The 111888-nt window shown below is 72.7% G+C and carries 99 protein-coding genes and 3 tRNA genes (1 of these 102 only partly in view); 52 read left to right on the top strand and 50 right to left on the bottom strand.

Annotated features, from left to right (window positions below; all coding sequences use genetic code 11):
* On the top strand, positions 1-684 hold the 3' portion of the coding sequence (locus tag ACZ6RC_RS02710) for a TerD family protein (RefSeq protein WP_391141127.1). It extends 258 nt beyond the left edge of the window; the window shows 684 of its 942 coding nt (coding positions 259-942); its start codon lies off the left edge, out of view; its stop codon occupies positions 682-684.
* A 24-nt stretch (positions 685-708) separates the two neighbouring features.
* Here ACZ6RC_RS02710 and ACZ6RC_RS02705 read toward each other — a convergent pair whose 3' ends face one another.
* The 6 genes from ACZ6RC_RS02705 to ACZ6RC_RS02680 form a co-directional block, all read right to left on the bottom strand.
* The gene (locus ACZ6RC_RS02705; RefSeq protein WP_391141130.1) at positions 709-1446 is read right to left on the bottom strand and encodes a TerD family protein; all 738 of its coding nucleotides are present in this window, start codon (positions 1444-1446) and stop codon (positions 709-711) included.
* A gap of 95 nt (positions 1447-1541) precedes the next feature.
* On the bottom strand, positions 1542-2690 hold the full coding sequence (locus ACZ6RC_RS02700; protein ID WP_391141133.1) for a DUF475 domain-containing protein: 1149 nt from the start codon (positions 2688-2690) through the stop codon (positions 1542-1544).
* A gap of 29 nt (positions 2691-2719) precedes the next feature.
* Positions 2720-3295, bottom strand: a complete 576-nt coding sequence (locus ACZ6RC_RS02695; RefSeq protein ID WP_391141136.1) for a TerD family protein — start codon at positions 3293-3295, stop codon at positions 2720-2722.
* A 191-nt stretch (positions 3296-3486) separates the two neighbouring features.
* Positions 3487-4062, bottom strand: a complete 576-nt coding sequence (locus ACZ6RC_RS02690; protein ID WP_391141139.1) for a TerD family protein — start codon at positions 4060-4062, stop codon at positions 3487-3489.
* 112 nt (positions 4063-4174) lie between these two features.
* Entirely contained in the window at positions 4175-4633 is a 459-nt protein-coding gene (locus tag ACZ6RC_RS02685) for a peroxiredoxin (protein WP_391141141.1), read from the bottom strand.
* 145 nt (positions 4634-4778) lie between these two features.
* A complete protein-coding gene (locus tag ACZ6RC_RS02680; RefSeq protein ID WP_137989507.1) occupies positions 4779-5201 on the bottom strand; it encodes a DUF3052 domain-containing protein in 423 nt (140 codons plus the stop codon).
* A gap of 399 nt (positions 5202-5600) precedes the next feature.
* Between ACZ6RC_RS02680 and aceE the strand changes: the two genes are divergently transcribed.
* On the top strand, positions 5601-8333 hold the full coding sequence (aceE, locus tag ACZ6RC_RS02675; protein WP_391141143.1) for a pyruvate dehydrogenase (acetyl-transferring), homodimeric type: 2733 nt from the start codon (positions 5601-5603) through the stop codon (positions 8331-8333).
* A 72-nt stretch (positions 8334-8405) separates the two neighbouring features.
* Positions 8406-9245, top strand: coding sequence for a potassium channel family protein (locus tag ACZ6RC_RS02670; protein WP_469578840.1), 840 nt, complete (start codon positions 8406-8408; stop codon positions 9243-9245).
* On the opposite strand, the gene ACZ6RC_RS02665 is transcribed toward ACZ6RC_RS02670, so the two are convergent.
* Positions 9226-9624 (bottom strand): peptidase inhibitor family I36 protein, encoded by a 399-nt coding sequence (locus ACZ6RC_RS02665; protein WP_469578838.1) that lies wholly within the window; start codon positions 9622-9624, stop codon positions 9226-9228. The genes ACZ6RC_RS02670 and ACZ6RC_RS02665 overlap by 20 nt on opposite strands.
* Positions 9625-9789: 165 nt before the next feature.
* On the bottom strand, positions 9790-11283 hold the full coding sequence (locus tag ACZ6RC_RS02660; RefSeq protein WP_469579414.1) for an MFS transporter: 1494 nt from the start codon (positions 11281-11283) through the stop codon (positions 9790-9792).
* A gap of 231 nt (positions 11284-11514) precedes the next feature.
* Here ACZ6RC_RS02660 and ACZ6RC_RS02655 point away from each other — a divergent pair, with 231 nt between their 5' ends.
* From ACZ6RC_RS02655 to ACZ6RC_RS02625, 7 genes are all read left to right on the top strand, one after another.
* The gene (locus ACZ6RC_RS02655) at positions 11515-12168 is read left to right on the top strand and encodes a TetR/AcrR family transcriptional regulator (protein ID WP_469578836.1); all 654 of its coding nucleotides are present in this window, start codon (positions 11515-11517) and stop codon (positions 12166-12168) included.
* Between the two features lie 166 nt (positions 12169-12334).
* Complete coding sequence (locus ACZ6RC_RS02650; protein WP_469578834.1) at positions 12335-13546, top strand: alpha/beta hydrolase; 1212 nt, start codon at positions 12335-12337, stop codon at positions 13544-13546.
* 75 nt (positions 13547-13621) lie between these two features.
* Complete coding sequence (locus ACZ6RC_RS02645) at positions 13622-14473, top strand: DUF4429 domain-containing protein (RefSeq protein ID WP_391141155.1); 852 nt, start codon at positions 13622-13624, stop codon at positions 14471-14473.
* A gap of 124 nt (positions 14474-14597) precedes the next feature.
* The gene (locus tag ACZ6RC_RS02640; protein ID WP_469578832.1) at positions 14598-15953 is read left to right on the top strand and encodes a sensor histidine kinase; all 1356 of its coding nucleotides are present in this window, start codon (positions 14598-14600) and stop codon (positions 15951-15953) included.
* Positions 15950-16639 (top strand): response regulator, encoded by a 690-nt coding sequence (locus ACZ6RC_RS02635; RefSeq protein ID WP_391141160.1) that lies wholly within the window; start codon positions 15950-15952, stop codon positions 16637-16639. The genes ACZ6RC_RS02640 and ACZ6RC_RS02635 overlap by 4 nt, the downstream gene beginning before the upstream one ends.
* A 478-nt stretch (positions 16640-17117) precedes the next feature.
* Positions 17118-18098 (top strand): alpha/beta hydrolase, encoded by a 981-nt coding sequence (locus tag ACZ6RC_RS02630; RefSeq protein ID WP_469578831.1) that lies wholly within the window; start codon positions 17118-17120, stop codon positions 18096-18098.
* Positions 18095-19291: an acyltransferase family protein gene (locus tag ACZ6RC_RS02625; RefSeq protein ID WP_469578828.1), complete on the top strand. Its 1197-nt coding sequence runs from the start codon at positions 18095-18097 to the stop codon at positions 19289-19291. Before ACZ6RC_RS02630 ends, ACZ6RC_RS02625 begins: the two co-directional genes overlap by 4 nt.
* Before the next feature lie 63 nt (positions 19292-19354).
* Here the strand turns inward: ACZ6RC_RS02625 and ACZ6RC_RS02620 are convergent, their stop codons facing one another.
* Together ACZ6RC_RS02620 and ACZ6RC_RS02615 are read right to left on the bottom strand one after the other, a co-directional pair.
* Entirely contained in the window at positions 19355-20365 is a 1011-nt protein-coding gene (locus ACZ6RC_RS02620; RefSeq protein WP_469578826.1) for an aldo/keto reductase, read from the bottom strand.
* A 4-nt stretch (positions 20366-20369) separates the two neighbouring features.
* Entirely contained in the window at positions 20370-20783 is a 414-nt protein-coding gene (locus tag ACZ6RC_RS02615; protein WP_391141172.1) for a MerR family transcriptional regulator, read from the bottom strand.
* Between the two features lie 52 nt (positions 20784-20835).
* Here ACZ6RC_RS02615 and ACZ6RC_RS02610 point away from each other — a divergent pair, with 52 nt between their 5' ends.
* The gene (locus ACZ6RC_RS02610) at positions 20836-21651 is read left to right on the top strand and encodes a serine hydrolase domain-containing protein (protein WP_391141174.1); all 816 of its coding nucleotides are present in this window, start codon (positions 20836-20838) and stop codon (positions 21649-21651) included.
* Positions 21652-21828: 177 nt separating this feature from the next.
* Here the strand turns inward: ACZ6RC_RS02610 and ACZ6RC_RS02605 are convergent, their stop codons facing one another.
* From ACZ6RC_RS02605 to ACZ6RC_RS02585, 5 genes are all read right to left on the bottom strand, one after another.
* Entirely contained in the window at positions 21829-22566 is a 738-nt protein-coding gene (locus tag ACZ6RC_RS02605; protein ID WP_469578824.1) for a hypothetical protein, read from the bottom strand.
* Complete coding sequence (locus ACZ6RC_RS02600; RefSeq protein ID WP_453614794.1) at positions 22563-24005, bottom strand: sensor histidine kinase; 1443 nt, start codon at positions 24003-24005, stop codon at positions 22563-22565. Before ACZ6RC_RS02600 ends, ACZ6RC_RS02605 begins: the two co-directional genes overlap by 4 nt.
* Complete coding sequence (locus ACZ6RC_RS02595; protein WP_391142259.1) at positions 24002-24685, bottom strand: response regulator; 684 nt, start codon at positions 24683-24685, stop codon at positions 24002-24004. Before ACZ6RC_RS02595 ends, ACZ6RC_RS02600 begins: the two co-directional genes overlap by 4 nt.
* A 152-nt stretch (positions 24686-24837) precedes the next feature.
* Entirely contained in the window at positions 24838-26652 is a 1815-nt protein-coding gene (murJ, locus tag ACZ6RC_RS02590; protein WP_469578821.1) for a murein biosynthesis integral membrane protein MurJ, read from the bottom strand.
* Positions 26649-27821, bottom strand: a complete 1173-nt coding sequence (locus ACZ6RC_RS02585; protein WP_453614788.1) for a lipid II:glycine glycyltransferase FemX — start codon at positions 27819-27821, stop codon at positions 26649-26651. The genes murJ and ACZ6RC_RS02585 overlap by 4 nt, the downstream gene beginning before the upstream one ends.
* Before the next feature lie 202 nt (positions 27822-28023).
* Between ACZ6RC_RS02585 and ACZ6RC_RS02580 the strand changes: the two genes are divergently transcribed.
* Positions 28024-29208: a L,D-transpeptidase gene (locus ACZ6RC_RS02580; protein ID WP_469578819.1), complete on the top strand. Its 1185-nt coding sequence runs from the start codon at positions 28024-28026 to the stop codon at positions 29206-29208.
* A gap of 150 nt (positions 29209-29358) precedes the next feature.
* Here the strand turns inward: ACZ6RC_RS02580 and ACZ6RC_RS02575 are convergent, their stop codons facing one another.
* A complete protein-coding gene (locus ACZ6RC_RS02575; protein WP_469579411.1) occupies positions 29359-30015 on the bottom strand; it encodes a pirin family protein in 657 nt (218 codons plus the stop codon).
* Between the two features lie 60 nt (positions 30016-30075).
* Between ACZ6RC_RS02575 and ACZ6RC_RS02570 the strand changes: the two genes are divergently transcribed.
* The 5 genes from ACZ6RC_RS02570 to fabF all read left to right on the top strand — a co-directional run bounded on the left by ACZ6RC_RS02570 (position 30076) and on the right by fabF (position 34977).
* Entirely contained in the window at positions 30076-31257 is a 1182-nt protein-coding gene (locus tag ACZ6RC_RS02570; protein WP_391142267.1) for a PucR family transcriptional regulator, read from the top strand.
* A gap of 89 nt (positions 31258-31346) precedes the next feature.
* A complete protein-coding gene (locus ACZ6RC_RS02565; protein WP_453614781.1) occupies positions 31347-32282 on the top strand; it encodes an ACP S-malonyltransferase in 936 nt (311 codons plus the stop codon).
* Between the two features lie 16 nt (positions 32283-32298).
* Positions 32299-33330, top strand: a complete 1032-nt coding sequence (locus tag ACZ6RC_RS02560) for a ketoacyl-ACP synthase III (protein WP_391142271.1) — start codon at positions 32299-32301, stop codon at positions 33328-33330.
* A gap of 57 nt (positions 33331-33387) precedes the next feature.
* Entirely contained in the window at positions 33388-33636 is a 249-nt protein-coding gene (locus ACZ6RC_RS02555; protein ID WP_215067269.1) for an acyl carrier protein, read from the top strand.
* Positions 33637-33714: 78 nt separating this feature from the next.
* A complete protein-coding gene (gene fabF, locus ACZ6RC_RS02550; RefSeq protein ID WP_469578814.1) occupies positions 33715-34977 on the top strand; it encodes a beta-ketoacyl-ACP synthase II in 1263 nt (420 codons plus the stop codon).
* A 93-nt stretch (positions 34978-35070) separates the two neighbouring features.
* Here fabF and ACZ6RC_RS02545 read toward each other — a convergent pair whose 3' ends face one another.
* Positions 35071-35565, bottom strand: a complete 495-nt coding sequence (locus ACZ6RC_RS02545; protein ID WP_391142278.1) for a DUF3145 domain-containing protein — start codon at positions 35563-35565, stop codon at positions 35071-35073.
* Positions 35566-35836: 271 nt separating this feature from the next.
* Between ACZ6RC_RS02545 and ACZ6RC_RS02540 the strand changes: the two genes are divergently transcribed.
* Both ACZ6RC_RS02540 and ACZ6RC_RS02535 read left to right on the top strand, forming a co-directional pair.
* Positions 35837-36739 (top strand): SGNH/GDSL hydrolase family protein, encoded by a 903-nt coding sequence (locus ACZ6RC_RS02540; protein WP_469578812.1) that lies wholly within the window; start codon positions 35837-35839, stop codon positions 36737-36739.
* Positions 36740-36750: 11 nt separating this feature from the next.
* Positions 36751-37677, top strand: a complete 927-nt coding sequence (locus ACZ6RC_RS02535; protein WP_391142284.1) for an aldose epimerase family protein — start codon at positions 36751-36753, stop codon at positions 37675-37677.
* Between the two features lie 141 nt (positions 37678-37818).
* Here ACZ6RC_RS02535 and ACZ6RC_RS02530 read toward each other — a convergent pair whose 3' ends face one another.
* Entirely contained in the window at positions 37819-40281 is a 2463-nt protein-coding gene (locus ACZ6RC_RS02530) for a beta-glucosidase (RefSeq protein WP_469578809.1), read from the bottom strand.
* A gap of 163 nt (positions 40282-40444) precedes the next feature.
* On the opposite strand from ACZ6RC_RS02530, the gene ACZ6RC_RS02525 reads away from it, so the two are divergent.
* The 3 genes from ACZ6RC_RS02525 to ACZ6RC_RS02515 all read left to right on the top strand — a co-directional run bounded on the left by ACZ6RC_RS02525 (position 40445) and on the right by ACZ6RC_RS02515 (position 43243).
* Entirely contained in the window at positions 40445-41026 is a 582-nt protein-coding gene (locus ACZ6RC_RS02525; RefSeq protein ID WP_391142288.1) for a TetR/AcrR family transcriptional regulator, read from the top strand.
* Positions 41027-41181: 155 nt separating this feature from the next.
* Positions 41182-42468 carry a pyroglutamyl-peptidase I gene (locus ACZ6RC_RS02520; RefSeq protein WP_469578807.1) on the top strand — a complete coding sequence of 429 codons (1287 nt, stop codon included), beginning with the start codon at positions 41182-41184 and terminating at the stop codon, positions 42466-42468.
* Between the two features lie 40 nt (positions 42469-42508).
* Positions 42509-43243 carry a carbon-nitrogen hydrolase family protein gene (locus ACZ6RC_RS02515; RefSeq protein ID WP_453614766.1) on the top strand — a complete coding sequence of 245 codons (735 nt, stop codon included), beginning with the start codon at positions 42509-42511 and terminating at the stop codon, positions 43241-43243.
* Positions 43244-43383: 140 nt separating this feature from the next.
* On the opposite strand, the gene ACZ6RC_RS02510 is transcribed toward ACZ6RC_RS02515, so the two are convergent.
* The 3 genes from ACZ6RC_RS02510 to ACZ6RC_RS02500 form a co-directional block, all read right to left on the bottom strand.
* Positions 43384-44208: an EI24 domain-containing protein gene (locus tag ACZ6RC_RS02510; protein WP_453614764.1), complete on the bottom strand. Its 825-nt coding sequence runs from the start codon at positions 44206-44208 to the stop codon at positions 43384-43386.
* A 116-nt stretch (positions 44209-44324) separates the two neighbouring features.
* Positions 44325-44747, bottom strand: coding sequence for an organic hydroperoxide resistance protein (locus tag ACZ6RC_RS02505; protein ID WP_391142296.1), 423 nt, complete (start codon positions 44745-44747; stop codon positions 44325-44327).
* Positions 44748-44810: 63 nt separating this feature from the next.
* A complete protein-coding gene (locus ACZ6RC_RS02500; protein ID WP_469578803.1) occupies positions 44811-45830 on the bottom strand; it encodes an NADP-dependent oxidoreductase in 1020 nt (339 codons plus the stop codon).
* A 122-nt stretch (positions 45831-45952) separates the two neighbouring features.
* On the opposite strand from ACZ6RC_RS02500, the gene ACZ6RC_RS02495 reads away from it, so the two are divergent.
* Positions 45953-46384 (top strand): MarR family winged helix-turn-helix transcriptional regulator, encoded by a 432-nt coding sequence (locus ACZ6RC_RS02495; protein ID WP_469578801.1) that lies wholly within the window; start codon positions 45953-45955, stop codon positions 46382-46384.
* Between the two features lie 80 nt (positions 46385-46464).
* On the opposite strand, the gene ACZ6RC_RS02490 is transcribed toward ACZ6RC_RS02495, so the two are convergent.
* Positions 46465-47529, bottom strand: coding sequence for an SCO2400 family protein (locus ACZ6RC_RS02490; RefSeq protein WP_469578799.1), 1065 nt, complete (start codon positions 47527-47529; stop codon positions 46465-46467).
* Positions 47530-47651: 122 nt separating this feature from the next.
* On the opposite strand from ACZ6RC_RS02490, the gene ACZ6RC_RS02485 reads away from it, so the two are divergent.
* The 6 genes from ACZ6RC_RS02485 (at position 47652) to ACZ6RC_RS02460 (ending at position 55375) form a co-directional block, all read left to right on the top strand.
* A complete protein-coding gene (locus ACZ6RC_RS02485) occupies positions 47652-48224 on the top strand; it encodes a hypothetical protein (RefSeq protein ID WP_469578797.1) in 573 nt (190 codons plus the stop codon).
* A gap of 205 nt (positions 48225-48429) precedes the next feature.
* Positions 48430-49485, top strand: a complete 1056-nt coding sequence (gene mreB, locus ACZ6RC_RS02480) for a rod shape-determining protein (RefSeq protein ID WP_391142307.1) — start codon at positions 48430-48432, stop codon at positions 49483-49485.
* Positions 49486-49530: 45 nt separating this feature from the next.
* A complete protein-coding gene (locus ACZ6RC_RS02475; protein WP_469578795.1) occupies positions 49531-51063 on the top strand; it encodes a GAF domain-containing protein in 1533 nt (510 codons plus the stop codon).
* Between the two features lie 174 nt (positions 51064-51237).
* Positions 51238-52485 (top strand): MFS transporter, encoded by a 1248-nt coding sequence (locus tag ACZ6RC_RS02470; protein WP_469578793.1) that lies wholly within the window; start codon positions 51238-51240, stop codon positions 52483-52485.
* Between the two features lie 48 nt (positions 52486-52533).
* Entirely contained in the window at positions 52534-54012 is a 1479-nt protein-coding gene (locus tag ACZ6RC_RS02465; protein ID WP_469578791.1) for an acyl-CoA synthetase, read from the top strand.
* Entirely contained in the window at positions 54005-55375 is a 1371-nt protein-coding gene (locus tag ACZ6RC_RS02460; RefSeq protein WP_469578789.1) for a carboxyl transferase domain-containing protein, read from the top strand. Before ACZ6RC_RS02465 ends, ACZ6RC_RS02460 begins: the two co-directional genes overlap by 8 nt.
* A gap of 137 nt (positions 55376-55512) precedes the next feature.
* On the opposite strand, the gene ACZ6RC_RS02455 is transcribed toward ACZ6RC_RS02460, so the two are convergent.
* The 4 genes from ACZ6RC_RS02455 to ACZ6RC_RS02440 all read right to left on the bottom strand — a co-directional run bounded on the left by ACZ6RC_RS02455 (position 55513) and on the right by ACZ6RC_RS02440 (position 61507).
* Positions 55513-59178, bottom strand: a complete 3666-nt coding sequence (locus tag ACZ6RC_RS02455; protein WP_469578787.1) for a S8 family serine peptidase — start codon at positions 59176-59178, stop codon at positions 55513-55515.
* A gap of 126 nt (positions 59179-59304) precedes the next feature.
* Positions 59305-60555, bottom strand: a complete 1251-nt coding sequence (locus tag ACZ6RC_RS02450) for an MFS transporter (protein ID WP_469578785.1) — start codon at positions 60553-60555, stop codon at positions 59305-59307.
* On the bottom strand, positions 60552-60998 hold the full coding sequence (locus ACZ6RC_RS02445; protein WP_469578783.1) for a GNAT family N-acetyltransferase: 447 nt from the start codon (positions 60996-60998) through the stop codon (positions 60552-60554). The genes ACZ6RC_RS02450 and ACZ6RC_RS02445 overlap by 4 nt, the downstream gene beginning before the upstream one ends.
* A 35-nt stretch (positions 60999-61033) precedes the next feature.
* Positions 61034-61507 carry a MarR family winged helix-turn-helix transcriptional regulator gene (locus ACZ6RC_RS02440; RefSeq protein WP_469578781.1) on the bottom strand — a complete coding sequence of 158 codons (474 nt, stop codon included), beginning with the start codon at positions 61505-61507 and terminating at the stop codon, positions 61034-61036.
* Positions 61508-61609: 102 nt separating this feature from the next.
* Here ACZ6RC_RS02440 and ACZ6RC_RS02435 point away from each other — a divergent pair, with 102 nt between their 5' ends.
* Positions 61610-62026, top strand: coding sequence for an organic hydroperoxide resistance protein (locus tag ACZ6RC_RS02435; protein WP_391142332.1), 417 nt, complete (start codon positions 61610-61612; stop codon positions 62024-62026).
* A gap of 253 nt (positions 62027-62279) precedes the next feature.
* Here ACZ6RC_RS02435 and ACZ6RC_RS02430 read toward each other — a convergent pair.
* From ACZ6RC_RS02430 to ACZ6RC_RS02420, 3 genes are all read right to left on the bottom strand, one after another.
* A tRNA-Ile gene (locus tag ACZ6RC_RS02430) sits at positions 62280-62353 on the bottom strand.
* 166 nt (positions 62354-62519) lie between these two features.
* Positions 62520-62592 (bottom strand) — tRNA-Asn (locus tag ACZ6RC_RS02425).
* Between the two features lie 5 nt (positions 62593-62597).
* Positions 62598-62670: transfer RNA gene (locus ACZ6RC_RS02420), tRNA-Asn, on the bottom strand.
* A gap of 170 nt (positions 62671-62840) precedes the next feature.
* Between ACZ6RC_RS02420 and ACZ6RC_RS02415 the strand changes: the two genes are divergently transcribed.
* From ACZ6RC_RS02415 to ACZ6RC_RS02400, 4 genes are all read left to right on the top strand, one after another.
* Positions 62841-63155: a YtxH domain-containing protein gene (locus ACZ6RC_RS02415; protein WP_453614733.1), complete on the top strand. Its 315-nt coding sequence runs from the start codon at positions 62841-62843 to the stop codon at positions 63153-63155.
* Positions 63156-63238: 83 nt separating this feature from the next.
* The gene (locus ACZ6RC_RS02410; RefSeq protein WP_469578778.1) at positions 63239-64678 is read left to right on the top strand and encodes an FGGY family carbohydrate kinase; all 1440 of its coding nucleotides are present in this window, start codon (positions 63239-63241) and stop codon (positions 64676-64678) included.
* Between the two features lie 54 nt (positions 64679-64732).
* Entirely contained in the window at positions 64733-66466 is a 1734-nt protein-coding gene (locus tag ACZ6RC_RS02405) for an ABC transporter ATP-binding protein (protein WP_469578776.1), read from the top strand.
* Complete coding sequence (locus ACZ6RC_RS02400) at positions 66466-68394, top strand: ABC transporter ATP-binding protein (protein WP_469578774.1); 1929 nt, start codon at positions 66466-66468, stop codon at positions 68392-68394. The genes ACZ6RC_RS02405 and ACZ6RC_RS02400 overlap by 1 nt, the downstream gene beginning before the upstream one ends.
* Positions 68395-68444: 50 nt before the next feature.
* Here ACZ6RC_RS02400 and ACZ6RC_RS02395 read toward each other — a convergent pair whose 3' ends face one another.
* The 6 genes from ACZ6RC_RS02395 to ACZ6RC_RS02370 all read right to left on the bottom strand — a co-directional run bounded on the left by ACZ6RC_RS02395 (position 68445) and on the right by ACZ6RC_RS02370 (position 76434).
* Positions 68445-69614, bottom strand: a complete 1170-nt coding sequence (locus ACZ6RC_RS02395; RefSeq protein ID WP_391142345.1) for an RNA polymerase sigma factor — start codon at positions 69612-69614, stop codon at positions 68445-68447.
* A 105-nt stretch (positions 69615-69719) separates the two neighbouring features.
* Complete coding sequence (gene dnaG / locus ACZ6RC_RS02390; RefSeq protein WP_391142348.1) at positions 69720-71612, bottom strand: DNA primase; 1893 nt, start codon at positions 71610-71612, stop codon at positions 69720-69722.
* A gap of 70 nt (positions 71613-71682) precedes the next feature.
* Entirely contained in the window at positions 71683-72942 is a 1260-nt protein-coding gene (locus tag ACZ6RC_RS02385) for an NAD(P)/FAD-dependent oxidoreductase (protein ID WP_391142350.1), read from the bottom strand.
* 162 nt (positions 72943-73104) lie between these two features.
* Complete coding sequence (locus ACZ6RC_RS02380; RefSeq protein WP_453614721.1) at positions 73105-74397, bottom strand: deoxyguanosinetriphosphate triphosphohydrolase; 1293 nt, start codon at positions 74395-74397, stop codon at positions 73105-73107.
* A gap of 37 nt (positions 74398-74434) precedes the next feature.
* Complete coding sequence (locus ACZ6RC_RS02375) at positions 74435-75184, bottom strand: sirohydrochlorin chelatase (RefSeq protein WP_469579410.1); 750 nt, start codon at positions 75182-75184, stop codon at positions 74435-74437.
* A 557-nt stretch (positions 75185-75741) separates the two neighbouring features.
* Positions 75742-76434, bottom strand: coding sequence for a hypothetical protein (locus ACZ6RC_RS02370; protein ID WP_469578770.1), 693 nt, complete (start codon positions 76432-76434; stop codon positions 75742-75744).
* Between the two features lie 78 nt (positions 76435-76512).
* Here ACZ6RC_RS02370 and ACZ6RC_RS02365 point away from each other — a divergent pair, with 78 nt between their 5' ends.
* The 3 genes from ACZ6RC_RS02365 to ACZ6RC_RS02355 all read left to right on the top strand — a co-directional run bounded on the left by ACZ6RC_RS02365 (position 76513) and on the right by ACZ6RC_RS02355 (position 80269).
* The gene (locus tag ACZ6RC_RS02365) at positions 76513-77241 is read left to right on the top strand and encodes an aquaporin (RefSeq protein ID WP_453614718.1); all 729 of its coding nucleotides are present in this window, start codon (positions 76513-76515) and stop codon (positions 77239-77241) included.
* Between the two features lie 46 nt (positions 77242-77287).
* The gene (locus ACZ6RC_RS02360) at positions 77288-77998 is read left to right on the top strand and encodes a SanA/YdcF family protein (protein ID WP_453614716.1); all 711 of its coding nucleotides are present in this window, start codon (positions 77288-77290) and stop codon (positions 77996-77998) included.
* Positions 77999-78139: 141 nt separating this feature from the next.
* Positions 78140-80269: a molybdopterin oxidoreductase family protein gene (locus ACZ6RC_RS02355; RefSeq protein WP_469578767.1), complete on the top strand. Its 2130-nt coding sequence runs from the start codon at positions 78140-78142 to the stop codon at positions 80267-80269.
* Here ACZ6RC_RS02355 and ACZ6RC_RS02350 read toward each other — a convergent pair.
* The 5 genes from ACZ6RC_RS02350 to ACZ6RC_RS02330 form a co-directional block, all read right to left on the bottom strand.
* Positions 80223-80693, bottom strand: coding sequence for a gamma-glutamylcyclotransferase family protein (locus tag ACZ6RC_RS02350; RefSeq protein ID WP_469578765.1), 471 nt, complete (start codon positions 80691-80693; stop codon positions 80223-80225). The two genes, ACZ6RC_RS02355 and ACZ6RC_RS02350, sit on opposite strands and share 47 nt — an antisense overlap.
* The gene (gene cutA / locus ACZ6RC_RS02345) at positions 80690-81013 is read right to left on the bottom strand and encodes a divalent-cation tolerance protein CutA (RefSeq protein WP_391142367.1); all 324 of its coding nucleotides are present in this window, start codon (positions 81011-81013) and stop codon (positions 80690-80692) included. Before cutA ends, ACZ6RC_RS02350 begins: the two co-directional genes overlap by 4 nt.
* Before the next feature lie 106 nt (positions 81014-81119).
* Positions 81120-83096, bottom strand: a complete 1977-nt coding sequence (locus tag ACZ6RC_RS02340) for an ABC transporter ATP-binding protein (protein WP_469578762.1) — start codon at positions 83094-83096, stop codon at positions 81120-81122.
* Entirely contained in the window at positions 83093-84826 is a 1734-nt protein-coding gene (locus tag ACZ6RC_RS02335) for an ABC transporter ATP-binding protein (protein WP_469578760.1), read from the bottom strand. The genes ACZ6RC_RS02340 and ACZ6RC_RS02335 overlap by 4 nt, the downstream gene beginning before the upstream one ends.
* A gap of 16 nt (positions 84827-84842) precedes the next feature.
* Entirely contained in the window at positions 84843-85457 is a 615-nt protein-coding gene (locus tag ACZ6RC_RS02330) for an NADPH-dependent FMN reductase (RefSeq protein ID WP_391142384.1), read from the bottom strand.
* Positions 85458-85558: 101 nt separating this feature from the next.
* Here ACZ6RC_RS02330 and ACZ6RC_RS02325 point away from each other — a divergent pair, with 101 nt between their 5' ends.
* The 3 genes from ACZ6RC_RS02325 (at position 85559) to ACZ6RC_RS02315 (ending at position 87897) form a co-directional block, all read left to right on the top strand.
* Complete coding sequence (locus tag ACZ6RC_RS02325) at positions 85559-86317, top strand: aminotransferase class IV (RefSeq protein ID WP_469578758.1); 759 nt, start codon at positions 85559-85561, stop codon at positions 86315-86317.
* A 231-nt stretch (positions 86318-86548) separates the two neighbouring features.
* On the top strand, positions 86549-87055 hold the full coding sequence (locus tag ACZ6RC_RS02320) for a hypothetical protein (protein ID WP_391142388.1): 507 nt from the start codon (positions 86549-86551) through the stop codon (positions 87053-87055).
* Between the two features lie 212 nt (positions 87056-87267).
* Positions 87268-87897 carry a class F sortase gene (locus ACZ6RC_RS02315; RefSeq protein ID WP_391142391.1) on the top strand — a complete coding sequence of 210 codons (630 nt, stop codon included), beginning with the start codon at positions 87268-87270 and terminating at the stop codon, positions 87895-87897.
* Here the strand turns inward: ACZ6RC_RS02315 and ACZ6RC_RS02310 are convergent.
* The gene (locus tag ACZ6RC_RS02310) at positions 87892-88671 is read right to left on the bottom strand and encodes a sulfite exporter TauE/SafE family protein (RefSeq protein ID WP_391142394.1); all 780 of its coding nucleotides are present in this window, start codon (positions 88669-88671) and stop codon (positions 87892-87894) included. The two genes, ACZ6RC_RS02315 and ACZ6RC_RS02310, sit on opposite strands and share 6 nt — an antisense overlap.
* A gap of 187 nt (positions 88672-88858) precedes the next feature.
* Between ACZ6RC_RS02310 and ACZ6RC_RS02305 the strand changes: the two genes are divergently transcribed.
* The 5 genes from ACZ6RC_RS02305 to ACZ6RC_RS02285 all read left to right on the top strand — a co-directional run bounded on the left by ACZ6RC_RS02305 (position 88859) and on the right by ACZ6RC_RS02285 (position 94519).
* Positions 88859-90112, top strand: a complete 1254-nt coding sequence (locus tag ACZ6RC_RS02305; RefSeq protein ID WP_453614700.1) for an NAD(P)/FAD-dependent oxidoreductase — start codon at positions 88859-88861, stop codon at positions 90110-90112.
* 1 nt (position 90113) lies between these two features.
* On the top strand, positions 90114-92651 hold the full coding sequence (gene nirB / locus ACZ6RC_RS02300; RefSeq protein WP_469578755.1) for a nitrite reductase large subunit NirB: 2538 nt from the start codon (positions 90114-90116) through the stop codon (positions 92649-92651).
* A 5-nt stretch (positions 92652-92656) separates the two neighbouring features.
* Positions 92657-93034, top strand: coding sequence for a nitrite reductase small subunit NirD (gene nirD / locus ACZ6RC_RS02295; protein WP_391142402.1), 378 nt, complete (start codon positions 92657-92659; stop codon positions 93032-93034).
* Positions 93035-93071: 37 nt separating this feature from the next.
* On the top strand, positions 93072-93656 hold the full coding sequence (locus ACZ6RC_RS02290; protein WP_391142404.1) for a TetR/AcrR family transcriptional regulator: 585 nt from the start codon (positions 93072-93074) through the stop codon (positions 93654-93656).
* A gap of 101 nt (positions 93657-93757) precedes the next feature.
* Positions 93758-94519 carry an SDR family NAD(P)-dependent oxidoreductase gene (locus ACZ6RC_RS02285; RefSeq protein WP_469578753.1) on the top strand — a complete coding sequence of 254 codons (762 nt, stop codon included), beginning with the start codon at positions 93758-93760 and terminating at the stop codon, positions 94517-94519.
* Positions 94520-94585: 66 nt separating this feature from the next.
* Here the strand turns inward: ACZ6RC_RS02285 and ACZ6RC_RS02280 are convergent, their stop codons facing one another.
* Positions 94586-94996: a VOC family protein gene (locus ACZ6RC_RS02280; RefSeq protein ID WP_391142410.1), complete on the bottom strand. Its 411-nt coding sequence runs from the start codon at positions 94994-94996 to the stop codon at positions 94586-94588.
* Positions 94997-95323: 327 nt separating this feature from the next.
* On the opposite strand from ACZ6RC_RS02280, the gene ACZ6RC_RS02275 reads away from it, so the two are divergent.
* Positions 95324-96481: an alkaline phosphatase PhoX gene (locus tag ACZ6RC_RS02275; RefSeq protein WP_469578751.1), complete on the top strand. Its 1158-nt coding sequence runs from the start codon at positions 95324-95326 to the stop codon at positions 96479-96481.
* Here the strand turns inward: ACZ6RC_RS02275 and ACZ6RC_RS02270 are convergent.
* From ACZ6RC_RS02270 to ACZ6RC_RS02250, 5 genes are all read right to left on the bottom strand, one after another.
* Positions 96451-97473: an ArsR/SmtB family transcription factor gene (locus tag ACZ6RC_RS02270; RefSeq protein WP_391142415.1), complete on the bottom strand. Its 1023-nt coding sequence runs from the start codon at positions 97471-97473 to the stop codon at positions 96451-96453. The two genes, ACZ6RC_RS02275 and ACZ6RC_RS02270, sit on opposite strands and share 31 nt — an antisense overlap.
* Before the next feature lie 540 nt (positions 97474-98013).
* The gene (gene ppdK, locus ACZ6RC_RS02265; RefSeq protein ID WP_469578749.1) at positions 98014-100725 is read right to left on the bottom strand and encodes a pyruvate, phosphate dikinase; all 2712 of its coding nucleotides are present in this window, start codon (positions 100723-100725) and stop codon (positions 98014-98016) included.
* Between the two features lie 419 nt (positions 100726-101144).
* The gene (gene dusB, locus ACZ6RC_RS02260) at positions 101145-102281 is read right to left on the bottom strand and encodes a tRNA dihydrouridine synthase DusB (RefSeq protein WP_391142421.1); all 1137 of its coding nucleotides are present in this window, start codon (positions 102279-102281) and stop codon (positions 101145-101147) included.
* Positions 102282-102836, bottom strand: a complete 555-nt coding sequence (locus tag ACZ6RC_RS02255; protein ID WP_469578747.1) for a hypothetical protein — start codon at positions 102834-102836, stop codon at positions 102282-102284.
* A gap of 167 nt (positions 102837-103003) precedes the next feature.
* The gene (locus tag ACZ6RC_RS02250) at positions 103004-103204 is read right to left on the bottom strand and encodes a DUF6243 family protein (RefSeq protein WP_391142426.1); all 201 of its coding nucleotides are present in this window, start codon (positions 103202-103204) and stop codon (positions 103004-103006) included.
* 268 nt (positions 103205-103472) lie between these two features.
* On the opposite strand from ACZ6RC_RS02250, the gene ACZ6RC_RS02245 reads away from it, so the two are divergent.
* Together ACZ6RC_RS02245 and ACZ6RC_RS02240 are read left to right on the top strand one after the other, a co-directional pair.
* Positions 103473-104507: an aldo/keto reductase gene (locus ACZ6RC_RS02245; protein WP_469578745.1), complete on the top strand. Its 1035-nt coding sequence runs from the start codon at positions 103473-103475 to the stop codon at positions 104505-104507.
* 31 nt (positions 104508-104538) lie between these two features.
* Positions 104539-105129 (top strand): TetR/AcrR family transcriptional regulator, encoded by a 591-nt coding sequence (locus ACZ6RC_RS02240; protein WP_391142431.1) that lies wholly within the window; start codon positions 104539-104541, stop codon positions 105127-105129.
* A gap of 69 nt (positions 105130-105198) precedes the next feature.
* Here the strand turns inward: ACZ6RC_RS02240 and ACZ6RC_RS02235 are convergent, their stop codons facing one another.
* A complete protein-coding gene (locus tag ACZ6RC_RS02235) occupies positions 105199-106581 on the bottom strand; it encodes a glycine--tRNA ligase (RefSeq protein WP_469578743.1) in 1383 nt (460 codons plus the stop codon).
* Positions 106582-106768: 187 nt separating this feature from the next.
* Between ACZ6RC_RS02235 and ACZ6RC_RS02230 the strand changes: the two genes are divergently transcribed.
* The 4 genes from ACZ6RC_RS02230 to ACZ6RC_RS02215 are packed head-to-tail and all read left to right on the top strand — an operon-like array spanning position 106769 to position 109920.
* A complete protein-coding gene (locus ACZ6RC_RS02230; protein ID WP_469578741.1) occupies positions 106769-107761 on the top strand; it encodes a metal ABC transporter substrate-binding protein in 993 nt (330 codons plus the stop codon).
* A 29-nt stretch (positions 107762-107790) separates the two neighbouring features.
* Entirely contained in the window at positions 107791-108555 is a 765-nt protein-coding gene (locus tag ACZ6RC_RS02225; protein ID WP_391142438.1) for a metal ABC transporter ATP-binding protein, read from the top strand.
* 16 nt (positions 108556-108571) lie between these two features.
* Positions 108572-109462, top strand: coding sequence for a metal ABC transporter permease (locus tag ACZ6RC_RS02220; protein ID WP_469578739.1), 891 nt, complete (start codon positions 108572-108574; stop codon positions 109460-109462).
* Between the two features lie 47 nt (positions 109463-109509).
* On the top strand, positions 109510-109920 hold the full coding sequence (locus ACZ6RC_RS02215; RefSeq protein ID WP_391142441.1) for a Fur family transcriptional regulator: 411 nt from the start codon (positions 109510-109512) through the stop codon (positions 109918-109920).
* A gap of 94 nt (positions 109921-110014) precedes the next feature.
* On the opposite strand, the gene ACZ6RC_RS02210 is transcribed toward ACZ6RC_RS02215, so the two are convergent.
* Complete coding sequence (locus tag ACZ6RC_RS02210) at positions 110015-110860, bottom strand: isoprenyl transferase (protein ID WP_391143317.1); 846 nt, start codon at positions 110858-110860, stop codon at positions 110015-110017.
* Positions 110861-110879: 19 nt separating this feature from the next.
* On the bottom strand, positions 110880-111629 hold the full coding sequence (recO, locus tag ACZ6RC_RS02205; RefSeq protein WP_391142444.1) for a DNA repair protein RecO: 750 nt from the start codon (positions 111627-111629) through the stop codon (positions 110880-110882).
* Positions 111630-111888 lie beyond the last annotated feature (259 nt).

Here is a 111888-nt window from a genome sequence, read left to right as displayed (position 1 = left end):
GATCTCGGCCGGCTCGACCCGTCCGTCGACCAGGTGGTGATCGCGGCCTCCTCGGACGGCGACACCTTCCGGAGCGTCTCCGACCTGCGGATCCTGCTCTACGACGCGGGGGCGCCGGACCGGGAGCCGCTGGCACTGTTCGACGTGACGGCGGAGACGGGCGAGGAGACGGCGATCATCTGCGGCGAGCTGTACCGGCGCGGGGACGCCTGGAAGTTCCGGGCCGTGGGGCAGGGCTATCCGACCGGGCTCGTCGGCCTGGCCACCGACTTCGGGATCTCGGTGGACGAGGCCGCGGAGGAGGGCGCCTCCGGGTCCGGCGACCGTGCGAACGACGGCGGGGCCCCGCGCCCCCAGGGCGGCCGGAACACGCCCGCCGCCCCGGATCTGGACCTCGGCCCCGACCCGGACCTGGACCTCGACCTGGACGCGACCGTCGTCCACGCGCCCGTGACGGCGCCGGCACCGCCGGTCGTACCGCCGCAGCCGGCCAACCCCCCGGCCTACGGCTACCCGCAGCCCGCCTACGGCTATCCCCAGCCGTACGCCCAGCCCCAGCCGCATGCCCAGCCGTCCTCGGCGCAGCCCGGCTACGGCTATCCCCAGCCCGCCGCGGCCGCCGCGCCCGCTCCGGACCCGAACTTCCGGCTGCCTCCGATGGGCCCGCAGTTCGTACGCCCGTAAGCGGTCCGGCCGGAACCGCACCCGCTACGCCTTGGTCTTGTAGCCGCGCCCCCACTGCAGGCCCCAGCCGTACAGCCGGTCCAGTTCCGCCTGGAAGCCGTACACGAACTTCACCTCACGGCGGACGACCAGCTCGTCCTTGACCTTCTCGACGGTGAACACCGCGCAGGAGCGGGCCTGGGGGGCCCGCTCGTCGAGTTCGATCTCGATCCGCGGGCCGTTGCTGGGGTAGAGCGTCACCTTGGCGTGCGTACGGTCGAAGGCGGGCGTCTGGTCGTAGATGTAGACGAAGAACAGCAGGCGCTTGATCTCGTCCCGGTGGTCGAGGTTGACGAAGATCGTCTCGCCGGACGAGCCGCCGAACCGGTCGTCGCCGCTCAGGTTCACATACGGCGGCGCGTTCAGGGAGCCGAAGAAGTTGCCGAGCGGCTGCACCACGCCCCTGCTGCCGTCCGCCAGCTCGTACATGCAGCCGAGGTCCAGGTCGACGTTGACCATGCTCTGGGTGTGCGCCTGGACGACCTCGGGCTTGAAGAGCTTCGAGGGGTGCCGGAGCAGTTGGCCGCTCTGGCGTGAGCGGCCTTCTATGTCGGAGGTGCGCATCCGCCAGGAGAGGTTGACGCGCAGGTTGCCGGTGGCGGCGCCCTGTTTGGTCAGGGAGACCGCCGGGCGCCGTCTGGTCAGGTCGATGGTGTTGCTGGCGGCGTTGCCCGAATCGAACTGCGCGGCCCGCCCCGGAAAAAGGCCGTCCCAGAAGCCCATGCGCCCCACCCCCCACTCGAAAACCTATGACACGCCGAGGGGCGGCCGGGTGCACCGGCCGCCCCTCGGTGAAGCGTTCCTCGCGCGCGGGGGTGTCACACCCCGGACGGCACCTCTGTCTTGTCTCCGGAGGAGCCGGAGCTTCCCTCGGCCGCCGCGAGGGCCTTGTTGCGGCGGACGGAGGACCAGAAGGACCAGGCGATCAGGATGACGCCGATGGAGCCGGTGATGAGCTCGCTGATCTGGTAGCGGATGGTGACCATGAGGATCACCGCGAGCGCGCCGATGGCGTAGTGGGCGCCGTGCTCCAGGTAGACGTAGTCGTCGAGGGTGCCCTGGCGGACCAGGTAGACCGTGAGCGACCGGACGTACATGGCGCCGACGCCGAGGCCGAGCGCCATGAGGACGATGTCGTTGGTGATGGCGAAGGCGCCGATGACGCCGTCGAAGGAGAACGACGCGTCGAGGACCTCGAGGTAGAGGAACATGAAGAAGGCGGCCTTGCCGGCGAGCTGCACGGCCGAGACCTGCTTGCCGGACCGCTTGGCCTCCTCCTCGGCCTCGTGCTCGCGCTCTTCCTCCTCCTCGAGCTTGTTCTCGAAGAAGCCGGAGAGACCGCCGACGACGAGGTACGTGATGAGGCCGAAGACGCCGGAGAGCAGGACGGTCGAGGCCTTGTCGACGTGCGTACCGCCGTGCTGGTGTGCCTGGGTCGCGAAGGTCATGGCGCTGATGGCCAGGACGATCAGGGCGACGCAGACCGACAGCATGTCGACCTTGCCGAGCTTGGCGAGCGGGCGCTCCAGCCAGCCGAGCCACTTGATGTCACGGTCCTCGAAGATGAAGTCGAGGAAGATCATCAGGAGGAACATCCCACCGAAGGCCGCGATCGACGGGTGCGCGTCGGTCACCAGCTGTTCGTAGCGCTCGGCGTCGTTGAGCGCGAGATCGACGGCCTCGATGGGGCCGATCTTGGCGCTGATCGCGACGATCACCACGGGGAAGACCAGCCGCATGCCGAAGACGGCGATCAGGATGCCGATCGTGAGGAAGATCTTCTGCCAGAAGGGGCTCATCTTCTTCAGGATTCCGGCGTTGACCACCGCGTTGTCGAAGGAGAGCGAGATCTCGAGGATGCACAGGATCGCGACGACCCCGAGCGCTTCCCACCCCCCGAAGAGCACCGCTGCGACCAGTCCGAGCGCCGTGACGGCGAACGACCAGCCGAAGGTTTTCAGTACCACTGTCTACCTCATCGTGTAATTACGCGGCTTTACGAAACGTTGACCCCGAAGTCTAGAGCGATGCCCCGGAGCCCGGACGCGTACCCCTGCCCCACCGCTCGGAACTTCCATTCACCGCCGTACCGGTAGAGCTCGCCGAAGATCATCGCCGTCTCGGTGGAGGCGTCCTCGGAGAGGTCGTAGCGGGCGAGTTCCTGGCCGTCCGCCTGGTTCACGACGCGGATGAAGGCGTTGCTGACCTGGCCGAAGGTCTGGCCGCGGTTGTCGGCGTCGTGGATCGACACGGGGAAGATGATCTTGTCGCAGTGGGCCGGCACCTTGACGAGGTCGACGATCAGCGACTCGTCGTCGCCGTCACCCTCTCCGGTGAGGTTGTCCCCCGTGTGTTCGACAGAGCCTTCGGGGCTCGTGAGGTTGTTGTAGAAGACGAAGTACTCGTCGCCGAGCACGCGCCCCGACTGGCACAGCAGGGCGCTGGCGTCGAGGTCGAAGTCCGCCCCGGTGGTGGATCGCGCGTCCCAGCCGAGGCCGATCAGCACCTGGGTGAGATTCGGTGCGGCCTTCGAGAGGGAGACGTTGCCTCCCTTGGCGAGCGTGACGCCCATGATGTGTTCCTCCCCGGTGAGTACCGCTGCTACGGCTGGTGGTGCGGGTGGTGCTCGTCGTGCGCGTGTGGCTGGTCATGCGGGTGTGGCCGACGGTGCTGGTGGTGCTGGTGGTGCTAGTGGTGCTGGTGATGAGGCACGTCCGGCGCCGCACGAGAGGTGCGGCGCCGGACGGTTCAGTGTCGCGTGGCTCAGACGTTGACGCCGAAGTCCTGCGCGATGCCGCGCAGACCCGAGGCATACCCCTGGCCGACGGCGCGGAACTTCCACTCCGCGCCGTTGCGGTAGAGCTCGCCGAAGACCATGGCGGTCTCGGTCGAGGCGTCCTCGGACAGGTCGTACCGGGCGATCTCCGCGCCGCCGGCCTGGTTCACGACGCGGATGAACGCGTTGCGCACCTGACCGAAGGACTGCTGGCGGTTCTCGGCGTCGTAGATCGACACCGGGAAGACGATCTTGGCGACGTCGTCGGGCACGGTGGCGAGGTTGACCTTGACCTGCTCGTCGTCACCCTCGCCCTCGCCGGTGAGGTTGTCACCGGTGTGCTCGACGGAGCCGTCGGCGCTCTTCAGGTTGTTGAAGAACACGAAGTCCTGGTCGTTGCGGACCTTGCCCTCCGCGCTGACCAGAATGGCGCTGGCGTCGAGGTCGAAGTCCGTCCCGGTGGTGGTGCGGACGTCCCAGCCCAGACCGACGATGACGGCGGTCAGGCCAGGGGCCTCCTTGGTCAGCGAGACGTTGCCGCCCTTGCTGAGGCTGACTCCCACGAGTCCCTCCATTGGTTTCCAGGGGCAGCGCCCCCGTCGTGCGTTGGCATCGGATCAACGTCTGGATCCTAGTGACGGGTTCCCGGCCGAGACAGACGATTCGCCCTGATCCTCAGAGAGTGTCGAGCGCCTTGAGGTAGTCGTCGAGGTCGCGGGCGTCCGGAAGGGCGTTGACGACGGTCCAGCGGACGACGCCCTCCTTGTCGATGATGAAGGTGCCGCGCACGGCGCAGCCCTTCGCCTCGTCGAAGACGCCGTAGGCGCGCGAGGCCTCGCCGTGCTTCCAGAAGTCGGAGAGCAGGGGGTATTCGAGGCCCTCCTGCTCGGCGAAGACGCGCAGGGTGTGGATGGAGTCGTTGGAGACGGCGAGGAGCTGGGTGTCGTCGTTGACGAACTTCGGCAGGTTGTCGCGCAGCTCGCACAGCTCGCCGGTGCAGACCCCGGTGAAGGCGAAGGGGTAGAAGAGCAGCACCACGTTCTTCTCCCCGCGGTAGTCGGAGAGCCTCACGGTGCGGCCGTGGTTGTCCTTGAGCTCGAACTCCGGGGCCTGGGTGCCGACCTCGATCGCCATGCGTACGCGTCCCTTCCGCTGGACCTTGTGGACCTCGTGGACCTTCACTGGACCGAACAGGTGAGAACAGCTTAGGGCGGCCCTCGGGGGGCGCACGCACAGAGCCCCCGCCGACTGGGTCGGCGGGGGCTCCTGCTGCTTGGGGTCAGCGCTTGGGTGCCACCAGTCGGCTGCCCGACCAGTCCTTGGCGACGCTGATGCTCTTGGTCTGGGAGAAGCCGGCGGTCTGCGCGGCATCGCTGATGTCGCTCGGCTCGACGTAGCCGTCTCGGCCCGTCTTCGGAGTCAGGAGCCAAACGACCCCGCCGTCCTCCAGCAGGCCGATGGCATCGACCAGGGAGTCCGTCAGGTCTCCGTCCTCGTCGCGGAACCAGAGCACGACGGCGTCGGCGACGTCGTCGTAGTCCTCGTCAGCGAGGTCCGACCCGATGATGGACTCGATGCCTTCGCGGAGATCGAAGTCGACGTCGTCGTCGTAACCGATCTCCTGGACCACCTGTCCGGGCTCGAACCCCAGCCTCGCTGCCGGGTTGGTCCGCTCCTCCGCGTGGTCCGCGGTCGCGCTCACGGCTTGCCTCCTGATCATGTATCGGAAAATGCTTCGGCCACGCGCGTACGCGCGGCGCTGGCCGTAGTCCACACGGGCTGGGCGGATCGCGCAAGTACCCGGCCGTCGAGACCGCCGAAACGGTGACGTTTGGGGCCGTCTCGCCGAAACCTCCGACCCGATTCCACTCCGCTCCGTAATAGAGGACACACGCTTCGTACCGGTTTATGGTCTTCCGCGGTTTCAGTCTGCCGAACGTGCGGACGAAACGCATGCGCGGGTTGGGCGTAAGGTTGCGATTTGACCCAACCAGGCGCCCCTCGGGGGTTACCCCTCGGTAGAGATGACGTTTGACACTGACGGGGTACACGATGGACACCCCGGCCTCCTGTGGGCTCCACCGAACAGCGAAGGAACAGCGTGGCTTCCGGATCCGATCGCAATCCGATCATCATTGGCGGCCTTCCCAGCCAGGTCCCGGACTTCGATCCGGAGGAGACCCAGGAATGGCTCGATTCCCTCGATGCCGCAGTCGACGAGCGGGGCCGTGAGCGAGCCCGCTACCTCATGCTCCGTCTGATCGAGCGGGCCCGCGAGAAGCGCGTGGCCGTGCCGGAGATGCGCAGCACGGACTACGTCAACACCATCGCCACGAAGGACGAGCCGTTCTTCCCCGGCAACGAGGAGATCGAGCGCAAGGTCCTCAACGCGACCCGCTGGAACGCGGCCGTGATGGTCTCGCGCGCCCAGCGGCCGGGGATCGGCGTCGGCGGCCACATCGCCACGTTCGCCTCCTCCGCCTCGCTGTACGACGTCGGCTTCAACCACTTCTTCCGGGGCAAGGACGAGGGCGACGGCGGCGACCAGATCTTCTTCCAGGGGCACGCCTCCCCCGGTATCTACGCCCGCGCGTACCTGCTCGACCGGCTGACCGAGACGCAGCTCGACGCGTTCCGCCAGGAGAAGTCGAAGTTCCCGAACGGTCTCTCCTCCTATCCGCACCCGCGGCTGATGCCGGACTTCTGGGAGTTCCCGACCGTCTCGATGGGCCTCGGCCCGCTCGGCGCCATCTACCAGGCGCGGATGAACCGCTACATGGAGGCGCGCGGCATCGCCGACACCTCCAAGTCGCACGTGTGGGCCTTCCTCGGCGACGGCGAGATGGATGAGCCGGAGTCGCTGGGCCAGCTGTCCATCGCCGCCCGTGAGGGCCTGGACAACCTCACCTTCGTCGTGAACTGCAACCTGCAGCGGCTCGACGGCCCGGTGCGCGGCAACGGCAAGATCATCCAGGAGCTGGAGTCGCAGTTCCGCGGCGCCGGCTGGAACGTCATCAAGCTCGTCTGGGACCGCTCCTGGGACCCGCTGCTCGCCCAGGACCGCGACGGCATCCTGGTGAACCGGCTGAACTCGACGCCGGACGGACAGTTCCAGACGTACGCGACGGAGACCGGCGCCTACATCCGCGAGCACTTCTTCGGCGACGACCAGCGGCTGCGCTCGATGGTCGAGAACATGACCGACCACCAGATCCTGCACCTGGGCCGCGGCGGGCACGACCACAAGAAGATCTTCGCCGCCTTCGCGGCGGCCAAGGCCCACAAGGGCCAGCCGACCGTGGTCCTGGCACAGACCGTCAAGGGCTGGACGCTGGGTCCGAACTTCGAGGGCCGCAACGCCACGCACCAGATGAAGAAGCTGACGGTCGACGACCTGAAGCGCTTCCGCGACCGGCTGCACATCCCGATCACGGACAAGCAGCTGGAGGACGGCGCCCCGCCGTACTACCACCCCGGGCCGAAGTCCGAGGAGATCCAGTACATGCACGACCGCCGCAAGGCGCTGGGCGGCTACGTGCCGACCCGGGTCGTGCGCGCGCAGCCGCTGAACCTCCCCGAGGACAAGACCTACGCGGCGGTGAAGAAGGGCTCCGGGCAGCAGTCGATCGCCACCACGATGGCGTTCGTCCGGCTGCTCAAGGACCTGATGCGGGACAAGGAGATCGGCAAGCGGTTCGTGCTGATCGCCCCGGACGAGTACCGCACCTTCGGCATGGACTCGTTCTTCCCGAGCGCCAAGATCTACAACCCGCTGGGGCAGCAGTACGAGGCCGTGGACCGCGAGCTGCTGCTCGCGTACAAGGAGTCGCCGACGGGCCAGATGCTGCACGACGGCATCTCGGAGGCCGGCTGCACGGCCTCGCTGATCGCGGCGGGCTCGGCGTACGCCACGCACGGCGAGCCGCTGATCCCGGTCTACGTCTTCTATTCGATGTTCGGTTTCCAGCGGACCGGCGACCAGTTCTGGCAGATGGCCGACCAGCTGGCCCGCGGCTTCGTGCTGGGCGCCACCGCCGGCCGGACGACCCTGACGGGCGAGGGCCTCCAGCACGCGGACGGCCACTCGCAGCTGCTCGCCTCGACCAACCCGGGCTGTGTCGCCTACGACCCGGCCTTCGGCTTCGAGATCGCGCACATCGTCCAGGACGGCCTGAAGAGGATGTACGGCCCCGACGCCGAGGACGTCTTCTACTACCTGACCGTTTACAACGAGCCGATCCAGCACCCGTCGGAGCCCGAGAACGTGGACGCCGAGGGCATCCTCAAGGGCATCTACCGCTTCAAGGCGGGCGAGTCCGGCGAGCTGCCCGCGCAGATCATGGCCTCCGGCGTCGCGGTGCCGTGGGCGATCGAGGCGCAGCGGATCCTCGCCGAGGAGTGGAACGTCCGGGCGGACGTCTGGTCGGCGACGTCGTGGAACGAGCTGCGCCGCGAGGCCGTGGACGTCGACCGCCACAACCTTCTCCACCCGGAGGAGGAGCAGCGCGTCCCGTACGTGACGCGGAAGCTGTCCGGGTCCCAGGGGCCGTTCGTGGCCGTCTCCGACTGGATGCGCTCGGTGCCGGACCAGATCGCCCGCTGGGTGCCGGGGACGTACACCTCGCTCGGCGCGGACGGCTTCGGCTTCGCCGACACCCGTGGCGCTGCCCGTCGCTTCTTCCACATCGACGCCCAGTCGATCGTGCTCGCCGTCCTCACCGAACTGGCCCGTGAGGGCAAGGTCGACCGGTCGGTGCTGAAGCAGGCCGTGGACCGCTACCAGCTGCTCGACGTCTCCGCGGCGGACCCGGGCGCCGCGGGCGGCGACGCCTGACGCGTACCACCTGGTGAGGGGCGGTGGGGCTGGTGGTCCCGCCGCCCTTCGGCGTTCCCTACGATGCCTGGCATGAAGGAACCCACCCCACAGCTGCGCTGGGAAGCGCGCACCCGGACCGCGCTGCTGGGGCTCGCCGTCGCCTTCGGTGTCGCCTACGCCGTGCCGATCGTGACGCCCGACGCCGACCCCCGGGTGCACCGGCTATGCGGATACGTCGAGTGGGCGGTGTGGGGGGCGTTCGCCGTGGACTACGTCGTGCGGTTCGCCCTGGCACCGGCCAAGTGGCCGTTCGTCCGCCGTCACCCCCTCGATCTACTGGCGGTCCTGCTGCCGCTGGTGCAGCCGCTGCGGCTGCTGCGGGTGGTCTCGACGCTCCTCCTCGTGGGCCGGCGGGCCCGGATGGCCCCGCAGATCACGCTCACCGTGTACGTGGCGGGCGCGGTGGTCGGGCTGCTGATGTTCGGCTCGCTGGCCGTGCTGCACGTGGAGCGTACGGCGCCCGACGGCAACATCAAGACACTGGGCGACGCGGTGTGGTGGTCGTTCACCACGATGACGACGGTCGGCTACGGCGATCACGCCCCCACCACCGGCCTGGGCCGCGTCCTCGCGGTGGGTCTGATGCTGTCGGGGATCGCCCTGCTGGGTGTGGTCACCGCCAACATCGCCACCTGGTTCATCTCCCGCTTCGAGCGGGACGACGCGGCCGAGCGCCGGCAGACGGAGCTGCTCGAAGCCCTGACCCATGAGGTGAAGGAGCTGCGCGCGGAGGTCGCCCGCCTCTCGTCGCCCGCCGCTCCCGGCCGGACCCCCGGAGCGGCCGCCGTGGCCGGACAGCCGACCGGCTCGGCCACGCTGCCCGGGCAGCCTGCCGGTCCGGCGGCCGCCGCTAACGCTCCCAGATCTTGAAGGCTCTGATCTGATACGGGGTCTGGGGCGCCCAGACCCCCCGGCCCGGGTACGTCTCGAACTCCCCCGTCTCCGCGCACTCCGCCGACTGGTAGACCGTCACGGGCCGCCCCGTGCGGTTGGCGAGGGCCTGGGCCGTGCCGCCCGCGGGCAGCGGGACGCAGCTCTCGATGTCGGTGTCCGACAGCTCGTGCGCCAGCGCCCGTCCCCGGAATTCGGCCTTGGGCCAGAGGCAGAGCTGCCCCGGAGCGCAGGCGCCGAGCCGGGGCGCGGGAGCGGCGGTGGTCGCCGGGGAGCCGGTCGCCGTGGCGGCCGGCAGGGCGGTGAGCAGGCCGGCGACCGCCAGGGCGGCGGTCGTGAGAACGGTCTTCGTACGCATGTCCATGATCCCCCGTCTTTCGTCACTCTCTGTGACCAAAACTGTGGACCATGACACCCTCCGTCCGGAAGGGGGTTCTCGCCGGTTCACCCGGATAGGTGACAGCCCCGCCGGAGGGATCCGACGGGGCCGCGGGGTGGAACGGAGGGGAGCCGTTGGGGCGGATCAGATGTGGGCCGCGCCCGCACCCGCCTCCGCGTTCTCGCCGCGCTTGGTGAACATGGCCACCAGCGCCGCGACGACGGCGACGACACCGGCGACGGTGAAGGCCAGGCCCATGCCCTCCATGAAGGTGTCGTGGATGACGCCGCCGATCGTGTCGAACAGGTCCGGGGTCACCCCGGGGGCCTTGGCCAGCTCCGGCGGGACCATGCCGAACTCGGCGGCCTGCTCCAGCTTGGGGTCGGCCGGCACCGGTATCCCGGCCGCCTTCCAGTTCTCCTCGAAGGCGCTCGAGACCTTGGAGGACATGACCGCGCCGAGCACGGCCGTACCGAGTGCGCCGCCGACCTGCATCGCGGCCTGCTGCAGACCGCCGGCCACACCGGAGAGCTCCAGCGGGGCGTTGCCCACGATGACCTCGGTGGCGCCGACCATGACCGGCGCGAGGCCCAGGCCGAGGAGGGCGAACCAGAGGGACATGGCGAAGGTGCCGGTCCCCTCCGTGAGGGTGATCATGCCGAACATGGCGGCGGCCGTGCAGACCATGCCGCCGACCAGCGGGATGCGCGGGCCGAACTTGGTGATGAGCACACCGGCCAGCGGCGAGGAGACGATCATCATCGCGGTCAGCGGCAGCAGGTGCAGACCGCTGTCGACCGGGCTGAGGCCCTTGACGCCCTGGAGGTAGAAGGTCACGAAGAACAGGCCGCCCATGAAGGCGAAGGCCATCAGGACCATCAGCACCACACCGGCCGACAGCGGGACGGAGCGGAACATCGCCAGCGGGATGAGCGGCTCCTTGACCCTGGTCTCCCAGAAGGCGAAGAGCGCGAAGAGCAGGACCGCGCCGCCCAGGAAGCCCCAGGTGTTGCCGCTCGCCCAGCCCCAGGACTCACCGGCCTTGATGATGCCCCAGATGAGGGACCCCATCGCCGCCGAGAGCAGCAGGATGCCGAGGACGTCGAAGGAGCGCGGGGCGTTCGCGGCGCGGTGGTCCTTGAGGATCACCAGGCCGAAGACGAGCGCGAGGACGCCCACCGGCACGTTGATGAAGAAGACGGACTGCCAGCTGACGTGCTCCACGAGCAGACCGCCGACGATCGGGCCGCCGGCGGTGGAGGCGCCGATGACCATGCCCCAGATGCCGATCGCCATGTTCAGCTTCTCGGCGGGGAAGGTGGCGCGGAGCAGCCCGAGCGCGGCCGGCATCAGCAGGGCGCCGAAGACGCCCTGCAGGACACGGAAGCCGATCACGAGCGCGATCGAGTCGGACATGCCGATCGCACCGGAGGCGAGGGCGAAGCCGGCGATGCCGATGAGGAAGGTCTGACGGTGGCCGAAACGGTCACCGAGCTTTCCGGCCGTGATCAGTGCGACGGCGAGCGCGAGGAGGTAGCCGTTGGTGATCCACTGGACGTCGGCGAGCGTCGCGCCGAGGTCCTTCTGGATGGCGGGGTTGGCGATGGCGACGATCGTGCCGTCGAGGGCCACCATCATCACGCCGATGGCGACGGCGAACAGGGTCAGCCAGGGATGGCCTCGCAGTCCCTTCGCCGGGGCCGGCGCGGAGTCCCGGCCACCCCCCTGACCCTGCGGGGCCTTTTCCACGGTGGTCTGACTAGTCATACCGACGAGGCTAGTGTCAGCCACTGACAATTGACAAAGCGATTCACGCGCCGGTAACTGTCACGTAGCTCACAGGTACCCTGAGCTGCACGCGGCGACGAAATGTGGCGGAAAGAGGACCATGCGGTGACGGTTTCCGGGCTGCGGGAACGGAAGAAGCAGCGCACGCGCAACGCGCTGCTTCGGGTGGCCCTCGAGCTGTTCACGACGCAGGGGTACGAGCAGACCACCGTCGACGAGATCGCGGACGCGGTCGAGGTCTCCCAGCGCACCTTCTTCCGCTACTTCGCCTCCAAGGAGGAGGTCGCCTTCGCCGTCCAGCAGATGGTGGAGGAGCGTTTCGTCCGGGCGCTGGCCGAACGGCCCGCCGAGGAGGGCCCGCTCGACGCGATGCGCAACGCCGTCCTCGGCTCCTGGGACACCATCGGCGAGGCGATCATGGAGGTCGTACCCGTCGAGCTGTACCTGCGGACCTTCCAGATGATCGAGTCGACGCCGGCGCTCCTCGCCGTCCATCTGCGGCGCTCCACCGAGATGGAGGAGAGCATCGCCCGCCTGATCGCCGAGCGGGAGGGCCTGGACGTGGACGCGGACCCGCGCCCGCGCATCGCGGTGGCGGCGTTCAGCGGCGTCATGCGGGTGACCGCCCAGATGTGGGGCCGGGGGACGGACCCGACCCTGGAGGCGATCCGCGCGCTGACCGAGCGGTACCTGGACCACCTGGGGCCGGCACTGGAGCCGCACTGGCGCGCTTGAGGAGGGAGCGGGGCCGGGAGAGCGTGTCCCCGCCGCTTCCCGTACTGCCGGCGGCTGCGCCACCCGTACCGCCCCGCTCACACCGCGTCACCTAAACTCGCTCGTCCGTGTGATCCCGGTCACCGGTGGCACGGCGCCGTCCGCGCGTCTCCTAGGGTGGGCGGCGGTGACTTCCTTCGACTCCTCCCCCACCCTCTCCGTCTGGCGCATGCTCCTCGCGCTGGCCGTCGTGTTCGTCCTCCTGGCGACCACCGGCTGGACGACCCTGCGTGATCAGCAAGGCCCACGGCTCCCGCGCGACAGCGCGCTCGCCTCCTGGGCCCGCGACAGGATCGGCCTGCGGACGCTCCCCGACCCGGCCGCCCCCGCCCGTACGATCGCCGCGTTCTTCACCTCGATCGGCCCCGCCCAGAGCGCCCGGCTCGCCGACGCCCACCCTTATGTCGTCGGCAACCTCGACGGCGCTCCCGTGACCCTCCGCTACCGCGCCAACCGGCTGGCCCTCTCCCGCGCGCACAGCGCCGAGCAGGGCAGGGTCCAGGACGTCCGGCTCACCCAGGCCGGCCGCCACGAAGCCCTGCGCCGGGTGCACCGGTTCGCCTCCCTGATGCGGCCGGGCCGGCAGATCCTCGCCTTCGACCCGGCAGGCTCCGGGCGCACGGCCGAGGTCCTCGGCGATCTGAACCGGGCGCAGCGGGTCTCGGTGATCGTCCCCGGCGTCGACACCAACCTCCTCACCTTCCAGAAGAGCCACGGCAAGTACTCGGCCCCCGCCGGCATGGCCGAATCGCTCTACGCCGCCGAGCGGCGCGCCGCGCCCGGCACCCGTACCGCCGTCATCGCCTGGGCCGACTACACCGCCCCCGTCGGCGTCGGCATCGACGCGGCCATCGGCCGGCTCGCCGAGACCGGGGCCGACCGCCTCCTGGACATGGCCACCGCCCTGCCCGGCAGCTCGCGCGTCAGCCTCTTCTGCCACAGCTACGGCTCCGTCCTGTGCGGGGTCGCCGCGCCCCGGCTGCCCGAACGGGTGACGGACGTGGCGGTGGCGGGCAGCCCCGGCATGCGGGTGCAGAGCGTGGCCGAGCTGTCCACCCGGGCCCGGGTCTGGGCGATGCGGGACACCGACGACTGGATCCAGGACGTGCCGCACCTGGAGTTCGGCGGGGTCGGGCACGGCGCGGACCCGGTGGAGCCGGAATTCGGGGCGCGGCTGCTCTCGGCGGCCGGAGCCGTCGGCCACGCGGGCTATTTCGAGCCGGGCACCGACAGCCTCGACAACTTCGCCGCCATAGGCGTCGGTTCGTACGACAGTCTGACCTGTGCGAGCGCCGACAGCGCTTGCCGCAGTGGAATCTCCGGTGCCGAAGGGGCCTGACGCGCGTAGAGCGCGCGCGGACCGGCCCCCGACCGAGGGGCGACGCGCGGGCGCCCGGCGCATACGATGAGGCACATGGGTGATGTGCTGGCCGGAATTCATGCCACCTGGGAGTTCGAGAGCGACGCCGTCGTCATCCGCTTCGAACGGGGGATCCGCACACCGAAGCTGTTCCAGACGCTGCGTGAACGACGTGTCCCGCACGAGGCTTTGGCGTCTGTGACGCTCGCCCCGGGCAAGCGGGGCACCGTCGTGCTGCACGCCGTGCCGCGGCCGGGCGCCGACCCCCTGATGGAGGCGGCCGCCGGGCAGCTGAAGGCGGGGCGCGACCCCTACCGGCTGGTGCTGCCGGCCGAGCGCGAGACCCTGGCCGAGTACTACGCGGACGAGCTGCGCCCGCTCCTGGCACGGGACACCGGCCCGACCGACGGGTTCCTGGTGACGGCGCCGGAAGGGCCCCAGTCCTTCAAGGCCTTCGACGGGAGGGCCGGGTTCGACGGTCGGTCGGAGGTCACCTTCCGCTGGTTCGGTACGGGCGCCTCCTCGGAGAAGTGGAAGGCCGGCGACCAGACATTCTCCGTCCAGGACCTCAGCGGGGTGGAGTGGCGCTCGCCCGACGTCTTCGACGGGTACCTGCGGCTGCTGCCCCGGGGCACCGAGCCGCTGCACGCGCAGGTCGACCAGGACCCGGCCGCCGTCGTCTTCGGCCTCGGCTACGGCCTGGTCCACGAGTCCCTGCCGTTCGCGGCGTCGGTCCTCGCGGCGATCCGGGGCGCGGGGCGGGCGGCGGCGCCGCTGGAGACGGACCGCTTCGATCCGGCGGGGGTGGCGGAGCGGATACGGCACCTCGGGGAGCTGCACCAGGCGGGTCTGGTCACCGACGAGGAGTTCACGGCGAAGAAGGCGGAGCTGCTGGCGCAGCTGTGAGGGGTGGGACGCGGGGGTTCGCCGGGAGCGGGCGGGCCACGCGGGTCATACCTCCGTAGGGGGTGCGGGACGGCTCTGCGGTATGACGCCCTCCCGCGCCGGTGCTGCCTAGTCTGGGCAGGCCATGAGTACCGACACCCCCTCCTCCCCCGAACCCGCCGAGCCCCCCGCGTCCCCTAGGGATCCCGAAACCGGGCGCGCCGGCCGGTTCTCGGCTCGCGCCGGGCGGCTCGCCGCCCCCGCGCGGAGCCTGATGCAGGCTTTCGGCACGGCCCTCGCGACGCCGACCGCGCCCGGCGAACCGCTCCTCGCCCATGCCAGGAAACGCTGGCTTCGGCAGCTCCCGTACGGCGTGGCCTTCGCCTTCGTCGCCTCCCTGCTCCCCGTCACCATCACGGTCCTCGTGCAGGACTACGAGGTCAACGGCGCCCTCGCCGGCGCCCTCGCCACCGCGCAGACCGCGCCGCTGCTGCTCGCCGTGACCCGCCCCCTCCAGGCGTGGTGGGTGATCGGCATCGCCGATGTCGCCGGAGCGCTGGTCCTGTTCGGGGCGGACGGGGTCGTCGGGCGCCCCTGGCCGTGGACGCCGATGGTCGTCATCGGCTACCTCGCCCTGATGGTGGCCCTCGGGCTGCGCGAGTCGCGCCGGGCACTGCTCGGGGTGTGGCTGGTGACCGGCGCCGTCGGCTTCGCGTTCGAGCTGGTCTCCCAGCGGCACAGCGACGGCACCCACGTCCTCCTCTTCGTGCTGAGCGGTGTCGTCCTGCTGGTCACCGCGACGCTCCGCGAACGCGGCGACGCCGAACGCCGTACCGCGGAGGAGCGGGCACGCACCACCCTCCTGGAGGAACGCGCCCGGATCGCGCGGGAGTTGCACGACGTCGTCGCCCACCACATGTCGGTGATCACGGTCCAGGCAGACTCGGCGCCGTACCGAATCCCCGACCTGCCCGACGCGGCCCGGGAGGAGTTCACCTCGATCGCCGCGAGCGCGCGGGAGTCGCTCGCCGAGATGCGGCGCCTCCTCGTGGTGCTCCGCAACGAGGGCACGGAGGGCGAACGGGCGCCGCAGCCGGGCCTCGACCGGGTGCAGCAGCTGATCGAGGCGACGGTACGGGCGGGGCTGCCGGCCGAGCTGTCGCTGGCGGCCGACCTCGGGGACGTACCGCAGGCGGTGGACCTGTCGGCGTACCGGATCGTGCAGGAGGCGCTCGCGAACGCCGTCCGGCACGCGCCGGGGGCCCGGACCCGGGTGTCGGTCCGCACCGAGGACGGCTGGCTGAGCGTGCTCGTCGTCAACGGCCCCGGCGCCCGGCGGACCTCGCCGCTGGAAGGCGGGCCGGGGACGGGGCACGGGCTGGTCGGGATGCGTGAACGCGTACGGTTGACCGGCGGCACGCTGGACACCGGGCCGCTGCCGGACGGCGGCTTCCGGGTCGCGGCCAGGCTTCCGCTGCGTACGAAGGACGGACTTCCGTGACGCCCATCCGCGTGATCATCGTCGACGACCAGGCCATGGTGCGGGCGGGGTTCGCCGCGCTGCTGGCGGCGCAGGCGGACATCGACGTGGTGGGCGAGGCGCCGGACGGGCGGGCGGGGGTCGAGGTGGCCCGGTCGACGCGTCCGGACGTGGTGCTGATGGACGTACGGATGCCGGAGATGGACGGGCTCGCGGCGGCGCGGGAGATCCTGTCGCCGCCGGTCGGGGTCGTGCACCGGCCGAAGGTCCTGATGCTGACCACGTTCGACGTGGACGACTACGTGTACGAGGCGCTGCGCGCGGGCGCGTCGGGCTTCCTGCTGAAGGACGCGCCGCCGGCGGACCTGATCGCGGCGGTGCGGGTGGTGGCCGGCGGCGAGGCGCTGCTGGCGCCGTCGGTGACGCGCCGCCTGATCGCCGACTTCGCCGCGTCGCGGCCGGCGCCGCGGGGGGACCGGGCGGCGCTGCGGCTCAACGGGCTGACGCCGCGCGAGACGGAGGTCCTGGAGCTGATCGCGCGGGGCCTGTCGAACCAGGAGATCGCGGACCGGCTGGTACTCGCGGAACAGACGGTGAAGACGCACATCGGCCGCGTCCTGTCGAAACTTGACCTGCGCGACCGGGCCCAGGCGGTGATCTTCGCGTACGAGTCGGGGGTGGTGGCGCCGGGGGACGGGGGGCGGTGACGGGGGTGGCGGTGTGAGCGTCGGGCGGGGCTTCGCCCCGTCGGCGGGCGGGCGCGCGGGGCCGGTGGTGCCGTCCGGCACGGGCGGTGCGTCTCCGGTACGCGGCACGCGGTGAACACCCCAGTCCGCCCCCTCCCGAAACCCTGACGGGACCAGGGCTCCGCCCCCGACCCCGTCACCCGGTCGCTCCGTGGGCCGACCCTCACCGGACCGGCCACCGCCGGGAGGCCTCCCCCCTTTCAAGACCGCGGCCACGCGCCAGGGTCGGCCCGTATACAGCCCCCCTGGGACCCGCCCCCCAGCCCTCCCCCTGGGGAAACCCCCACCCCCGCCCCCCAGTCGGCCCCTCGTCCACCCCCTACCCCGGTAGCAGCTCGGAGTTGGCGCTCCGGGGTGACGTGGTGGGGGGCGTTTCCTTCCTACCTTCCTCTCGCTACGGACCAGACGCACGAGAGACAGCGAGAAGGAGGGCAGCCACATGCGCCGCTTCAAGAGGACCTTGGGGGCCGTCGCGATCGTCGGCACGGTGGTCGGGGGAACGGCGGGGTGGGTGTCCGGGAATGGGCAACGGGCCGTGACCGGAGGGCCGGTCGGGGTGGCGGCGTGGCGGGACGCGGGGCTGCCCGATCCGGAGCGGATGACGGCCGCCCGGACCGCCGCGTTCTTCGCCTCCCTGAGCCCCGCCCGGCAGCGGCAGCTCGCCGCCGCGCACCCCGCCGTCGTCGGCAATCTCGACGGCGCCCCCCTCCCCCTGCGGTACGAGGCCAACGCCCGCACCGCCGGGCCCCGTTACGCCGGACAGCAGGTCCTCGCCTACGACCCCCGGGGCCGGGGCCAGGTCGCCGTCGTGCGCGGGGACCTGGCCACGGCCCGGCATGTCGCCGTCGTCGTGCCCGGCTCGGACATCGACGCCGGGAACGTCCGGCCGCTCACCGACATGGCCGACGCCCTGCACCGTGCCACCGGCGGCGGCACCGCCGTCATCGCCTGGGCCGGCTACACCACCCCCGTCGGCGTCGGCCTGGACGCCGCCTCCGGCGATCTCGCCGAGGCGGGAGCCGAGCGGCTCACCCGGCTCGTCGACGGGCTCGACGCCGTCGGCGCCGCCGACCCCGCCGTCTTCTGCCACAGCTACGGCTCCGTCGTCTGCGGCCTCGCCGCCCCCGAACTCAAGGCCAAGGACCTCGTCGTCCTCGGCTCCCCCGGCATGCGCGCCGACAACGTCGCCGCACTGCGCACCTCCGCCCGGGTCTGGGCCGCCAAGGACCCCTCCGACTGGATCGACAAGGTCCCGAACGTCCGCTTCGCCGGGCTCGGCCACGGCGAGGACCCCACCAGCCCCGCCTTCGGCGCCCGCCGCGTCCCCGCCGAGGACGCCCACGGCCACAACGGCTACTTCACCGCCGGCACCCGCTCCCTCCGTACCTTCGCCGCCATCGCCCAGGGGGACCTCCGATGACCAGCCTCGCCCAGCGCATCGAGCACCGGACCCCCGCCCACCGCGACCGGGCCGTCGACGGCCTGCGCGCCCTCGCGCTGCTCGCCGTACCGACCGGGCACTGGCTCCTCGGCGGCTTCACCCTCTCCTCCGACGGGGCCCTGCACAACGCCAGCCCGCTCTCCGCCTTCGGCGCGTTCGCACCCGTCAGCTGGATCCTCCAGATGCTGGGGATCTTCTTCCTCGTCGGCGGCTACGCCTCCGCCCTGTCATACCGGAAGCGGCAGGGCTCCACCCGTGACTGGCTCAAGGGCCGCCTCGCCCGGCTCGGCCGGCCCGTCCTCGGCGTCACCGCCGTGTGGGCGCTGCTGCTCCCGGCGCTCCACTACGGCTTCGGCGTGCCCGGCGACACCCTGCGGACGGCGTCGACGCTGGTCGTCCAGCCGCTCTGGTTCGTCGGGGTCTACACGGTCGTCACCGCCCTCACCCCGCTCTGCCTGCGCGCGGCCAGCCGCCTGGGCGTCTGGGCCGCCGCCCCGCTGCTCGGCTCCGTCGCCGTCGTCGACGTGCTGCGCTACGGGCCGTACGCCGAGGCCGTGCCTTCCTGGCTGGGCCTCCTCACCATCCTTCCCGGCTGGCTCTTCGCCTACCAGCTCGGTGTCTCCTGGGCGGAGGGCCGGCTCACCAGGCGGCACGCGTGGGGGCTGCTCGTCGGCGGCGCGGCGCTCTTCGCCGCCCTGCTGCTCTTCTTCGGCTACCCCGCCTCCATGGTCGGCGTCCCCGGCGAGGCCCGCACCAACTCCCACCCGCCGTCGCTGCTCGTCCTCGCCCTCGCCGCCGCCCAGAGCGGCGCCGCGATCCTGCTGCGCGACCGGCTCGGGAAGCTGCTGCGGCGACCCGCGCTGTGGGCGCCGGTCGTCGTCGTCAACCTGTCGGCGATGACCATCCTGTGCTGGCACCAGACGGCGATGCTCGCCGCCGCGATCCCGGCGTCGTACGCGGGTGAGGTCCCCGGGCTCGTCGGTGCGCCGGACACCGTCGGCTGGGTCCTCGCCCGACTCGCGTGGATGCCGCTGTTCGCCGGGCTGCTGGTGCTGATCGGGCGGTTCGCCCGGGGCTTCGAGTCCCCGTGGACGCGGACCGGCCCCGCCCGCCGCACGATGGCCGGCCTCCTGGCGGCGGGGTTCGCGGTCTTCGCGCTGGGGCTGGCGTGAGGTCGCCGGGCGGGAGGCGGGCCGTGTCGTGGCGTGGTCCCGGCGCCGCGACCGGCCCGGCTCCTACTCCCGCGCCGCCGACGTGGAGCTCATGTCCGGGTAGCGGTCCCCCGACACCCGCGCCGCGATCGGCTCCAGTTCCGCCAGTTCCGCGTCCGTCAGCGTGATCCGGGTCGCCGCCGCGTTCTCCTCCAGGCGGGCGCGCTTGCGGGTGCCCGGGATCGGCACGACCGTCAGGCCGTGCACCGTGGCCCGCTGCTGCACCCACGCCAGCGCGATCTGCGCCGCCGTCGCCCCGTGCGCCGCCGCGATCTTCAGGACCGGTTCGAGGAGCGCCGCGTTCCGCTCCGCGTTCTCGCCCGTGAAGCGCGGCTGGTGCTTGCGGAAGTCTCCGGGCGACAGGTCCTTGGACGCGTCCACGAAGGCACCGGTCAGGAAGCCCCGGCCCAGCGGGGAGTACGGGACGAACGCCACCCCGAGCTCCGCCGCCGCGCCGACCGCGCCGCGCTCCACGTCCCGGGAGAACAGGGACCACTCCGACTGGAGGGCCGCGATCGGGTGCACGGCGTGCGCCTCGCGCAGCTCCGCGCCGGTGACCTCGCTCAGACCGAGGTGCCGCACCTTGCCCTCGCGCACCAGCTCCGCCATCGCGCCGACCGACTCGGCGAGGGGGACGGCCGGGTCGCGCCGGTGCATGTAGTAGAGGTCGATGGTCTCGACTCCCAGCCGGCGCAGGCTGGCCTCGGCCGACTTCCGGATGTAGGCGGGGTCGTTGTTGATGCCCCGGTAGTGCGGGTCGTCGGCGCGGCGCTCTATGGCGAACTTGGTGGCGAGGACGATCTCGTCGCGGTGAGCGGCCACGAACGGGGCGAGGAACTCCTCGTTGGCGCCCTGCCCGTAGACGTCCGCCGTGTCGATCAGGGTGACACCGGCCTCCAGCGCCGCGTCGAGGGTGTCCCGCGCGGCGGCCTCGTCCGTGTCGCCGTAGAACTCGCTGATGCCCATGGCTCCAAAGCCCTGGACGCCGGTCTCGGGTCCGTCCGTGCCCAGTCGGACCGTGGAAATCCTGCTCATCGGTTCATCCCTCCGCGTAGTGGCCGATCTTGATGTCGAGGACGGCGAGGGTGTCCTGGAGTTCCGCGATCCGGGACAGCACGTCCCGGCGGGTGGTCTCCAGCAGCTCGCGCCGCTCGACGAAGGTGTGATCGCCCTCCCGGACCAGCTCCGCGTACCGCACCATCGCGGCGACCGGCATCCCGGTCAGCCGGAGCTTGCCGACGAAGGTCAGCCAGCCCAGGTCGCGGTTGGTGAAGCGCCGCTGGCCGGTGTGCGAGCGGTCGACGTGCGGCATCAGACCGATCCGCTCGTACCAGCGGAGGGTGTGGGCGGAGAGTCCGGTCCAGGCCGCCACCTCGCTGATGGTGTAGCGGTCCTGGCCGTCCGGCCGGGGGAAAGCGGGGTCCTGCGAGGTCGTGCGGGCGATCACGCTCATGGGCCCCACGCTAGAACCTTGGAGTGCACTCCAAGCAAGTAGGCTCGGCTCCATGCAGAGCCTGGCGTTGATCGAGAACTGGCCCGTCCCCACCGCTGCCGCCGCCGTCGTCCGCGCGGACGGCACCCTCGCCGGGGCGCACGGCCCCACCGGACAGCGGTTCCCGCTCGCCTCGGTGACCAAGCCGCTCGCGGCGTACGCCGTCCTCGTCGCGTACGAGGAGGGGGCGATCGACCTCGACGAGCCCGCCGGGCCCGAGGGCGCGACCGTGCGGCACCTGCTGGCCCACACCTCCGGCCTGGCCTTCGACGAGCCCCGTGTCATGGCGGAGCCCGGTGCGCGCCGGATCTACTCCAACACCGGCTTCGAGGCGCTCGGCGACCACGTCGCCAAGGCGACGGACATCCCCTTCGCCGACTACCTGCACCAGGCGGTCCTCGAGCCGCTCGGCATGACGTCGACGTCGCTGGACGGTTCGCCCGCCAAGGACGGGGTGTCGACGGTCGACGACCTGGTGCGGTTCGCGGCGGAGGTGCAGGCGCCGCGGCTGCTCGACCCGCGCACGGTGCTGGACGCGATGACGGTGACGCACCCCGGTCTGACCGGCATCCTCCCCGGGTACGGGCATCAGCGGCCCAACGACTGGGGCCTCGGCTTCGAGATCCGCGACTCCAAGTCCCCGCACTGGACCGGGGCCTCGTCCTCGCCGCGTACGTTCGGCCACTTCGGCCAGTCGGGCACGTTCCTGTGGATCGACCCGGACGCCCGGGCCGCGTGCGTGGCGCTGACGGACCGGGCCTTCGGCCCGTGGGCGGTGGAGGCATGGCCGCCGTTCACCGACGCGGTCCTCGCGGAGCTGCGCGGCTAGGTCCTGTCTGACAATTCGCGTCGTGCCCGAAGGGCGGCCGCGCGGCGTCAGGTGCGTGCTCTCGGCGTGCCGTCCCCTGACCCGCGTACTGGACGTACTCGGGTCAGGGGCCGGTGCGGCGAGAGTGCGTGCATGGCGTCGCGCGGCAGACGGGAATTGTCAGACAGGACCTAGGGGTCAGGACGGGGACGGCTCGGGGCCGGGGGTGCCGAAGCCCGGGGCGGTTTCGCTGCCCCGCCGGTCGGCCGGGGTGGTCCCGGTGGTCTCCCCCGGGGTGTCCGGTTCCGGCTGGGACGGGGTGCCGACCTCGAAGTCGTCGCAGCGTTCGGCGGGACGGGTGCTGCCCGGACCGGACAGGACGACGGGGATCCGGCCGTCGGTCTCCTCCGCGTAGGCGGCCGTGCACACGAGCTGGCGGGCGGCCGTGCCGTCCAGGTCGCCCAGCGGGAAGTCGACGCTGACCCGCAGCGTGGGCTCCCCGTCCTCGCCGGGTTCCACGTTCACCAGGGGGCCGCGCTTGTCGTCGGTCCACTTCCGTCCGGGCTGGGGCAGCCGGGTCGACAGGCCGGCGGCGCGCTCGGCGGCCGTCGGGCCGCGGAGCAGCGCGGAGAGTGCCGGGCGGGCGGCGACGCCCATGCCGCGCGGGTACGTGGGCGGGACCTGACCCTGCGCGAGCCGGTAGTCGTCTCCGAAGAGCGGGGGCAGCGAGCGGGCGGCCGGGGTCAGCCTGCCGTCGGCGTCGACGTAGAACAGCAGCATCCGGTTGCCCTCGCCGGGGGCGACGGCGATCGTCGCCGGCCCGCCGGCCTCCACCACGTCGCTCTGCTGGATGCCGCAGCCGGTCAGCGCGAGGGCGCCCGCGAGGAGGACGCCGAGGGCGTGCGGCAGGCGTCCGAGCCCGGTCCGGCGCCTCACCGCGGGATCCTCACCGTGAAGACGGCGCCGCCGTCGGGATGGTTGGCGGCCGTGACGGTGCCGCCGTGCAGCCGGACGTTCTCCAGGGTGATGGCGAGGCCGAGTCCGCTGCCGGCGGAGCGCGTACGGGCCTGGTCCGCCTTGAAGAAGCGGTCGAAGACGTGCGGCAGGACCTCGTCGGCGATGCCGGGGCCCCGGTCGGCGACCTCGATCACCAGCCAGTCGCCCTCGGCCCGCAGGCTCACCGTCACCGGCGCCTCGCCGTGCCGCAGCGCGTTGCCGACGAGGTTGGCGACGACGACGTCGAAACGGCGCGGGTCGAGCCGGGCCCGCACCCCGGCGGGCAGGTCGGCGCGGACGGCCTCCGGGTCGGTCCAGTGCCGGCGCTGCAGGGACTTGCGCACGCTGTCGGCCGCGTCCACCTCGTCCACGTGCAGCTCCGCGGCGCGGGCGTCGAACCGGGAGATCTCCATCAGGTCCTCCACGAGGACGGCCAGCTTGCCGGTCTCGGCGCTGATGAGCCGTACCGCCCGGGCGGTGTCGCTGTCGAGGGTGGCCGCGTCCTCGTCGAGGAGTTCGGTGACGGCGAGCATCCCGGCGAGCGGGGTGCGCAGCTCGTGGGAGACGTCGGAGGCGAAGCGCCGGGCGCGGGCCTCGGCTTCGCGGAGCTCGACGACGGAGCGTTCCAGGGCGGCGGCGGAGGTGTTGAAGGTCCGTGCGAGGTCGGCGAGTTCGTCGCTGCCCTTGGCGTGGATCCGGGTGTCGAGTTCGCCGCGGCCCATGGAGTCGGCCGCCCGCCGCAGCTCCCGTACCGGCCGGAGCACGCTGCGGGCGGCGAGCAGGGCGGGGATGAGCGCGACGGCGAGCGCGGGCAGGGCGCCGTCGCGGGCGGCGAGGACCATCGCCTCGACGTTGGCCTCCTCGACGTCGAGGTCCATGACGGCGTAGAGCACGAGGCCGGTGCGGTGGACGGCCTTGGCCGGGGTGTGCGCCCGGAAGACGGCGGGGACGGCGACGGTCAGATAGGGCCGGCCGTCCTTGACGACCCGCTGGAAGGAGCCGTGGGCCGAGGCCCGGGCACGGGAGCGCAGTTCGGGGGTGATGACGGTGGAGGCGGGGCGGTCGGCGGAGGAGACGCGGAGGGAGCCGTACTCGGCGTAGACCCGCCAGGGGCGCGGCTTGCCCTGGCGGGCGATCTGCTGGAGGTCGTAGCGGAGGGATTCCTTCTCGATCGGCAGCGAGACGTTGAGGACCTGGACGCGCTCGCGGAAGGCGGACACCGCGGTGTCCTGGGCCTGTTCGAGGACGGCGTTGCGGGCGGCGCGGTAGGTCAGCGCGGCGGTGGTGCCGCAGCCGACGGCGGCGACGAGGAGGAAGGCGAGGACGAGCCGGGTGCGCAGGCCGAAGGGGCGGCGGCGCTGGGCGCGGCGGGCGCTCACAGCGGGCCGAAGCGGTAGCCGAAGCCGCGCAGGGTCTGGATGTAGCGGGGGGCTCCGGCGGGGTCCTCGATCTTGGTGCGCAGCCGGCGGACGCAGGCGTCGACCAGGCGGGCGTCGCCGTGGTAGCTGTGCTCCCAGACGTGTTCGAGGAGCTGCTGGCGGCTGAAGACCTGCTCGGGGGCGGCGGTCAGATGGAGGAGGAGCTTCAGCTCGGAGGGGGCGAGGGCGAGGCGTTCGCCGTTCTTGGCGACGGTGAGTCCGGCGCGGTCGACGGCGAGTTCGCCGTGGAACTCGACGGCGGGCCGGCCCGCGCCGGGCTCCTCGATCCGCCGCAGGACGGCGCGTATGCGGGCTTCGATGACTTCGGTACGGGCGGGCTTGACGATGTAGTCGTCGGCGCCGGCCTCCAGCCCGATGACGACGTCGAAGTCGTCGCCGCGGGCGGTGAGCATGATGATCGGGAGCTGGCTGGTCTCCCGGACCCGGCGGCAGACCTGGACCCCGTTCATGCCGGGGAGCATCAGGTCGAGGAGGAGCAGATCCGGCCGGAACTCCCCGAGCGCGGCGAGCCCCGCCTCTCCGGTGGCGGCGGTCCGCACCTCGTGGCCCCGGCGGCGCAGGCCGAGCTCGACCCCTTCGCGGACGGAGGGGTCGTCTTCTATGAGGAGCACGCGGGGCATGAGGTCGAGTATCCCAAGGTGTCGGGCGGACGATCGGGGCCGGGTGCCGGGGCCGCGGTGCCCCGGCCGGTCCTCGCGGGGCCGGGGGCGGCGCCCGGCCGGGTCCGGTGCGGCGGGGCAGGGGCGGCGGGGCGGGCGGGGCCCCCACCGGGTCAGGTGCGGCGGGTGAGGGTGCGAAGGCGGGCGGTGGCGCCGGTCAGCAGGGCCCGCACCTCCGTGAGCCGGAGCGGGCGGGCCAGCAGCGCGAAGACGCCGAGGATGCCCGCCGCACCGGCGGCCGCGGCCGCCGGCGGACCGGCGGGGGCGGTCGCGTCGGCGAGGAACAGCCCGAGGCCGGTCGCGGGGACGGCGGCGAGCAGGAGCCGTCCGAGCGCGCCCGCCGCCCCGGCGCGACCGGCGCCGTCCGTGCCTTCGGGGGCGGGCGTCGCGGGAGCCCCCGCCGACGCCCGGTCCGCGCCGCGCGTCAGGCGCCGGTGCAGGACGTACGCGGTGAGCGCCCAGCCCGCCCAGAGCGCCAGCGAGTACGCCGCCGCCATGCCCGCCACCGCCCAGGAGGCGGGGAGGACGGCGTAGGCGGTCCAGGACAGGCCCGCGTTGAGGCCGGCGATCGCCAGGTTCAGCAGGAACGGGGTGCGGGTGTCGCGCAGCGCGTAGAAGGCGCGGGTGCAGACGTACTGGCCGGACAGGGCGATCAGACCCGGCGCGAAGGCCGTCAGGATCCAGGACATCCGCCGGATGTCCTCGGCGTCGGTCCTGCCGTACTCGAAGACGAGGCCCATCACCGGCACCGCCAGCGCGAACAGCGCGCACGCCGCCGGGACGACCGCCGCCGTGCTCGTCCGCAGCGCGTACGAGACGTCCCGCCGCACCCCCGCCAGGTCGCCGTCGGCCGCCGCGCCGCTCATCCGGGGCAGCAGGGCGGTCATCAGGGAGACGGTCACGATGCCGTGCGGCACGGCCCACAGCAGATAGGCGTTGTTGTACGCGGCGAAGCCGACGCCCCCGTCGATGCCGAGGTCGGCCGCCCGCAGGCCGGCCGCGGTGGCGAGCCGGGTGGTCACCCAGTAGGCCGCCTGGTTGGTGAGGACGAGGAGCACCAGCCAGCCGGCCGACCGCAGCGGCGCGGTGAGTCCGCTGCCCCGCCAGTCGAAGCGGGGACGCCAGCGGAAGCCGGCCGCGCGCAGGGAGGGCACCAGCGCGAGGGCCTGGAGCGCGATCCCCGCCGTCGTGCCCCAGCCGAGCAGGGCCGTCTCGCCGGCGGTGAGGGACCCGCCGCCGGTCGCCACCGTGGCCAGGTAGAGGCCGAACACGGCGATGACGACGACGTTGTTGAGGACCGGGGTCCACATCATCGCGCCGAACCGGCCGCGCGCGTTCAGGACCTGCCCGAGGAGGGTGAAGAGTCCCAGGAAGAAGATCTGCGGCAGGCAGTACCGCGCGAAGGCGACCGTCGTCGACAGCCGCTCGCCGGTGTAGTCGGTGTAGAGGTCGACGATCGCCGGCGCGGCGAGCACGGCGCCCGCCGTGAGGAGCAGCAGGCCCAGGACGCAGAGGGTGAGCAGCCGGTCGGTGTAGGCGACCCCGCCGTCCTCGTGCTCCTTGGCCGCCTTGACCAGCTCGGGGACGAAGACGGCGTTGAGGGCCCCGCCGAGGAGCAGCATGTAGACAATGGTGGGGACGGAGTTGCCGACCGCGTACCCGTCGGCGATCGGGCCGATGCCGAGCGCCGCCGCGACGACGGCGGAGCGGACGAATCCGGTGGCGCGGGAGACCAGCGACCCGCCGGCCATCAGCGCCCCGCTGCGCAGCACGGACGTCCGTCGCGCGGCGGGGCCGGGGACGGCCTCGGTGGCGGGCGCGGACGCCGGGCCGGGCACGGAGACGCGCACGGCCCCGCCGGGCCCGGCCCCGGGCACCGGGCCGGGGCCCGGCGCGGGTTCGGGAGCGAGGGAGGCCGAAGGCGTCATCGGCGGGCCAGATAGGCCTGGAAGGCCCGGTACAGCGTGTGATTGGTCGTGCCGGCCAACGGTGTCTCCCACTCCCCCAGCGTCTCGACGGCCTGTCCGCCCGTGCCGAGCTTCCAGCGCAGCAGACCGTGGGCGCGGACGTCCGGATCAAGGGTGGAGGGTACCCCGCGCATGTCGTAGACGTCGGCGCCGAGCGCGTGGGCGTCGAGCAGCATCCGCCACTGCAGGGCGTTGGAGGGGCGGACCTCGCGCCGGTGGTCGGCGGAGGCGCCCGTCTGGTACCAGACCCGCTTCCCGACGGTGATCATGGTGTGGGCGGCGAGGGTCTCTCCCTCGTGGCGGGCGAGGTACAGCTTCATCCGGCCCGGTTCCTCGGCGTTGAGGACCGCGTACTGACGCTCGTAGTACGCGAGCGAGCGGCCGAGCCGGAAGCCGTCGCGCTCCTCGGTGATCCGCAGCAGCCGGTAGAAGTCGGGCAGGTCGGCGGCGGAGCCGACGACGACCTCCACGCCGCGGGCGCGGGCCTTGCGGATGTTGCGCCGCCACTCCTGGTTGAGGCCGTTCCACAGGTCGTCGGAGGTGCGGCCGGCGAGCGGCACGCGGTAGACGAGCCGGGGCTGGGCGTCGGCGCCGTCGGAGTCCTGGGTGGAGTCCCCGCCGCAGCGGCGCCAGCCGCGGGAACGGAGCCGTTCGGCGACGGCGGTGCCGAGCGGGTCGACCTCGTCGGCGAGGACGTCGGCCAGGCGGCGGCCCGGCCCGGTGTGGGCCTTCAGGGTGGCGGCGTTCCAGCGGCGGAAGTCGGGCGAGGGCCCGATGCGTACGGCGAAGGCGCCGGCGGCCTTCAGGTGCCCGAGCAGCGGGGTGAGCCAGCCGTCGATGTCGGGGTCGGACCAGTCGGCGACGGGCCCTTCGGGGAGGTAGGCGAAGGACTTGCGGGTGCCGGGGAAGGTGCGCAGCAGGACGAGGGCGACTCCGGTGAGGTGTCCGTTCTCGGGACCCCAGCCGAGGAGCCGGTGGCTCCAGCCGTCCTTCACCCCGGCCCAGGAGGGAAGCTGGAGGAAACCGGCGCCGGCGCCGCTCCTGGTGAGGAAGGCGCGGTACTCCTCGGCGGTGAGGGGCTGTACGCGCGTGGTCGGGTGGGGCGCGGCCGTCACGAGCAGAGCTGACACAACGGAAGCCTCCTTGTTCCGCCCCCTCGGTCGGGGGGCGCACAGGATGCTCACAGCCGTCCTTGACCGTGCCGCGCGTCGTGTGTGACGGGACGATGACCGTTCCGCCCCAGCCCTTGTCACACGGGGTGCGGGCCGTTCTCCGCGGCCTCTCGGCGGCCTACAGTCCGGGCATCCCACACGTTTCCCGGAGGCCTCCGTGATGCCCGCACGTACCCGTTCCCGCGCTCGCATACGTCCGCTGCTCGCGGCCGTGGCCCTCTGCGGCTCGCTGGCCGCCTGTTCGGCGGGTGCGGCGAGCGCGCCCCGGGCGGCGGAGGACGCGAAGCCGGCCGAGAGCCCGGCGAAGGTGACCGTCGTGAGCCCGGCGGCCGGGCGGACCGTGACCGTCACCGCGACGGGCGGGGCGCTGACGGTGGTGAAGGTCGTCGACGCGGACGGCGGCGTGCTGGCGGGCCGTACCGGCGCCGGCGGGGCGTCCTGGGTCTCGGACCGGAAGGCGGCGCCGGGCACCTCGTACCACGTGGAGGCGACGGCCCGCACGGCGGGCGGGAAGGAGACGACGACCCGGTCGACGTTCACCACGCCCGAGGCGACGCGGGTGAACAAGGTGACGCTGGCGCCCGGGAAGGACACGACGGTCGGGGTCGGACAGCCGCTGTCGATCGTCTTCGACCGGCCGGTGACGCACAAGGCCGAGGTGGAACGGCAGCTCAAGGTCACGACGTCGAACGGCACCGTCGGGTCGTGGGGCTGGCTGAAGGACTGGTCGGGCAACGACCGGGTGGACTGGCGGCCGAAGGAGTACTGGAAGCCGGGCACCAAGATCACCCTCGACGCGACGCTGAACGGCACGGACTCGGGCGGGGGCTGGTTCGTGCGCGACTACCGCACCGGGTTCACGGTCGCGGGCGCGGCGCAGGTGGTGAAAGTCGACCTGGACCGCAAGAAGCTGGTGCTGGAGAGGGACGGGCGTCCGCTGCGCACGATTCCCGTGTCGGGCGGGACGCCCGGTGGCGACAAGCGGTCCTGGCGCGGGACGGCGGTGCTGATGGCGAAGGAGGGCACGATCAACATGAACTCCGAGACGGTCGGCCTCGGCGACGCCTACGACAAGATGGTCGACTTCTCGATGCGGCTGACCTGGTCGGGGATGTACGCGCACGCCGCCCCGTGGAACGCGGCGCACTTCGGCCGCGCCAACAGGAGTTCCGGCTGCATCGGCATGAGCGACGGCGACGCGGCGTGGTTCTACGGCCAGGTCCGGGCGGGGGATCCCTTCGAGATCCGGGGCGCGGACACGAAGGGGACGGTCGCGGAGGGGAACGGCTACGGCGCGTGGAACACGAGCTGGGAGCAGTGGAAGGCGAAGAGCGCACTCGCGTGAGGCGCGCGCCGCGCGACGGCGGGGCTGTGCGACGAGCCGGGCCGTGCGACGAGCGGGGCCGCGCGCCGCGTGACGGCGGGGGCTCGGCGGGGTCACGCTCCGGCGCGCCGCCAGGCGGAGGCGGGCCCCCGGAGCGCCCCCGGCCGGTGGTCAGTCGGCGCGCATCTCCCAGAGCAGGACCTCCGCGTCGGCCGTCGCGAGGAGCGCGAGGTCCCGGGTGCCGGTGAGGCGGGCCGCGTCCCCGGCGGCCAGCTCCTCCCCGTCGAGGCGCACCGCGCCCCGGACCACGTGCGCGTACACGAGGCCGGCGTCGGGCACGGCGGTCCGTGCCCCCGCCTCCAGGCGCCGGACGTGCAGCATGGCGGCGGCCCGCGGGAGGGCGTACGGCGTCGAGTCGGCGATGCCCCGGACGATCTCGTACGACGGGTCGCCGCCCGGCTCCAGAGGGGCGAGCCACATCTGGACGAAGACCAGCGGCACGTCGGCGTCGTTGCGTTCCTCGTGCCGTACGCCCCCGGCGGAGCTGAGCCGCTGGACGTCGCCGGCGCGGACGACGGTGGTGTGCCCGGCCGAGTCGTGGTGGGTCAGCTCGCCCTCCACGACCCAGGTGACGATCTCGGTGTGGCTGTGCGGATGCTCCGCGAACCCGGCGCCGGGCGCGAGACGCTCCTCGTTGCAGGCGAGGAGCGCGCCGAAGCGGATGTTGTCCGGGTCGTAGTGCGCCCCGAAGGAGAAGGCGTGACGGGTGTCGATCCCGGCGTCCGGATCGCCCCCGTGGTAACGCGCCCCGGCGCGCTGAATCGTCATCACGCCCCAGACGGTAGCCCGACCCCGCACGCGGTCGGCCCGATAAGGCACCCTTGGTCCGTGCCTGAACCCACGAACGCCGCTCATCCGCATCCCGCGACCCTCAAGCGCCTCGAACAGTCCTCCGGGCGGCTCGCCGCCAACGCCATCGCGCGCATGGACGAGACGCTGCCGTGGTACCGGGCGATGCCGCCCGAGAACCGGTCGTGGATCGGTCTGGTCGCCCAGGCCGGCATCGCCGCGTTCACCGAGTGGTTCCGGCACCCCGAGACCCCGCAGGCGATCTCCACCGACGTCTTCGGCACCGCGCCCCGCGAGCTGACCCGTGCCATCACGCTGCGGCAGACCGTCGAGATGGTGCGCACCACGATCGAGGTGATGGAGACCGCGATCGAGGAGGTCGCCGCCCCCGGCGACGAGTCCGTCCTCCGTGAGGCGCTGCTCGTCTACGCCCGTGAGATCGCCTTCGCGACCGCCCAGGTCTACGCCCAGGCCGCCGAGGCACGCGGCGCGTGGGACGCCCGGCTGGAATCCCTGGTCGTCAACGCGGTGCTCTCCGGCGAGGCCGACGAGGGCGCCGTCTCCCGCGCCGCCGCCCTCGGCTGGAACTCCCCCGACCACGTCTGCGTCGTCCTCGGCACCGCCCCCGACGGCGACAGCGAGCTGACCGTCGAGGCGATCCGCCGCGCCGCCCGGCACGCCAAGCTCCAGGTCCTCACCGGTGTCCTCGGCGACCGCCTCGTGGTCATCGCCGGCGGCAACGACAACCCCCTCCACGTCGCCAAGGCCCTGATCGGCCCGTACGCCGCCGGGCCGGTCGTCGCGGGCCCGGTCGTCCCCGACCTGCTCGCCGCGACCCGGTCCGCGCAGGCCGCCGCCGCCGGGCTCAAGGCCTGTTCGGCGTGGCAGGACGCCCCGCGGCCGGTCCTGGCGGACGATCTCCTTCCGGAGCGCGCGATCGCCTCGGACCCCTCGGCCCGCGACCAGTTGGTGGAGGAGATCTACAGACCGCTGGAGGAAGCCGGGTCGGCGCTGCTGGAAACACTGAGCGTCTATCTGGAGCAGGCGAGCAGTCTGGAAGGCGCCGCCAGGATGCTCTTCGTCCACCCCAACACCGTGCGCTACCGGCTTCGACGTGTGACCGACGTCACCGGTTGGTCACCCTCCGATGTCCGTTCCGCCTTCACCCTGCGGATCGCGCTCATCCTGGGACGCTTGGCCGACGCCGATACGCAGTCCTAGACTTTTGTCGAACACCAACAATTCCCCCGACGGTTCTTCGTCCCTGTCCCCACGGGCGCCCGAGACCGTCCACAAGAGAGAGTGTGAGGGTGCTCGTACTCGTCGCTCCCGGCCAAGGCGCTCAGACGCCCGGCTTCCTGACCCCCTGGCTCGAACTGCCCGGCGCCGCCGACCGCGTCGACGCCTGGTCCGAGGCCATCGGACTCGACCTCGCCCACTACGGCACGAAGGCCGACGCGGACGAGATCCGCGACACCGCCGTGGCCCAGCCGCTGCTCGTCGCGGCCGGCCTGCTCTCCGCCGCCGCGCTCGGCGCGGGGACGTCCGCCGCTGACGCGGCCGGCGCCGTCGCCGGCCACAGCGTCGGCGAGTTCACCGCCGCCGCGTTCGCCGGCGTCCTCGACGACACCGCCGCCCTGCGTCTCGTACGGACGCGCGGGCTGGCGATGGCCGAGGCCGCCGCGATCACCCGGACCGGTATGTCCGCGCTGCTCGGCGGCGACCCCGAGGTGACCGTTCCCCACCTCGAGAAGCTCGGCCTGACCCCGGCCAACGTCAACGGCGCCGGCCAGATCGTGGCCGCCGGCACCCTGGAGCAGCTGGCCGCGCTCGCCGAGGACAAGCCCGAGGGCGTCCGCCGGGTCGTCCCGCTCCAGGTCGCCGGCGCGTTCCACACGCACCACATGGCTCCCGCGGTCGAGAAGCTGGAGGCCGCGGCACGGGAACTGACCGTCTCCGCTCCCTCCGTGCGGTACGTCTCGAACAAGGACGGCCGGGTGGTCACCGAGGGTGCCGAGATCATCGCGCGTCTCGTCGGCCAGGTCGCCAACCCGGTCCGCTGGGACCTGTGCATGGAGACCTTCCAGGCCCTGGGCGCCACGGCGCTGATCGAGGTGTGCCCCGGCGGCACGCTGACCGGTCTCGCCAAGCGCGCGCTGCCGGGTGTCCGCACGGTCGCTCTGAAGACGCCCGACGACCTCGACGCGGCCCGCACGCTGATCGCCGAGACTGCAAGCGCAGCCTGAGAAGGAGCCGAGAAGCATGTCGAAGATCAAGCCCAGCAAGGGCGCCCCGTACGCGCGGATCCTGGGTGTCGGCGGCTACCGCCCCACCCGGGTCGTGCCCAACGAGGTGATCCTCGAGAAGATCGACTCGTCCGACGAGTGGATCCGCTCGCGCTCCGGTATCTCCACCCGCCACTGGGCCTCCCCCGAGGAGACCGTCGCCGCGATGTCGGTGGAGGCCTCGGGCAAGGCCATCGCCGACGCCGGGATCGACCCGGAGCAGATCGGCGCGGTGATCGTCTCGACGGTCTCCCACTTCAAGCAGACCCCGGCCGTGGCCACCGAGATCGCCGACAGGATCGGCGCCGGCAAGCCGGCCGCGTTCGACATCTCCGCCGGCTGCGCGGGCTTCGGCTACGGCCTGACGCTCGCCAAGGGCATGATCGTCGAGGGCTCTGCGGAGTACGTCCTCGTGATCGGCGTCGAGCGGCTGAGCGACCTGACCGACCTGGAGGACCGCGCGACGGCCTTCCTCTTCGGCGACGGCGCCGGCGCGGTCGTGGTCGGCCCCTCGGACGAGCCGCACATCGGCCCCTCGGTCTGGGGTTCGGAGGGCGACAAGTCCGAGACCATCAAGCAGACCGTGCCGTGGAACGAGTTCCACGTCGGCGACGTCTCGAAGCTGCCCCTCAACGAGCAGGGCGAGATCAAGTTCCCCGCCATCACGCAGGAGGGTCAGGCGGTCTTCCGCTGGGCCGTCTTCGAGATGGCGAAGGTCGCCCAGCAGGCCCTGGACGCCGCCGGCATCACGGCGGACGAACTGGACGTCTTCATCCCGCACCAGGCGAACATGCGGATCATCGACTCGATGGTGAAGACACTGAAGCTGCCGGAGCACGTGACGGTCGCCCGTGACGTCGAGACCACCGGCAACACCTCGGCCGCCTCGATTCCGCTCGCGATGGAGCGGCTCCTGGCGACCGGGAAGGCGAAGAGCGGCGACACCGCGCTCGTCATCGGCTTCGGGGCGGGTCTCGTCTACGCCGCGACGGTCGTTACCCTCCCCTAGGCACACCGGATCTTCCGGAAGCCCTTTTACCGAAGCAATCACAGAAGGAGCGCCAACATGGCCTTCACCCAGGAAGAGATCGTCGAAGGTCTCGCCGAGATCGTGAACGAGATCGCCGGCATCCCGGCCGAGGACGTCCAGCTGGACAAGTCCTTCACCGACGACCTGGACGTCGACTCGCTGTCCATGGTCGAGGTCGTTGTGGCCGCCGAAGAGCGCTTCGACGTCAAGATCCCGGACGAGGACGTCAAGAACCTGAAGACGGTCGGCGACGCGACCGACTACATCCTGAAGCACCAGGGCTGATTCGGCCCCTGCTGACTCGGTATGCCACCCGGCGGTGGCGCCGTCATTCGACCATCAACACGTGGAGAAAGAATTCCTGTGAACTCGACCAATCGCACCGTGGTCGTCACCGGTCTCGGCGCAACCACACCGCTGGGTGGCGACTCCGCATCGACCTGGGAAGGTCTGATCGCGGGACGCTCCGGCGTCAAGCCCCTCGAGGGCGACCGCTTCGCCGAACTGCCCGTGCAGATCGCCGCGCCCGCCGCGGTCGACCCGGGCGAGGTCCTGCCCCGCCCGCTGGCCCGCAAGCTGGACCGCTCGGCGCAGTTCGCGCTGATCGCGGCCCGCGAGGCGTGGGCCGACGCGGGCTACACCGCCCCGGCCGGTGAGGACGAGAAGATCGCGCCCGAGCGGCTCGGCTCCGTCATCGCCTCCGGCATCGGCGGTGTCACGACTCTGCTCGACCAGTACGACGTGCTGAAGGAGAAGGGCGTCCGCCGCGTCTCCCCGCACACCGTTCCCATGCTGATGCCGAACGGCCCCTCCGCCAACGTCGGTCTGGAGGTGAACGCCCAGGCGGGCGTGCACACTCCGGTCTCCGCGTGCGCGTCGGGCGCCGAGGCGATCGGCTACGCCGTCGAGATGATCCGTACCGGCCGGGCCGACGTGGTCGTGGCCGGCGGCACGGAGGCGGCGATCCACCCGCTTCCGATCGCGGCCTTCGCCAACATGATGGCGATGTCCAAGAACAACGACGAGCCGGCGAAGGCCTCGCGTCCGTACGACACCGCCCGGGACGGCTTCGTCCTCGGCGAGGGCGCGGGCGTGGTGATCCTCGAGTCCGAGGAGCACGCGAAGGCGCGCGGCGCGCGGATCTACTGCGAGGTGCTGGGGCAGGGCCTGTCGGCCGACAGCCACCACATCGCGCAGCCGGAGCCGACCGGCCGGGGCATCGCCGCCGCGATGCGCAACCTCCTGGAGTCGACGGACCTGAAGCCGTCCGAGGTGGTCCACCTCAACGCGCACGCCACGTCGACGCCGCAGGGCGATGTCGCCGAGATCAAGGCGCTGCGCCAGGTCCTGGGCGACGACCTGGACCATGTCGCGATCTCCGCGACGAAGTCGATGACGGGTCACCTGCTGGGTGGCGCGGGCGGCATCGAGACCGTCGCGACGGTCCTGGCGCTGCACCACCGCGTCGCCCCGCCGACGATCAACGTCGACGACCTGGACGAGAGCGTCGACGCCGACATCGTCCGCGACGAGCCGCGCGACCTGCCGCAGGGCACGATCGCCGCGATCAACAACTCGTTCGGCTTCGGCGGCCACAACGTGGTCCTGGCGTTCCGTACGGTCTGACCGGACATCCCGCGCGGGAGGCCCGTCCCCGGAAGGGGGCGGGCCTTTCGCGTGCCGGTACGGGGGCGGTGCGGATCCGCCGCGAGCCGGGGGTCAGACGACCTGGTGGAGCCAGCGGACCGGGGCGCCCTCGCCCGCGTAGCGGAAGGGCTCCAGCTCGTCGTCCCAGGGCTTGCCGAGCAGCTTGGCGATCTCCGCCTCCAGCTGGGTCTCGCCCTGCGCCGAGCGAGCCAGGGCGGCGCGCAGGCGGTCCTCGGGGATGAGGATGTCACCGTGCATGCCGGTGACGGCGTGGAAGATGCCCAGCGCGGGGGTGGCGCTGTAGCGTTCGCCCTCGGCCGTGGCGCAGGGCTCCGCGGTGACCTCGAAGCGGAGCATCTGCCAGCCGCGCAGCGCGGAGGCGAGTTTGGAGGCGGTGCCGGTCTGGCCCTGCCAGGAGAACTCGGCTCTCCAGGTGCCGGGGGACGCCGGCTGGCGGATCCAGTCGAGCTGGACTCTCACACCGAGGACGCCCGCCACCGCCCATTCGACGTGCGGGCACAGCGCGCGCGGTGCGGAGTGAACGTACAGGACTCCACGTGTCGTCACCGGGACCTCCAGTGTGGGACGAGGTTCGCCTTTCCCAGCGGCCTCAGTAAACAGCATTGGGGGAGAAACTTCGCAAACCACCGAAAAAGGGACAGTATGTGACGTGATGTAATTTACCGGAGCCGGTCGGCACGGGTGCCGCTGGTTCGACGGGGGAAAAGCTACCGTGCCGCACCGCCCTTGGGGTGACGTACGGTCGGTCCGAGGGCGGCTGGACACCAAGCTTTCACCCGCCAGGACGCCGAACGGAAGCCGCAGGAGGGATCGGGCCATGCGCGGCCGACATCGTTTTCGTACCGCGGTCGCCGCCGCGGCCGGGTTCCTGCTGTGCGGGGGCGTGCTGACGGGTTGTGACACGGCGGGGAGCGAGGCCGCGCCGGACTCCTCGGCGAAGCCCCGGCCCCGGCCGAAACCGGCGTTCGTCTGGGACCCCACCCCCGCCTCCCTCGCCGCCGTCGGCGACTCCATCACCCGCGCCTTCGACGCCTGTACGGTCCTGGCGGACTGCCCCGAGGCCTCCTGGGCGACCGGCACGGACGCCGCCGTCAACAGCCTCGCGCTGCGGCTGCTCGGCCCCGAACGAGTGGCCGGGCACAGCTGGAACCTGGCGCGGACCGGGGCGCGGATGGCCGAGCTGCCGGGGCAGATGGAGCGGGCCGCCGCCGCGCGGCCGGAGCTGGTGACGGTGATGATGGGCGCCAACGACGCCTGCCGCGACCGGACGGAACTGATGACGCCGGTCGAGGAGTTCCGGACCTCCTTCGCCTCGTCGCTGGCCGCCCTGCGCGCGGACGCGCCGAAGGCGCAGGTGTACGTGACGAGCGTGCCGGACCTGCGGCGGCTGTGGGCGACCGGGCGGGTCAGCGCCATGGGCCGCGAGGTGTGGAAGCTGGGGATCTGCGCCTCCATGCTGGCCGACCCGCTGGACGCGTCGCCGGCGGCCGAGCGGCGCCGCACGCTGGTGGCCGACCGGGTGGCGGCGTACAACACCGCCTTGAAGGAGGTCTGCGCGAAGGACGTGCGCTGCCGGTACGACGGCGGGGCGGTCTTCGCGTTCCCCTTCGGCGGGGCGCAGCTCAGCCCCTGGGACTGGTTCCATCCGAGCCGGGACGGACAGGCGCGGCTCGCGGAGATCGCCCACCGGCAGGTGACGGCGATCGAGCCCCCCGCGTAGGGTTCCGGATCATGAGGATCACGAGTGAGCCCTTCGGTTCGGTCGACGGTACGGACGTGCGGCGCTGGACGCTGGAGCGGGACGCCGTGCGGGTGCGGGTGCTGACCTACGGCGGCATCGTGCAGTCGGTCCTGACGCCGGACCGGGACGGCACACCGGGCGAAGCGGTCCTCGGCTTCCCGGACCTGGGCGGCTATCTGAAGCGCCCGGAGCCGTACTTCGGCGCTCTGGTGGGGCGTTACGCCAACCGGATCGCGGGCGGGGCCTTCACCCTGGACGGCCGGACGCACCGGCTGGCCCGCAACGGCGGCCCGCACAGCCTGCACGGCGGCGAGCGCGGCTTCGACAAGCACGTGTGGGACGCGGAGGAGGTCGAGGGCGGCGTCAGGCTGTCGCGGGTGAGCCCGGACGGCGAGGAGGGCTTCCCGGGCCGCCTGGACGTCTCCGTCACGTACGCGCTCGACGAGGACGGGCTGCGGATCTCCTACCGCGCGCGGACGGACGCCCCGACGGTGGTGGCGCTGACGAACCACGCGTACTGGGACCTGGGCGGCGCGCACGAACTGCGGGTGTCGGCCGGGCACTTCACTCCGATGGACGGGACCGGGGTGCCGACCGGGGAGATCACCCCGGTGGGCGGCACCCGGCTCGACTTCCGTACGCCGCGGCCGGCCGGCGTCGGCATCGACGACAACTTCGTGCTCGACACGGGCGCCGCGGACGCGTGCGAGCTGTACTCCCCGGTGACCGGGCGGGTGGTGACGGTGGTGACGAGCGAACCGGGGCTCCAGGTCTACGCGTCGGAGGCGCACACCGGGATCGCGCTGGAGACCCAGCGGTTCCCGGACTCGCCGAACCGGCCCGCCTTCCCGTCCTCGGTGCTGCGTCCGGGCGAGCTGTACGCCTCCGAGACGGGCTACCTCTTCTCGACGCGCTGATCCGGCGGCGCGGGTCCCGGCACAGGCGCGGGCAAGCCCCGGGGCGGATGTCAGGGTCCGCCCCGGGGCTCGTCTTCGGGGGTTCCGGCCGTCGGCGACGGCCGGTCCGGGTGGGCCGCTGACGGCCGGTCCGGCGGCCGGTCACACGTCCAGGACGGCCGTCCGGCGGGTGTCGGCCAGCGAGTGCGCGGCCCTGACCTCGTAGGTTCCGGGGACGAGGGACCAGGCGTGCTTCTCCTCGTCCCAGATCTCGAATGCGCGGCGGGGCAGCGGGATCTCGACCTCCACGGACGCCCCGGGCTCCGCCTCCGCGCATCCGAATCCGGCGAGCCATCGGGCCGGCCGCTCGACGGTGTCCGCGGTCGGCGCGAGGTAGATCTGGACGACTTCGCGGCCGGTGCGGGTGCCGGTGTTGGTGAGGCGGACGGTGGCGCTGTCCGGGGTCACGTCCAGTGCGTCGTACGTCCAGGTGGTGTAGCCCAGGCCGTGGCCGAAGGCGTACGCGGGGACGGCGCCCGCCTTGTCCCAGGCGCGGTAGCCGATGAAGACGTCCTCGTCGTAGGAGAGGGCGCCGTCGGTCGGGGTGGTGGCGGTGACCGGGACGTCGGCGAGGGCGACGGGCCAGGTGGTGGGCAGGCGGCCGCCGGGCTCGGCGGCGCCGGTCAGGACGTCGGCGAGCGCGGCGCCCCCCTCCTGTCCGGGGAACCAGCCGAGGAGGACGGCGGCGACCTCGTCGCGCCAGGGCATCTCGACCGGGGAACCGGCGTTGACGACGACGACCGTGCGGGGGTTGGCGGCGGCGACCGCCCGTACGAGGTCGTCCTGGCGGCCGGGGAGGGCGAGGTCCTTGCGGTCGAAGCCCTCGGACTCGACGCGTTCGGTGGTGGCGACGACCACGACGGCGGTGTCGGCGGCGCGGGCGGCCTCGACGGCTTCGGCGATCAGTTCGTCGGGGTCGCGGCGCGGCGCGAGGTGGACGAAGGAGAACATCACGGCCGGCAGCGGGGCGGCGAACTCCTTGTCGAGGACGTGGAGGAGCGACACCTCGACGCTCTCGCCCGCGGTGAGCGGGATCGAAGCGCGTTCGACGGGGGCGCCGAAGAACGCCTCGAAGGGGTCGGTCTCCGGCCCCATCGCCTGGACGCCGTCGAAGACGGTCTCGCCGGCGACGGTGAGGGTGAAGGCGCCGAGGCCGCGGGTGCCGAAGGAGTGGGCGCCGCTCTCCCGCGGGGTGAAGGTGCCGACGACCTCGATGGAGGCGAGGGCCTCGTGGGTGACGCCGGCCGGGAGGTCGTCGCCGATCCACTGCACCTGGCCGTTGGGCAGGCTGCCCTCGCCGAGGACGGTGCCGGCAGCGTCGCGGCAGACGGCACGGAGGGTGAACCCCTGCCCGGCGGGGACGAGTTCGTCGCTCGGGTCGGCGCCGACGGAGAAGGTGAGGGCACCTTCCGGGAGGGCCGCGGTGAGGCCGTCCAGCGGGGAGACGGTGTGCGCGGGGAAGACCTGGGCGGAGCCGCCGCCGAGGATCCGGGCGTCGCGGGCGGCGGCGCCGGAGAGGGCGACGGTACGGCCGGCGGCAACCGGGAGGGCGCCGTTCTCGTTGCGGACGAGGACGAAACCGCGGTGGGCGATCTCCCGGGCCAGCGCGTCGCCGTCGACGGTCTCCGGGATCTCGGTGACGGCCGGCGGGGCGCCCTCCAGGGCGCCGACCCGGGCGGCGAGCCGCAGGACGTTGCGGACGGCCGCGTCGACGGCCGTCTCCTCGACCTCGCCTGCGCGGACGGCGGCGGCGAGCGCCTCGCCGTAGACGGTGGTGGGTCCAGGCATGGCGACGTCCAGGCCGCCCTCGATGTCGCCCCGGGTGGAGCGGGCGGCCATCCAGTCGGAGACGTTGCAGCCGTCGAAGCCCCACTCGCCGCGCAGGACCTCGTTCACGAGCTGGTGGTGCTCGGTCATCGTGACGCCGTTGACCTGGTTGTACGCGGTCATGATGCCCCAGGGGCGGGCGTGGGTGACGATGGCCTCGAAGGGGGCGAGGTAGAGCTCCCGCAGCGGGCGGGGGGCGATCCTGTTGTCGACGGTGAAGCGGTCGGTCTCGGCGTCGTTGGCGACGAAGTGCTTGACCGTGGTGCCGACGCCGCCGTCCTGCACGCCCCGCACATAGCCGGTGCCGATCTCGCCGGTGAGGTACGGGTCCTCGCTGTACGCCTCGAAGTGGCGGCCCCCGAGCGGGGTGCGGTGCAGGTTCACCGTGGGGGCGAGGACGACGTGGACGCCCTTGCGGCGGGCCTCCTGGGCGAGGAGACGGCCGGCGCGGCGGGCGAGGGAGGGGTCCCAGGAGGCGGCCAGCGCGGTCGGGGACGGCAGCGCGACCGACGGGTCGTCGGCCGTCCAGCGGACCCCGCGGACGCCGACCGGCCCGTCGGACATGACCAGGGAGGCGAGCCCGATCTCGGGCAGGGCCGGGAGCGACCACATGTCCTGCCCGGCGAGCAGCCGGGCCTTGGTGTCCAGGTCGAGCCGGGCGAGCGCCGCCTCGACGGCCCGCTCACGGGCCGCGTCCGCGCCCGTACCCGCACCGGTCTCCGCACTGATCTCTGCCACGGCGTTCCTCCTCGTCGAGTGGTGTGGCAGCCATGGTGGCCCGGTTACCTGTAGAGCGGTAGGTTACGTTATGCCTTCGTTATCTTCGGATGGCGTACGGTCCTCTCGGACAGGACGTCCGCCCACGTCCGTGGCGGACCCCCGACGAGGAAGGGGCCGGGCGATGGTGCGGGCCAGGAGCGAGGAGCGGCGCGCGGACATCGTGCGGGCGGCCCTCGAGGTGATCGCGGAGCGCGGCTACCGCGGCGCCTCGCTGGGCTCCGTCGCCGAGCGGGTCGGCCTGACCCAGCAAGGGCTGCTGCACTACTTCCCGACGAAGGAGGCCCTGCTCGTCGCGGTCCTGGAGGAGCGCGACCGGTGGGACACCAGCGGCGGCCGGGACCGCGAGGGCTGGCGGATCGACCTGCTCGACTCGCTGGTGGAGTACAACGCGATGCGCCCCGGGATCGTGCAGACCTTCTCCGCCCTGCTCGGCGAGAGCGTGACCGACGGCCACCCGGCGCGGGAGTTCTTCACCGAGCGGTACGCCCAGGTCCGCGGGGAGATGGCGAAGGTCCTGCGCCTGGAGTTCGGCGAGCGGCTGCCCGGCGGCCTGACCCCGGAGCGCGCCGCGCCGCTGCTCACGGCGGTGATGGACGGCCTCCAGTACCAGTGGCTGCTCGACCCGGGCTCGGTGGACATGCCGGGGGCCTTCCGCGACTTCCTGACGCTGCTGCGCGGGGACGGGGAGACGGACGGGGCCTGACGGCCGGGAGGGGGACACCGGGGCGGCCGGGCGGGCTGTCTCCGGACGCGCGGCGCGTGGGACGGCCGGGGCAAGCGGAGGCGCCGTAGCGGGAGTTGCGGGTGGGGCGGGATACTTCCCGGGCCCGTCACCGGCCCCGTAAGGAAGGCTCGACCGTGCCCCGGATACGCACCGCCCCGCTCGGACTCGCCCTCGTCGCCACCGCCCTCGCCCTCGTCCCACCACCGGCCTCGGCCGTCCCGAGCGGCGGCGCGGGCGGCGGGGCCGCCGTCGGTGCCGGGGACGGCGTCCGGGCCGGCACGGTCGAGGAGGCCAGGCTGGACCGGGCGGTGCCCCAGGAGATCCTGCGGCGCAGCGGCTTCGACACCGTGGCGGCCGGCTTCGGCCGCTCCCTGGCGGCCGCCGGCTCCTACCGCGAGGCCGAGCGGACCGTCGACCGGGAGGGCGCGCGTCTGTGGCGGCGCGCGGTCGACCGCGCCCAGGGCCGGGGGCCGGTGCGAGGGGACCTCAGCCGGGACGACGACCGGCCGCTGTACTGGGCCCGGCTCGGCATGACCCGCGAACTGCGCTCCTGGAGCCCGGGGTTCGCCCTCGACGACACCGCGCGGACCCGGCTCCTCGACCGCCTCGAACGCTCCTCGCGCGGCCAGGACTCGATCCTCCACCCCGCCGGCAAGGGCTTCAAGAAGGTCCTGCTGACCGGCTTCGACCCCTTCACGCTCGACCGGGACGTCCGCATCGGCAACCCGTCAGGGGCGACCGCGCTGGCCCTGGACGGCACCTGGATCCGCACGGCGGACGGCGGGCTCGCCCGGGTCGAGACGGCCGTCTTCCCGGTCCGCTGGGCGGACTTCACCGACGGCACGGTCGAGCGGACCCTGCGCGACCGGCTGCCGCACGTGGACCTCTTCACCACCGTGAGCCAGGGCCGGGTCGGCCGCTTCGACCTCGAACGGTTCAACGGCGCCTGGCGGGGCGGCTTCCCGGACAACGAGAACCTCTCCCGTACGGAGACGGTTCCGGTCACCGACCCGGCCGGCCGGCCGCAGTGGACGACGACCACCCTCCCGTACCGCGCGATCGTCGCCGCGGGCACCGGGCCCTTCCCCGTCTACGACAACACGACGGTGACCGAGATCCCCGCCGGGGCGACGGCCCCGGTGACCCGCCCGGAGGGGCCGACGGCCGGCTCCACCGCCCGGGCCGGGGGCGGCGGCGACTACCTCTCCAACGAGATCGCCTACCGCGCCACCCTGCTCCGCGACCGGCTCGGCCTGTCCGCGCTGCCCGGCGGCCATGTCCACACCCCTGTCCTCCGGTTCGGCGCGGGCAACACGGACCCGGCGACGGGCACGGTCACCGACCCCGAGTTCGTCCGCGAACGGCTCGCCATCATCGCGCAGGTGCGGGCGATCCTCGCGGTGGCCGCCGGCTCCTCCTGAAGGGTTCCGCCGGGGCCGGGACGGCGGGGATGATGGGCACATGATCATCGCAGCGGCGCAGTTCACCCCGGCCCCCGGGGACATCGAGGCCAACGTCCGGACCATGGCGGCGCTGATCCGGTCGGCCGGCGCCGACGGCGCGCGGCTCGTCGTCTTCCCCGAGCTGGCGCTGACCGGGTACGAGCCGACGCTCGTCCACCGCGACCCGGGGCTCCGGCTCGCCGAGGACGACGAGCGCCTGGCGCCGCTGCGGGAAGCCTGCCGTTCCGTGGCGGCGGCCGCCGTCGTCAACGGCCCGGTGCGGACGCCCGAGGGGCGGCCCGGGGTCACCTCGCTCGTACTCGGCCCCGACGGCGGCCTGCTCACCCGCTACGACAAGCGGTGGCTGTACGGGGTCGAGCGGGAGGTCTTCGCGGCGGGCGACCGGGACGGCCGGTTCGTCCTCGACGGCGTCCGGTTCGCCCTGGCCACTTGCTACGACAACCGCTTCCCGGAGCTCGCCGAGCGGGCCGCCGCCGACGGCTGCCGGGTCTATCTCGCCAGTTCGGTCCTCACCCTCGACAACGACTCCTTCGAGAAGGTCTATCCCGTACGCGCCCGGGACTTCGGGCTCCACGTGGTGCTGGCGAACGTCCTGGGCCGGAGCGAAGCGGGCGAGTGCGGAGGCGCGAGCGGTGCCTGGGGGCCGGACGGCGAGCGGACCGCGGACGCGGGGACGGCCGACCCGGGGTACGTCCTCGTCGCGGTCGGGGATCACGAGGCCGGGGCTCGATGAGGAGCCGCGGCTGAGCGGCGGCGCGCCAGGCCGGTGGGGCGGCGGCCCGGCGCGGGAGGCGTACGGCGGCTCGCGGGGGCGCGGGGGGCGTTCAGCGGCGCAGGTGCTGTGTCTCCTGAGGCGTACAGCGGCTCGGGGGCTCAGCGGCGCAGGTGCTGCGTCGCCTTACCGCCCGCGGTGGAGGGGTTCCCGGGCGCCGGGACGGCGTCGCCCTCGTCGTCGCGGGCCGCCTCCCCGGTCAGTTCACGGGCCATCAGGGTGGCCCCGGCGACCGCGCCGGGCATCAGGAACACCGCGAGGAAGGGGACGAGGAACGAGAGCGTCAGCGGGACGCCGAAGCCCAGCGTCAGCATCCGGCGCCCGCGCAGCATCCGCAGCCGCTCCTTCTGCTCGACGTTCCGGCGCTGGAGGGCGACCGACGTCAGCTCGTGGGCGAGGAAGAAGCCGGAGACGCAGAAGCCGAGGACCGGCACCACCGTCTGGCCCAGCACCGGGATGAAGCCGGCGGCGAAGAGCAGCACGCCGTAGAGCGCGACCCGGAGCAGGATCCGCACGCTGTCGCGCGCCGAGATCCACAGCTCGCGCCAGAGCGGCAGGCCGGACTCGGGGACGTCGCCGCCCTCGGTGCGGTCGACCTGCTCGGAGAGCGACTCGTAGAACGGCTGGCCGACCAGGAGCGTCACCGCGGTGAAGGTGATGACCGCGAGGAAGAGCCCGAAGACGAAGACGAGGGCGGTGAGGAAGCCGCGGACGAGTCCCTGCCAGGGCGAGGTCCAGTCGTCGGCGAACGGGGTGGCCCAGGCCGCCAGGCCGTCGGCGCCGTAGCCGAGACCGATGAGGGCGCCGACGTACAGCACGAGGGTGACGAGCCCCGGCAGCAGGCCGAACCCGAGCCACCGCCCGTGCCGGCCGACCCACTTCTGACCTTGCAGCAGATAACCGAACCCGGCCCCGAAATCACGCATGCCGATCACCCTATCGGGCGCGCGCCCGCGGCTTCCTTGACGTCCGGTCCACGGCGAAGAGAAGAGGCCGCACCCCGGTCGGTCGGGGTGCGGCCTCTCATCAGCTTACGCGCAACTCAGACGGCCAGCTCGACCGTGATGTTGCCGCGGGTGGCCTTGGAGTACGGGCAGACCTGGTGGGCCTTCTCGAGAAGGCTCTTCGCGGTCTCCGCGTCCACGTTCGGGATGGTCGCCGAGATCTTGACGATGATGCCGAAGCCGTCGTCGTTCTTGCCGATGCCGACCTCGGCGGTGACCGTCGAACCCGATATGTCGGCCTTCTCGTTGCGGGCCACGACGCCCAGCGCACCCTGGAAGCAGGCGCTGTAACCGGCGGCGAAGAGCTGCTCGGGGTTGGTGCCGGCGCCGGAGCCGCCCATGGCCTTCGGCGGGTTGACGACGACGTCGAGCTGACCGTCGTCGGTGGCGACACGGCCGTCGCGCCCGTTCTCGGCGGTGGCGACGGCGGTGTACAGGACGTCGGACTGCTGGATGGACATCTGTCTCTTCCTTCTGCTGGTTCGCCGCGACTCGCGCCCACGATCGCGACGGCTGAGGAGAGACTAGCCGGTCACCGAAACGATCATCTTCCCGGTGTTGTCGCCGCGGAGCAGACCGAGGAAGGCCTCCGTGCCGTTCTCGATGCCCTCGACGAAAGTCTCGCGGTACTTCAGCTCGCCGGAGCGCAGCCAGCCGCCGACCTCTCGCACGAACTGTTCCTGCAGGTCGTAGTGGTCGCCGACGAGGACGCCCTGGAGGCGCAGCCGCTTGCCGATGATCATGGCCATGTTGCGCGGTCCCGGCACCGGTTCGGTGTCGTTGTACTGCGCGATCATGCCGCAGATGGTGGCGCGGCCGTGCACGTTGAGCGAGGAGATCGCGGCTTCGAGGTGGTCCCCGCCGACGTTGTCGAAGTAGACGTCGATGCCGTCGGGGGCGGCCTCGCGGAGCTGCTGCTTGACCGGGCCGTTCTTGTAGTTGAAGGCGGCGTCGAAGCCGTACTCCTCGACCAGGAGCTTGACCTTCTCGTCCGAGCCGGCGGAGCCGATGACCCGGGAGGCGCCCCGGAGCCTGGCCATCTGGCCGACCTGGCTGCCGACCGCGCCGGCCGCGCCGGAGACGAAGACGGCGTCGCCCTCCTTGAAGGAGGCGACCTCGAAGAGGCCGGCGTAGGCCGTCAGGCCGGTCATGCCGAGCACGCCGAGGTAGCTGGAGAGGGGGGCGAGGCCCGGGTCGACCTTGGTGGCGTGCTCGGCCGGGACGTCGGCGTACTCGCGCCAGCCGAGACCGTGCAGGACGTGGTCGCCGACGGCGAAGCCCTCGGCGTTCGAGGCGATGACCTCGCCGACCGCGCCGCCGTCCATGGGCTTGTCGAGCCGGAACGGGGGAATGTACGACTTCACGTCGTTCATCCGGCCGCGCATGTACGGGTCGACGGAGAAGTGCAGGTTGCGCACGAGGACGCGGCCTTCGCCGGGCGCACTGACGGGCACCTCGCGGAGGGCGAAGTCGGCGGGGGTGGGCCAGCCGTGCGGGCGGGCGACGAGGTGCCACTCACGGCTGGACGCGGGAAGTACGGACATCTGCACGGCCTCCTGGGAAAGCTTCACATCGAGAAAACTTCAGGCTGCGGATACTTCACAACCTCAAACAACCATGCTCCTGGATATTTCATGTTGTCAAGTATCTGGGTACGATGAACCCCATGGCCTCACCCACAGATCCCGTGACCCGCGAAGTCGTCGAACTGATCGGCGCGGTCGTCTCGCGGTACTACGCGGAGTACGAGCAGGCGGCCGCTCAGCACTCCCTCACCGGGGCGCAGGCCCGGGTCCTCGGGCTGCTCTCCCTGGAGCCCGTGCCGATGCGCAAGATCGCGCAGAAGCTCAGGTGCGAGCCGTCGAACGTCACCGGGATCGTCGACCGGCTGGAGACGCGCGGCCTGGTGGAGCGGCGCCCCGACCCGGCCGACCGCCGGGTCAAGCTCGCGGCGCCCACCCCGGCGGGGCTGGAGACGGCGGGCAGGCTCCGGGACTCGCTGGACTTCGCCCGCGAGCCGCTCGGACAGCTCACCGAGGTCGAGCGCACCCTGCTGCGGGACCTGCTGAAGCGGATGCTGGGCCAGGAAGCGGAGTAGGCCCGCGTCGGACGCGGCCGGGCAGGCCGGCGGCCGTCAGGGGCGCGAGCGGCCCGTCCGCACGGACACCGGGCCGCCCTTCACCAGCACCAGAAGAGGACGCAGGTCGTCTTGGTGGGAGCCGGGGGCGGTGGAGGCGGAGCGGGCGTCGTCGGAGCGCCGGGTCCCGGAGGCCCGGTCGGCGTGGTGCCGGGGGTGGGCGTGCTCTCCCCCGGAGAGGGCTCCCCCGCCGGGGGTGACGCGGACGGCGGCGCGGACGGCGGGGCGTCGCCCGGCGGTCCCGCCGGGTCTCCGCCGGAGCCCTGGGAGTCGCCGCCCGAGCCCGCGGCGCCCGCGCCGTTGCCACCGGAGCCGCCGGAACCTCCCGAGGCGCCACCGGAGTAGCCGCCGGACGAGCCGTCCGGGGACGGCTCCCGCGAAGCCGTCGCGGAGACCGAGGCGGGCACGTCGACCGCGCTCGGCCCGTCCGAGGGGTCCGCGCTCCGCGAGGGCAGCGGAGGCAGCGAGGCCTCGACGACGTCCTCCTCCTCCACGGCGACGGCGGCGCCGCCCTCACCGGGCGGCTCCAGGGCCAGCTTCGCCAGGCTCAGCGTTCCCGCCGCCAGGACGATCCCGAGGGTGCCCACCAGGACGTTGCGCCCCTTGCGGCCGCGCGCCCGCCGGCCCTTGCGCGAGGCGCCCCGCCCGGGCGTGCCGGGAGCCGCCCCGGCACCCCGGCGCGCGCCCCGACGGCCCGAGGGCCCGGGGCGCGGCGGCTCGACCACGTCCAGTTCGTAGACGTGCTCCCCCTCGGGGGCAGGCTCGGCGACACGGTCCGGCGACTCGGCGGCACCCGGCTGCGGCTCGACGGTCCGGTACGACGCCTCGGCGGTCCCGTACGGCGTCTCGGCAGGGCGGTACGGCGACTCGGCGGCGCGGTACGGATCCTCGGGCGCGTACCCGGCCGCGCCGTACGCAGCCTCGGCACCGGTCCCGTACCCGGCCGCGCGGCCCGGGAGGGGCTGTCCGGCGTCGGGCGCGTACCCGGTGGCGCGCTGCTCGGGGGCGCGGGGAGTGTCGTACCGCAGCTCCTCGACGGGGGTCCCGCACCCGGCACAGGCGAGGGCGCCGTTGAGATGCCGTCGGCACCGGTGGCAGTAGTCCATGGCGCCCGCAGGCTATGCGCACCCCGCACCACGCAGGTAGCCATGGACGTGAGGATCCTGTGTGGAAACCCCAGGTCCACGGCGTGCCGTCACCAATCTCCCGCTTCGGGCAGGATGGGCACATGCAGCCGTCCGCACCGACCGGGCCCTTCGGACCGCGCGAGTTCCAGCTCGTACTGCTGCGCCGGATGGCCGACCACCAGCCGGACCTGGCCGAGGAAGCGCGGCTCGCCCTCGGCGCGAGCCGGACCGAGATGCGCGAGGCCAACCGGCGCTGGCAGGCCTGGGCCCACGCCCGGCGCGGAGCAGCCGAACTCCACCGCTACCGGTCGGCCCTCGGCGAACCCGAGTCCCGCCGGGTCGTCGAGGAGTACTCCTCCGAGATCCTGCGGTGGCCGCTGCCGCTCTGGCCCGAGCTGCGCTGGGAGGTCATGGCCGGCCCGCTCGGCCGCCGCACGCCGGAGGTGTGGGGCCGGGGCCTGGTCCGCGCGCCCGGCGCGCCCTCCCCCGAGCTGCGTACGGAGGCCGATCTGCGCCCCTGGGGCTGCACCCTGGGCGAGGTCGGGAACGCCTTCCCGCCCGCCCGGGTCCGCGACGGCAGCGCCCCCACCCGGCTGCGGCTCGACTTCACCCTGCCCGACGGCTCACCGCGGTCCGCCGAGTTCACCTGGGGCCTGTTGCAACGCCTCCTCTGACCTGCCCCTCGCGATCCACGGCACCGGACACCGCTCCCCGACCCGGTCCGAGCGACACGACACCCCCTCGACCGGCCGCACACCCCCGGGCGGCGCAGCCCAGCGCGCGCCGGGCCCGCCGGAAACGCACGATGCGAACAGGACGCCGAAGCACCACCGCGTAGCACCTCGCCCCGTGCCAGCACCGCACTCCGGAGGATCTGCCGTGACCGTCAGCCTTGACCAGCTGCGCCGTTGCCATGTCGCCGTCGACCTGGGGGCGGCCCGTACCCGGGTCTTCGTCAAGGGCGCCGGCCTCGTCGTCGACGAGCCCAGCGTCGCCGCCGTGAACACCCGTACCGGCGCGCTGATCGCCGTCGGCGCGCTGGCCGAGAAGATGACCGGCCGCACACCCGACTACATCCGGGTCGTACGGCCCGTCTCCGGCGGCACCGTCGTCGACATCGACATGGCCCAGCGGATGCTGCGCCACCTCCTCGGCGAGAAGCTCCGCCGCCAGCTGCGCCGCAAGCCCCGGCTGCGCGCCGCCGCCTGCACCCCGCACGACAGCGACCCGCTCGCCCAGCGCGCGGCCGTGGAGACCCTGGTCGGCCTGGGGGCGCGCCGGGTGGAGCTGGTCGACACCCTGATCGCTGCGGCCGTGGGGTGCGGGCTCCCCGTCGAGCAGCCCACCGCCACCATGATCATGGTGTGCGGCGCGGCGACCACCCAGGTCGCGGTGCTCTCGCTGGGCTCGATCGTGACGGCCCAGCGCATCCCGGTCGGCGGCGACGCGATCGACCACGCCGTCATCCAGCACCTGCGCCACCAGCACGAACTGATGCTGCCGAGCCAGTCCGTCCGGCCGCTGCAGCTCGCCCTCCGGGGCAACGGCCTGACCCTCCAGGGCCCGACCTCCACCGAGATCCACGGACGGGACGTGGCCACCGGCCTGGCCCGTTCGGTGACGGTCGACACCGCCGCCGTGCGGGACGCCATCCACACCCCGCTGACCGCCGTCCTCGACGGCATCGGCAAGATCCTGCGCGAGTGCCCGCCCGACCTGGTGGCCGACCTCGCCGAGCGCGGCATCATGATGGTCGGCGGCAGCGCGCTGCTCCCCGGCCTCGACGAGATGCTGCGCGAGGCGACGGGCATGCCGGTGCACATCGCCGAGCGGCCCGACGTGTGCGCGATCCTCGGGCTCGGCGCGATGCTGGAGGGCAAGATCCAGCCCATGGTCCTGGACGCGGACCCGCTGGTCGAGGCGGGCGTGGAGTGACCGACCCGGCCGCCCGTCTCCTCTCGCCCGTACGACAATGAACCCATGCCGATCATGGACGCGGACGAACCGGCCGAACCGGCCCCCCGCCTGCCGGCCCTGCTGGAAGCGGTCCTCAGCGTCGGCAGCGACCTCGAACTGCGGGCCACGCTCCAGCACATCGTGGACTCCGCGGCCGAGCTGACGGGGGCGCGCTACGGTGCGCTCGGGGTGGTCGACCCCGAGCGCCACCGGGTCACCGAGTTGTTCACGACCGGGCTGACGGAGGCCGAGCGGGAGCGCATCGGCCGCCTCCCCGACGGCCACTCCGGCGTCATCGGCCTGCTGCTGGAGGACCCGCGGCCGCTGCGGCTCGACGATCTGACGAGCCATCCGCGCTCCAGTGGGGTCCCGGAGGGGCACCCCGCGATGCGTTCCTTCCTCGGTGTCCCGATCCGGGTGCACACCGAGGTGTTCGGCGATCTCTACCTGACCGAGAAGCGGGACGGGCCCTTCACCGACGAGGACCTGGCGCTGCTGCGGGTCCTCGCCTCGCAGGCGGGGATCGCGATCGGCAACGCCCGGCTGTACGAGACCGCCCGGCAGCGCGAACGCTGGATCGAGGGCGCGGCGGCGGTGACGACGGCCCTGCTCACCGGCGAGCCGGCCGAGGGCGCGCTGCGGACGGTCGCCGAGCAGGCGCGGCTGCTCGCGGACGCCTCCGCCGGGGTCGTCCTGCAGCCGACCGAGGAGGGCGGCATGGAGATCGTGACGGCCTCGACGGTCGGCGACCCCGGTGATCTGGTCGGGACGACGATCGCGCCGGGGTCCGACGTCCTCGCGCAGCTGCTCGGCGGCGAGCCGGTGTTCGTGGAGGACTCGGCGACCGATCCGCGGATGACGACGCACGTACGGTCGCGGTACGGCCCCTCGATGATGCTGCCGCTGCAGAGCGGCGGGCGGCTCATCGGCACCCTCGCCCTGCCCCGGCGGCGCGGCGGGCGGCCGTACACGGCGGTGGACCGGCTGCTGGCCTCGCAGTTCGCCTCCCAGGCGGCGCTGGCGCTGGTCCTCGCGGACGCGCGGCACAACAGGGAACGGCTGGCGGTGTACGAGGACCGCGACCGGATCGCACGCGATCTGCACGACCTCGTCGTCCAGCGGCTCTTCGCCACCGAGATGATGCTGGAGTCGACCCGGCGGCGGGCGGCGGAGTCCTCCGCCGAGAACACGCTGCTCGGGCGGGCGGTGGACGAGCTGGACTCCACGATCCAGGAGGTGCGGACGGCCATCTTCGCGCTCCAGCAGCCCCCGGCGGACGCGCCGACCTCCTTCCGGGGGCGGGTGCTGCGGGAGACGGGCGGCGCGGCCGTCCTGCTGGGGTTCCCGCCCTCGGTCCACTTCTCGGGGGCCGTCGACACCCTCATCGGCGAGGCGGACGCGGACCGGCTCCTCGCCGCCCTGCGCGGGGCGCTGGCGGCGGCCCACCGCCGTCCGGGCGTCACCGCGATCACGGTCGGGGTGTCGGCGCCGCCGGACGGGCCGCGGCTGACGGTGACGGACGACGCGGAACCGCCGACGACGGTGACCTGGCCGTGACCCGGCGCCCGTCCCCTCCCCCGGCCGCACCGCCCTAGGTCGTGTCCGTGAAGTCCCGCCCGGCCCTAGGCTTCCCCGCCCCTCCCCCGGCCGCCCGGCCCTAGGGTTTCCCGCCCCTCCCCGACCGCCCCCCCGGACGGCGCAGTTCCGCGCGACCCGCGCAGGGAGCCGACCTTGACTGGTGGGGTGGACACCGACGCGAAGCCCTCCCCGGCCGCCTACCGCAACCTGGCGCTGGCCACCCTCGGTTTCACGCTCACCTTCTGGGCGTGGGACCTGATCGCCCCGCTCGGCAGCTGGTACGGCGACCGGCTCGCCCTGAGCTCCTTCCAGCAGTCGCTGCTGGTCGCCGTCCCCGTGCTGGTCGGCTCGCTCGGCCGGATCCCGGTCGGCGCGCTCACCGACAAGTACGGCGCGAAGGTGATGTTCCCGCTCGTCTCGGCGTTCACGATCGTGCCCGTGCTGCTGCTGATCCCGGCGAAGCACTCGTACGGCGCGATGCTCGCCGTCGGTTTCCTCCTCGGTCTTGGCGGCACGACGTTCGCCATCGGCATCCCGCTCGTCAACTCGTGGTTCCCGCCGGCCAAGCGGGGGTTCGCCCTCGGCGTCTTCGGCATGGGCATGGGCGGGGTGGCGCTCTCCGGTTACTTCACCCCGCGCATCGCCGAGCACGGCGAGGACCTGCCGTTCCTGGTCGTCGCGGTCGCCCTCGCCGCCTACGCCGTCCTCGCGTTCCTCCTCATCACCGACCGCCCCGACCGGCCGGTCCCCACCGCCTCCCTCGGCGCCCGGCTGGGCAAGGCGGGGCGGCTGCGGGTGACGTGGGAGCTGTCGGCGCTGTACGCGATCGGGTTCGGCGGGATCGTCGCGTTCGGCGTCTACCTCCCCACGTACCTGAAGACCTGGTACGCGCTCGACCCGACCGACGCCGGTACCAAGGCGGCCGGGTTCGCCCTGGTGACGGTCGTCTTCCGGCCGATCGGCGGCTGGCTCTCCGACCGGGTCCACCCGGCCCTCGTCACCGCGGGCGCGCTCGGCTTCGTCGCCCTCCTCGCGATCGTCCAGGCGTTCGACCCGGCGCTGGTTCCGGGCGGCACGATCGCCCTGCTGTGCATGGCCGCCGGGCTCGGCACCGCCAGCGGATCGGTCTTCGCGCTGGTCTCCCAGGTCACCCCCCAGCCACAGGTCGGCAGCGTCACCGGCATCGTCGGCGCGATGGGCGGACTCGGCGGCTTCGTGCCGCCGCTGGTGATGGGCGCGATCTACAGCGCCAAGGACTCGTACTCCATCGGCTTCATGCTCCTCTCCGACCTGGCGCTCGCGGGCTGCGTCTACGCGTACGGCCGGATGCGGACGATCCGCCCCACCGGGGAGGACAGCGGCTCCCCGGAGGTGAGCAAGGTCGCAGCGCGCCCCTCCTGATACCGGAGAAGAATGCCTCTCGCATTCCCTACGCGAGGAGGACGACCGTTGAGCGCGCTCTTCCCGGCCCTGCGGGCCGACCCGGACCGGCCCGCACTCCGCTTCGGCGCGGACGCCCTGACCTACGAGGAACTGGCCGGGGCCGCCGGGGCCCTGGCCGCACGGATCGGGGGCGCGGGACGCGTCGCGGTCTGGGCCACGCCCACCGCCCGGACGGCGGTCGCCGTGGTCGCCGCGCTGCTGGCCGGCATACCGGCGATCCCGGTCAACCCGCGCACCGGGGAGCGGGAGCTGGCGCACATCCTCGGCGACAGCGCTCCGAGCATGGTCCTGGCGGGACCGGAGGACGTCCTGCCGGCGGCGTTCGCCGAACTGCCCCGCATCGACGTCGAGACGCAGGCCGCCCACCTCGGCCCGGTCCCGGCGGCCTTCGCCCGCGGCGGCGTGCCGGACGACTCCGAGGCGCCCGCCCTGATCGTCTACACCTCCGGCACCACCGGCCCGCCCAAGGGCGTGGTCCTCTCCCACCGCGCGATCGCCGCCTCCCTGGACGCCCTGGAGGAGGCGTGGGCGTGGACGGCGGACGACGTGCTCGTCCACGCGCTGCCGCTCTTCCACGTCCACGGGCTGATCCTGGGGATCCTCGGCCCGCTGCGGCGCGGCGGGTCGGTGCGCCACCTCGGCGGCTTCTCCGTCGAGGGCGTGGCGCGGGAGCTGGGTGCGGGCGGCACGATGCTGTTCGGGGTGCCGACGATGTACCACCGGCTCGCGGACGCGGTCGGCTCCGACCCGGCCCTGGTACGGGCCCTGGCGGGGGCGCGGCTGCTGGTGTCCGGCTCGGCGGCGCTTCCCCTCCACGACCACGAACGGCTCACGGCGGCGACGGGCCGTCAGGTCGTCGAGCGGTACGGGATGACCGAGACGCTCATGCTGACGAGCGTGCGCGTCGGCTCCGGCCCGCGCCCCGGCTCGGTGGGACTGCCGCTGCGGGGCGTGGACCTGCGGCTGGTGGAGGAGGACGGGAAGGAGATCGGGGCGTCCGACGGGGAGAGCGTCGGCGAGATCCAGGTCCGTGGCCCGAACCTCTTCAGCGCGTACCTCCACCGGCCCGACGCGACGGCGGCCGCGTTCGACGGGGAGTGGTTCCGTACCGGCGACATGGCGGTCCGGGACGCGGACGGTTCCCTACGGATCGTGGGCCGCAAGGCGACCGACCTGATCAAGAGCGGCGGCTACAAGATCGGCGCGGGCGAGATCGAGAACGCGCTCCTCGACCACCCGGAGGTCCGCGAGGCGGCGGTGACCGGCGAACCGGACGCGGACCTGGGCGAACGGATCGTGGCCTGGATCGTCCCCGCCGACCCGGACCGGCCCCCGGCGGCCGCCGACCTGACCGCGCACGTGGCGGCTCTCCTCGCCCCGCACAAACGCCCCCGGACGGTGCGCTTCCTGCCGGCCCTGCCGCGCAACGACATGGGCAAGGTCCTGAAGAAGGCGCTGCCGGGGGCGGCGACGCCCGATGCGTGAGCGACCGACGGCGCGCGAGGTGATCGCGCTGGTGACGGACGACTTCGCGGCGGCGGCCGGCTCGGGAGCCTCGGGACCGGTGGCAACCGCTCCGGCCGGCGGGCCCGACGGGCCGCTCGGCTGGGCGGGTTACGGCTCCGCGCGGGCGCGGGCCCGCGAGCGGACCGGCGAGGAGGAGTCCGTCCTCCACGGCACGGCGACGGTCGGGGGCCGGCCCGTCGTCCTGGTGGCCTTCGAGTTCGGCTTCCTGGGCGGATCGCTCGGGCGGGCGGCCGGTGACCGGCTGGTCGCCGCCTACGACCTGGCGCGGGAGCGGCGGCTCCCCCTGGTGTCGCTGGTCGCGACCGGCGGCAGCCGGATGCAGGAGGGCATGGTCGCCCTCACCCAGCTCCAGCGGGTCGCGGCGGCGACGGTCCGGCTGCGCGCCTCCGGCGTCCCCCATGTGGCGGTGCTCCGCGACCCGTCCACGGGCGGCGGCTGGGCCACCGTCGGCGCGGGGGCGGACGTCGTCCTCGCGCTTCCCGCCGCCCAGGTGGCCTTCGCGGGCTCCCGGGTCCGCCCGCCGGACGCCGACCCGGCGGCCACCACCGCCGAGGGCCAGTGGAGCAGCGGTCATGTGGACGCGGTCGTCCCGCCGCGGGAGCTGCGGGAGACCCTGGCCCGGTGGGTACGCCTGCTGAGCGGCGCGCCCGGTCCCGCGCCGGAGCCCGCGCCGGTCCCCCGCGCGCTGGTGGCGGTCGGCCCGCCCGGGACGGGATGGGTCGCCGTCGGCCGGGCCCGCGATCCGCGCCGGCCGCGGGCCGGGGCCTATCTGGACGCCTACTTCGACGAGCGGGCGACCGTGCGCGGCGATCGGGCCGGCGGGGTGGACCCCGGGATGGAGTGCGGTTTCGGACTCCGCGCCGGGCGGGTCGTGGCGTACGCCGCGCAGGACGGCTCCGCGACCCGGCCCGCGGGGTTCCGGACGGCGGCCCGTCTCGTCCGCCTCGCCGACCGGCTGGGGTTCCCCGTGCTGACCCTGATCGACACCCCGGGCGCCGCCAACGACGCGGAGGCGGAGCGGGCGGGCGCGGGGCCGGCCATCGCGGAGGCGTTCGCCGCGATCGCCGGAGCCCGGGTGCCGGTGACCTCGCTGCTGATCGGCGAGGGCGGCTCCGGCGGGGCGCTCGCCCTGGCCGCCGCCGGTTCGACCTGGGCCACGCCCGACAGCTACTTCTCCGTCATCGCGCCCGAACTCGCCGCGGCGATCCTCAAACGGCCGCCCGACCGGACCCCCGCCACCGCCGACCAGCTGCGCCTTCGCCCCCAGGACCTCGTGGACCTCGGCGTGGTGCGCGGAATCGTCACCCCCGGCGACGACTGACGATCGGCGACGCCTGACGCTCGGGGACGACTGACGATCGGCGGCGCCGGACGCCCCGTGGCGCCTGACGTCCCGTCACGCAAGGGCCCGGTACGGCGGCGCGCCGTACCGGGCCCTTCCGGATCGGTGGGGTCGGTCTACCTCACCCCCACCGCCCGGATGATCTCCTGCTTCACCGAGCCGCCGCGGTCGTCGCTCGCGCCGGCGCGCAGCGACACGGACGCCGCCACGCGCGGGACCCGCACGTCACCGGCCCAGCCGCCCCGCACCGAGGGCTTCAGCGCGACCTTCGACCAGGTCGTGCCCTCGTCGTACGAGACCTCCAGCGTCCCGCCGCCGATCCGGCCGGTGTCCGCCGCGCCCTCGACGTACTCGGCGAAGATCCGCACCGGCAGCCGCTGCCCGGCGCGCACGTCGCCCTTCAGGTCGGTGTCCACGTCGAAGCCGAGGTTGATCAGCGGCAGGTACGTCCTCCGGTCGGCCGGGGTCTCGGCGGAGCGGAAGGTCCACTCGGCGTGGCCGCGGGTGGAGAGCCGCCAGCGCGCCGGGTCGAGCGTGGTGTCGGTGACGACCTTGTACTCCGCCTCCTCGGCGGGGGCGTCCCAGGCGTACGCGGCGGAGCTGGTCTTGCGGTCGACGCGTACGCCGTCGACGTACACCTCGGTGAACTGGGTCATCGAGTCGTCGCTCCACACGTTGCCGAAGCCGGTGTGGTCGGGACCGGAGTCGCCCCAGCCGGGGGTGTTGAAGCTCAGGGAGTTCCCGGTGCGCTCCTGGCCCCAGCCGAGCCCGGTGCCGAGCCAGGGGTGCCAGACCGGCGCGAACCAGTCGAGGGTCCGGTGGCTGCCGCCCCGGTAGGAGTTGACGCCTCCGCGCTGCTCCAGCGCGTCCCCCAGGTCGACCGACTCGTGCCAGCCCTGCCCGGTACCGGTGGAGACGTACTCGGTGCGCTCAACCGGGAAGGCGATCCACTCCTTGAACCCGAAGCCGATCGGGAAGGTGTCGGTGATCGAGTAGCGGAACTCGCCGCCGAGCTCCTTGCGGCCCGTGGGCATGTGGAAGGAGGAGCGGACGGTGGCCAGTTCGTGCCTGCCGGGCCGGAAGACGAGGTCCGTGCCGATCGCGCCCGGGTGCCCCTCGGAGAGGTCGTAGGTGAACGGGGTGTAGCGGGTGCCGGTCAGGTCGACGCGCGTGCCGCGCTTCGCCGCCTGCGCGAGCCGTGCGGCGTCGGCGGAGTTGACGGTGGAGACGGGCAGCGGCCGGTCCTGGTAGTCCTCCGTGCCGAACCAGGACATCAGCCGGCCGGGCTCGTCGTCGGTGACGAAGAGCGCCGCGGCGCCCGCGTCCTGCGCGTCCTGCGCCATCCGCGCGGTGTCGGCGCCGGGCGCGCGGCGGACGAGGACGGCCTTGCCGCGGGCGTTCCTCCCGGCGTACTCGGCGGCGGTGCCGGTGCCCGCGTCGACGACGCCGAGGCGGTGGCGGCCTTCGAGGAGGGCGGATCCGGCCTGCGGGGTGGCGTCGGAAAGCCGCTGCCCGTCGGTGCTCGCCTCCAGGAGCGGCTTGCCGAGCCGCCACACCGTGCGGTACTCGAAGGTGCCGGTGGCGGGCTTGCGGGTGGGGGCGGCGAAGACCGAGTCGTACTTCGGCGGCACCTGGACGGCCCCGCCGTAGGAGACACCGCCCGCGTCCCGGTCGAACTCCATGAGGAGCTGGCGGGTCTCGGTCCGCTGCTCGACCTCGGCGCGGATCTCGCGCAACCGCCGTCCGTCGAGGGTGATCTCGCGGTCCCGGTCGAGGACGATCTCCGGCTCGGTGAGGAAGCCGAGGCCGAGGGAGTCCTCGCCCTTGCTGCCCCGGACGTCGAGGAAGGTGTCGACGGTGTACGTGCCGGGCTGCAGGCGCAGCCGAAGCGTGCCGGACTCGCCGACCGTCTCCGGGAACGGGTCGTGGCCCTCGGCGAGCCGCTGGACGCCCAGGTGGGCGGGGGCCGGGGCGCCCGCGCGGTCCTTGACGTGGACGGTGAGGGTGTGGCGCTCCCCCTCCTTGACCATGCCGACCGCGGTGTGCGCGAGGATCGCTTCACCGGCGGAGGCGGTGATCCGGCCGAAGGACTGGCCGACGGGGGCCTTGGTGCCGTCGCCGGTGACGGTGGTCGCCGCGGTGCCGTGGGCGGGCACGGTGAGCGTGGTGTCGGCGAGGGTGGCGACGCCCGCCGGGACGCCCTCGACGGCGAGGCTCAACTCGACCGGTGAGGCGGTGTGGTTGGTGTAGGTGACGGTGCGGGTGACCGGCTCGTTCTCCTCGTACGGCCAGGAGACGAAGCCGAGGTCGGCGGAGCCGGTCGCGGTGACCTGCGCGGCGACGGCGGCGCCGACGTCGACCCGGCCGGCGCCGAGGGCGTACGGGGAGTCGGCGAGCGGTTTCGACGAGGACATCAGGGCGTTCTTGAGCTGCGCGCCGGTCCAGTCGGGGTGCTGCTCGGCGAGCAGGGCGGCGACGCCCGCGACGTGCGGGGTGGCCATCGACGTACCGCTCATGGCGGTGTAGAGGCCGCTGCCCTCGGCGAGTTGGGAGCGGGCGGCGAGGATCTCCACGCCAGGCGCGGAGAGGTCGGGCTTGAGGGCCTGGTCGCCGTGGCGGGGGCCCTGGCTGGTGAAGGAGGCCGGGGCGTCGGCGGAGTCGACGGCGCCGATGGTGAGCGCGGAGCCGGCGGCGCCGGGCGAGCCGATGGAGCCGGGGGCGCCGCTGTTGCCGGCGGCGATGACGAAGAGCGCGCCGGTCTCGGCGGAGAGCGCGTCGACGGCCTGGGCCATCGGGTCGGTGCCGTCGCTCGGCTCGGGCGAACCGAGGCTCATCGAGACGACCTTGGCGTCGATGTCCCGGGCGGCCCACTCCATGCCGGCGATGATCTGCGACTCGGTGCCGGAGCCCTCGTCGCTGAGGACCTTGCCGACGGCGAGGGTCGCGCCGGGGGCGACGCCCTTCTCCTTGCCGTCCGAACCGGCGCCGCTGCCGCCGACGGTGGAGGTGACGTGGGTGCCGTGGCCGTCGCGGTCGGCGACCTCCTGGCCCTCGATGAAGGAGGCGGACTCGGCGACCCGGCCGGCGAGGTCGGGGTGGGTCAGGTCGGCGCCGGTGTCGAGGACCGCGACCTTGACGCCCTTGCCGGTGTAGCCGGCTTCCCAGGCGCGGGCGGTGCCGATCTGGGCGTTGGAGTCGGCCATGGCCGCCTCGACCCGTCCGTCGAGCCAGACCTTGCCGAGGCCGGCGGAGCGGGCGCCGGGGCCGGTGAAGCCGCGCCAGAAAGCGGCCGGGTCCTTCGCCTCGACCGCGGCGCCGCCGATGCTGGGCAGGGCGCGGACGGTCTCGGTGCCGCGCGGGGCGGCCGCGCGGGCGCCCTTGCCGTACGTGACGATCAGCGGAAGGGCGTCGGTGACGCCCTGTTCGACGAGGCCGCTGACGTCGAAGAGCCGCGGGTCGAGGACGCCGGAGTCGAGGTAGGGGCGGGCCTCGTCGGGGACGACGGTGACCCGGCCGTCGGTGATCCGGCTGCGGACGGCCCCGGTGGCGCCCTTGGCGCGTTCGACGGTGACCGTCTTCTCGCCGGCGCCGAGGTCGGTGACGGTGACGCGGTCGCCGGTGACGAGGGTGACGGTGGTGCTGCCGCCGCGGGAGGGGGCGAAGGTGTCCGGCACGGGGGCGGCGGCGTTCCCGGCGGCGGCGGTCTGCCCGGCCGAGAGCATCACGAGGGAGAGGCCGGCGGCGAGCAGCCCCGCTCTCCCTCTGGCGGATGATCTGGTCATCGACGCAACTCCTCGCACACCCGGGGGAAGGGGTGGTTCCGGGTGGTGCGACGAGTCTCGGGCGTACGGCGGTGGTTGGGCCCCGAGCCGCCTGGCGACTATGCGCCGTGGCGGTCAACCGCCAGGTCAGGCAGCGGGATTGCGGGCGTCATACCGGCGGAATCCCCGCCCGTACAGGGCAAGCACGGCAACCGCGAGAACGCAGGCGATACCCCCACCGGTGATCGCGACGGCGGGTGAGGTGAGGTCGGCGACCGACCCGGCGAGGAAGTCGCCGAGGCGCGGCCCGCCCGCCACGACGACGATGAAGACGCCTTGGAGCCGGCCGCGCATCTCGTCCGGGGCGGCGACCTGCATCATCGTGTTGCGGAAGATCATGGAGACGGTGTCGGAGTATCCGGCGAGGGCGAGGAGGAGCAGCCCGAGCCAGAGGTTCCGGGTGAGTCCGAAGACGGCGATGGCGGTGCCCCAGCAGGCGACGGCGAGCAGGATGGCCTGGCCGTGGTGGTGGATGCGGCCCTGCCAGCCGGAGAGGACGCCGCCGAGGAGCGCGCCGGCCGCGGGGGCGGCGGCGAGCAGGCCGGTGGTGCGGGCGTCGCCGTCGTACCAGAGGACGGCGACGACGGGGAACAGCGCGCGGGGGTGGGCGAGGATCATCGCGCAGAAGTCGGAGAAGAACGTCATCCGCAGATTGGGGCGGGTGGCGAGGAAGCGCAGCCCGTCGAGGACGGAGGCCCGCTTGGCGCCGGTCCGTTCGGGGAGCATGGGAGGCAGCCGCCACATCGCGTAGAGGGCGGCGGAGAAGGCGACGGCGTCGACGAGGTACGCGGTCTGGAAGCCGCCGACGCCGACGAGGAGACCGCCGAGGCTCGGGCCGACGAGCGTGCCGAACGTCATCGTCATGGAGTTGAGCGCGTTGGCCGCGCGCAGCTGATCGGGCGGCAGGAGCCGGGGGATCATCGAGGTGCGGGCGGGCGAGTTGAGCGCGGCGCAGACGGACTGCAGGGCGACGACGGCGTACAGGAAGAGGACGTCGTGGAAGCCGGCGAAGGCGGCGGTGGCGAGCGCGGCGGAGAGCGCGGCGGAGCCGGTGGCGCTGAACAGGCCGAGCCTGCGGCGGTCGACGGTGTCGGCGACGGCGCCGCCGTACAGCCCGAAGACGACCAGCGGGACGAGGGAGCAGAGGCCCACGAGTCCGACGGAGAACGGCGAGCGGGTGATCTCGTAGACCTGGAGCGAGACCGCGAGGGCGGTCATGCCCTGGCCGACCCAGGAGATGGTGTTGCCGAACCAGAGGCGGCGGTAGTGCACGGAGGTACGCAGCGGGGTGAGGTCCGCGAGGACCCGGCGGCGGTCCTCCTGCCCGGTGGCGCTCACGCGACGTCGTAGCGCAGCTCGGGGCGCGCCCAGTGGATCGAGCCGGCGGGCGGGACCGTGCCGGTGCGGCGGGCGCCGGTACGGAGGTAGAAGTCCTCGGCGGGCGGGTGCGCGACCACCCGCACGGAGGCGAGCCCGGCGGCGCCGGCCTGCGCGGTCATGTGCTCCATCAGCATCCGCCCGATGCCGAGGCCCTGCGCCTCGTCGACGACGAAGGCGAGATCGAGCTCGGCCTCGTCGAGGAGGAGGGCGTAGAACCCGACGATCCGCTGCCGGTCGTCGACGGCGACGAAGACGGGGTGGTGCTCGATGTACGACCCTCCGACGACATAGCCGTCGACCATGGCGGCGTAGCCGTCGCGGTAGGCGCGCGAGGTGCGGACGAGACGGGTGAGCCGCTTGGAATCGTCGGCGGTGGCGCGGCGGAGGGTGACGGAGGGCATGGAGGGAGTATAGGGACGGGCGGGGATACGGGTCCTTACAGGAGGTCCGTCGGGTCGACGGCGTCGAGGCGGGCGGCGAGCGCCGTGAGCTGGTCGCGCAGTCCGCGGATCTCCTCCAGCGACATCCCGGTCGCGGAGGCGATCCGCCGGGGCACACCGAGGGCCTTCTCCCGCAGCGCGGCCCCGGCCTCGGTGACCCGGGCGGTGACCGAGCGCTCGTCCTCGGCGCGGCGCCGGCGCTCGACGAAGCCGGCCGCCTCCAGCCGCTTGAGCAGCGGCGAGAGGGTCCCCGAGTCGAGGCGCAGGTGCTCGCCGATCCGCTTGACCGGCAGCTCCCCGTGCTCCCAGAGCACCAGCAGGACGAGGTACTGGGGGTAGGTGACCCCGAGGTCCTTGAGCGCGCCGCGGTAGACGCCGTTGAAGGCGCGGGTCGCGGCGTGCAGCGAGAAGCAGATCTGGTGGTCGAGCCGGAGGAAGTCCGCGTCCGGGGTCGAGTCGAGCGTCTCCATGGCTCCAGGGTACGGGACACCCCTCACGAACGATTGAGTTGTGCACAACTGAATTGCGCGCTAGAGTCGCTGCACACCCCACCGAACGGAAACGAGGACCCCATGAACGCGATCTACACCGCTGTCGCCACCGCCAACGGCCGCGAGGGCCGCGCCATCAGCTCCGACGGCCACATCGACCTCCCCCTCGCGCACCCCCAGGCCCTCGGCGGCAACGGCCAGGGCACCAACCCGGAGCAGCTCTTCGCCGCCGGCTACGCGGCCTGCTTCGCCAGCGCCATGGGTGTGATCGCCCGCCAGGAGAAGATCGACATCGCGGACGTCTCGGTCACCGCCGAGGTCTCCATCGGCAAGGACGAGGCGGACAACGGCTTCGGCCTCGCGGTCGTCATGCGCGCCGAGTTCCCCGACCATCTCCAGGGCGAGCCCGGCCGCGAGCTCCTGGAGAAGACCCACGCGTTCTGCCCGTACTCCAAGGCGACCCGCGGCAACATCGCGGTGGACCTCGTCATCGAGTAGTAGTCGCCCCGCACACATGGTGGAACGAGGTGCGGCGGGGGGCGTCGGGATGCGCGAGCGCCCCTTCCGCGCGCCTCCCCGCTCGGCTCGTGCGCACCCCCTGAACCGGAGAGCTGTTCGACTCGAACTCCCCGCCCCGCCCGGGCGGGCAGGGGGCGAGCGGACGGCCCCGGAGACGCGGAAAAGGCCCTCTCCACGGAGAGGGCCTTCCTGTCGCAGCAGGTCAAACGGGTGAACCTGCGGCGTGTCCCGGTGGGGCGGGTGGGACTCGAACCCACGGCCGACGGATTATGAGTCCGCTGCTCTAACCGGCTGAGCTACCGCCCCGGAGCGTGTGGCGCGTACATGTGTGCGCGCCGTCTGCCGCAGCATAGCCGCTCATACGATCTCTCGCTGTGGATGGTCGGCAACGCACGACCATGAGGACTTCCGTCGGAGCGGCGCGGTTCCCGGAGACAAGAAAAAGGACCCCGAAGGGTCCTCTTCCTCTCTGCTCCCCCGGCTGGACTCGAACCAGCAACCCTCCGGTTAACAGCCGAATGCTCTGCCAATTGAGCTACAGGGGATCGCGCTCCCCCGACTGGACTCGAACCAGTAACCTGCCGGTTAACAGCCGGCTGCTCTGCCAATTGAGCTACAGGGGATTGCTGCGGTTGCACCGAACGTACCCACCTCGGGTGTCTCCGAGCGGCGCTCGTTCGCTGCGACACATACATTAGCGCAATCAGGGGGGTGCTCCGCCAATCGGTATGCCGCGCCCCGTCGCGGGCACCAGTGAGGCATCAGCGAAGCTCCAGGGAAGGGTGGTGCCGCCGTGCGGTACAAGCTGACGTTCGTCGTGGGAGTGGCCCTCGGTTACGTCATCGGCACACGGGCCGGGCGCGAGCGCTACGAACAGTTGAAGAAGTCCGCGCGGGACCTCTCGCGGAACCCGGCCGTGCGCAACGCCGCCGAGTCCGCCGCCCAGACCGGGCGTGAGGTCGCGGGCAAGGCGATGCACGTGGTGAGCGACAAGGTCGGGGACAAGTTGCCCCCTTCGGTCGCCGACCGGGTGCACGCCCTGCGCGGACACAACGGGCAGGTCAGGGGCTCCGGGACCGATGACGACTGGGGCACCAGCAACACCTGAGGGCGCGGGGGCGGGCCGCCCGGACGGGCGTGCCGCCCCCCGCTCGCTCCCCCCGCCCCGCCGCGTGCGGCAGAATCTCCCGTATGGGGATAGTCGCCGGTCTGGACAGTTCTGCTGAGTTCACCCGCATCGTCGTCTGCGACGCGGACACGGGTGCCGTGCTGCGCCAGGGCCATGCCCCGCACCCGGGTGAGCCGAAGGCCGCCGACGTCGACCCGCAGAGCTGGCTGCTCTCGCTCGGCGAGGCCGCGGCCGGCGGGCTGCTCGAAGGCGTCCAGGCGATCGGCGTCTCCGCCCAGCAGCACGGGCTCGTCCCGCTCGACGCGCAGGGCGGTCTGGTGCGCGCCGCGCTGGTCGGCAACGACCGGCGGGCCCAGGTGGCCGCCGCCGATCTCGTCGAGGCCTTCGGCGGACGGCAGGCGTGGGCCGAGGCCGTCGGCTCCGTCCCGCAGGCCGGTCTGCCCGTCGCCAAGCTCCGCTGGCTGGCCCGCACCGAGCCGGAGAACGCCCGGCGGGTCGCGATGGTCCTCCAGCCGCACGACTGGCTGGTCTGGCAGCTGCTCGGCCGGCCCCTCCGGCGTACGACCGACCGGGGCGCCGCCTCGGCGACCGGCTACTGGTCCGCCGCCACCGGCTCCTACCGCCCCGACCTCGTCGAGCTGGCCCTCGGCCACCAGGCGGTACTGCCCGAGGTGCTCGGCCCCGCCGAGGCCGCCGGAACCACCCCCGAGGGGCTGCTGATCTCCGCCGGCACGGGCGAGACCATGGCCGCCGCCTTCGGGCTCGGCGTCCGCACCGGGGACGCGGTCGTCTCCCTCGGCGCCTCCGGCTCCGTGATGGCCGTCCACCACCAGGCGCTCGCCGACCCGCACGGAATGATCACCTCCTTCGCCGACGCGACCGGCATGCACCTGCCCGTCGTGCACGTCTCCAACGCGGTGCGGGCGCTGCGCGGCAGCGCCGAGATGCTCGGCGTGGAGAGCCTGGAGGAGCTGTCGGCGCTCGCCCTGAAGTCCACGCCCGGCGCCTCCGGTCTCGTCCTGCTCCCCTATCTGGAGGGCGAGCGCACCCCCAGGCTCCCGCACACCGCGGGCACCCTGAGCGGTCTGCGCCGCGAGTCGATGAAGCCCGAGCACTTCGCGCGGGCCGCCTTCGAGGGCATGCTCTGCTCGCTCGCCGACGCCATGGACGTGCTGCGCGGGCGGGGCGTGGAGGTGCGCCGGGTCTTCCTGCTCGGCGCGGCGGCCGAACTGCCCGCCGTCCAGGCGCTGGCGCCCGCGGTCTTCGGCGCCCAGGTGGTCGTCCCCCAGCCGGCGGACTACACCGCGCTCGGCGCGGCCCGTCAGGCCGCGTGGGCCCTCGGGGTGGCCCACGGAACCCTCTCGCCCTCCGCTCCCCCCGCCTGGCAGGGCGCCGCGGCCCAGGTCTTCGAGCCGGGCGAGGAGCTGGCGGTGGGCCAGGCCGTACGCCAGCAGTACGCCGCGACCCGGGACCAGATCCACCCGGGGGCCTTCGGCTCCTGAACACGCGCCAAAACGAGTCGTCACGTCCCGGGGGCACGGGCGATAGTAGAAGCCGTGCTCATAAGACTTCTCCGGACCCACCTCGGACCGTACAAGAAACCCATCGCCCTGCTGGTGTTCCTGCAGCTGCTGCAGACCTCCGCCTCGCTCTACCTGCCGACCCTCAACGCCGACATCATCGACAACGGTGTCGTCGACGGGGACACCGGCTACATCCTGCGCTTCGGCGCGCTGATGATCGCGGTCTCCGTGCTGCAGGTCGTCTGCAACATCGGAGCGGTCTACTACGGAGCACGGACCGCCTCCGCCCTCGGCCGTGACGTGCGCGCGGCGGTCTTCGAGCGGGTGCAGTCGTTCTCCGCCCGGGAGGTCGGGCAGTTCGGCGCGCCCTCGCTGATCACCCGTACCACCAATGACGTCCAGCAGGTCCAGATGCTGGTCCTGATGGGGTTCACGCTGATGGTCTCCGCGCCCATCATGTGCGTCGGCGGCATCGTCATGGCGCTGGGGCAGGACGTGCCGCTGTCGGCGGTGCTGCTGGCCGTGGTGCCGGTCCTCGGGATCGCGGTGTCGCTCATCGTGAAGCGGATGCGGCCCCTCTTCCGGACCATGCAGGAGCGGCTGGACACGGTGAACCGGGTGCTGCGCGAGCAGATCACCGGCAACCGCGTGATCCGGGCGTTCGTGAAGGACGGCTACGAGCGCGAGCGGTTCAAGGGGTCGAACACCGAGCTGACCGACGTGTCGATGGCGACCGGACGGCTGATGGCGCTGATGTTCCCGACCGTGATGACGGTCGTGAACGTCTCCAGCGTCGCCGTGGTCTGGTTCGGTGCCCACCGCATCGACAGCGGCGGGATGCAGATCGGCGCGCTGACCGCGTTCCTGGCCTATCTGATGCAGATCGTGATGGCCGTGATGATGGCCACCTTCATGTTCATGATGGTGCCGCGGGCCGAGGTGTGCGCCGAGCGCATCGAGGAGGTGCTGTCCACCGAGAGCAGCGTCGTGCCGCCCGCCGAGCCGGTGCGCGCGCTGCGCGGCCGGGGGCACCTGGAGGTGCGGAGCGCGGACTTCCGCTATCCGGGTGCCGAGGAGTCGGTGCTTCGGGAGGTCGAGCTGGTCGCCCGTCCGGGCGAGACGACCGCGATCATCGGCTCGACGGGCAGCGGGAAGTCGACGCTGCTCGGGCTGGTGCCGCGGCTCTTCGACGTCACGGGCGGCGAGGTCCTCGTCGACGGTGTCGACGTCCGGACGCTCGACCCGGTGCTGATGGCGCGGACGGTCGGTCTCGTCCCGCAGAAGCCGTACCTCTTCTCGGGGACGGTCGCGACCAACCTGCGGTACGGGAACCCCGACGCGACCGACGAGGAGCTGTGGCACGCGCTGGAGGTCGCGCAGGCGGCCGCGTTCGTGAGGCAGCTGGACGCCGGTCTCGACGCGCCGATCGCGCAGGGCGGCACCAATGTGTCCGGCGGGCAGCGGCAGCGGCTCGCGATCGCGCGGACGCTGGTGCAGCGGCCGGAGATCTACCTCTTCGACGACTCGTTCTCGGCGCTCGACTACGAGACGGACGCCCTGCTGCGGGCGGCGCTGGCGGCGGAGACGGCGGACTCGACCGTCGTGATCGTCGCCCAGCGGGTGTCGACCATCCGGGACGCCGACCGGATCGTCGTCCTCGACGAGGGGCGGGTCGTGGGCTCCGGACGCCATCGCGAACTGATGGCGGGCAATGAGACGTACCGGGAGATCGTGCTCTCCCAGCTGACCGAGGCGGAGGCAGCCTGATGGCCGGTCCAGGCGGACGGATGATGGCCGGCGGCGGCCCCGACCAGCGGTCCATGGACTTCAAGGGGTCGGGCAAGCGGCTGCTGAAGTCCTTGGCTCCCGAGCGGGGCGCGCTGTGGCTGATGCTCCTTACCGGTGTGCTGAGCGTGGCGGGCTCGGTGGTCGGGCCGCTGATCCTCGGCAAGGCGACCGACCTGATCTTCGCGGGGGTCGTCGGACGGCAGACGACCGACGGCACCACCAAGGCGCAGGCGATCGAGGCGCTGCGGGCCGCGGGCGACGGCGGAATGGCCGACATGCTGTCCGGGGTCGACTTCACGCCCGGGCAGGGCATCGACTTCGCGGCGGTCTCCACGGTGCTGCTGTGGGTGCTGGCGGTCTATGTGGCGGCCGGGCTGCTGATGCTGGTCTCCACCCGGATGTCGATCAAGGTGATCAACCGGACGGTCTACCGGATGCGGGAGGACGTCCAGGCGAAGCTGGCGCGGCTGCCGCTGTCGTATTTCGACAAGGCCAAGCGCGGTGAGGTGCTCAGCCGGGCGACCAACGACATCGACAACATCTCGCAGACGCTCCAGCAGTCCATGGGGCAGCTGATCAACTCGCTGCTCACCATCGTCGGCGTGCTGGTGATGATGTTCTGGATCTCGCCCCTGCTCGCCCTGGTGGCGCTGGTGACGGTGCCGGTGTCGGTGGTCGTGGCGACGCGGATCGGCAAGCGGTCGCAGCCGCACTTCGTGCAGCAGTGGAAGTCCACGGGCGCGCTCAACGCCCATGTGGAGGAGATGTACAGCGGTCACGCGCTGGTGAAGGTCTTCGGGCGGCAGGACGAGTCGGCGGCCGGTTTCCGCGAGCAGAACGAGGCGCTGTACGAGGCCGGGTTCAAGGCGCAGTTCAACAGCGGTGTCATGCAGCCGGTCATGTTCTTCATCTCGAACATCAACTACGTCCTGGTGGCCGTCGTCGGCGGTCTGCGGGTGGCGTCGGGCACGCTGTCGATCGGCGACGTCCAGGCGTTCATCCAGTACTCCCGGCAGTTCTCGATGCCGCTGACGCAGGTGGCGTCGATGGCGAACCTGGTGCAGTCGGGTGTCGCCTCGGCCGAGCGGATCTTCGAGCTCCTCGACGCGGAGGAGCAGGAGCCGGACTCTCCGGTGAGCGAGCACCCCACCGGAGTGAAGGGGAAGGTCGCCCTGGAGTCGGTCTCCTTCCGCTACGAGCCGGACAAGCCGCTGATCGAGGACCTGTCGCTGACGGTGGAGCCGGGGCAGACGGTCGCGATCGTCGGCCCGACCGGCGCCGGGAAGACGACGCTGGTGAACCTGCTGATGCGGTTCTACGAAGTGACCGGCGGCCGGATCACCCTCGACGGCGTCGACGTGGCCCGCATGTCCCGGGACGAGCTGCGCTCCGGGATCGGCATGGTCCTCCAGGACACCTGGCTCTTCGGCGGGACCATCGCCGACAACATCGCCTACGGCGCGTCGGGCGAGGTCACCCGGGAGCGGATCGAGGAGGCGGCGCGGGCGGCACATGCCGACCGGTTCATCCGGACCCTCCCCGACGGTTACGACACGGTCATCGACGACGACGGGGCCGGGGTCAGCGCGGGTGAGAAGCAGTTGATCACCATCGCGCGGGCGTTCCTGTCGGATCCGGTGATCCTGGTCCTGGACGAGGCGACCAGCTCCGTGGACACCCGTACGGAGGTCCTGATCCAGAAGGCGATGGCGCGGCTGGCGCACGGGCGGACGAGTTTCGTCATCGCGCACCGGCTCTCCACCATCCGGGACGCGGACGTGATCCTGGTGATGGAGGACGGCTCGATCGTCGAACAGGGCACCCACACCGAGCTGCTGGCCGGGGCCGGCGCCTACGCCCGGCTGCACGCCGCCCAGTTCGCCCAGGCGGTCGCCGAGGTGGACTGAGCGGCACGGGACGCCCCGCCCCCGGCCGGGCGGGGCTCTCGGAACACGTCTCAGTCGAGGTAGCCGCGGAGCTGGTCGGCGAAGGCGTGGTCCCGCAGCTTGCCGAGGGTCTTGGACTCGATCTGGCGGATGCGTTCGCGGGTCACGCCGAAGAGGCGTCCTATCTCCTCCAGTGTGCGGGGCCGGCCGTCGTCGAGGCCGTAGCGGAGCTGGACGACCTTGCGTTCCCGCTCGCCGAGGGTGGAGAGGACCGCCTCCAGGTGTTCGCGGAGCAGGAGGAAGGCGGCGGACTCGACGGGGGACGCGGCGTCGCCGTCCTCGATGAGGTCGCCGAGGGCGACGTCGTCCTCCTCGCCGACCGGGGCGTGCAGGGAGACCGGTTCCTGCGCGAGGCGCAGCACTTCGCCGACCCGTTCGGGGGCCAGGTCGAGCTGGGCGCCGACCTCTTCGGGGGTGGGTTCGTAGCCGCGCTCCTGGAGCATCCGGCGCTGGACGCGGACGACGCGGTTGATCAGTTCGACGACGTGGACGGGGACGCGGATGGTCCTGGCCTGGTCGGCGAGGGCCCGGGACATCGCCTGGCGGATCCACCAGGTGGCGTACGTCGAGAATTTGTAGCCGCGGGCGTAGTCGAACTTCTCGACGGCCCGGATGAGGCCCAGGTTGCCCTCCTGGACCAGGTCGAGCATGGTCAGGCCGCGTCCGACGTACCGCTTGGCGACGGAGACGACGAGCCGCAGGTTGGCCTCGATGAGCCGGCGCTTGGCCATCCGGCCCAGGACGACGAGCCGGTCCAGGTCGAGGGCGAGCTGGGAGTCCAGGTCGGCGGCGGTGGCGAGTCTCTCCTCGGCGAAGAGGCCGGCTTCGACCCGGCGGGCCAGCTCGACCTCCTCGGCCGCGGAGAGCAGGGGTATGCGGCCTATCTCGCGCAGGTACTGGCGGAACAGGTCGGAGGAGGGCCCGCCGGCGCCGGCGTCGGCCCGCCGGGGGGTGGCCTCCGGTTCGGGCGCCTCGTCCGCGAAGTCGGCGGTCTCGGACGGCTCGGAGGGCTCCGGCGCTTCGGAGGTCTCCGACGCCTCGGGGCGGGGGGCGGCCGGGCGCCCCTCGGACACGGCGTCCGTCGGGGACAGGGTCTGGGTCTGCACGGGGGCGACCTCCAGGTGATCGCTGCCGGTGCTCCGGGGGCTCAGGCACCGCCCCCAGTGTGGGGTACGACACATCACCGCCACGAGGGGCGTGCGGTGACTTTTTGAGTTCGGCGGGTCACCGAACGTCAGAGGAGGCCGGTGGGGCGGCGCGGCCCCCGGCACGATCGGCCGGACACCTCAGAGGGCCGCGGCTCCGTTGTTGCGGAGCGAGCGGCCGTACTGGGTGAGGATCCACAGCTCGTTCTGGACGGCCGCGAGGCGCTCCGGGTCGCCGTGGGCGCCGAGGCGGGCGAGGGTGCCCTGGATGTCGCGGATGCGGCGGTCGACGGCGCGCAGCCGGACGGTGACGAGCTGGTCGCCGGCGTAGGCCTCGTCGACGATCTTGGCGAAGATCGCCTCGACGGCGAGTTCGGTGACGAGGGCGCGGACGGTGTCGTCGGGGGCGGCCTCGCGGACGGCGGCGAGGTAGTCGGCGGGGGCGCCGGTGGCGCCGCCCGCGTCCTGGATGCACTGGCGCACGGCGGCGTAGGGCGGGGCGGTGAACTCGTCGGCGCCGTATGCGTCGAAGGCCGGGGAGACCAGCTCGGGGCGCTGGAGGGCCAGTTTGAGCAGCTCGCGTTCGGTGCGGTGAGCGGGGCTGCGCAGGTTGAGCGCCGGGCCTGCCTGGGCGGCGGGGGCCTGGATCGGGGAGGGGGCCTGGCGGGTGCCGGGGGCGGGCGCCGGGCCGCGGCCGCCCCGGTCCCGGGCCCAGCGGGCGATCTGGGCGACGCGGCGGACGACGAACTGGGTGTCGAGGATGCCGAGCATGCCGGCGAGCTGGACGGCGACCTCGTGCTGGGAGGCGACGTTCTTGATGCGGGCGACGATCGGGGCGGCCTCGTCGAGGGCGGCGGCGCGGCCCGCCGGGGTCTCCAGGTCGTAGCGGCTGACGATCTGGCGCAGGGCGAACTCGAAGAGCGGGGTGCGGGGCTCGACGAGGTCGGAGACGGCCTGGTCGCCCTTGGCGAGGCGCAGATCGCAGGGGTCCATGCCGTCGGGGGCGATCGCGATGTAGGTCTCGGCGGCGAACTTCTGGTCGTCCTCGAAGGCCCGCAGGGCGGCCTTCTGGCCGGCCGCGTCGCCGTCGAAGGTGAAGATCACGCGGGCCGAGCCGTTGTCCATCAGGAGCCGGCGCAGGATCTTGATGTGGTCGCCGCCGAAGGCGGTGCCGCAGGTGGCGATGGCGGTGGTGACGCCGGCGAGGTGGCAGGCCATGACGTCGGTGTAGCCCTCGACGACGACGGCCCGGCTGACCTTGGCGATGTCCTTCTTGGCCAGGTCGATGCCGTAGAGGACCTGGGACTTCTTGTAGATCGGCGTCTCGGGCGTGTTGAGGTACTTGGGGCCGTTGTCGTCGTCGCGCAGCTTGCGGGCGCCGAAGCCGACGACCTCGCCGCCGATGTCGCGGATCGGCCACATCAGGCGGCCGCGGAAGCGGTCGATGGGGCCGCGGCGGCCGTCCTGGGAGAGTCCGGAGAGGATCAGCTCCTTGTCGGAGAAGCCCTTGCCGCGCAGGAAGCGGGTGAGGTGGTCCCAGCCGGCCGGGGAGTAGCCGACGCCGAAGTGTTCGGCGGCGGCCTGGTCGAAGCCGCGCTCGGCGAGGAACTTCCGGCCGATCTCGGCTTCGGCTCCGCCGAGTTGGTCGGCGTAGAACCGGGCGGCGGCCTGGTGGGCCTCGACCAGGCGGATCCGCTCGCCGCGCTGGTGGCCGGGGTTGTAGCCGCCTTCTTCGTACCGCAGGGTGATGCCGGCCTTGGCGGCGAGGCGCTCGACCGTCTCCGAGAAGGAGAGGTGGTCGATCTTCATCACGAAGGCGATGGTGTCGCCGCCCTCCTGGCAGCCGAAGCAGTGGAACAGGCCCTTGCTCGGGCTGACCTGGAAGGAGGGGGACTTCTCGTCGTGGAAGGGGCACAGCCCCTTGAGGTTGCCGCCGCCGGCGTTGCGCAGCTGGAGGTACTCGGACACGACGGCGTCGATCGGGACCGCGTCCCGTACCGCCTTCACGTCGTCATCGTTGATCCTGCCTGCCACGCGTGAAGTCTACGGCGGGTCGGGGCGGTCGCCCCCCGGGCGGCGCCGCCGCCGGCGGCCGGGCGGCGGGTCAGGCGAGGCTCTCCAGGGGCACGGAGGGGTCGGCGAGGGCGTCCGGGTCCAGCCGGGCGCCGGATCGGATGAGCCGCTGGATGTCGTCTGTGACGTCCCACACATTCACGTTCATTCCGGCGAGGACCCGGCGGTCCTTCAGCCAGAAGGCGATGAACTGCCGCTTGCCGGCGTCGCCGCGGAGGACGACCTGGTCGTACGAGCCGGGCGGGGCCCAGCCGGAGTACTCCATGCCCAGGTCGTACTGGTCGGAGAAGAAGTACGGGACGCGGTCGTAGGAGACCGGGCGGCCGAGCATGGCGCGGGCGGCGGCGGGGCCGCCGTTGAGGGCGTTGGCCCAGTGCTCGACGCGCAGCCGGGTGTGCAGCAGCGGGTGGTGGGCGGCGGCGACGTCGCCGGCCGCGAAGATCTCCGGATCGGAGGTGCGCAGCGACTCGTCGACCGCGATGCCGCCGCCGTGGGCGCGGTCGACGAGGGCGAGGCCGGCGGCTTCGGCGAGGGCGGTGCGGGGGGCCGCCCCGATGGCGGCGAGGACGGCGTGGGCGGGGTGCTCCTCGCCGTCGTCGGTGCGGACGGCGAGGACCATGCCGTCCTGGCCGACGATCTCGGTGAGCCGGGCGCCGAAGTGGAAGCGGACGCCGTGCTCGGCGTGCACGTCGGCGAAGAGCTGGCCGAGTTCGGGGCCGAGGACGTGGTGGAGCGGGGTGGGCTCGGACTCGACGACGGTGACCTCGGCGCCGTAGCCGCGGGCGGCGGCGGCGACCTCCAGGCCGATCCAGCCGGCGCCGGCGATGACCAGGTGGCCGTTGTCGCGGCCGAGGGCGGCCAGGACCTGGCGGAGCCGGTCGGCGTGGGCGAGCCGGCGCAGGTGGTGGACGCCGGCGAGCGCGGTGCCGGGGATGTCGAGGCGGCGGGGCTCGGCGCCGGTGGCGAGGAGGAGCCGGTCGTAGCCGATGGTGGTGCCGTCGCCGAGGCGTACGGTGCGGGCCTCGCGGTCGACGGCGGTGACCGGCTGGCCGAGGTGGAGCTCGATGTCGTGCGCGGCGTACCAGGCGGGTTCGTGGACGAAGACGGTGTCCCGCTCCTCCTTGCCGGTGAGATAGCCCTTGGAGAGCGGTGGGCGTTCGTAGGGGTGGTCGCGTTCGTCGCCGATGAGGATGACCCGGCCGTTGTACCCCTCCGACCGGAGCGTCTGTGCCGCCTTGGCTCCGGCGAGCCCTCCGCCGACGATGACGAAGGTCTGATCTGCGTCGACCACGTTGATGCCTCCTCGTTGCGACCGGTTCCACGCTACGCCTCCGGGCGTTCGGCGAGCCGTACCGCCCCGGGCCCCCGGACGAGCGTCCCGTACGCACGGTGATGACGGAAGGGGGCGAACGGCCGGTGGGGCGCCGGGCCCGGGGGCGCCCGGGGCGCGGTCTCAGGCGGGGCGGGGGCGGAGGCGGGCGTGGAGGGCGCGGGCGGAGGCGTCGGTCAGGGAGGAGATCTGGTCGACGATCACCCGCTTGCGCGCGCGGTCGTCACCGGCGGCGTCGAACAGGGCGCGGAACTGCGGGTCGAGGCCCTCGGGGGCGCGGGCGGTGAGCCCCTCGGCGAGTTCCGCGAGGACGACGCGCTGGTCGGCGCGGAGGACCTCCTGCTCGGCGCGCTGCATGACGTACCGGTCGGCGACGGCCTTGAGGACGGCGCATTCGTGGCGGGCCTCGCGGGGGACGACCAGTTCGGCGGCGTACCGGGTGAGGCGTCCGGTGCCGTACCGCTCGCGGGTGGCGCCCTCGGCGGCGAGGCAGAAGCGGCCGATGAGCTGGCTGGTGGCGTCCTTGAGGCGGGCCTGGGCGACGGCCGATCCGTCGTAGCCGTGCGGCCACCAGTCCTGCTCGACGAGCCGGTCGAGGGCGGCGGCGAGCTCCTGCGGGTCGGTGTCGGACGGGACGTACCGCCCGATGGCGACGCTCCAGATGTCGGCGCGCTCGGGTTCGGAGAAGAGCATGTTCGGGTCGATGTGGCCGGCGTGCAGGCCGTCCTCGAAGTCGTGGACGGAATAGGCCACGTCGTCGGACCAGTCCATGACCTGGGCCTCGAAGCACTTGCGGTGGGCGGGGGCGCCCTGCCGGGCCCATTCGAAGACGGGCAGGTCGTCCTCGTACACGCCGAACTTGGGCGAGTGGGGGTCGTCGGGGTGACCGCCGCGCGCCCAGGGGTACTTGGTGGCGGCGTCGAGGGCGGCGCGGGTGAGGTTGAGGCCGACGCTGACGACGTCGCCGCCGTCGGTCTCGACGAACCGCTTGGGCTCGATGCGGGTGAGCAGGCGGAGCGACTGGGCGTTGCCCTCGAAGCCGCCGCAGTCCTTGGCGAAGTCGTTGAGGGCCTGTTCGCCGTTGTGCCCGAAGGGCGGGTGGCCCATGTCGTGGGAGAGGCAGGCGGCTTCGACGAGGTCGGGGTCGCAGCCGAGGGCGGCGCCCAGCTCGCGGCCGACCTGGGCGCACTCCAGGGAGTGGGTGAGCCGCGTGCGGGGGCTGGCGTCCCAGGCGTGGCTGCGGGTGCCGGGGGTGACGACCTGGGTCTTGCCGGCGAGGCGGCGCAGGGCGCTGGAGTGCAGCACGCGTGCGCGGTCCCGCTGGAAGGCGGTGCGTCCGGGCCGTTTGTCGGGCTCGCCGGCCCAGCGTTCGGTGGCGGTGTCGTCGTAGCCGGGGGTGTCCGTGATGCCTTCCATGCACCGAAGGTAACCGCCGGGACCGACAGCCATGCCCTCAGGCGGAGGCGAGTTCCCAGGGGAGGGCGGCGAGGACGGCGGGCGCGGGCGCGGCGAGGGCCCGGTCGTAGCGGTGCAGGACCAGCCGGGCGAGGGCGGGATGGGCGCCGAGGGGGGCGGCGGCCGTCCAGGGCGCGGCGGCGGCGGTGCGGGTGGCGAAGAGGCCGGGGGCGGTGAAGCAGGAGGCGACGGCGACCCGGTGGCGGCCGCGGGCGGCGAGGAGGCGGACGGCGTCCGGGACGGTGGGGGTGGCGGCGGAGGCGTAGGCGGGGACGACGGGGACTCCGCCGAGGCGTTCGCCGAGGAGCGCGGCGGTACGGCGGATGCCGGCGAGGGATTCGGGGTCGCGGGAGCCGGCGGCGGCGAGGACGACGGCGGCGGAGCGCGAGGCGCTGTCGGCGGGGGTCCAGCCCGCTTCGGCGAGCCGGTCGGCGAGGGCCTCGACGAGCAGCGGGTGCGGGCCGAGGGGGGCGGCGATCCGGGTGCGCACGGCGGGTGCGGCGCCGGCGGCGGCGGGCAGGTCGTGCTTCACGTGGTAGCCGCGGCCGAAGAGGAGCGGGACGAGCACGGCCTCGCGTCCGCCCTCCGCGCCGAGCGCGGTGAGGGTGTCGGCGAGGAGCGGGGCGTTCAGCTCGACGTGGGCGAGCCGGACGTCGAGCGAGGGACGCAGCTCCCTGACCCGGTCGAGCAGCAGGGCGAGCGTCTCGCGCGCCCTCGGGTCGCGGCTGCCGTGCCCGACGGCGACCAGGGTGGGGGCCGGGGGGCGGGAAGGACGGACGAGGGCGGGGGCGCAGGCGGGGGCTGGAGCTGGAGCCGGGGCGGACGCGCCTTCGACCGCAGGGGTGTCTTCGGGCGCGGAGGTGCCGTCGACCGCGGGGACGCCTTCGGGCGTGAGGGCGCCTTCGGGCGTGAGGGCGCCTTCGGGCACGAGGGCCAGGGCCGGGCCGGCGAGGGCGGTTCCCGGTACGGGGGCGGTTCCCGGCGCGGGGGCGGTTCCCGGTGCGAGGGCGGTTCCCGGTGCGAGGGCGGTTCCCGGTGCGGGGGCGGTTCGGTCGGTCATGGGCGGGGGCGTTTCGTCGGGGTGCTCGGGGGTCTCGCCCGTGATTCGGCCGGGGCGCCCGACCGGATGCACCCGGCTCAGCCGTTCGCCGAGCCGGGCCGTGATCCGGCCGAGCAGCTCGGCCGTGCTGTCGAAGGTGCAGTCGGGCTCCGTCATGGACCGATCCTGACCCCGGCACGTTGCCTGCCCGTTGCGCGGACGTCACGGGTGTTTACACGGCCCTCACCCGCGCCCCGGCCGCCGTGTCAGGCGCCGGCGTCGAGCCAGACGCGCAGGGGGCCGGTCTCCCGGAAGCCGAGGGAGAGAGCCGGGGGCAGGTCGTCACCGGATTCGTAGCCGACGACGGGCCGGGCGGCGTCGAGGAGGGAGAGGCAGCCGGCCCACGCCTCGGCCGGGTCGGCGCCGTCCACGGCGAAGAGGTTGGAGACGCCGGTCACCGGGCCGCTGTCGCTGAGCACCGCGCCACCGACGATCCGCCGGTCCGTGCCGTATCCGGCGACGATCGTGGTGGCGGGGTCGGCGAGCAGTCCGGGCCGGAAGAGAACCGCCTCGTCCGGGTCGCCGCCGCTCCAGGCGGCCGCCCAGTCGGCGAGCTCCGCCGGGGTGCGGACCGGGCGCCACGCCGCCTCGGCCGGGGGCACGGGGAGGCCGGCCGGGCGGTGGATCCACCGGGCCTCGAAGAGGAGCCGGAAGCCCTCGCCCGCCAGGTCGAGGCGGGCGAAGGCGTCCTTGACCGAGGCACCGGGGGCGGTCCGGTCGATGCCGTCGAGCACATCGCGTACGGAGGCGTCCTCGGTGAGCGTCACGGCGTCGGGGTAATACAGCGGCGTGCGGCGGCCGTTGGTCCAGGCGCGGGGCCCGAAGGTGCCGGGGCGGCCGTGGGCACGGCACATCGCCTCGCACCACTCGGCGTTGTTGCGGACGGCTTCCTTGATCATGTGCGGATCGTACGGGTCCGCACCTCTACCCCGCCTCCCCCTTTCCATGCTTCCACAGTGCGAAATATATTTTCCGCTATGAGAATGTCCCCGTCGCCCGTCCCCGGGCTCCCCCGGCGCGTCGCCGCCGAACTCGTGGGCACCGCCGCCCTGGTCGCCGTCATCATCGGCTCCGGTATCCGCGCCGACTCCCTCAGCCAGGACATCGCCGTACGGCTGCTGGCCAACTCGCTCGCCTCCGCCGTCGGGCTCGGCGTCCTCATCGCGCTCCTCGGGCCCCTCTCCGGCGCCCACTTCAACCCCGTCGTCACCCTCTCCGAGTGGTGGGCCCGCCGTGGCGAGGACGGGGCGCCCGACGCGCGCGAGGTCGGGCTCTACCTCTCCGCCCAGCTCGCCGGGGCCGTCGCCGGCGCGCTGCTCGCCGAGGCGATGTTCGGGCGGTCGCCGGGCGGCTGGGCGACCCAGGTGCGTTCGGACACCCCGCTCCTGCTCGGCGAGACGGTGGCCACCGCCGGGCTCGTCCTGGTCGTCCAGGGCCTGCGCCGCATCGGCCGCCCCTCCCTCGCGCCGGTCGCGGTGGCCGCCTACATCGGGGCCGCCATCTGGTTCACCTCCTCGGGCTCCTTCGCCAACCCGGCGGCCACGGTGGGCCGGGCCTTCAGCGACTCCTTCACCGGCATCGCCCCCGGATCGCTGCCCGGTTTCATCGGCGCCCAGCTCCTCGGGGCCCTGGTCGGCATCGCCCTCGCCACGGTTCTGTACGGCTCCGACGAACCGAAGGGCCCCGTTCTGCGTCGAACGGGGTGACGGCGCGGGCATGATCCGCGCAGGCGGGATCCACGGAGGTTCGTCCATGCCACGCGTACGCATACCCACCCGGCCCCGGCGGGCCGCCCGGTGGGCGCTCCCCCGCACCACGCGGGCACGCCGCCGCACGGTCCAGGCCCTGATGCTCGGGGCCGTCCTCGCGCTCGCCCCCGCGACCTGGATGCACGCCGCCGCCGACGGCCGGCTGCGCACCGCCGCCGACGTGCCCGCCCAGGACGTCGCCGTCGTCTTCGGCGCCGGCCTGTGGAAGGGCCGCCCCACGCCGTACCTCGCGCACCGGCTCGACACCGCCGCCGAGCTCTACCGCGCGGGCAAGGTCAAGGTCGTCCTCGTCACCGGCGACAACAGCCGTGTCGAGTACGACGAGCCCGACGCCATGCGCCTCTACCTCGCCGGACGCGGCGTGCCCGACGGCCGGATCGTCAGCGACTACGCCGGATTCGACACCTGGGACTCCTGCGTCCGCGCCAAGAGGATCTTCGGCGTGGACCGGGCGGTCCTGGTGACCCAGGACTTCCACATCGAGCGGGCCGTGGCCCTGTGCGGGGCCGCCGGGGTCGAGTCGTACGGCGTCGGGGTCGCCGAACCGCACGACGCCACCTGGTACTACGGCGGCACCCGCGAGCTGTTCGCGGCCGGCAAGGCGGCCCTGGACGCCGCGCTCCGGCCCGACCCGCACTTCCTCGGCGAGCGCGAGCGGGGCGTGACGGAGGCACTGGCCGCCGCCCACCCGTGATCCACGCCGCCCACCGTGACCCGCGCCGCCGCCCGCTCCCCCGGCCCTCACCTCCGCCGGCCCGCGCGGCTGAGCACGCCGCACCGTCGCCGTAATGCGGGGCGCCCCCGGACGTAACACGACCGTCGCACGCTTCTCTCCATGTCCGAGGTCGTCACCACCCCCACGCACTGCCCCTACTGCGCCCTCCAGTGCGGTATGTCGCTCCGCCCGGCCACCACGACGGCCGAGGCCGACGGGTGGCCGGTCGAGGTGGTCGACCGCACCGACTTCCCCGTCAACCAGGGCGCGCTCTGCGGCAAGGGCCGCACCGCCCCGGCCGTACTCTCCTCCCGGGTCAGGCTGACCGAGCCCCTGGTCCGATGCCCTGACACGGGTGCTCTGCGTCCGGCCACCTGGGAGGAGGCCCTCGCCGCCGTCGCCGACGGGCTGCGCCGGACCCGCGCCGCGCACGGGCCGGACGCCGTGGGCGTCTTCGGCGGTGGCGGCCTCACCAACGAGAAGGCGTACGCCCTCGGCAAGTTCGCCCGGCTCGTCCTCGGCACCTCGCAGATCGACTACAACGGCCGCTTCTGCATGTCGTCGGCCGCGGCCGCCCACACCAGGGCGTTCGGGCTCGACCGGGGCCTGCCCTTCCCGCTGGAGGACGTCCCGCGCACCGGCTGCGTCATCCTGGTCGGCTCCAACCTCGCCGAGACCATGCCGCCGGCGCTGCGCTACCTCACCGAGCTGAAGGAGAACGGCGGGAAGCTGATCGTCGTCGACCCGCGCCGCACCAGGACCGCCGAGCAGGCCGACCTCCACCTCGCGCCCCGCCCCGGGACCGACCTCGCGCTCGCGCTCGGGCTCCTCCACCTCGTCGTGGCCGAGGGCCGCACGGACGAGGCGTTCATCCGGGACCGTACGCAGGGGTGGGAGGCCGCGCGGGCCGGGGCGATGGCCCACTGGCCGGAGCTGGTCGAGCGGATCACCGGAGTGCCGGTGCCGCTGCTGCGGGACGCCATGCGGATGTTCTGCGACGCCGAGAGCGGGATGGTACTGACGGCGCGCGGACCCGAGCAGCAGTCCAAGGGCACCGACACGGTCGGCGCGTGGATCAACCTGTGCCTGGCGACCGGCCGGGCCGGGCGCCCGCTGAGCGGTTACGGCTGCCTCACCGGCCAGGGCAACGGCCAGGGCGGCCGCGAGCACGGCCAGAAGGCCGACCAGCTCCCCGGCTACCGCAAGCTGGACGACCCCGCCGCCCGGGAGCACGTCGCCCGGGTGTGGGGCGTGGAGCCGGAATCGCTGCCCGCGCCGGGCCGCAGTGCGTACGAACTCCTCGACGCGCTCGGCGGTGACGTGCGGTCCCTGCTCGTCATGGCCTCCAACCCGGTGGTCTCCGCCCCGCGCGCCGCCCACGTCGAGGAGCGCCTGCGCTCGCTCGACTTCCTGGCCGTCGCGGACGTGGTCCTGTCCGAGACCGCCGCCCTGGCCGACGTGGTGCTGCCCGTCACGCAGTGGGCGGAGGAGACCGGGACGATGACCAACCTGGAGGGCAGGGTGCTGCTGCGGCAGCGGGCGATCACCCCGCCGCCCGGGGTCCGCAGCGATCTGGACGTGCTGCACGCGCTGGCCGGGCTGCTCGGCTGGGAGAAGGGCTTCCCGACGGACCCGGAGGAGGTCTTCGACGAACTCCGCCGCGCGTCGGCGGGCGGGCCCGCGGACTACTCGGGCATCAGCTACCGGCGCATCCGGGAGGAGGACGGCGTCTTCTGGCCGTGCCCGGACCTCACCGGGAGCGCCGGCCCGGAGGGCGTCCACCCCGGGACGCCGCGGCTCTTCCTCGACCGGTTCGCCACCCCCGACGGGCGGGCGCGGTTCGCCGCCGTCGTCCACCGGGAGGCCGCCGAGGAGACGGACGAGGCGTACCCGATCGTGCTGACGACCGGGCGGGTCGTCGCCCACTACCAGTCGGGGGCCCAGACCCGGCGCGTCGACGAGCTGAACGCCGCCGCTCCCGGCTCCTTCGTGGAGCTCCACCCGCGGCTCGCCGAGCGGCTGGGGGTGGCCGAGGGCGAGCGGGTCGCGGTGGTCTCGCGGCGCGGCAGGTCGGTGGTGCCCGCGCGGATCACCGCGGCCATCCGGCCCGACACCGTCTTCATGCCCTTCCACTGGGCGGGCGAGGGCCGGGCCAACACGCTCACCAATCCGGCGCTCGACCCGGTCTCGCGGATGCCGGAGTTCAAGGTGTGCGCTGTGCGTCTCGAACGGGAGCGGCCGTCCGCGTGACCCAGTCGCCGCCCGGGATGAGCGGCCCGGGCAGGGCGGCCGGCGCGGCGAGATAGACCCAGGCCGGCACGGCGGCCCCGTCCCGGACGCGGACGACCGGCCGCTCCACCCGCTCGTAGAGGTTGCGCGGGTGCCCGGGCCCTTCGTACTCCTCCAGGCGGTCCAGTACGCCGAGCAGTTCGCCGTACGCGCCGGGCGCCGCGGTCACCAGTTCGCCGACGATCCCGCTCCCGGCCTTCCCGGCGTACGGGCCGGGGTCCTGCACCGCGTACGGATAGCCGGGCCCGTCGTGCAGCCGCGTGCCCGGCAGGAGGGCGGGTTCCTCCCGTGCCGTGCGGCCGCGCAGGAAGAGGTCGTGGTTGTACTGGCCGGGGCGCAGCGTCCCGTACACGAAGAACGGCAGCTCGGGCGGGGTCGCGGTCATGGTGCGATCGTCTCCTGCGCGAGCCAGGCGAGATAGCCGGCCGTGCCCCGGACGACCGGGGTGGCGATGATCTCCGGCGTCGCGTAGTCGTGCGCGGCCAGGAGATGGGCTTCGAGGGCGGTGTAACAGGCGTCCGTCGTCTTGAAGAGCACCTGCCACTCCTCGCTCGTCTCGATCGCCCCCTGCCAGTGGTAGACGGAGGTCACCGGTCCGGAGACCTGGGCGCAGGCGGCGAGCCGCGCCTCGACGGCTCCGCGGGCGAGCGCCTCGGCCTTCTCGGCGCTGTCGGTGGTGGTGAGTACGGTGAGTGCGAGGGTCACTCCCTCACCGTACCGACGCTCCCGGCGCTCCGGGGCCGCCGTCCGCACCGGCCTTGTGCGGCTCGGTTCGCCTCCGGGGCGCTTCGTGCGGCTGTCGACTCACTCGTCAGGCGGCGGGCGCGAACTGCGCGGCGTGCAGCCGGGCGTAGGCGCCGTCCCCGGCCAGCAGTTCGTCGTGGGTGCCCTGTTCGACGATCGAGCCGTCCTCCATCACCAGGATCACGTCCGCGTCCCGGATGGTGGAGAGCCGGTGCGCGATGACGAAGCTCGTCCTGCCCTCGCGGAGCGAGGACATGGCGCGCTGGATCAGGAGCTCCGTGCGGGTGTCGACGGAGCTGGTCGCCTCGTCCAGGACGAGGATCCGCGGCTCGGAGAGGAACGCCCGGGCGATGGTGATCAGCTGCTTCTCGCCCGCGCTCAGTCCGGCGCCGTCCTCGTCGAGCACGGTGTCGTAGCCGTCGGGGAGAGTGCGGATGAACCGGTCGGCGTGCGCGGCCATGGCGGCTTCGACGATCCGTTCGCGGGTGGCCTCGCCGGGCGCGCCGTAGGCGATGTTGTCGGCGATGGTCCCGCCGAAGAGCCAGGTGTCCTGGAGGACCATGCCGATCCCGGAGCGCAGCTCGTCCCGGGACATGCGGGCCACGTCGACACCGTCGAGGGTGATCCGGCCGCCGGTCACTTCGTAGAACCGCATCAGAAGGTTCACCAGCGTCGTCTTCCCGGCGCCGGTCGGGCCGACGATCGCGACCGTCTGCCCCGGCTCCACCGTCAGCGACAGATCCTCGACGAGCGGCCTGTCCGGCTCATAGCGGAAGGAGACCTTCTCGAAGGAGACGCGTCCGGCCCGTCCGGCGGCCCTCCCCCGGCCTCCGGCGCGCGGCTGCTCCGTCCCGTCCGGCCGCGTCCCGCGGTCGGCGGCGGACGGGGCGGGGGACTCCTCGTCCGCGTCGAGCAGATCGAAGACGCGCTCGGCGGAGGCGACTCCGGACTGGAGCAGGTTCGCCATGGCGGCGATCTGGGTGACCGGGCCGTTGAAGTCGTAGGAGTACTGGATGAACGCCTGGACGTCGCCGATCGACAGCGTGCCCGACGCCACCCGCAGACCGCCGACGACCGCGATCAGGACGTAGTTGAGGTTCCCGACGAGGGTGAGGGCCGGCTGGATGAAGCCGGACATGAACTGGGCGCGGAAGCTCGCCGCGTACAGCTCCTCGCCCAGTTCGTCGAAGCGCGCCACGGCCTCCTCGCGCCGCCCGAAGGCGACGACCTCGGCGTGGCCGGTGAACATCTCCTCGACGTGGCTGTTGAGACGCCCGGTGACGGCCCACTGCCGGACGAACTGCGGCTGGGCGCGCTTGCCGATCCGCGCCGCGACGAGCACGGACACCGGCACGGTCGCCAGCGCGACGAGCGCGAGGAGCGGGGAGATCCAGAACATCATCAGCAGCACGCCGACGAGGGTGAGGAGCGCCCGGACCATCTGGCCGAAGGCCTGCTGGAGGGTCTGGGTGATGTTGTCGATGTCGTTGGTGGTGCGGCTGAGGATCTCGCCGCGGGCCTGCCTGTCGACGTACGACAGGGGCAGCCGGGAGAGCTTTCCCTGGGCGCCGGCCCGCAGCCGGTGGCCGGCCCGTTGCACGACCGTCGTCGCGAGCCGCTGCTGGAGCCAGTTCAGCGCGGCGGAGCCGACGACCAGGGCCATCGCCAGGGTCAGGGCCCGGGCGACCGCGGGGAAGTCGACGCCCGCCGGGCTCGCCGCGCCGGAGACGACGAGGTCGGTGGCGCGGCCCAGGATCAGGGGGCTGAGGACGGCGAGGGAGACGGCGCCGATGGCGGCGACGAGCATGCCGAGGAGCAGCGGGCGTTCGGGCGCCATCGTGCGCAGCAGGCGCAGGCCCGAGGAGCGGAAGTCCAGGGACCGTTCGAGGGCCGGGGTGTTCAGTCCGGGCCCGCGCTGCGGGAGCGCGGGCCCCCGGCGCTCGGGGGTACGGGCGGGGGCGGTGCGGGAGGCGCCCCGGAAGCGGTGGCGGGTGGGGGCCGGGTCGGCGGGAGCGACCTCGTTCGTCGGCCGGGTGTCGCTCATGCCGCTTCCTCCTCGGTGAGCTGGGAGAGGACGATCTCCCGGTAGGTGGGGTTGTCCCGCATGAGTTCCTCGTGGGTGCCGCTGCCGACGGCCCGGCCCTGGTCGAGGACGACGATCCGGTCGGCGCCGCGGATGGTGGAGACGCGCTGGGCGACGATGACGACGGTCGCCCCGGCCGTCTCCCGTGCCAGTGCCTCCCTGAGCCGCGCGTCGGTGGCGGGGTCGAGGGCGGAGAAGGAGTCGTCGAAGAGGTAGAGCCGGGGGCGGGCGACGAGGACCCGGGCGATCGCGAGCCGTTGGCGCTGGCCGCCGGAGAGGTTGGTGCCGCCCTGGGCGACCGGCGCGTCGAGCCCCTCGGGCAGGGCGCGGACGAAGTCGGCCGCCTGGGCCACCTCCAGCGCCTGCCACAGCTCCTCGTCTCTCGCCTCGGGCCTTCCGTACCGCAGGTTGTCCGCCACCGTGCCGGAGAAGAGGTACGGCTTCTGGGGGACGATGCCGACCGTGCGGGAGAGCAGGGTGCGGTCCATGGCGCGGACGTCGACGCCTCCGACGCGGACCTCGCCGCCGGTCGCGTCGAAGAGGCGCGGGACGAGCCCGAGGAGGGTGGTCTTGCCGCTGCCGGTGGAGCCGACGACGGCCGTGGTACGTCCGGGCAGGGCGGTGAGGTCCACCCCGCGCAGGACGGGTTCCTCGGCGCCGGGGTAGCTGAAGTCGGCGCCCCGGATGTCGAGCCGGCCGGGTCCCGCCAGCTCCCGGACGGGGTCGGCGGGCGCGGTGACGGAGGGTTCGGTGGTGAGGATCTCCTGGATGCGTTCGGCGCTGACCTCGGCGCGGGGCATGTGCATCAGCAGGAACAGGACCATCATCACCGACATGAAGATCTGGAGCAGATAGCCGAGGAAGGCGATCAGCGAACCGGCCTGGATCGCCCCGGACTCGAGCCGGTGGGCGCCGACCCACAGGATGCCGACGGTGGCCAGCTCCCAGACGATCAGGACGATCGGGAACATCAGGGCCTGCAGGCGCCCGGCGCGCATGCCCACCGCGCGCAGTTCGTCGTTGGCAGCGGCGAACCGGCGCTGCTCGTGCCGGTCGCGGACGAAGGCGCGGACGACCCGGATGCCGGTGATCTGCTCGCGCATCACGCGGTTGACCCCGTCCACGCGCTCCTGCATGCCGCGGAAGAGGGGCCGCATCCGCACCACGACCGCGCCGACGGCGCCGGCGATCAGCGGGATGAAGACGAGCAGCAGCAGGGCGAGCGGGAGGTCCTGGTCGAGGGCCATGACGATGCCGCCGACGCACATCAGGGGCGCGGCCACCAGCAGCGTCAGGACGAGGACGGCGAAGGTCTGGATCTGCTGGACGTCGTTGGTGGTCCGGGTGATCAGGGAGGCGGTGCCGAAGCGGCTCATCTCCCGGGCGGAGAAGTCCTGGACGCGGCGGAAGACGGTGGCGCGCAGGTCACGGCCGACGCCCATGGCGATCGTGGCGCCGAAGTAGACGGCGCCCGCCGCCGCGGCGGCCTGGAGGAGGGTGACGGCGATCATCAGGCCGCCGCCGGAGAGGACGTGCGCGGTGTCGCCGCGCAGGACGCCGTTGTCGATGACGTCGGCGTTGAGGGTGGGCAGGGTGAGGGAGGCGAGGCTCTGGAGGAGCTGGAGGAGGATGACCAGGGCGAGGGTGCGCCGGTGGGGCCGGAGCCGGCCGGCGACGAGCCGCAGCAGCATGGGTGGGCGCTCCCGCTCAACCGGTGTAGGCGCGGACGGACTTGGCATCGCGCAGGGCGCGCGCCCACCAGGCGGTCTGGTCGAGCATGGTCTTGGCGGCGGTGTCGGGGCCGGTGGGGTCCTTGTGCCGGCCGTCCTCGCCGAACTGCCCGTGCACGTAGGGGAAGGCGACCGAGTCGCGCATCGTGACCGCGTGCAACTCGGCGTAGATCTGCCGCAGTTGCTCGACGGCCCGCAGGCCGCCGGAGATCCCGCCGTAGGAGACGAATCCGACCGGCTTGGCCTGCCATTCGACGTAGTGCCAGTCGATGAGGTTCTTGAGGGCGGCGGGGAAGGAGTGGTTGTACTCGGGGGTGAGGACGACGAAGGCGTCGGCGGCGGCCAGGACCGGGGAGACCTTGGCGAGTTCGGCGCGCACCTCGGGGCCCGGGGAGTGCGAGAGGGAGGTGGGCAGGTCGGTCTCGGCCAGGTCCACGACGTCGACGGTGAAGTCCTCGCGCTCGGCGACCCGGGCGAGGAACCAGTCGGCGACGACGGGTCCGAACCGGCCTTCACGGTTGGAGGCGATGACGACGGCGAGCTTGAGCGGCATGACGGAGTCGGTGGACTCCGTGGAGTTCGTGATGTCCATGCCGATGATCGTGGTACCTCAAGTTTGGTTGAGGTCAAGCGCCGTTCCGCGGTCCGTTCCGCGGTCTGTTCCGCGGTCCGTCCCCGGCATACGGTGGGGCCATGACGACGGCCCCCGTACACGTCGAGACCGACGGCGTCCCCGCACCCGACCCGGAAGCCCTCGCCGCCCTGATGAGCGGCTACGGCCACTTCACCGCCGCGCAGGTGCGCGACGGGCGGGTGCGCGGTCTCGGACTCCATCTGGACCGGCTCGACCGCGCGACCCGCGAGCTGTTCGGCCGGCCGCTCGACGGCGGGCACGTCCGCACCCTGCTCGCCGGCGCCCTGCGGACGGCGGGGCGGCGGGACGCGGCGGTCCGCGTCCACGTCCACGAGGGCGCGCGCGTCACCGTGACCGTCCGGGCGCCGGCCCCGATGCCCCGCACCCCGCAGAGCCTGATGGCGGTCGACTATCTGCGCCCGGCCGCCCACATCAAGCACCTGGGCGGCTTCGGCCAGCGCTTCCACGGCGACGCGGCCCGCCGGGCCGGCTTCGACGAGGCCCTGCTGACGGGTCCGGACGGCGAGATCGCCGAGGGGGCGGTCACCAACATCGCCTTCTGGGACGGCGCGGCGCTGGTCTGGCCGTCGGCGCCGAGCCTGACCGGGATCACGATGGCCCTGCTGGAGGCGCGGCTGGACTCGCTGCGGCGCCGGGTCACGCGGGCGGACCTGCCGGGGTTCCGCGCGGCCTTCGTGACGAACTCGCGCGGCATCGCCCCGGTGGAGCGGATCGACGCGGTCCGGTTCGAGGTGGACGAGGAGCTGATGGAGCGGGTGTACGCGGCGTACGGATCCGTGCCCTGGGAGACCGTCTGACCCGTCCGGCCCGGACGCCGTCACCCGTTCGGCGCGGAACCCGAGCTGACGCCTCGTAACCCACTCTGACCTGCACGTACGCGGCCCGCACAAGCCGACACACCGCACCGGACGGCGTAATTCTGACCCCCCATCAGCAGGCGCGTGGCGCGCCACGGCTCTTACCTCGGACAAGAGGAGACGGCTCGCAACGGCCGCTCGGAAGACCGCTCGCGCGCCACGGAGGACCCCATGCGCACCACTGCCCGCCTGCTCACCGGTACCGCGTTGTCGGTCGTCGCGATCGGCGCCTTCGCCGTACCGGCGGCGTACGCCGGGGACTACCACACCCTGGAGGTGTACCCGTCCTCCGCGACGCCCGGCACGACCATCACCGTCAACACCCTCGCGTGCGGCCACAAGGGCCACGGCATCGGCGACGCGCAGTCCCTCGGGGCGGGCGACTTCCAGCTGAACCCGAGCACGCACAAGGAGGTCGTGGTCGGTCAGTTCACGGTCCCCCACCACGCCAGGCCGGGCACCTACGGCATCAGCGTGGCCTGTGACAACGGCAAGACGGCCCGCGGTGACCTCGTCGTCAAGCACCGCAGCCCGAGCGGGCACGTCCAGACCGGCGTCGGGGGCAGCGTGGGCCCCGACACCGCCCAGGTCGCGGCGGGCGCGGCGGTGCTGGCCGCTACCGCCGTCGGCGGTACCTGGCTCCTGCGCCGCCGGGCGAGCGGCGCGCAGGGCCGCTAGGCCGTGTCCGGAAAGCCCCGGCCCTCCCCTGCGGGCGGACGGCGCTGCTTTCCGGACTCGACCTGGGCGTACCGCACGTCCTGCCCCCGCCGCGCGCCCGCATACGGCCCGGCGGGGGCAGGGCCACATCCGGCCCCGGCCCCGCTCCGCGCGGGCGCACCGGGGCCCGCGCACCGTCCCCCCACGCAGCCGAGAAGGGAGACCCGAGCACCGTGAGCAACAGGAGCAAGGGCTGGGGCATCGCGATCGCCGCGTGCGTCGGCGTCTGGCTCGTCCAGAACGGGTCGGAGAACATCACCCCGCCCGTCCCCTCCGCCGCGCAGGCCTTCGCCGCGGGACCCAACGCGTACACCGACGCCGCCGCCGACCCGCTGCCCCCCTCCGCGCCGGTCCGGCTGCGCATCCCCGAGATCGACGTCGACACCCCGATGACCGGGCTGGGCCTGAGCGCGAAGGGCACGCTGGAGGTGCCGCCCGCGAGCGACCGCAATCTCGCCGGCTGGTTCCGGGAGGGCACCACGCCCGGCGCCGAGGGCACCGCGATCGTGGCCGGCCACGTCGACAACGCGAAGGGGCCGGCGGTCTTCTACGCCCTCGGGGCGCTCAAGAAGGGCGACCGCGTCGAGGTGGACCGCGAGGACGGGCGGACCGCCGTCTTCACCATCGACGCCATCGAGGTCTACGACAACGCGGACTTCCCCGACCGGAAGGTCTACGGCGAGCGGGACAGGGCCGAGCTGCGCCTGATCACCTGCGGCGGCGGCTTCTCCGAGAAGTCCGGCTACCAGGGGAACGTGGTGGCGTTCGCCCATCTCATCGGAGTGCGCGGGGCGTCCTCATGACCACTGGTCGAAGGCGAGCTTCGCGATGAGGGAGAGCACGACGACGAGCAGCACCCCGCGGACGAAGCCGGTGCCCTTCCGCAGCGCCATCCGCGCACCGATCATCCCGCCCGCCAGGTTGAAGACCGCCATGATCGCGGCCAGCTGCCACAGCACCGTGCCCTGGTAGGCGAACATCGCGAGCGCCCCCGCGTTGGTGCAGACGTTGACGATCTTGGCGGTGGCGGAAGCGGTCACCAGGTCGAGGTGGAGGACGGCGGAGAGCGCCAGGACCAGGAAGGTGCCGGTGCCGGGCCCGAAGAGGCCGTCGTAGAAGCCGATCCCGCCGCCGACGACCACGATCGCGGTGACGACCCTGGCCCGCCCGACGGGCGCCGTGTCCTCGCCCCGGGCGCCGAAGGACGGCCGCAGCACGACGAACGCCGCCACGCCCAGCAGGACGACCATGATGACCGGGCGCAGGACGTCGCTGCTGATCCCGGCGGCGAAGAAGGCACCGCCCATGGACCCGGCGAGGGCCGCGAGACCGATCCGTACCGCCGTCTTCACCCGCACCGGCGCCTTGCGGACGTAGGTGACGGCGGCGCCCGAGGTGCCGACGATCGCCACGGCCTTGTTGGTGCCGAGGACGTGCGCGGCCGGCACGTGCGGCAGCCCGAGCAGCAGCGCGGGCAGCAGGAGCAGCCCGCCCCCTCCGACCACGGCGTCGATCCAGCCGGCCACGAGGGCGGCGGCGCAGAGCAGCAGGAGCGCGGTCAGGGATATGTCAGGCATGATCGCGAGCCTAGGCAGGAGACGGATGGACCGTCCACGGCCCCCGGGAGAGCTGAGCTACATCTGAGGTTGACGCCCGTGGGCGGCGCGCGCCTCACAGCGCCCTCACCCGAGGACTGAGATCAGCGTTCCGTCCGGGAAACAGTCGGGATGCCGACGGGTAACACCCGCCCCGCACTCTTCGAGCATGAGTACACGGATCGTGGTGGTCGGAGGCGGAACGGCGGGCGCCCGGCTCGCCCAGCGCCTGCCCGTCACCCTCCTCGGCGAAGAGCCGCACGCGCCGTACAACCGGGTGCTGCTCGCGGACGTCCTCGCCGGGCGGTACGCGCCGGAGGTGATCGCGCTGCCCGCTCCCCTGGAGCCGGTGCGGCGCGGTGTGCGGGCGGTACGGATCGACCGCGCCGCCCGGGTCGTGCACTGCGAGGACGGCACGGCGGTCGGCTACGACCGGCTGGTCCTGGCGACCGGCTCCAACCCCGTGCTGCCGCCGCTGCGCGGACTGCGCGGCGCGCGGCTGCCGTCGGGCGTCCACCCGTTCCGTACCCTCGACGACTGCCTGGAGCTGCGCGCGCTGGTACGTCCCGGGGTCCGCGCGGTCGTCGTCGGCGGCGGGCTCCTCGGGGTCTCGGCCGCCCGTGCGCTGGCCGCGCTGGGCGCCGAGGTGGTGCTGACCCAGCAGGGCGAGCGCCTGATGGAGCGGCAGCTGGACGAGCAGGCGTCGGCGCTGCTGCGCGCGCACATGGAGTCGCTCGGGGTGGAGGTGCACACCGAGTGCCGGGTCAGCGGGCTGCGCCAGGAGGGCGGCGCGGTGACGGCCGTCGAGCTCGCCGACGGCTTCGTGCTGGACGCCGGGGTCGTGGTGCTGGCCTGCGGGGTCAGGCCGCGCACCGGTCTCGCCCGCGACGCGGGCCTGGCGGTCCGCACCGGCGTCGTCGTCGACGACGAGCTGCGGACCTCCGACCCGTTCATCCACGCCATCGGCGACTGCGCCGAGCACGACGGCCGGGTGTACGGCCTGGCGGGCCCGGCCCTGGAGCAGGCGGACGCCCTGGCGGGCGTCCTGCTCGCCACGGCGACGGAGCCGACGGCGGGCACGGCGACGGCGCCCGCCGCCCGGCCCCCCGAGGCCGCGCCCGCCCCCTTCGCCCCGTACACCGGCACCCGGGCCCTGACCCGTCTCACCCTCGGCGGGGCCGAGGCGCTCGATCTCGCCGCCTTCGGCGAGGCCACCCCCCTGCCGGGCGACGACGTCGTCCAGCTGACCGACGCCACCCGCCGCGCCTACCGCAAGGTCGTCGTCCGCGGCGACCGCCTGGTCGGCGGCGTGCTCCTCGGCGACCTCGCGGCGGTCGGGGCGCTCGCCCGGGCCTGGGAGGGCGACGAAGCCCTTCCGCCCGCTCCCCTGCTCCACCTGCTCACCCACGACGGAGGCTCCTGAGATGTCGACCAAGCCCGCGCACACCCCCACTGTCGTCCTGGTCGGCCACGGAATGGTCGGCCAGCGCTTCCTGGAGGCACTGGCGGACCAGGGCGTCACCGAGCGCGCCCGGATCGTGGTGCTCTGCGAGGAGCCGCGCCCCGCCTACGACCGCGTCCACCTCACCTCGTACTTCGACGGCCGCACCCCCGACGACCTCTCCATGGTCGAGACCGGCTTCATGGAGCGCCACGGCATCGAGCTGTACGTCGGCGACCCGGCCGAGTCGGTCGACCGCGCGGCCCGTACGGTCACCGCCCGCTCCGGACAGGTCTTCGCGTACGACACGCTGGTCCTGGCCACCGGCTCGTACCCCTTCGTGCCTCCCGTCCCCGGCAAGGACGCCCGCGGCTGCTTCGTCTACCGGACGATCGAGGACCTGCTCGCCATCGAGGAGTACGCCAAGACCGCGACGACCGGCGCGGTCGTCGGCGGCGGGCTGCTGGGCCTGGAGGCGGCCGGCGCGCTCAGCGGGCTCGGCCTCGACACCCACGTCGTGGAGTTCGCGCCCCGGCTGATGCCGGTGCAGGTCGACGAGGGCGGCGGCGCGGCGCTGCTGCGCACGATCGAGCAGATGGGGCTGAGCGTCCACACGGGCACCGGCACCCAGGAGGTCGTCACCCAGGACGGCGTGGTCACCGGGATGCGCCTGTCGGACGGGTCGGAACTGGCCGTCGACATGGTGGTGTTCTCCGCCGGCGTACGCCCCCGGGACCAGCTGGCCCGGGAGTGCGGGCTCGACGTCGGCGAGCGGGGCGGCATCGCGGTCGACGAGCAGTGCCGCACCTCCGACCCGGCGGTCTTCGCCATCGGCGAGTGCGCCCTGGCCTCCGACGGCCGGGTGTACGGCCTGGTGGCGCCGGGCTACGAGATGGCGCTGACCGCCGCCGCCACGATCGCCGCCGCCGGGGAGCTCTCCTTCACCGGTGCCGACATGTCGACGAAGCTGAAGCTGCTCGGCGTGGACGTGGCCTCCTTCGGCGACGCGCACGGCACGGCCGAGGACTGCCTCGACGTCGTGTACTCCGACTCCCGCTCCGGGGTCTACAAGAAGCTCGTGATCGACCGGGAGGGCAGGCTCCTCGGCGGTGTGCTGGTCGGCGACGCCGACTCGTACGGCATGCTGCGGCCGCTCACCGGCTCCGTGCCGCCCGTCCCGCCCGAGCAGCTGGTGCTGCCGGCGGGCGCCGGGGCGCCGGTCGCGCTCGGCCCGTCCGCGCTGCCGGACGACGCCGTCATCTGCTCCTGCCACAACGTCACCAAGCACGCGATCACCCAGTGCGCGACGCTGCCGGAGGTGAAGAAGTGCACCAAGGCCGGTACGGGCTGCGGCAGTTGCGTCAAGCTGATCGGCCAGCTGCTGCCGACGGCCGCGGACAAGGGCCTGTGCGGCTGCTTCTCGTACACCCGCAGCGAGCTGTACGAGGTCACCCGCACGCTGCGGCTGACCTCCTTCGCCGAGCTGATCGACTCGCACGGGCGGCCCGAGGCGCGCGGCGGTGAGGGCTGCGAGGTCTGCAAGCCGACCGTCGGCTCGATCCTCGCCAGCCTCGCCCCGGCGCTGGAGCTGGGCGGTTACATCCTCGACGGCGAGCAGGCCGCCCTCCAGGACACCAACGACCACTTCCTCGCCAACATGCAGCGCAACGGCTCCTACTCCGTGGTGCCCCGCATCCCCGGCGGTGAGATCACCCCGGAGAAGCTGATCGTGATCGGCGAGGTGGCCCGCGACTTCGGGCTCTACACCAAGCTCACCGGCGGCCAGCGGATCGACCTCTTCGGCGCGCGCGTCGACCAGCTCCCGGCGATCTGGACCCGGCTCGTCGACGCCGGCTTCGAATCGGGGCACGCCTACGGCAAGTCGCTGCGCACGGTGAAGTCCTGCGTCGGGCAGACCTGGTGCCGCTACGGCGTCCAGGACTCCGTGAAGATGGCGATCCAGCTGGAGCTGCGCTACCGCGGCCTGCGCTCCCCGCACAAGCTGAAGTCCGCGGTCTCCGGCTGCGCCCGGGAGTGCGCGGAGGCCCAGTCGAAGGACTTCGGCATCATCGCGACGGCGAGCGGGTGGAACCTCTACGTCGGCGGCAACGGGGGCGCGACCCCGCGCCACGCGGACCTGCTCGCCCAGGACCTCTCGGACGCCGAACTGGTGCGGCTGATCGACCGGTTCCTGATGTTCTACATCCGCACCGCCGACCGCCTGGAGCGCACCTCGACCTGGCTGGAGCGCCTTGAGGGCGGGCTCGACCACCTCAAGGACGTGGTGGTGCACGACTCGCTGGGGCTCTGCGACGAGCTGGAGGCGCTGATGGCGGCGCACGTCGACGACTACCAGGACGAGTGGGCGCAGACCCTGGACGACCCGGACCGGCTGCGTCGCTTCGTCTCCTTCGTCAACGCGCCGGACGCGCCGGACCCCTCGGTGAAGTTCGTGCCGGAGCGTGACCAGATCAAGCCGGACCTGACGGTCCTCACCATCGGATCTCTGGAAAGGGTCTGAAGCCGATGAACCTCGAACTCTCCCACGACGTGACCGCCGACGCATGGACGGTGATCTGCGAGGAGTCCCGGCTGACGCCGGGCCGGGGCGTGGCGGCGCTCCTCCCGGACGGCCGGCAGGCCGCGCTGTTCAAGGACCGGTCGGGGCGCGCGTACGCGATCGACAACCGCGACCCGTTCACCGGCGCGCAGGTGCTGTCCCGGGGTCTGGTGGGGTCGGCGGGCGGGCGGCCGTTCGTGGCCTCGCCGCTGCTGAAGCAGCGCTTCGATCTGGAGACCGGCCGGTGCCTGGACGACGACGACGTGACGGTGACGGTGTACCCGGTCCGTACGAGCCGGGAGGCGCACGCGCCCCGGACGGTGGCAACCGAGGCCCTCGCGTAGTTGACCGTACGTTCCAGATCGATCTAGGGTCCTCGGTGTGGCCAGGACCAAGGAGTTCGATCCGGAGGCCGCGCTCCAGGCGGCACTTGAGCTGTTCTGGAGGCGCGGGTACGAGGCGACGTCGATGGCGGACCTCGTCGAGCACCTCGGGATCGGCCGCGCCAGCCTCTACGCCACCTTCGGCAACAAGCACGAGCTGTATCTGAAGGCGATGGACCGCTATCTCCGGACGCGTGACCCGCAGATGACCGAGGAGCTGTCCCAGCCGGGGCCGGCGCTGCCGGCCGTGCGCACGCTCGTGCGGCGGTTCGCCGCCGAGGCGGGGAGCGAGGACACCCGGTTGACCGGGTGTTTCATCACCAACTCGGCGGCCGAGCTGAGCCCGCGCGACGACACCGTGGCGCGCCGGGTGGAGTTGAGCTGGGAGCAGATCGAGACCCTGCTGCACGCCTCGCTCGTCCGGGCCCGGGCTCAGGGCGAGCTGCCCGTGGACCGCGATCCGCGGGCGCTGGCGCGGATGCTGCTGGTCCTGATGCAGGGGATCCGGCTGGTCGGCAAGGCCTCGACGGACCCGGCGAGGGTCCGCGACGCGGCGGAGCAGGCGCTGGCGCTGCTGGACTGATCACGGAGGAGAGGGCGCCCTGGGCGCCCTTTCTTTCGGCCCGCATTCTGGAACGTACGGTCAAATAAACATCCGTTTCCTCATCAGGGAGTCGTCACCGCATGTCCGCTCGCTTCACGCACAGGACCGTCCTCGTCACCGGCGCCGGCGGCGGCCTCGGCCGGGGCATCGCACGCGCCTTCGCCGCCGAGGGGGCAAGGGTGGTCGTCTCCGGCCGTGGCGCCGCCGCGCTGAACGAGACCGTGGCCCTGATCGAGGCGGCCGGTGGCACCGCGGCCGCCGTCACCGCCGACGTGTCCCGGGCCGAGGAGGTCCGCGCGCTGGTGGCGCGGACCGTCGAGACGTTCGGCGGTCTCGACGTCGCCGTGAACAACGCCGGGATATTCCGGGGCGGGCACGCGGCCGCCGACTTCCCCCTCGACGACTGGCAGGCGCTGCTGGACGTCAACGTCACCGGCGTCCTGCACGCGCTGCAGGCGGAGGTCGCCCACATGCGGGCCCACGGCGGAGGCGCCATCGTCAACATCTCGTCCAACCTCGGCGCGCACGTCCGCGTCCCGGGCGTCTTCGGCTACCAGGTCTCCAAGGCCGCGGTCTCCGCGCTCACCCGGGCCGCCGCCCGCGACCACATCGCCGACGGCGTCCGGATCAACGCCGTCAGCCCCGGCGCCGCCGAGTCCACGATGTCGCTGCACCCGGGCGAGACCGAGGCCGAGCGGGAGGTCCGGATGAAGGACCAGTCCCCGCTCGGCCGCATCTCGTCGGCCGCCGAGGTCGCGGCCGCCGTGCTCTACCTCGCCTCGGAGGACGCCGGTTCGGTCGTGGGCGCGGACCTGGTGATCGACGGCGGCGTCTCGGCCTGACGGCCGGGGCGGGGGGCTCCGACGGCCGGGCGGGGGCTCAGCTTCGGAGGGCGGCCGGGCGGGGGCTCAGCCCTGGGTGGCGGCCGGGTCCATCCAGACGACCTCCCAGTGGTGGCCGTCGGGGTCCGTGAAGGAGCGGCCGTACATGAAGCCGTGGTCCTGGGCCTCGGTCGCCGCGGACCCGCCGCCGGCCAGCGCCGCGTCGGCCAGCCGGTCGACCTCCTCGCGGCTGTCGGCGCTGAGCGCGAGCAGCACCTCGGAGGTCCTGCCGGCGTCGGAGATCTCCTTGCCCGGCTTGAGGAAGTCCTTGAAGCGGGGCTCGGTCATCAGCATGGCGAAGATCGTGTCGCTGAAGACCAGACAGGCGGTGCTCTCGTCGCTGAACTGCGGGTTGAAGGAGAAACCGAGCTTGCTCCAGAAGCTCTTCGTGGTCTCGAGGTCCTTCACCGACAGGTTGACGAAGATCATCTGGGGCATGGCGGTCTCTCCTCTGTCCGGCGTTGGTGCCGTCCGCTCCGTCGCGGCGCTTTCAAGAGGTAAGACGGTGGGGCGGGGCGGAACTCATCGGCGCTCCGAAGATTTTCTCGGAGATTTTTTCGAGCCGGGCGCCGAGGCGCGGCGCCCGCGCCCGCACCCGCTCCCCCGGCCCGCGGCCGGCCCCCGCCGAGCCATCAGGCACCCGCCGCTTCCCCTTCACCGATTGTTGCTGCACAGTCAATTTGGCACCTCTAGCTTCCGGAAGCGCGCGACCCCGCCGCCGTCCGGGCGGTGGGGCGGTTTTCACCACCCCCTCTGGAGTGAGACGTGGAGCGACGCAGTTTCCTGCGTGGAGCGGTCATCGGCACGTCGGCCGCCGCCTTCGGCGGCACCCTGATGCGCGGGGCCGCCTACGCCGCCCCCGCCCAGCCCGGCGCCGGCCCCTACGGGCCCCTGGGCACCGCCGACGCCAACGGCATCCTGCTGCCCAGCGGTTTCACCAGCCGGGTGATCGCCCGGTCCGGCCAGCAGGTCGGCAGCACGTCGTACACCTGGCACAACGCCCCCGACGGCGGCGCCTGCTTCGCCGCCGGCACCGGCTGGATCTACGTCTCCAACTCGGAGATCAACCCCGGCGGCGGCGCGGGCGCGGTGAAGTTCGACGCGTCGGGCAACGTCGTCGGCGCGTACCGCGTCCTCTCCAACACCCGCCAGAACTGCGCGGGCGGCAAGACCCCCTGGAACACCTGGCTCTCCTGCGAGGAGGTCAGCCTCGGCTACGTCTACGAGACCGACCCGTACGGCGTGAACGCCGCCGTCCGCCGTGACGCGATGGGCCGGTTCAAGCACGAGGCCGCCGCCGCCGACCCCGTCCGCAAGGTGATCTACCTGACCGAGGACGAGACCAGCGGCTGCTTCTACCGCTTCATCCCCACCACGTGGGGCAACCTCTCCTCCGGCACGCTCCAGGTCCTGGTCGCCGGAACGGCCACCTCCGGCTCCTTCACCTGGCGGAACGTCCCGGACCCGGACGGTTCGCCGACCGCCACGCGCAGCCAGGTCTCCGGAGCGAAGAAGTTCAACGGCGGCGAGGGCTGCCACTACGCCAACGACACCGTCTGGTTCACCACCAAGGGCGACAACCGCCTCTGGCAGCTCAACCTCGCCACCAGCACCTACGAGCTGGCGTACGACGACTCGCTGGTCTCCGGCGGCGCCCCGCTGACGGGCGTCGACAACGTCACCGGCTCCTCCTCGGGCGACCTGTTCATCGCCGAGGACGGCGGCAACATGGAGATCTGCGTCATCACCCCCGACGACGTCGTCGCCCCCTTCCTGCGGATCAACGGCCAGTCCGGCTCCGAGATCACCGGACCGGCCTTCTCCCCCGACGGCCGGCGGCTGTACTTCTCCAGCCAGCGGGGCACGAGCGGCAGCTCTTCGGGCGGCATCACCTACGAGGTGACGGGGCCGTTCCGCGCGTAACACCGCTCCTCCGCGCGCCGTTGGGCGCTGCCCAGCAGGGCGGCGCCCAACGGCGTCAGTGTGTGCAGGACGGCGTTGCCGTGGCGCAGGGTGGAGACGAGCCCCGCCTCGCGGAGGACGCCCGCGTGCTGGCTCGCGGAGGCGAGGGAGACCCCCGCCCTGCGGGCCAGTTCACTCGTGGTGCCGCCGTCGCCGATGGCGTGCAGGACCGCGGAGCGGGTGTTGCCGACGAGCTTGGCCAGGGAGGAGCCGCCCGGCGCGCGGACGGTCGGCGCCTCGCAGTGCGTGACCGGGTAGACGAGGACCGGGGGCAGCGCGGGGTCGCGCAGCACCACCGGGGTGCCCCGGCAGAAGTACGAGGGCTGGAGCAGCAGCCCGCGGCCGTCGAGGTGGAGATCGCGGTCGACGGGATAGTCGGCCTCCAGGACCGGTGCGCGCCAGCGGAGCATCGGCGGCAGCGAGGCGAGCAGTTCGTCGGCTCCGCCGTCGAGCAGGGCGCGGCCGCGCACGGCACGGTCCGCCTCGACGCGGGCGCGGACATCGGGCCAGTACGGCTCGATGGCGGCCCGGTGATAGCTGCGCAGGGCCCCGATGAGCCGGTCGAACGGTTCCGCGCCGCCCTCGGCGAGGGCGCGCAGCGAGTGCGGGACGGACCTGCCGCCGGCCCGGTCGGCGCCGAGCAGGGCGAGTTCGGCCCGCAGTCGGGCGTCCGGGGTCGCGCGGATCGCCTCCAGGCCGTCGTCGAGGCCGCTGACGCCCTCCGCGGGGGTCAGGAAGTCGGGGAAGTAACCGCGACTGGGAACGAGCGCGGCGAGCAGTCGCGTCTCACCGTTGAGCCGTGTGCGGGTTTCCGAGCGCCATTCTCCGTAGACGACGGGGCCGCGCCGGTCCCTTAAACGGTGAAAACTGAGAATCGTTTCCCATAGAACATCCGGCCGGGCGGCCATACGCACGCCCGCCAAGTCGTTTCCTGTGAAATGAATCCGGAGCATCGAACCCCCACCTGTGCACTCGCAACCACCCCCTTCAATGAGTATGCACAGCATCACTGCACGTTACCAGGGTGTTTCAGCCACACTTGAAAAGCATCGCGGAGGACGGGGGCAAACCGAAAGGCTGTGCGTGTCGGGCAGGAAACCTTCAGGACCGAGGTGACGCGACGAAGACCGTGGGGGGCTTCGCGCGTCCGGCGGCGGTCGGCGAGGTTGTGGCTCACCTGCCTGGCACGGGTAAACGGGCGCGGCCACCGGGTGGGGATCCGGTGGCCGCGCCCGACTCGTTCTTTGCGGTACCAATCGTGAAAACGTTCAACAGCGAATATTTCAACCGCGCTCGATTGAACATGAACTCACATCGGTCCGAACATCCGGGAACGGCCGAACCGACATCGGTGCGCGGACGAAATGCGACGGGGCGGACACCTCCGCACAAGGTGTCCGCCCCGTCTCTCTTGCGACCCGGAGCCGCCGCCCGTCGGTGAGGGTGGTGGTGACCGACGGCGGCTCCGGTGGCCTTTGCTACTGAACGGAGGGTCAGCGGCTGTCGCTGCCGCTCGACTGCGCCGCCGCACGGCCCGCCTCCAGGCGCGCCACCGGGATCCGGAACGGCGAGCAGGAGACGTAGTCGAGGCCCACCTCGTGGAAGAAGTGCACCGACTCGGGGTCGCCGCCGTGCTCGCCGCAGACGCCGAGCTTGAGGTCCGGGCGGGTGGCCCGGCCGGCCTCGACCGCGCTGCGGACGAGGGAGCCGACGCCGTCCTTGTCGATGGTCTCGAACGGCGAGACGCCGAAGATGCCCTTCTCCAGGTACGCGGTGAAGAAGCTGGCCTCCACGTCGTCCCGGGAGAAGCCCCACACCGTCTGGGTGAGGTCGTTCGTGCCGAAGGAGAAGAACTCGGCGGCCTCGGCGATCTGTCCGGCGGTCAGCGCGGCGCGCGGCAGCTCGATCATGGTGCCGAGCGCGAGCTTCAGCTCGACGCCGGTCTGCGCCTGGACCTCGGCGATGACGCCCTCGGCCTCCTCGCGGACGATCTCCAGCTCCTGGACGGTGCCGACGAGCGGGATCATGATCTCGGCGCGCGGGTCGCCCTTGGCGTCGATCCGCTGGGCCGCGGCCTCGGCGATCGCCCGGACCTGCATGGCGAAGAGACCGGGGATGACCAGGCCGAGGCGGACACCGCGCAGACCCAGCATCGGGTTCTGCTCGTGCAGCCGGTGCACGGCCTGCAGCAACCGCAGGTCGTTCTCGTTGGCGTCCTTGCGGGACTCGGCGAGGGCGACGCGGACCGACAGCTCGGTGATGTCGGGCAGGAACTCGTGCAGCGGCGGGTCGAGCAGCCGGACCGTGACGGGCAGCCCGTCCATCGCCTCGAACAGCTCGACGAAGTCCTGCTTCTGCTGCGGCAGGAGGGCCTTCAGGGCCTCCGTGCGCTCCTCGTCGGTGTCGGCGAGGATCAGCTTCTCGACCATCTCGCGGCGCTCGCCGAGGAACATGTGCTCGGTGCGGCACAGGCCGATGCCCTGGGCGCCGAAGCGGCGGGCCCGCAGGGCGTCCTCGGCGTTGTCGGCGTTGGCGCGGACCCGCAGCCGGCGCACGCGATCCGCGTAGGCCATGATCCGGTGGACGGCGGAGACCAGCTCGTCGGCGTCGTCGGCGCCGGCGTGCATCCGGCCCTCGAAGTACTCGACGACCGGGGAGGGCACGACCGGGACCTCGCCGAGGTACACCTTGCCGGTGGAGCCGTCGATGGAGACGACGTCGCCCTCCTCGACGACCTGGCCGCCCGCGGTGGTCATCCGGCGGCGCTTGGTGTCGACCTCGAGCTCCTCGGCGCCGCAGACACAGGTCTTGCCCATGCCGCGGGCGACGACGGCGGCGTGCGAGGTCTTGCCGCCGCGCGAGGTCAGGATGCCCTCGGCGGCGATCATGCCGTCCAGGTCGTCCGGGTTGGTCTCACGGCGGATGAGGATGACCTTCTCGCCGGAGCGCGACCACTTGACGGCCGTGTACGAGTCGAAGACGGCCTTGCCGACGGCCGCGCCCGGGGAGGCGGCGATGCCGCGCCCGATCTGCTCGACCTTGGCGTTCTCGTCGAACTTGGGGAACATCAGCTGGGCGAGCTGGGCGCCGTTGACGCGCTGGAGCGCCTCGGCCTCGTCGATCAGGCCCTGGTCCACGAGCTGGGTGGCGATCCGGAAGGCGGCACCGGCGGTGCGCTTGCCGACACGGGTCTGCAGCATCCACAGCTGACCGCGCTCGATCGTGAACTCGATGTCGCAGAGGTCCTTGTAGTGGGTCTCCAGCGTCTCCATGATCTGCATCAGCTGGTCGTACGACGCCTTGTCGATCGACTCCAGCTCGGCGAGCGGCACGGTGTTGCGGATGCCCGCGACGACGTCCTCGCCCTGCGCGTTCTGGAGGTAGTCGCCGTAGACGCCCTGGTGGCCGGAGGCGGGGTCGCGGGTGAAGGCGACGCCGGTGCCGGAGTCCGGGCCGAGGTTGCCGAAGACCATCGAGCAGACGTTGACGGCGGTGCCGAGGTCGTGCGGGATGCGCTCCTGGCGGCGGTAGAGCTTGGCGCGGTCGGTGTTCCAGGAGTTGAAGACGGCCTCGATGGCGAGGTCCATCTGCTCGCGCGGGTCCTGCGGGAAGTCGCGGCCGGCCTGGGCCTTCACGATCTTCTTGAACTGCTTGACGAGCTTCTTGAGGTCGGCGGCGTCGAGGTCGGTGTCGACGGTGACCTTCTTGGCGGCCTTGGCGTCGTCCAGGGCCTCCTCGAACAGCTCGCCGTCGACGTCGAGGACGGTCTTGCCGAACATCTGGATGAGGCGGCGGTACGAGTCCCAGGCGAAGCGCTCGTCCCCGGCCTGGGTGGCGAGCCCGGCCACGGACTCGTCGGAGAGGCCGATGTTGAGGACCGTGTCCATCATGCCGGGCATGGAGAACTTGGCACCGGAGCGTACGGATACGAGCAGCGGGTCGTCGGCCTGGCCGAGCTTCTTGCCCATCTTGCGCTCGAGGGCGTCGAGGTGCGCGCTGACCTCGTCGCGGAGCTCGGCCGGCTCGGTGCCGCTGTCGAGGTAGACCTTGCACGCCTCGGTGGTGATCGTGAAGCCGGGGGGAACCGGGAGGCCGAGGTTGGTCATCTCCGCCAGGTTCGCGCCCTTGCCACCGAGCAGGTCCTTCAGGTCCCTGTTGCCCTCGGTGAAGTCGTACACGAACTTCTGATCTTTGTTTTCCGACACGTGTCTCGACTCCTCGAGGACTCGGTGGCTGCCCTGACGGCGAGGAACATACCCAGATCGAAGGCTTCTGGGGAGGTACGCCTAGCGGTCATCAGGCCTTAACCACCCGTCCGCCACCAGATCGAAAGTAACTGACGGGTAGCTTCCGCTTTCAGGGCTCGAAGTCCGCTTGACTCAATGTTGCACTTAGGCGCTCGGATGAGCGCACAGACCGGCATCCGTGTTCAACTCTTGAACGCAAGAGGGGTGGCACCCAGTGCCACCCCTCCAGGAGTCCAATGCCCCGCCATCCGCTCATCAGAGCAGACCCCCTATCAAGGGTGGCGAGGATCACGCCGTGAAAACGGCCGGTTTCCCATCATCCGGACGGGGCACGGCCGCTTCGTGGACGGCTCCGGACCCGGCCGGACGGACCGGCATCAGCCCCCTGACGTGTCCAGTTCCGCTTCTTCGCCGACGCCCGCGCAGTCGTACGGGTCCTTGAGCCAGCCGTCCGGGAGGACGACGCGGTTGTTGCCCGAGGTGCGCCCGCGCGGGCCGTCCGCACCCGCCGGCCACGGCTGATCCAGATCCAGCTCGCTCAACTGAGCGCTCAGCTCGTCCAGGGACGAGGTGATCGCCAGCTTCTTGCGCATCTCGGAGCCGACCGAGAAGCCCTTCAGGTACCACGCCACGTGCTTGCGGAAGTCGATGACACCGCGTGCCTCGTCCCCGAGCCACTCGCCGAGCAGCCGCGCGTGCCGGACCATCGCCTCCGCGACCTCCCGCAGCCCGGGCCGGGCGTAGGAGCCCGTGCCCTCGAAGCCGGCGACGAGGTCGGCGAAGAGCCAGGGACGGCCCAGGCAGCCGCGGCCCACGACCACGCCGTCGCAGCCGGTCTCGCGCATCATCCGCAGCGCGTCGTCGGCCGACCAGATGTCGCCGTTGCCCAGCACCGGGATCTCCGGGACGTGCTCCTTGAGACGCGCGATCGCGTCCCAGTCCGCCGTGCCGCCGTAGTGCTGGGCCGCCGTCCGCCCGTGCAGCGCGATGGCCGTGACGCCCTCCTCGACGGCGATGCGCCCGGCGTCGAGGAAGGTGATGTGGTCGTCGTCGATGCCCTTGCGCATCTTCATGGTGACCGGCAGGTCGCCCGCGCCGGTCACGGCCTCGTGCAGGATCGCGCGCAGCAGGGGCCGCTTGTACGGGAGGGCGGAGCCGCCGCCCTTGCGGGTCACCTTGGGCACCGGGCAGCCGAAGTTCAGGTCGATGTGGTCGGCCAGGTCCTCGTCCACGATCATCCGCACGGCCTTGCCGACGGTCACCGGGTCGACGCCGTACAGCTGGATCGACCGCGGCTTCTCGCTGTCGTCGAAGCGGATGAGCTGCATGGTCTTCTCGTTGCGCTCGACCAGCGCCCGCGTCGTGATCATCTCGCTGACGAACAGCCCCTTGCCGCCGCTGAACTCGCGGCAGAGGGTGCGGAAGGGGGCGTTGGTGATGCCGGCCATGGGGGCGAGCACCACCGGCGGCTGCACGATGTGCGGCCCGATGGCGAGAGGGGAGAACGCGGTCATTCAGCCATTGTCGCGCACCGCCGAAGCGTTCGGCCCGGCCGCCTTGGCGGTACGACCCCGCGGGTGCGCGGGCCCTCGGTGCCGCCGGACGTACGACCAGGTCACCGCGGTCATCAGGACGGGAATCGCCGCCAGCGGGGCGAAGGCGAAGCCCCAGACGGTCTCAGCGGCACCGCTCGACAGGTACGTCCGGCTCTCGACGGTGAAGGCGACCACGGTCTGCCACAGGGCGACCAGCACGAGGCCGGCCGAGGCGGTCCGGGCCAGGGCCGCGAGGGTCCGGGGGGACAGCGGCCGCCACCGGTCGCTGACGAGGAGCAGCGGGAACAGCGCCGCCAGTTCGCCGAGGACGGAGAGTCCCACGACGTACGCGATGCCCCAGCCGGGGATGTCGAAGACCTCGCGCAGGGTGCGGTCGCTGTAGCCCACCGGGACACCGCACGCCATGGCGATGCGCCAGAGCCCTGACGGCACGGCGCACAGGGCGATGGCGTGGGCGGCGCGGCGGGCCCAGCGGGGTGCGGGGGCGGGAAGGGAGGCGGGCGTCGTGGACATGGCACCCATGCTCGTTCCGGCCCTGCCCGCGGCGCGTCACCCGCGGCGCCGGTCCCTCTCCGCCGCGCGGGGGAGCCGGCGTCCGCCCTGCGGAGACGCGAAGGGCCCGGGTCGCGGCTGCGACCCGGGCCCCTGGCCTAGGGCGTGTCACGCCCTAGCGGTCGTTCCTACTCCTCGCCGCCCGTGGCGGCGTCGGTGCTCTCCGCGCCGAGTGCGCGCTCGCGCATCTTCCTCAGCAGGTCCTGCTTCTGGTCGACCGACGCCTTGCGGTCGGCGTTGCTGTTCTGGACGGCGCCCTGCTGGTCGGCGCGGGACAGCTTCTTGCGCTGTCCGCCGACGCCGAGGAGGTTGTTGCGGCCCTTGGACATGGGGGTTCTCCCGTCAGTGAGAAATGCGGTGGTCGAATCGGCCGGCGCTGCGCGGGAACGGGTCCCGCGGCGCTCTCACTCGTAGATCTGGAAGAACGAAGACATGCCGCAGACGGTACCTCCCCCTTCACCCGCGGTCACACCATTTCCTGCCCCGGAGCCTCCCCACGGACGAGTGAATGACAAACATTGAAATCTGTCAGTCGTCATGCCATAGTTGTCGTGTGCCGCTCCCCCGGCGCTCCGACTCCCTCCCGAGGAGACCCCCATGACCTCCGCCCGCACCCTCCCCACCCGCCCCCTCGGCGCCACCGGCCCCCTGGTCTCCGCCCTCGGCCTCGGCTGCATGGGCATGTCCGCGCTGTACGGCGAGAGCGACCGCGCCGAGTCGATCGCCACCCTCCACGCCGCACTCGACGCGGGCGTCACGCTCCTGGACACCGGAGATTTCTACGGCATGGGGCACAACGAACTGCTGATCAACGAAGCCCTGCGGACCGCCCCCGCAGCCGCCCGCGAGAAGGCGCTGACCAGCGTGAAGTTCGGCGCTCTGCGCACGGTCGAGGGCGGCTTCGCCGGCTATGACGGCCGGCCGGCGGCGGTGCGGAACTTCGCCGCGTACTCCCTCCAGCGGCTCGGCACGGACCACATCGACATCTACCGCATCGCCCGCGTCGACCCCGACGTCCCGATCGAGGAGACCGTCGGCGCGATCGCCGAGCTGGTCGAGGCCGGCCATGTCCGGCACATCGGCCTCTCCGAGGTCGGCGCGGACACCCTGCGCCGGGCGGCGGCCGTCGCCCCGATCTCCGACCTCCAGATCGAGTACTCCCTGATCTCCCGCTCCATCGAGGAGAAGATCCTCCCGACCGCCCGCGAGCTGGGCATCGGCATCACGGCGTACGGCGTGCTCTCGCGCGGTCTGATCAGCGGCCACTTCTCCCGCGACCGGGAGCTGGCGCCGGGCGACTTCCGCGGGATGAGCCCGCGCTTCCAGGGCGACAACCTCGACCGGAACCTGGACCTGGTGGACCGGCTGCGGGCCGTCGCCGAGGCCAAGGGCGTCACGGTCGCCCAGACCGCGATCGCCTGGGTCCTCGCCCAGGGCCCCCGGCACGGCGCCGACATCGTCCCGCTCATCGGCGCCCGCCGCCGGGACCGGCTCGCGGAGGCGCTCGGCTCCCTGGACGTCACGCTGGACGCGGCCGACCTGGCCGCGATCGAGGAGGCCGTCCCGGCCGGCGCGGCGGCCGGCGAGCGCTATCCCGCGGCTCAGATGGCCCACCTCGACAGCGAGCACTGACCGCCCCGCGGCTGACAGGTACTGTCACCCCATGGCCACCGAGACCCTGACCGCAGAGCGCATCCTGGAAGCCACCGAAGAGGTGCTCCGGCGCTATGGCCCGGCGAAGGCCACGGTGGTGGACGTGGCCCGGGTCCTCGGCGTCAGCCACGGCAGCGTCTACCGCCACTTCCGTACGAAGGCGGCGCTGCGCGAGGCGGTGACGGAGCGCTGGCTCTCCCGGACCGAGGCCGCCCTCGCGGATCTGGTCGCCGCGCCGGACCGGCCGGCCCCGGAGAAGCTGCGGGCCTGGCTCGCCACGCTCTTCGAGGCCAAGCGCCACAAGGCGGGCGACGACCCCGAGCTGTTCGCCACGTACCAGGTGCTGCTCGGCGAGAGCAGCGGTGTGGTCGAGCAGCACCTCGCGGTCCTCGTCGACCAGGTCCGGCACATCGTCGAAGAGGGCTCCCGCCAGGCGGAGTTCAGCGCCGCCGACCCCGACGCCACGGCCCGCGCCGTCTTCGACGCGACCGCCCGCTTCCACGACCCGGCCTATGCCCCGGAGTGGCGGCGCCCCACGATCGAGGCCGAGTTCGACGCGGTCGTCTCCCTCCTGCTGCGCGGCCTGCACCCGCAGACCTGACCCGGGACAGGGCGAAGCCCCCGGTTCCTCCTTCGGAGCCGGGGGCTTCGCCGTGCGCGACCGGGTGGGTCAGCAGCCGAGCTGGCGGCTGCCGAGGTAGCCCTGGATCTGGTCCAGGGAGACACGCTCCTGCTTCATGGTGTCGCGCTCGCGCACGGTCACCGCGTTGTCGTCCAGGGTGTCGAAGTCGACGGTGACGCAGAACGGCGTGCCGATCTCGTCCTGGCGGCGGTAGCGGCGACCGATCGCGCCCGCGTCGTCGAACTCGATGTTCCAGTTCTGGCGCAGGTCGGCGGCGAGGCCCTTGGCCTTCGGCGACAGCTGCGCGTTGCGGGAGAGCGGGAGGACCGCGACCTTGACCGGCGCGAGGCGCGGGTCGAGGCGCATCACGGTGCGCTTCTCCATGACGCCCTTGGCGTTCGGGGCCTCGTCCTCGTTGAACGCGTCGAGCATGAACGCCAGCATCGCGCGGCCGACACCGGCCGCCGGCTCGATGACGTACGGCGTCCAGCGCTCCTGCGCCTCCTGGTCGAAGAAGACCAGGTCGTTGCCGGAGGCCTTGGAGTGCGCGCTCAGGTCGTAGTCGGTGCGGTTGGCGACGCCCTCGAGCTCGCCCCACTCGCTGCCGCCGAACTGGAAGCGGTACTCGATGTCGGCGGTGCGCTTGGAGTAGTGGGAGAGCTTCTCCTGCGGGTGCTCGAACCAGCGCATGTTCTCCTCACGCATGCCCAGGCTCGTGTACCAGTTCCAGCGCTGCTCCATCCAGTATTCCTGCCACTGCTCGTCCTCGCCCGGCTTGACGAAGAACTCCATCTCCATCTGCTCGAACTCGCGCGTGCGGAAGATGAAGTTGCCCGGAGTGATCTCGTTCCGGAAGGACTTGCCCATCTGCGCGATGCCGAACGGCGGCTTCTTGCGCGAGGTCTGCAGCACCTGGCCGAAGTTGGTGAAGATGCCCTGGGCGGTCTCGGGACGCAGGTAGGCGACGGAGCCGGAGTCCTGGGTCGGGCCGAGGTGGGTGGAGAGCAGGCCCGAGAACTGCTTGGGCTCGGTGAACGTGCCCTTGTTGCCGCAGTTGGGACAGTTGAGGTCGGTGAGGCCGTTCTCGGGGAGACGGCCGTGCTTCTCCTCGTACGCCTCCTCCAGGTGGTCGGCGCGGTAGCGCTTGTGACAGGAGGTGCACTCGGTCAGCGGGTCCGTGAAGGTGGCGACGTGACCGGAGGCCTCCCAGACCTCGGTGGCCAGGATCACCGACGAGTCGATACCGACGACGTCCTCGCGCGCGGTGACCATGTAACGCCACCACTGACGCTTGATGTTCTCCTTCAGCTCGACACCCAGCGGGCCGTAGTCCCAGGCGGCCTTCTGGCCGCCGTAGATCTCACTGCACGGGTAGACGAAGCCACGGCGCTTGCTCAGGCTGACGATGGTGTCGATCTTGTCGGCGGCCACGGTGCTCTCTTCATTACGACGACGAAGTGCGAAGCCCTCAGATTACCGGCGCCGCCACCCCCTGTATCAAATCGGTTCGGCCTCCGGGCCCGCCCCGAGCCCGCCCGCGCACGCCGCCGGAGCCCGTGGGCGGGAACACAGGGAACACAATTGACAATCGTTTCCAGTTTTGTTGAAAATGAGTGTCATGAACGTACGCCGTCTGATACCCGTCACCGCCGTCGCCGGAGCCGTCTCCCTCGGCCTCGTCACGCTCTCCGCCTGCGCCGGGACCTCGGGCGCCGCCGACAAGAAGAGCGACGGGAAGCTGAGCGTGGTGGCGTCGTTCTACCCCATGCAGTACCTGGTCGAGCAGATAGGCGGGGAGCACGTCTCCGTCGACACCCTCACCAAGCCGGGCGTCGAGCCGCACGACCTGGAGCTGAAGCCGAGGCAGATCGGCGAGCTCGGCGAGGCCGACTACATCCTCTACCTCAAGGGCGTCCAGCCCGCCGTCGACGAGGCGATCACGCAGGCCGAGGTGCGGCACACCGTCGACGCCGCCACCCTCACCACCCTCGAGAAACACGGCACCGGCGCCGGTCACGAAGGCCACGACCACGGCGCCGGGGACACGGCGCACGCCGACGAGCACGGCCACGACCACGGCTCCGAGGCCGGCACCGACCCGCACATCTGGCTCGACCCGGTGAAGTACGCCGAGGTCGCCAAGGGTGTCGGCGCCTCCCTCCAGAAGGCCGACCCCGACCACGCCGCCGCCTATGCGAAGAACACCGACGCCCTGGTGAAGAAGCTCGGCGCCCTGGACACGGCGTTCGAGACCGGCCTGAAGAACGCCACCACCAGGACCTTCATCACCACGCACTCCGCCTTCGGCTACCTCGCCGAGCGCTACGGCCTGGAGCAGGAGAGCATCACCGGCGTCGACCCCGAGTCCGAGCCGAGCCCCGCCCGGATCAAGGAGCTGCAGACCGTCGCGCGGAAGGACAAGGTCTCCACCGTCTTCTTCGAGACCCTCGCCAGCGACAAGACCGCGAAGACCCTCGCGAAGGACACCGGCCTCAAGACCGACGTCCTGGACCCGCTGGAGGGAATCACGGACGCGTCCCGGGGCGATGACTACATCGAGGTCATGACCTCCAACCTCGCCGCGCTGAAGAAGGCGCTCGGCGCCAAGTGACAGCCACGCACGCATCGGAGGCACGAGCCATGGGCATGGACCCCGTCATTTCCGTCCGCGGAGCCACGGCCGCCCTCGGCGCGCGCCCCGTCCTGCGCGGCATCGACCTCACCGTGGGCCGCGGCGAGGTCGTCGCGCTGCTCGGCGCCAACGGCTCCGGCAAGTCGACGGCCGTCCGCGCCGTCATCGGCCAGGTGCCGCTGACCGGCGGTTCCATCTCCCTGTTCGGCACGGAGCAGAAGCGGTTCCGCGACTGGGCCCGCGTCGGCTACGTCCCGCAGCGCACCACCGCCGCCAGCGGTGTGCCCGCCACCATCCGCGAGGTCGTCTCCTCCGGCCGGCTCTCCCGCCGGAGGCTGGGCTGGCTGGGCAAGGCCGACCGGGCCGCCGTCGAGCGGGCGATCGAGCTGGTCGGCCTCGCCGACCGCGCCAAGGACTCGGTGAGCGCGCTCTCCGGCGGCCAGCACCAGCGGGTCCTGATCGCCCGCGCCCTCGCCTCCGAGCCCGAGCTGCTGATCATGGACGAGCCGATGGCCGGCGTCGACCTCGCCAGCCAGGAGATCCTGGCCCGCACCCTGCGCGAGCAGGTCGCCGGCGGCACCTCCGTCCTCCTCGTCCTGCACGAGCTGGGCCCGCTGGAGCCGCTGATCGACCGGGCCGTGGTCCTCCGCGACGGCTGCGTCGTCCACGACGGCCCGCCGCCGAAGGCGGTCGGCCAGCACGCCCTGCCCGGCCACGACCACGTCCATCCGCACGCGGCCGACGAGCCGCTCCGCACGGGTCTGCTGACCTGAGGAAGCTGACCTGACCATGGAATTCCTCGAACCCGCCTTCATGCAGCGGGCGCTCCTCGCGGCCGTCCTCGTCGGCATCACCGCCCCCGCCGTCGGCATCTACCTCGTCCAGCGCCGCCAGGCGCTGATGGGCGACGGCATCGGCCATGTCGCCATGACCGGTGTCGGCCTCGGCTTCCTGCTCAACAGCAGCCCGGTATGGATGGCGACGCTGGTCGCCGTCGCCGGCGCCGTCCTGATGGAACTCATCCGGGCCTACGGAAAAACCCGCGGTGACCTCGCCCTCGCGCTGCTCTTCTACGGCGGTATGGCGGGCGGCGTCATGCTGATGAGCATCGCCGACGGTTCCAACGCGAACCTGCTCTCCTACCTCTTCGGTTCGCTGTCGACCGTCTCCGACGCGGACGTCGTGGCGATCGCCCTCCTCGCTGCCTTCGTCATCCTCGTCACGATCGGACTGCGTCGCCAGCTCTTCGCGGTCAGCCAGGACGAGGAGTTCGCTCGCGTCACCGGCCTCCCGGTCCGCGCCCTCAACCTGCTCGTCGCGATCACGGCCGCGGTGACCGTCACGGTCGCGATGCGGGTGGTCGGCCTGCTGCTGGTCAGCGCGCTGATGGTGATCCCGGTGGCGGCCGCTCAGCAGCTGACCAAGTCGTTCCGTGCGACCTTCGTGCTCGCGGTGGTGATCGGCGTCGGCGTGACGCTGTCCGGCACGATCACCACGTACTACCAGGACGTGCCCCCGGGCGCGACGATCGTGCTGCTCGCGATCGCCGTCTTCATAGGCCTCACGCTCCTCGCGGCGCCCCTGGCCAGGCGCCGCGCCAGGGCCGCGGAGGCGGCGCCGGCGGAGTGCGACATGGCCGTTCCGGTCAGCCGCCGCCCGACGGACGACGTCCGGCTGTAGCGGCCTGGCAGAATGACGGGGGCAACGGAGACAACAAGGAGGCCCCTGTGGCGACGGCAGGACCCCCCGTACGCGGTCGCTCGACCAAGCAGCGGGCCGCTGTGTCGGCCGCTCTGAACGAGGTCGACGAGTTCCGCAGCGCCCAGGAGCTGCACGACATGCTCAAGCACCGCGGTGACTCGGTCGGCCTGACCACGGTCTACCGCACGCTCCAGTCCCTGGCGGACGCGGGCGAGGTCGACGCGCTGCGCACCAGCGACGGCGAGACGGTCTACCGCCGCTGCTCGACCGGCGACCACCACCATCACCTGGTGTGCCGGCTGTGCGGCAAGGCGGTCGAGGTCGAGGGCCCGGCGGTGGAGCAGTGGGCGGAGACGATCGCCTCCCAGCACGGCTTCGTGAACGTGGCGCACACGGTCGAGATCTTCGGCACGTGCGCGGAGTGCGCGGCGAAGTAGCCGAAGCAGCCGGGCTTCCGGCCGGTACGACGAAGCCCCACCGGAGGGATCCGGTGGGGCCTTTTCGCGTACGGGGGCGGCTCGCGCCCCGGGGTCAGGCTCCCGGCCCCTGCTGCGGCACCGTGCCCATGGCCTCCCGGTCCGCCGCCGGGATGGCGCCGAAGCGGCGGTCGCGCGAGGCGTACTCGACGCAGGCCCGCCACAGGTCGCGCCGGTCGAAGTCGGGCCACAGGACGTCCTGGAAGACCATCTCGGCGTAGCTGCTCTGCCAGATCAGGTAGTTGGAGGTGCGCTGCTCGCCGCTGGGGCGCAGGAAGAGGTCGACGTCCGGCATGTCCGGGTAGTACAGGTACTTCTGGAAGGTCTTCTCGTTGACCTTCGACGGGTCCAGCTTCCCGGCCGCCACGTCCCGCGCGATGGCCTGCGCCGCGTCCGCGACCTCCGCCCGGCCGCCGTAGTTCACGCAGAAGTACAGCGTCATGGCGTCGTTGTCGACGGTCTGCTCCTGGGCGACCTGAAGCTCCTGGACGACCGACTTCCACATCTTCGGCATCCGGCCGACCCAGCGGATCCGGATGCCCAGCTCGTCCATCTCGTCACGGCGGCGCCGGATGACGTCCCGGTTGAAGTTCATCAGGAAGCGGACCTCCTCGGGGGAGCGCTTCCAGTTCTCGGTGGAGAAGGCGTAGAGCGACAGGTTCTTGACCCCGAGCTCCAGGCAGCCCTTCAGGACGTCCAGGACGACGCCCTCGCCGACCTTGTGCCCCTCGGTGCGCGGCAAGCCGCGCTCCTGGGCCCAGCGGCCGTTGCCGTCCATCACACAGGCGACGTGGTTCGGCACCAGCTCGGCGGGAAGCTTCGGCGGGCGCGCGCCGGACGGGTGCGGCTCCGGGGACGTGTACTCCCGGATCTTCCGCCCGAGGATTCCGCGTCGTGCGATGGCCATGCGATGGGTCTCCCTAGCTCTTCTCTACGTACCGCAGCGAGCGCAGCCCGCGCTCCAGGTGCCAGTGCAGATAGGCGGACACCAGTCCGCTGCCCTCCCTGACGTGACGCGGCTCGCACGCGTCCGCCGTCGCCCAGTCGCCGGTGAGCAGCGCGCTGAGCAGGCCGATGGCCTCCGGAGAGGGTACGACGCTTCCCGGCACCCGGCAGTCGCCGCATATGACTCCGCCGGCCGCGACGGAGAAGAACCGGTTGGGTCCGGGCAGACCGCACTTCGCGCAGTCGTCGAAGCTGGGGGCGTAGCCGTTGACGGCGAGCGAGCGCAGCAGGAACGCGTCCAGGATGAGGTGCGGCGCGTGCTCGCCCCGCGAGAGGGTCCGCAGCCCCCCGACGAGCAGCAGGTACTGCTGGACGGCCGGCTCGCCCTCGTTGTCCGTGAACCGCTCGGCGGTCTCCAGCATCGCGGTCCCGGCGGTGTAGCGGGCGTAGTCGGTGACGATGCCGCCGCCGTACGGGGCGATGGTCTCGCTCTGGGTGCACAGCGGCAGTCCGCGTCCGACGAGGTCGCTGCCCCGCGCGAAGAACTGCACGTCCACGTGGGAGAAGGGCTCCAGCCTGGCCCCGAACTTCGACTTCGTCCGCCGCACCCCTCGCGCTACGGCGCGTACGCGGCCGTGACCGCGGGTGAGGAGGGTGATGATGCGGTCCGCTTCACCCAGCTTCTGGGTGCGCAGCACGATGCCGTCGTCGCGGAACAGACTCATGGGCCCATTCTCCCGTACGGCGGGAGCGCCCCGGGGCGGTCCGCGGAAGCCCGCCCGCCGGATGGGCGGCGAGCGGCCGCGCCATCCGGACATGCGTCGTGGGCCGCCGGACGTTACGACGGCCACGACGGGCAACGGCCCCACGCCCCCGCGCCCGGCGTTCGGGCGGGGGGGGGCGGGGCCCCCCCCCCCCCGGGGGGGGGGGGCCCCCCCCCCCCCCCCCCCGCCCCGGGGGGGGGCCCCGCCCCCCCCGGGCCCC

Source organism: Streptomyces sp. NPDC048353, from assembly GCF_055587165.1.
This window is presented reverse-complemented; position numbering and strand designations above follow the sequence as displayed.

Excerpts from the sequence above, each read along its gene's own strand:
- ACZ6RC_RS02705 (WP_391141130.1), bottom strand. The coding sequence starts at position 1,446 with ATGGGCTTCTGGGACGGCCTTTTTCCGGGGCGGGCCGCGCAGTTCGAT.
- ACZ6RC_RS02695 (WP_391141136.1), bottom strand. The coding sequence starts at position 3,295 with ATGGGCGTCACGCTCGCCAAGGGAGGCAACGTCTCCCTCTCGAAGGCC.
- ACZ6RC_RS02685 (WP_391141141.1), bottom strand. The coding sequence starts at position 4,633 with ATGGCGATCGAGGTCGGCACCCAGGCCCCGGAGTTCGAGCTCAAGGAC.
- ACZ6RC_RS02670 (WP_469578840.1), top strand. The coding sequence starts at position 8,406 with ATGAAGGAACCCACCCCACAGCTGCGCTGGGAAGCGCGCACCCGGACC.
- ACZ6RC_RS02665 (WP_469578838.1), bottom strand. The coding sequence starts at position 9,624 with ATGCGTACGAAGACCGTTCTCACGACCGCCGCCCTGGCGGTCGCCGGC.
- ACZ6RC_RS02660 (WP_469579414.1), bottom strand. The coding sequence starts at position 11,283 with ATGATGGTGGCCCTCGACGGCACGATCGTCGCCATCGCCAACCCCGCC.
- ACZ6RC_RS02655 (WP_469578836.1), top strand. The coding sequence starts at position 11,515 with ATGTGGCGGAAAGAGGACCATGCGGTGACGGTTTCCGGGCTGCGGGAA.
- ACZ6RC_RS02645 (WP_391141155.1), top strand. The coding sequence starts at position 13,622 with ATGGGTGATGTGCTGGCCGGAATTCATGCCACCTGGGAGTTCGAGAGC.
- ACZ6RC_RS02640 (WP_469578832.1), top strand. The coding sequence starts at position 14,598 with ATGAGTACCGACACCCCCTCCTCCCCCGAACCCGCCGAGCCCCCCGCG.
- ACZ6RC_RS02630 (WP_469578831.1), top strand. The coding sequence starts at position 17,118 with ATGCGCCGCTTCAAGAGGACCTTGGGGGCCGTCGCGATCGTCGGCACG.
- ACZ6RC_RS02625 (WP_469578828.1), top strand. The coding sequence starts at position 18,095 with ATGACCAGCCTCGCCCAGCGCATCGAGCACCGGACCCCCGCCCACCGC.
- ACZ6RC_RS02620 (WP_469578826.1), bottom strand. The coding sequence starts at position 20,365 with ATGAGCAGGATTTCCACGGTCCGACTGGGCACGGACGGACCCGAGACC.
- ACZ6RC_RS02615 (WP_391141172.1), bottom strand. The coding sequence starts at position 20,783 with ATGAGCGTGATCGCCCGCACGACCTCGCAGGACCCCGCTTTCCCCCGG.
- ACZ6RC_RS02610 (WP_391141174.1), top strand. The coding sequence starts at position 20,836 with ATGCAGAGCCTGGCGTTGATCGAGAACTGGCCCGTCCCCACCGCTGCC.
- ACZ6RC_RS02595 (WP_391142259.1), bottom strand. The coding sequence starts at position 24,685 with ATGCCCCGCGTGCTCCTCATAGAAGACGACCCCTCCGTCCGCGAAGGG.
- murJ (WP_469578821.1), bottom strand. The coding sequence starts at position 26,652 with ATGACGCCTTCGGCCTCCCTCGCTCCCGAACCCGCGCCGGGCCCCGGC.
- ACZ6RC_RS02580 (WP_469578819.1), top strand. The coding sequence starts at position 28,024 with ATGCCCGCACGTACCCGTTCCCGCGCTCGCATACGTCCGCTGCTCGCG.
- ACZ6RC_RS02575 (WP_469579411.1), bottom strand. The coding sequence starts at position 30,015 with ATGACGATTCAGCGCGCCGGGGCGCGTTACCACGGGGGCGATCCGGAC.
- ACZ6RC_RS02560 (WP_391142271.1), top strand. The coding sequence starts at position 32,299 with ATGTCGAAGATCAAGCCCAGCAAGGGCGCCCCGTACGCGCGGATCCTG.
- ACZ6RC_RS02555 (WP_215067269.1), top strand. The coding sequence starts at position 33,388 with ATGGCCTTCACCCAGGAAGAGATCGTCGAAGGTCTCGCCGAGATCGTG.
- ACZ6RC_RS02540 (WP_469578812.1), top strand. The coding sequence starts at position 35,837 with ATGCGCGGCCGACATCGTTTTCGTACCGCGGTCGCCGCCGCGGCCGGG.
- ACZ6RC_RS02535 (WP_391142284.1), top strand. The coding sequence starts at position 36,751 with ATGAGGATCACGAGTGAGCCCTTCGGTTCGGTCGACGGTACGGACGTG.
- ACZ6RC_RS02525 (WP_391142288.1), top strand. The coding sequence starts at position 40,445 with ATGGTGCGGGCCAGGAGCGAGGAGCGGCGCGCGGACATCGTGCGGGCG.
- ACZ6RC_RS02515 (WP_453614766.1), top strand. The coding sequence starts at position 42,509 with ATGATCATCGCAGCGGCGCAGTTCACCCCGGCCCCCGGGGACATCGAG.
- ACZ6RC_RS02510 (WP_453614764.1), bottom strand. The coding sequence starts at position 44,208 with ATGCGTGATTTCGGGGCCGGGTTCGGTTATCTGCTGCAAGGTCAGAAG.
- ACZ6RC_RS02505 (WP_391142296.1), bottom strand. The coding sequence starts at position 44,747 with ATGTCCATCCAGCAGTCCGACGTCCTGTACACCGCCGTCGCCACCGCC.
- ACZ6RC_RS02500 (WP_469578803.1), bottom strand. The coding sequence starts at position 45,830 with ATGTCCGTACTTCCCGCGTCCAGCCGTGAGTGGCACCTCGTCGCCCGC.
- ACZ6RC_RS02495 (WP_469578801.1), top strand. The coding sequence starts at position 45,953 with ATGGCCTCACCCACAGATCCCGTGACCCGCGAAGTCGTCGAACTGATC.
- ACZ6RC_RS02490 (WP_469578799.1), bottom strand. The coding sequence starts at position 47,529 with ATGGACTACTGCCACCGGTGCCGACGGCATCTCAACGGCGCCCTCGCC.
- ACZ6RC_RS02485 (WP_469578797.1), top strand. The coding sequence starts at position 47,652 with ATGCAGCCGTCCGCACCGACCGGGCCCTTCGGACCGCGCGAGTTCCAG.
- ACZ6RC_RS02475 (WP_469578795.1), top strand. The coding sequence starts at position 49,531 with ATGCCGATCATGGACGCGGACGAACCGGCCGAACCGGCCCCCCGCCTG.
- ACZ6RC_RS02460 (WP_469578789.1), top strand. The coding sequence starts at position 54,005 with ATGCGTGAGCGACCGACGGCGCGCGAGGTGATCGCGCTGGTGACGGAC.
- ACZ6RC_RS02455 (WP_469578787.1), bottom strand. The coding sequence starts at position 59,178 with ATGACCAGATCATCCGCCAGAGGGAGAGCGGGGCTGCTCGCCGCCGGC.
- ACZ6RC_RS02445 (WP_469578783.1), bottom strand. The coding sequence starts at position 60,998 with ATGCCCTCCGTCACCCTCCGCCGCGCCACCGCCGACGATTCCAAGCGG.
- ACZ6RC_RS02440 (WP_469578781.1), bottom strand. The coding sequence starts at position 61,507 with ATGGAGACGCTCGACTCGACCCCGGACGCGGACTTCCTCCGGCTCGAC.
- ACZ6RC_RS02435 (WP_391142332.1), top strand. The coding sequence starts at position 61,610 with ATGAACGCGATCTACACCGCTGTCGCCACCGCCAACGGCCGCGAGGGC.
- ACZ6RC_RS02410 (WP_469578778.1), top strand. The coding sequence starts at position 63,239 with ATGGGGATAGTCGCCGGTCTGGACAGTTCTGCTGAGTTCACCCGCATC.
- ACZ6RC_RS02400 (WP_469578774.1), top strand. The coding sequence starts at position 66,466 with ATGGCCGGTCCAGGCGGACGGATGATGGCCGGCGGCGGCCCCGACCAG.
- ACZ6RC_RS02395 (WP_391142345.1), bottom strand. The coding sequence starts at position 69,614 with ATGTGTCGTACCCCACACTGGGGGCGGTGCCTGAGCCCCCGGAGCACC.
- ACZ6RC_RS02380 (WP_453614721.1), bottom strand. The coding sequence starts at position 74,397 with ATGGAAGGCATCACGGACACCCCCGGCTACGACGACACCGCCACCGAA.
- ACZ6RC_RS02370 (WP_469578770.1), bottom strand. The coding sequence starts at position 76,434 with ATGATCAAGGAAGCCGTCCGCAACAACGCCGAGTGGTGCGAGGCGATG.
- ACZ6RC_RS02365 (WP_453614718.1), top strand. The coding sequence starts at position 76,513 with ATGAGAATGTCCCCGTCGCCCGTCCCCGGGCTCCCCCGGCGCGTCGCC.
- ACZ6RC_RS02360 (WP_453614716.1), top strand. The coding sequence starts at position 77,288 with ATGCCACGCGTACGCATACCCACCCGGCCCCGGCGGGCCGCCCGGTGG.
- ACZ6RC_RS02355 (WP_469578767.1), top strand. The coding sequence starts at position 78,140 with ATGTCCGAGGTCGTCACCACCCCCACGCACTGCCCCTACTGCGCCCTC.
- ACZ6RC_RS02350 (WP_469578765.1), bottom strand. The coding sequence starts at position 80,693 with ATGACCGCGACCCCGCCCGAGCTGCCGTTCTTCGTGTACGGGACGCTG.
- ACZ6RC_RS02340 (WP_469578762.1), bottom strand. The coding sequence starts at position 83,096 with ATGAGCGACACCCGGCCGACGAACGAGGTCGCTCCCGCCGACCCGGCC.
- ACZ6RC_RS02335 (WP_469578760.1), bottom strand. The coding sequence starts at position 84,826 with ATGCTGCTGCGGCTCGTCGCCGGCCGGCTCCGGCCCCACCGGCGCACC.
- ACZ6RC_RS02330 (WP_391142384.1), bottom strand. The coding sequence starts at position 85,457 with ATGGACATCACGAACTCCACGGAGTCCACCGACTCCGTCATGCCGCTC.
- ACZ6RC_RS02325 (WP_469578758.1), top strand. The coding sequence starts at position 85,559 with ATGACGACGGCCCCCGTACACGTCGAGACCGACGGCGTCCCCGCACCC.
- ACZ6RC_RS02320 (WP_391142388.1), top strand. The coding sequence starts at position 86,549 with ATGCGCACCACTGCCCGCCTGCTCACCGGTACCGCGTTGTCGGTCGTC.
- ACZ6RC_RS02310 (WP_391142394.1), bottom strand. The coding sequence starts at position 88,671 with ATGCCTGACATATCCCTGACCGCGCTCCTGCTGCTCTGCGCCGCCGCC.
- ACZ6RC_RS02305 (WP_453614700.1), top strand. The coding sequence starts at position 88,859 with ATGAGTACACGGATCGTGGTGGTCGGAGGCGGAACGGCGGGCGCCCGG.
- nirB (WP_469578755.1), top strand. The coding sequence starts at position 90,114 with ATGTCGACCAAGCCCGCGCACACCCCCACTGTCGTCCTGGTCGGCCAC.
- nirD (WP_391142402.1), top strand. The coding sequence starts at position 92,657 with ATGAACCTCGAACTCTCCCACGACGTGACCGCCGACGCATGGACGGTG.
- ACZ6RC_RS02285 (WP_469578753.1), top strand. The coding sequence starts at position 93,758 with ATGTCCGCTCGCTTCACGCACAGGACCGTCCTCGTCACCGGCGCCGGC.
- ACZ6RC_RS02280 (WP_391142410.1), bottom strand. The coding sequence starts at position 94,996 with ATGCCCCAGATGATCTTCGTCAACCTGTCGGTGAAGGACCTCGAGACC.
- ACZ6RC_RS02270 (WP_391142415.1), bottom strand. The coding sequence starts at position 97,473 with ATGCTCCGGATTCATTTCACAGGAAACGACTTGGCGGGCGTGCGTATG.
- dusB (WP_391142421.1), bottom strand. The coding sequence starts at position 102,281 with ATGACCGCGTTCTCCCCTCTCGCCATCGGGCCGCACATCGTGCAGCCG.
- ACZ6RC_RS02255 (WP_469578747.1), bottom strand. The coding sequence starts at position 102,836 with ATGTCCACGACGCCCGCCTCCCTTCCCGCCCCCGCACCCCGCTGGGCC.
- ACZ6RC_RS02250 (WP_391142426.1), bottom strand. The coding sequence starts at position 103,204 with ATGTCCAAGGGCCGCAACAACCTCCTCGGCGTCGGCGGACAGCGCAAG.
- ACZ6RC_RS02245 (WP_469578745.1), top strand. The coding sequence starts at position 103,473 with ATGACCTCCGCCCGCACCCTCCCCACCCGCCCCCTCGGCGCCACCGGC.
- ACZ6RC_RS02240 (WP_391142431.1), top strand. The coding sequence starts at position 104,539 with ATGGCCACCGAGACCCTGACCGCAGAGCGCATCCTGGAAGCCACCGAA.
- ACZ6RC_RS02230 (WP_469578741.1), top strand. The coding sequence starts at position 106,769 with ATGAACGTACGCCGTCTGATACCCGTCACCGCCGTCGCCGGAGCCGTC.
- ACZ6RC_RS02225 (WP_391142438.1), top strand. The coding sequence starts at position 107,791 with ATGGGCATGGACCCCGTCATTTCCGTCCGCGGAGCCACGGCCGCCCTC.
- ACZ6RC_RS02220 (WP_469578739.1), top strand. The coding sequence starts at position 108,572 with ATGGAATTCCTCGAACCCGCCTTCATGCAGCGGGCGCTCCTCGCGGCC.
- recO (WP_391142444.1), bottom strand. The coding sequence starts at position 111,629 with ATGAGTCTGTTCCGCGACGACGGCATCGTGCTGCGCACCCAGAAGCTG.